This is a genomic window from Bacillus sp. VA13, from assembly GCF_055710085.1.
This window is the reverse complement of sequence record NZ_JBVQPP010000004.1, coordinates 230,687-346,029: the sequence shown is the minus strand read 5'-3', so window position 1 is coordinate 346,029 and position 115,343 is coordinate 230,687. Positions and strand designations below refer to the sequence as shown.

The 115,343-nt window shown below is 46.3% G+C and carries 87 protein-coding genes and 3 pseudogenes (2 of these 90 running past the window's edge); 60 read left to right on the top strand and 30 right to left on the bottom strand.

Annotated elements, in window-relative coordinates; genetic code table 11:
• Positions 1 to 968, top strand: the 3' portion of a protein-coding gene (locus AC0C66_RS17000) for a helix-turn-helix domain-containing protein (RefSeq protein ID WP_072182363.1). It extends 109 nt beyond the left edge of the window; the window shows 968 of its 1,077 coding nt (coding positions 110-1,077); its start codon lies off the left edge, out of view; it ends in the stop codon at positions 966 to 968.
• A 39-nt stretch (positions 969 to 1,007) separates the two neighbouring features.
• On the opposite strand, the gene AC0C66_RS16995 is transcribed toward AC0C66_RS17000, so the two are convergent.
• Both AC0C66_RS16995 and natR read right to left on the bottom strand, forming a co-directional pair.
• Entirely contained in the window at positions 1,008 to 1,964 is a 957-nt protein-coding gene (locus AC0C66_RS16995) for a sensor histidine kinase (protein ID WP_088680136.1), read from the bottom strand.
• A 12-nt stretch (positions 1,965 to 1,976) separates the two neighbouring features.
• On the bottom strand, positions 1,977 to 2,678 hold the full coding sequence (natR, locus tag AC0C66_RS16990) for a two-component system response regulator NatR (protein WP_072182365.1): 702 nt from the start codon (positions 2,676 to 2,678) through the stop codon (positions 1,977 to 1,979).
• A gap of 143 nt (positions 2,679 to 2,821) precedes the next feature.
• Between natR and natA the strand changes: the two genes are divergently transcribed.
• The 3 genes from natA to AC0C66_RS16975 all read left to right on the top strand — a co-directional run bounded on the left by natA (position 2,822) and on the right by AC0C66_RS16975 (position 5,791).
• A complete protein-coding gene (gene natA, locus AC0C66_RS16985) occupies positions 2,822 to 3,562 on the top strand; it encodes a sodium ABC transporter ATP-binding protein NatA (protein WP_014112545.1) in 741 nt (246 codons plus the stop codon).
• A complete protein-coding gene (gene natB, locus AC0C66_RS16980) occupies positions 3,563 to 4,723 on the top strand; it encodes a sodium ABC transporter permease NatB (protein ID WP_472973640.1) in 1,161 nt (386 codons plus the stop codon).
• A 135-nt stretch (positions 4,724 to 4,858) separates the two neighbouring features.
• Positions 4,859 to 5,791: an aldo/keto reductase gene (locus AC0C66_RS16975; RefSeq protein WP_072182366.1), complete on the top strand. Its 933-nt coding sequence runs from the start codon at positions 4,859 to 4,861 to the stop codon at positions 5,789 to 5,791.
• Between the two features lie 38 nt (positions 5,792 to 5,829).
• Here the strand turns inward: AC0C66_RS16975 and AC0C66_RS16970 are convergent, their stop codons facing one another.
• Both AC0C66_RS16970 and AC0C66_RS16965 read right to left on the bottom strand, forming a co-directional pair.
• Complete coding sequence (locus AC0C66_RS16970; protein WP_014112548.1) at positions 5,830 to 6,894, bottom strand: DUF4352 domain-containing protein; 1,065 nt, start codon at positions 6,892 to 6,894, stop codon at positions 5,830 to 5,832.
• Positions 6,895 to 6,916: 22 nt separating this feature from the next.
• Positions 6,917 to 7,048 carry a hypothetical protein gene (locus AC0C66_RS16965; protein ID WP_133058580.1) on the bottom strand — a complete coding sequence of 44 codons (132 nt, stop codon included), beginning with the start codon at positions 7,046 to 7,048 and terminating at the stop codon, positions 6,917 to 6,919.
• A gap of 173 nt (positions 7,049 to 7,221) precedes the next feature.
• Here AC0C66_RS16965 and AC0C66_RS16960 point away from each other — a divergent pair, with 173 nt between their 5' ends.
• Positions 7,222 to 8,637, top strand: coding sequence for a YcdB/YcdC domain-containing protein (locus AC0C66_RS16960; RefSeq protein ID WP_072182367.1), 1,416 nt, complete (start codon positions 7,222 to 7,224; stop codon positions 8,635 to 8,637).
• 185 nt (positions 8,638 to 8,822) lie between these two features.
• Positions 8,823 to 10,184 carry a YcdB/YcdC domain-containing protein gene (locus AC0C66_RS16955; RefSeq protein WP_461845801.1) on the top strand — a complete coding sequence of 454 codons (1,362 nt, stop codon included), beginning with the start codon at positions 8,823 to 8,825 and terminating at the stop codon, positions 10,182 to 10,184.
• Between the two features lie 6 nt (positions 10,185 to 10,190).
• Here AC0C66_RS16955 and cwlK read toward each other — a convergent pair whose 3' ends face one another.
• Positions 10,191 to 10,694, bottom strand: a complete 504-nt coding sequence (gene cwlK / locus AC0C66_RS16950) for a peptidoglycan L-alanyl-D-glutamate endopeptidase CwlK (RefSeq protein ID WP_014112552.1) — start codon at positions 10,692 to 10,694, stop codon at positions 10,191 to 10,193.
• Positions 10,695 to 10,814: 120 nt separating this feature from the next.
• On the opposite strand from cwlK, the gene rapJ reads away from it, so the two are divergent.
• The 6 genes from rapJ to znuB all read left to right on the top strand — a co-directional run bounded on the left by rapJ (position 10,815) and on the right by znuB (position 17,248).
• Entirely contained in the window at positions 10,815 to 11,936 is a 1,122-nt protein-coding gene (gene rapJ, locus AC0C66_RS16945; RefSeq protein ID WP_014112553.1) for a response regulator aspartate phosphatase RapJ, read from the top strand.
• A 110-nt stretch (positions 11,937 to 12,046) separates the two neighbouring features.
• Complete coding sequence (locus tag AC0C66_RS16940) at positions 12,047 to 12,823, top strand: SDR family oxidoreductase (RefSeq protein ID WP_061187014.1); 777 nt, start codon at positions 12,047 to 12,049, stop codon at positions 12,821 to 12,823.
• Between the two features lie 24 nt (positions 12,824 to 12,847).
• On the top strand, positions 12,848 to 14,539 hold the full coding sequence (locus AC0C66_RS16935) for a glycoside hydrolase family 13 protein (RefSeq protein WP_072182369.1): 1,692 nt from the start codon (positions 12,848 to 12,850) through the stop codon (positions 14,537 to 14,539).
• Between the two features lie 181 nt (positions 14,540 to 14,720).
• Positions 14,721 to 15,698 (top strand): metal ABC transporter substrate-binding protein, encoded by a 978-nt coding sequence (locus AC0C66_RS16930; protein WP_014112556.1) that lies wholly within the window; start codon positions 14,721 to 14,723, stop codon positions 15,696 to 15,698.
• Positions 15,699 to 15,752: 54 nt separating this feature from the next.
• Entirely contained in the window at positions 15,753 to 16,448 is a 696-nt protein-coding gene (gene znuC, locus AC0C66_RS16925; RefSeq protein ID WP_072182371.1) for a zinc ABC transporter ATP-binding protein ZnuC, read from the top strand.
• The gene (gene znuB / locus AC0C66_RS16920; protein WP_053407028.1) at positions 16,406 to 17,248 is read left to right on the top strand and encodes a zinc ABC transporter permease ZnuB; all 843 of its coding nucleotides are present in this window, start codon (positions 16,406 to 16,408) and stop codon (positions 17,246 to 17,248) included. The genes znuC and znuB overlap by 43 nt, the downstream gene beginning before the upstream one ends.
• A 36-nt stretch (positions 17,249 to 17,284) precedes the next feature.
• On the opposite strand, the gene AC0C66_RS16915 is transcribed toward znuB, so the two are convergent.
• The gene (locus tag AC0C66_RS16915) at positions 17,285 to 18,280 is read right to left on the bottom strand and encodes an LLM class flavin-dependent oxidoreductase (protein WP_242734831.1); all 996 of its coding nucleotides are present in this window, start codon (positions 18,278 to 18,280) and stop codon (positions 17,285 to 17,287) included.
• A 283-nt stretch (positions 18,281 to 18,563) separates the two neighbouring features.
• Between AC0C66_RS16915 and AC0C66_RS16910 the strand changes: the two genes are divergently transcribed.
• The 7 genes from AC0C66_RS16910 (at position 18,564) to niaP (ending at position 25,322) form a co-directional block, all read left to right on the top strand.
• Positions 18,564 to 19,163 carry a TerD family protein gene (locus AC0C66_RS16910; protein WP_014112559.1) on the top strand — a complete coding sequence of 200 codons (600 nt, stop codon included), beginning with the start codon at positions 18,564 to 18,566 and terminating at the stop codon, positions 19,161 to 19,163.
• Positions 19,164 to 19,184: 21 nt separating this feature from the next.
• The gene (locus AC0C66_RS16905) at positions 19,185 to 19,766 is read left to right on the top strand and encodes a TerD family protein (protein ID WP_003224762.1); all 582 of its coding nucleotides are present in this window, start codon (positions 19,185 to 19,187) and stop codon (positions 19,764 to 19,766) included.
• Positions 19,767 to 19,800: 34 nt separating this feature from the next.
• On the top strand, positions 19,801 to 20,379 hold the full coding sequence (locus AC0C66_RS16900; protein ID WP_014112561.1) for a TerD family protein: 579 nt from the start codon (positions 19,801 to 19,803) through the stop codon (positions 20,377 to 20,379).
• Positions 20,380 to 20,430: 51 nt separating this feature from the next.
• Complete coding sequence (locus tag AC0C66_RS16895; RefSeq protein ID WP_014112562.1) at positions 20,431 to 21,204, top strand: TerC family protein; 774 nt, start codon at positions 20,431 to 20,433, stop codon at positions 21,202 to 21,204.
• Positions 21,205 to 21,287: 83 nt separating this feature from the next.
• Positions 21,288 to 22,901 (top strand): YceG family protein, encoded by a 1,614-nt coding sequence (locus AC0C66_RS16890; RefSeq protein WP_072182373.1) that lies wholly within the window; start codon positions 21,288 to 21,290, stop codon positions 22,899 to 22,901.
• 15 nt (positions 22,902 to 22,916) lie between these two features.
• Positions 22,917 to 24,008: a toxic anion resistance protein gene (locus AC0C66_RS16885; protein ID WP_472973639.1), complete on the top strand. Its 1,092-nt coding sequence runs from the start codon at positions 22,917 to 22,919 to the stop codon at positions 24,006 to 24,008.
• Positions 24,009 to 24,119: 111 nt separating this feature from the next.
• The gene (gene niaP / locus AC0C66_RS16880) at positions 24,120 to 25,322 is read left to right on the top strand and encodes a niacin permease NiaP (RefSeq protein WP_079288221.1); all 1,203 of its coding nucleotides are present in this window, start codon (positions 24,120 to 24,122) and stop codon (positions 25,320 to 25,322) included.
• A gap of 30 nt (positions 25,323 to 25,352) precedes the next feature.
• On the opposite strand, the pseudogene AC0C66_RS16875 reads toward niaP, so the two are convergent.
• Both AC0C66_RS16875 and AC0C66_RS16870 read right to left on the bottom strand, forming a co-directional pair.
• Positions 25,353 to 25,562, bottom strand: a pseudogene (locus AC0C66_RS16875) (MFS transporter); the annotation flags it as partial.
• A gap of 35 nt (positions 25,563 to 25,597) precedes the next feature.
• Entirely contained in the window at positions 25,598 to 25,900 is a 303-nt protein-coding gene (locus AC0C66_RS16870; RefSeq protein ID WP_072182376.1) for an ArsR/SmtB family transcription factor, read from the bottom strand.
• A gap of 290 nt (positions 25,901 to 26,190) precedes the next feature.
• Here AC0C66_RS16870 and opuAA point away from each other — a divergent pair, with 290 nt between their 5' ends.
• From opuAA to opuAC, 3 genes are read left to right on the top strand one after another with little or no spacing between them, the layout of a single operon-like run.
• Positions 26,191 to 27,447: a glycine/proline betaine ABC transporter ATP-binding protein OpuAA gene (opuAA, locus tag AC0C66_RS16865; RefSeq protein WP_014112568.1), complete on the top strand. Its 1,257-nt coding sequence runs from the start codon at positions 26,191 to 26,193 to the stop codon at positions 27,445 to 27,447.
• 1 nt (position 27,448) lies between these two features.
• Positions 27,449 to 28,297 (top strand): glycine/proline betaine ABC transporter permease subunit OpuAB, encoded by an 849-nt coding sequence (gene opuAB / locus AC0C66_RS16860; RefSeq protein WP_072182377.1) that lies wholly within the window; start codon positions 27,449 to 27,451, stop codon positions 28,295 to 28,297.
• On the top strand, positions 28,297 to 29,178 hold the full coding sequence (gene opuAC, locus AC0C66_RS16855) for a glycine/proline betaine ABC transporter substrate-binding protein OpuAC (RefSeq protein ID WP_014112570.1): 882 nt from the start codon (positions 28,297 to 28,299) through the stop codon (positions 29,176 to 29,178). The genes opuAB and opuAC overlap by 1 nt, the downstream gene beginning before the upstream one ends.
• A gap of 38 nt (positions 29,179 to 29,216) precedes the next feature.
• On the opposite strand, the gene AC0C66_RS16850 is transcribed toward opuAC, so the two are convergent.
• Positions 29,217 to 30,368: a M20 peptidase aminoacylase family protein gene (locus AC0C66_RS16850; RefSeq protein ID WP_090557391.1), complete on the bottom strand. Its 1,152-nt coding sequence runs from the start codon at positions 30,366 to 30,368 to the stop codon at positions 29,217 to 29,219.
• A 148-nt stretch (positions 30,369 to 30,516) separates the two neighbouring features.
• Between AC0C66_RS16850 and AC0C66_RS16845 the strand changes: the two genes are divergently transcribed.
• The 5 genes and pseudogenes from AC0C66_RS16845 (at position 30,517) to AC0C66_RS16825 (ending at position 37,580) form a co-directional block, all read left to right on the top strand.
• The gene (locus AC0C66_RS16845) at positions 30,517 to 31,950 is read left to right on the top strand and encodes a YfcC family protein (protein ID WP_072182379.1); all 1,434 of its coding nucleotides are present in this window, start codon (positions 30,517 to 30,519) and stop codon (positions 31,948 to 31,950) included.
• A gap of 115 nt (positions 31,951 to 32,065) precedes the next feature.
• A pseudogene (locus AC0C66_RS16840) lies at positions 32,066 to 32,633 on the top strand (DUF6773 family protein).
• Between the two features lie 171 nt (positions 32,634 to 32,804).
• Positions 32,805 to 34,784, top strand: coding sequence for an alpha-amylase (amyE, locus tag AC0C66_RS16835; RefSeq protein WP_461845802.1), 1,980 nt, complete (start codon positions 32,805 to 32,807; stop codon positions 34,782 to 34,784).
• Positions 34,785 to 34,957: 173 nt separating this feature from the next.
• Complete coding sequence (locus AC0C66_RS16830) at positions 34,958 to 35,923, top strand: L-lactate dehydrogenase (RefSeq protein WP_014112575.1); 966 nt, start codon at positions 34,958 to 34,960, stop codon at positions 35,921 to 35,923.
• 31 nt (positions 35,924 to 35,954) lie between these two features.
• Positions 35,955 to 37,580 (top strand): L-lactate permease, encoded by a 1,626-nt coding sequence (locus AC0C66_RS16825; protein ID WP_461845803.1) that lies wholly within the window; start codon positions 35,955 to 35,957, stop codon positions 37,578 to 37,580.
• A 43-nt stretch (positions 37,581 to 37,623) separates the two neighbouring features.
• Here the strand turns inward: AC0C66_RS16825 and bmr3 are convergent, their stop codons facing one another.
• The gene (gene bmr3, locus AC0C66_RS16820; protein WP_014112577.1) at positions 37,624 to 39,162 is read right to left on the bottom strand and encodes a multidrug efflux MFS transporter Bmr3; all 1,539 of its coding nucleotides are present in this window, start codon (positions 39,160 to 39,162) and stop codon (positions 37,624 to 37,626) included.
• A gap of 112 nt (positions 39,163 to 39,274) precedes the next feature.
• Between bmr3 and AC0C66_RS16815 the strand changes: the two genes are divergently transcribed.
• The 3 genes from AC0C66_RS16815 (at position 39,275) to AC0C66_RS16805 (ending at position 41,274) form a co-directional block, all read left to right on the top strand.
• Positions 39,275 to 39,739, top strand: a complete 465-nt coding sequence (locus tag AC0C66_RS16815) for a MarR family transcriptional regulator (protein WP_061187021.1) — start codon at positions 39,275 to 39,277, stop codon at positions 39,737 to 39,739.
• 74 nt (positions 39,740 to 39,813) lie between these two features.
• Positions 39,814 to 40,443: a LysE family translocator gene (locus AC0C66_RS16810; protein WP_014112579.1), complete on the top strand. Its 630-nt coding sequence runs from the start codon at positions 39,814 to 39,816 to the stop codon at positions 40,441 to 40,443.
• Between the two features lie 69 nt (positions 40,444 to 40,512).
• Positions 40,513 to 41,274, top strand: coding sequence for a YqcI/YcgG family protein (locus AC0C66_RS16805; protein WP_014112580.1), 762 nt, complete (start codon positions 40,513 to 40,515; stop codon positions 41,272 to 41,274).
• Position 41,275: 1 nt separating this feature from the next.
• On the opposite strand, the gene AC0C66_RS16800 is transcribed toward AC0C66_RS16805, so the two are convergent.
• On the bottom strand, positions 41,276 to 42,616 hold the full coding sequence (locus AC0C66_RS16800; protein WP_061187022.1) for an amino acid permease: 1,341 nt from the start codon (positions 42,614 to 42,616) through the stop codon (positions 41,276 to 41,278).
• Between the two features lie 129 nt (positions 42,617 to 42,745).
• Here AC0C66_RS16800 and AC0C66_RS16795 point away from each other — a divergent pair, with 129 nt between their 5' ends.
• Together AC0C66_RS16795 and nadE are read left to right on the top strand one after the other, a co-directional pair.
• A complete protein-coding gene (locus AC0C66_RS16795; protein ID WP_461845804.1) occupies positions 42,746 to 43,342 on the top strand; it encodes a DUF1989 domain-containing protein in 597 nt (198 codons plus the stop codon).
• A 132-nt stretch (positions 43,343 to 43,474) separates the two neighbouring features.
• Positions 43,475 to 44,293 carry an ammonia-dependent NAD(+) synthetase gene (nadE, locus tag AC0C66_RS16790; protein ID WP_014112583.1) on the top strand — a complete coding sequence of 273 codons (819 nt, stop codon included), beginning with the start codon at positions 43,475 to 43,477 and terminating at the stop codon, positions 44,291 to 44,293.
• Positions 44,294 to 44,566: 273 nt separating this feature from the next.
• Here the strand turns inward: nadE and tmrB are convergent, their stop codons facing one another.
• Positions 44,567 to 45,160 carry a tunicamycin resistance ATP-binding TmrB gene (gene tmrB / locus AC0C66_RS16785; protein WP_072182385.1) on the bottom strand — a complete coding sequence of 198 codons (594 nt, stop codon included), beginning with the start codon at positions 45,158 to 45,160 and terminating at the stop codon, positions 44,567 to 44,569.
• Positions 45,161 to 45,466: 306 nt separating this feature from the next.
• Here tmrB and AC0C66_RS16780 point away from each other — a divergent pair, with 306 nt between their 5' ends.
• Complete coding sequence (locus AC0C66_RS16780) at positions 45,467 to 46,027, top strand: shikimate kinase (RefSeq protein ID WP_003224806.1); 561 nt, start codon at positions 45,467 to 45,469, stop codon at positions 46,025 to 46,027.
• A gap of 26 nt (positions 46,028 to 46,053) precedes the next feature.
• Here AC0C66_RS16780 and AC0C66_RS16775 read toward each other — a convergent pair whose 3' ends face one another.
• Positions 46,054 to 47,004, bottom strand: coding sequence for a class I SAM-dependent methyltransferase (locus AC0C66_RS16775; RefSeq protein ID WP_472973648.1), 951 nt, complete (start codon positions 47,002 to 47,004; stop codon positions 46,054 to 46,056).
• Here AC0C66_RS16775 and AC0C66_RS16770 point away from each other — a divergent pair.
• From AC0C66_RS16770 to putR, 7 genes are all read left to right on the top strand, one after another.
• Complete coding sequence (locus AC0C66_RS16770) at positions 46,933 to 47,907, top strand: LysR family transcriptional regulator (protein WP_461845806.1); 975 nt, start codon at positions 46,933 to 46,935, stop codon at positions 47,905 to 47,907. The genes AC0C66_RS16775 and AC0C66_RS16770 overlap by 72 nt on opposite strands.
• Before the next feature lie 71 nt (positions 47,908 to 47,978).
• On the top strand, positions 47,979 to 48,935 hold the full coding sequence (gene cah / locus AC0C66_RS16765) for a cephalosporin C deacetylase (protein WP_061187026.1): 957 nt from the start codon (positions 47,979 to 47,981) through the stop codon (positions 48,933 to 48,935).
• Between the two features lie 83 nt (positions 48,936 to 49,018).
• Positions 49,019 to 49,801 (top strand): nucleotidyltransferase domain-containing protein, encoded by a 783-nt coding sequence (locus AC0C66_RS16760; RefSeq protein ID WP_090557489.1) that lies wholly within the window; start codon positions 49,019 to 49,021, stop codon positions 49,799 to 49,801.
• A 187-nt stretch (positions 49,802 to 49,988) separates the two neighbouring features.
• Positions 49,989 to 50,900 (top strand): proline dehydrogenase PutB, encoded by a 912-nt coding sequence (putB, locus tag AC0C66_RS16755; RefSeq protein WP_072566805.1) that lies wholly within the window; start codon positions 49,989 to 49,991, stop codon positions 50,898 to 50,900.
• A gap of 16 nt (positions 50,901 to 50,916) precedes the next feature.
• Entirely contained in the window at positions 50,917 to 52,464 is a 1,548-nt protein-coding gene (pruA, locus tag AC0C66_RS16750) for an L-glutamate gamma-semialdehyde dehydrogenase (protein ID WP_003224827.1), read from the top strand.
• A gap of 91 nt (positions 52,465 to 52,555) precedes the next feature.
• Positions 52,556 to 54,010 (top strand): sodium/proline symporter PutP, encoded by a 1,455-nt coding sequence (putP, locus tag AC0C66_RS16745; RefSeq protein ID WP_072182389.1) that lies wholly within the window; start codon positions 52,556 to 52,558, stop codon positions 54,008 to 54,010.
• 152 nt (positions 54,011 to 54,162) lie between these two features.
• The gene (gene putR / locus AC0C66_RS16740) at positions 54,163 to 55,398 is read left to right on the top strand and encodes a proline utilization transcriptional regulator PutR (RefSeq protein WP_003224834.1); all 1,236 of its coding nucleotides are present in this window, start codon (positions 54,163 to 54,165) and stop codon (positions 55,396 to 55,398) included.
• Between the two features lie 36 nt (positions 55,399 to 55,434).
• On the opposite strand, the gene AC0C66_RS16735 is transcribed toward putR, so the two are convergent.
• The 3 genes from AC0C66_RS16735 to AC0C66_RS16725 all read right to left on the bottom strand — a co-directional run bounded on the left by AC0C66_RS16735 (position 55,435) and on the right by AC0C66_RS16725 (position 58,135).
• On the bottom strand, positions 55,435 to 56,292 hold the full coding sequence (locus AC0C66_RS16735) for a TIGR03943 family putative permease subunit (protein WP_472973638.1): 858 nt from the start codon (positions 56,290 to 56,292) through the stop codon (positions 55,435 to 55,437).
• Positions 56,293 to 56,296: 4 nt separating this feature from the next.
• Entirely contained in the window at positions 56,297 to 57,181 is an 885-nt protein-coding gene (locus AC0C66_RS16730; protein ID WP_072182410.1) for a permease, read from the bottom strand.
• A 99-nt stretch (positions 57,182 to 57,280) separates the two neighbouring features.
• Positions 57,281 to 58,135: an alpha/beta fold hydrolase gene (locus AC0C66_RS16725; protein WP_472973637.1), complete on the bottom strand. Its 855-nt coding sequence runs from the start codon at positions 58,133 to 58,135 to the stop codon at positions 57,281 to 57,283.
• Positions 58,136 to 58,297: 162 nt separating this feature from the next.
• Between AC0C66_RS16725 and ffoR the strand changes: the two genes are divergently transcribed.
• Positions 58,298 to 59,308 (top strand): ferredoxin--NADP(+) reductase, encoded by a 1,011-nt coding sequence (ffoR, locus tag AC0C66_RS16720; RefSeq protein WP_072182391.1) that lies wholly within the window; start codon positions 58,298 to 58,300, stop codon positions 59,306 to 59,308.
• A gap of 27 nt (positions 59,309 to 59,335) precedes the next feature.
• On the opposite strand, the gene cobA is transcribed toward ffoR, so the two are convergent.
• From cobA to nirB, 5 genes are all read right to left on the bottom strand, one after another.
• Positions 59,336 to 60,787: a uroporphyrinogen-III C-methyltransferase gene (gene cobA / locus AC0C66_RS16715; RefSeq protein WP_090557371.1), complete on the bottom strand. Its 1,452-nt coding sequence runs from the start codon at positions 60,785 to 60,787 to the stop codon at positions 59,336 to 59,338.
• A gap of 59 nt (positions 60,788 to 60,846) precedes the next feature.
• A complete protein-coding gene (gene nirD, locus AC0C66_RS16710) occupies positions 60,847 to 61,167 on the bottom strand; it encodes a nitrite reductase small subunit NirD (RefSeq protein WP_010332967.1) in 321 nt (106 codons plus the stop codon).
• Positions 61,168 to 61,198: 31 nt separating this feature from the next.
• The gene (gene nasD / locus AC0C66_RS16705; RefSeq protein WP_472973636.1) at positions 61,199 to 63,616 is read right to left on the bottom strand and encodes an NADPH-nitrite reductase; all 2,418 of its coding nucleotides are present in this window, start codon (positions 63,614 to 63,616) and stop codon (positions 61,199 to 61,201) included.
• A gap of 120 nt (positions 63,617 to 63,736) precedes the next feature.
• Positions 63,737 to 65,869, bottom strand: a complete 2,133-nt coding sequence (gene nasC, locus AC0C66_RS16700) for an assimilatory nitrate reductase catalytic subunit NasC (protein ID WP_090557367.1) — start codon at positions 65,867 to 65,869, stop codon at positions 63,737 to 63,739.
• Positions 65,870 to 65,875: 6 nt separating this feature from the next.
• Complete coding sequence (nirB, locus tag AC0C66_RS16695) at positions 65,876 to 68,191, bottom strand: nitrite reductase large subunit NirB (protein ID WP_090557365.1); 2,316 nt, start codon at positions 68,189 to 68,191, stop codon at positions 65,876 to 65,878.
• A 165-nt stretch (positions 68,192 to 68,356) separates the two neighbouring features.
• Between nirB and AC0C66_RS16690 the strand changes: the two genes are divergently transcribed.
• The 5 genes from AC0C66_RS16690 (at position 68,357) to zinU (ending at position 73,692) form a co-directional block, all read left to right on the top strand.
• A complete protein-coding gene (locus AC0C66_RS16690; RefSeq protein ID WP_461845808.1) occupies positions 68,357 to 69,562 on the top strand; it encodes an MFS transporter in 1,206 nt (401 codons plus the stop codon).
• 115 nt (positions 69,563 to 69,677) lie between these two features.
• The gene (gene folE2 / locus AC0C66_RS16685; protein ID WP_461845809.1) at positions 69,678 to 70,592 is read left to right on the top strand and encodes a GTP cyclohydrolase FolE2; all 915 of its coding nucleotides are present in this window, start codon (positions 69,678 to 69,680) and stop codon (positions 70,590 to 70,592) included.
• Positions 70,589 to 71,206 (top strand): L,D-transpeptidase, encoded by a 618-nt coding sequence (locus tag AC0C66_RS16680; protein ID WP_072182397.1) that lies wholly within the window; start codon positions 70,589 to 70,591, stop codon positions 71,204 to 71,206. The genes folE2 and AC0C66_RS16680 overlap by 4 nt, the downstream gene beginning before the upstream one ends.
• Before the next feature lie 82 nt (positions 71,207 to 71,288).
• On the top strand, positions 71,289 to 72,461 hold the full coding sequence (locus tag AC0C66_RS16675) for an FAD/NAD(P)-binding protein (protein ID WP_461845810.1): 1,173 nt from the start codon (positions 71,289 to 71,291) through the stop codon (positions 72,459 to 72,461).
• A gap of 37 nt (positions 72,462 to 72,498) precedes the next feature.
• On the top strand, positions 72,499 to 73,692 hold the full coding sequence (gene zinU, locus AC0C66_RS16670; protein ID WP_461845811.1) for a zinc metallochaperone ZinU: 1,194 nt from the start codon (positions 72,499 to 72,501) through the stop codon (positions 73,690 to 73,692).
• Between the two features lie 46 nt (positions 73,693 to 73,738).
• On the opposite strand, the gene AC0C66_RS16665 is transcribed toward zinU, so the two are convergent.
• Positions 73,739 to 74,419, bottom strand: a complete 681-nt coding sequence (locus tag AC0C66_RS16665) for an amino acid ABC transporter permease (RefSeq protein ID WP_461845812.1) — start codon at positions 74,417 to 74,419, stop codon at positions 73,739 to 73,741.
• A gap of 9 nt (positions 74,420 to 74,428) precedes the next feature.
• On the bottom strand, positions 74,429 to 75,292 hold the full coding sequence (locus tag AC0C66_RS16660) for a transporter substrate-binding domain-containing protein (protein ID WP_072182399.1): 864 nt from the start codon (positions 75,290 to 75,292) through the stop codon (positions 74,429 to 74,431).
• A 237-nt stretch (positions 75,293 to 75,529) separates the two neighbouring features.
• On the opposite strand from AC0C66_RS16660, the pseudogene AC0C66_RS16655 reads away from it, so the two are divergent.
• From AC0C66_RS16655 to bglC, 7 genes and pseudogenes are all read left to right on the top strand, one after another.
• A pseudogene (locus AC0C66_RS16655) lies at positions 75,530 to 75,709 on the top strand (hypothetical protein); the annotation flags it as partial.
• Complete coding sequence (locus AC0C66_RS16650) at positions 75,706 to 76,161, top strand: RDD family protein (RefSeq protein WP_014112607.1); 456 nt, start codon at positions 75,706 to 75,708, stop codon at positions 76,159 to 76,161. The pseudogene AC0C66_RS16655 and the gene AC0C66_RS16650, both read left to right, overlap by 4 nt.
• A gap of 82 nt (positions 76,162 to 76,243) precedes the next feature.
• Positions 76,244 to 76,576 carry a YckD family protein gene (locus tag AC0C66_RS16645; protein ID WP_090557354.1) on the top strand — a complete coding sequence of 111 codons (333 nt, stop codon included), beginning with the start codon at positions 76,244 to 76,246 and terminating at the stop codon, positions 76,574 to 76,576.
• 134 nt (positions 76,577 to 76,710) lie between these two features.
• Entirely contained in the window at positions 76,711 to 77,133 is a 423-nt protein-coding gene (locus AC0C66_RS16640; RefSeq protein ID WP_088680288.1) for a MarR family winged helix-turn-helix transcriptional regulator, read from the top strand.
• The gene (locus tag AC0C66_RS16635; RefSeq protein WP_014112610.1) at positions 77,121 to 77,462 is read left to right on the top strand and encodes a DUF3147 family protein; all 342 of its coding nucleotides are present in this window, start codon (positions 77,121 to 77,123) and stop codon (positions 77,460 to 77,462) included. Before AC0C66_RS16640 ends, AC0C66_RS16635 begins: the two co-directional genes overlap by 13 nt.
• A 19-nt stretch (positions 77,463 to 77,481) precedes the next feature.
• A complete protein-coding gene (locus AC0C66_RS16630) occupies positions 77,482 to 78,213 on the top strand; it encodes an AAA family ATPase (protein ID WP_461845813.1) in 732 nt (243 codons plus the stop codon).
• Positions 78,214 to 78,285: 72 nt separating this feature from the next.
• Positions 78,286 to 79,719: a 6-phospho-beta-glucosidase gene (bglC, locus tag AC0C66_RS16625; protein ID WP_461845814.1), complete on the top strand. Its 1,434-nt coding sequence runs from the start codon at positions 78,286 to 78,288 to the stop codon at positions 79,717 to 79,719.
• Positions 79,720 to 79,754: 35 nt separating this feature from the next.
• On the opposite strand, the gene nin is transcribed toward bglC, so the two are convergent.
• The 5 genes from nin to hxlA all read right to left on the bottom strand — a co-directional run bounded on the left by nin (position 79,755) and on the right by hxlA (position 83,829).
• Positions 79,755 to 80,153, bottom strand: a complete 399-nt coding sequence (gene nin, locus AC0C66_RS16620; RefSeq protein WP_014112613.1) for a DNA-entry nuclease inhibitor — start codon at positions 80,151 to 80,153, stop codon at positions 79,755 to 79,757.
• A gap of 22 nt (positions 80,154 to 80,175) precedes the next feature.
• Positions 80,176 to 80,625 carry a DNA-entry nuclease gene (nucA, locus tag AC0C66_RS16615; protein WP_120698809.1) on the bottom strand — a complete coding sequence of 150 codons (450 nt, stop codon included), beginning with the start codon at positions 80,623 to 80,625 and terminating at the stop codon, positions 80,176 to 80,178.
• Between the two features lie 173 nt (positions 80,626 to 80,798).
• Entirely contained in the window at positions 80,799 to 82,523 is a 1,725-nt protein-coding gene (gene tlpC / locus AC0C66_RS16610) for a methyl-accepting chemotaxis protein TlpC (RefSeq protein WP_472973635.1), read from the bottom strand.
• A 111-nt stretch (positions 82,524 to 82,634) separates the two neighbouring features.
• The gene (hxlB, locus tag AC0C66_RS16605; RefSeq protein ID WP_072182406.1) at positions 82,635 to 83,192 is read right to left on the bottom strand and encodes a 6-phospho-3-hexuloisomerase; all 558 of its coding nucleotides are present in this window, start codon (positions 83,190 to 83,192) and stop codon (positions 82,635 to 82,637) included.
• A gap of 4 nt (positions 83,193 to 83,196) precedes the next feature.
• Positions 83,197 to 83,829 carry a 3-hexulose-6-phosphate synthase gene (hxlA, locus tag AC0C66_RS16600; RefSeq protein WP_014112617.1) on the bottom strand — a complete coding sequence of 211 codons (633 nt, stop codon included), beginning with the start codon at positions 83,827 to 83,829 and terminating at the stop codon, positions 83,197 to 83,199.
• A gap of 231 nt (positions 83,830 to 84,060) precedes the next feature.
• Here hxlA and hxlR point away from each other — a divergent pair, with 231 nt between their 5' ends.
• From hxlR to AC0C66_RS16570, 6 genes are all read left to right on the top strand, one after another.
• Positions 84,061 to 84,423, top strand: coding sequence for a transcriptional activator HxlR (hxlR, locus tag AC0C66_RS16595; protein ID WP_014112618.1), 363 nt, complete (start codon positions 84,061 to 84,063; stop codon positions 84,421 to 84,423).
• Positions 84,424 to 84,993: 570 nt separating this feature from the next.
• Positions 84,994 to 95,757, top strand: coding sequence for a surfactin non-ribosomal peptide synthetase SrfAA (gene srfAA / locus AC0C66_RS16590; RefSeq protein ID WP_472973634.1), 10,764 nt, complete (start codon positions 84,994 to 84,996; stop codon positions 95,755 to 95,757).
• Between the two features lie 12 nt (positions 95,758 to 95,769).
• Positions 95,770 to 106,521, top strand: a complete 10,752-nt coding sequence (gene srfAB / locus AC0C66_RS16585) for a surfactin non-ribosomal peptide synthetase SrfAB (RefSeq protein ID WP_472973633.1) — start codon at positions 95,770 to 95,772, stop codon at positions 106,519 to 106,521.
• 35 nt (positions 106,522 to 106,556) lie between these two features.
• Entirely contained in the window at positions 106,557 to 110,384 is a 3,828-nt protein-coding gene (srfAC, locus tag AC0C66_RS16580) for a surfactin non-ribosomal peptide synthetase SrfAC (protein WP_461845816.1), read from the top strand.
• A 27-nt stretch (positions 110,385 to 110,411) separates the two neighbouring features.
• Positions 110,412 to 111,140 (top strand): surfactin biosynthesis thioesterase SrfAD, encoded by a 729-nt coding sequence (gene srfAD, locus AC0C66_RS16575; protein WP_072183602.1) that lies wholly within the window; start codon positions 110,412 to 110,414, stop codon positions 111,138 to 111,140.
• Positions 111,141 to 111,240: 100 nt separating this feature from the next.
• Entirely contained in the window at positions 111,241 to 112,467 is a 1,227-nt protein-coding gene (locus tag AC0C66_RS16570; protein ID WP_088680294.1) for an MFS transporter, read from the top strand.
• A 14-nt stretch (positions 112,468 to 112,481) separates the two neighbouring features.
• Here AC0C66_RS16570 and AC0C66_RS16565 read toward each other — a convergent pair whose 3' ends face one another.
• Together AC0C66_RS16565 and AC0C66_RS16560 are read right to left on the bottom strand one after the other, a co-directional pair.
• The gene (locus AC0C66_RS16565; RefSeq protein ID WP_072183603.1) at positions 112,482 to 113,039 is read right to left on the bottom strand and encodes a YcxB family protein; all 558 of its coding nucleotides are present in this window, start codon (positions 113,037 to 113,039) and stop codon (positions 112,482 to 112,484) included.
• 53 nt (positions 113,040 to 113,092) lie between these two features.
• Positions 113,093 to 114,031: a DMT family transporter gene (locus AC0C66_RS16560; RefSeq protein ID WP_072183604.1), complete on the bottom strand. Its 939-nt coding sequence runs from the start codon at positions 114,029 to 114,031 to the stop codon at positions 113,093 to 113,095.
• Positions 114,032 to 114,154: 123 nt separating this feature from the next.
• Here AC0C66_RS16560 and AC0C66_RS16555 point away from each other — a divergent pair, with 123 nt between their 5' ends.
• Positions 114,155 to 115,343 carry the 5' portion of an aminotransferase-like domain-containing protein gene (locus AC0C66_RS16555; RefSeq protein ID WP_014112625.1) on the top strand. The gene runs 146 nt beyond the window's last position, so 1,189 of the gene's 1,335 nt are visible here — the first part of the coding sequence; it begins with the start codon at positions 114,155 to 114,157; its stop codon lies beyond the right edge, outside the window.

Here is a 115,343-nt window from a genome sequence, read left to right as displayed (position 1 = left end):
AAGCAAAACAAATTCAGGAAGACTTAGTGGAGTATGCCTTCACAGTACATAGAGAAAGCATTTCAAGCTTTATCAACCAGCATGATTTTCTTTCTGCTATGGACAGACAGACGAAAGACATCAGCGTATTTAACTTAGGGATCTGGGGAATCTTCTTCCATCCGCTTGCTGGTGAAAAGACAATCTTCGAAGAGTACCTTCAGAAAAAAGGCGATTCGATCACTCGTCCGAAAACGCGTGAGATCGTTGAATCATGGAAAAGCATGACGCCTGCTTTATTGTTGCTGCAAGACCTGAAGGAAGGTGTCATTCACTTTGAGGATGTTATTACGACAAAACAATTCGAAGTGGAAATGGACGCCAACAATCAAGACCTCCCGCCAGTGGGAAGCCTGATTCTCGGATATCCAATCCACGAAGCAGAAAAAGCAGAATTCTTCATGCAGTTCACGATCTTCCCGGTGAAGAGAACGGAAGCGCTGATCAGCAAGGTGAAGAAATATGCGGATGCCGCTGTGAAGAATGGCAAAACGCCGGAAGACTTCATGAAGCAGGAATTCAACAACGTTCTGTTCGCGCTGTTAGCGGAGAAAGATGAAGAGCCGCAAGCAGAGGCAGCGGAAGAAAGCAGTATTGAGTGGGCAAACGACATGGAGAAAGAAACAGCTGCGGCTATCGAAGAAGGCATGAGCGGAGATGAGTATCCGACTGAATTGATTCCGGCTGTCATTGACATCTGGAAAACATTCTGTGAGAAAAAATCACCTGTCATCAGAAAGCCGGAAGCTTTTGCGGCGGCAGTTGAATATTATGTGAATGCGATTTCTCTTAACGGCGCGTCCGTTTCTCAAGCCAAACTGGCGAAAAAATACGGCGTAAGCGCATCAACGATTTCCAGCCGTTACAAAGAAATTGAAAGCACGCTGCAAGACGAAGCAGATCGTTTTGCACAAGCACTATCCTCATAATGAAAAAAACCTTGAAAAGCCGGGCTTTTCAAGGTTTTTTTATTTCTGAAACGGAATTTTGATTTCTAACCGGAAGACGGGGTCGCGGTAGGTAAAATCCAGCCTTCCAAAAGCGCTCTTCACCAGTTTTTGAATAATATACGTGCCCATGCCTTCATGAGCGCCGCTTTTTGTTGAACGGCCAAACGATTGATACAGTGTATCGAGCACTTTTGGGTCCATGCCGGGCGTGCTGTTTTCACAAATCAGCACATAAAGCCCGCTGCGCAGCGAAGTTTCCAGCTTAATCTCCGCTTTTTCTCGGGCCTCAGCCGCGCTGTCGAGCGCATTTTCTAATATGTTGCCGACCAAGCTGACCTGATCAGCGGGTGAAAACGGAAGTGAAGAAAGCGGTGTATGCATATGCAGCGAAACCTTCACATCTGAAGTATGTGCTTTTTCAAGAAAATCATAAAGCACTCCTGCAACGTACGCATTCTCTCCCTTCAAAAAACGGTCATATTGACTGTACTGATCCGCCCAGTTTTGAATATATGCTTGTGTATCTGCCTTTGACTGTGCTGAATGGATCACTGTTATATGCTTCATTGTATCGTGATTCCGGCTTCTAACGTCCATCAGCATTCGATTGGCGTGCTGTTCAGCTTGAGCCAGCTTATCAATTTGATCAGAGAGCCTTGCCTGCAAGGCAGACTGTCCGATACGGAGCCGTTCACACGCTGCAAATATCAAGATCGCAAACAATGCCGGCAGTATGTCAGAGCCAACCAGCACCGCCGCCGCTGATATCACTTGAATCACGGCAATCCATGCACAAAGCTGGAGGGAACAGCGGTCCCACACCCGCTTCGTCTTCCATAGGTACAGCCCTGCTGCTGCCGCGCCTAAAGCAGCGGCCAGCAAAGAGACAGCTGTACTGTGCCAAAGAGCAGCAGCCCCCTGATAAAATATGAAACTAAATAAAAACAGACAAAGACATTGAAAAAGGGTAATCACGTTCCGAACTCCTCAAAAATAGTAGTTTTGAAAAAAATCAAGCTGCTGCTTGGTGATCATCGCTTTTTTAGGCGTTCCCTCAAAGGAAACCGTAAACGAATGCTTTGTATAAGCGGAAAAATGCTTTATGTAATGAATGTTGATAATAAAGGAACGGTGCGAACGGAGAAAATCCTTCTCAGGCAGGTCGCCTTTAATATCATTTAATGTTTGATACGTCTGCACCTCTTCGGCGGTTGTCACAATCGTCGTCGAACGTCCCGTCCGTTCTGCGAAAATGATATCCTTCTTTTGCAGCACGTGCATTTCAGATTTTTGCTTAATCAATATCCGCCCATTCAAACTCGTTTCCGTTTTCTTTCTCAAATAACGGTCGAAGGCAGCGTTCAGCCGGTCGGCATGGTACGGCTTCATAATATAATCATGGACATTCAGGTCAAAGGCGTGAACGGCATATCCGCCGTTGCCGGTGACGAAAATCACGTCCACATCAAGCGAATGGGATCTGATCAAATCAGCAAGCTCGTAACCAGACATATGAGGCATCTCGATATCGGCAAGCAGCAGATCAATGTCACCGTTCTTCACCCGGCTGTAGGCTTCCTCCGCTGAATCGGTGGAAAAGACAATTTCGACATCCTGCATTCTGGACACGATCGCTTCCAATTTCTCTAAATCTACTCGATAATCATCGACAAGTCCGACTTTTACCATTATCATTCCCCTAGTTACATAGAATCATCTTTATTCTATCCCATTTCGCGACATAAAAAGAATTCTTCGCGACAACTTTATCCAACAAATCCAGCATTTCGTATATAGTCATTACTAGAAATAACGAAAAGGGAGATTGTGACATGATTACACTGACCGATTGCAGCCGCAGGTTTCATGATAAGAAAAAAGTAGTCAAAGCTGTGCGAGATGTAAGCTTAACAATTCAAAAAGGAGAAGTCGTCGGCATTCTCGGAGAAAATGGTGCCGGCAAAACCACGATGCTTAGAATGATTGCTGCCTTGCTTGAACCGTCAGAGGGCGCAATCAGAGTTGCCGGCTTTGACACGGTCAAGCAGCCGGCTGAGGTCAAAAAAAGAATCGGCGTCTTATTCGGAGGAGAAACCGGGCTTTACGACAGGATGACCGCTAAAGAAAATCTGCAATATTTCGGCCGGCTGTATGGGCTAAACCGCCACGAGATCAAAGCAAGAATAGAAGATTTATCGAAACGGTTCGGGATGCGCGATTATATGAACCGGAGAGTGGGCGGGTTTTCGAAAGGCATGAGGCAGAAAGTCGCCATTGCCAGAGCGCTGATTCACGATCCGGACATCATTTTATTTGATGAGCCGACAACTGGGCTTGATATTACGTCAAGCAACATCTTCCGCGAATTCATCCAGCAGCTGAAAAGAGAACAAAAAACGATTCTTTTCTCCAGCCACATTATGGAGGAAGTGCAGGCGCTCTGTGACAGTGTCATCATGATTCACAGCGGAGAGGTGATTTACCGAGGGGCGCTTGAATCACTATACGAGAGCGAGCGCAGTGAGGATTTGAATTACATCTTTATGTCTAAGCTTGTCAGGGGGATTTCTTAAATGCTGAGCCATATTTATAAAAAAGAAATGATCGACGCTTTGCGAGACAGAAAAACGATATTACTCACAATCTTAGTGCCGATGATTATGATGCTTGGGCTTGTATTCTTTTATGAAAGCATGCTGTCCGACAAAGGGGAGCAGTACACGCTGGCAGTCGGCCATTCGCTGCCGCCCGCACTGGAAAGCAAGCTTAATGGGATTGACGAAATCAGCGTAAAAACATTTGCAAAGCCTGAAGAGGCAGTTGATGAAGGAAAAGCAGATGCCTATCTGAACGTCCCGAAAGAGTTCGACTCATATGTCAACAGCATGACACCTTTTAAGGTTGATGTTTACGGCAATTCAATCGATCAAGGGTCATCAAATGCTATGCAGCTTGTGCAGTCTGCCTTAGATCAGTACAAAAATAAAATTGTGCAGGAACGTTTAACAAATAAGCACATTGATCAATCGGTAATCCAGCCGTTTACGATTCAGCAAAAGGAAGCGGCTGAGGAGAAAGGGGCCTCCGCTATTATGCTTTCTGCCATTCTGCCCATGCTGATTCTGACATCCATTGTTTCCGGCGCAATGCCGATTGCTCTTGATATCATGGCCGGGGAAAAGGACCGGAAATCAATCGAGGCGCTGCTGTTGACGCCAGTCAGCAGAAACAAAGTGCTGGTCGGCAAGTGGCTTGCGGTTTCTACTTTTGGAGTTGCTTCGGGTGTATTGGCTTTGGTGTTTTTGATTTTGTCCACCGTGTTATTTACCGAGAATTTAAAAACGGCCTTCCAGCTGGGAGATCATATGTGGAGTGTAATCGGCGCTTCAGCCTTAATCATCGTGCTTTCTGCATTGCTGATCTCTGCGATGGAGCTTTTCATCAGCATTATTTCCAGCTCGGTAAAAGAAGCGCAAAGTTATATGTCTTTCATCGTCTTTCTGCCTATGCTCCCGATGTTTTTCATCCTCAGCAAGGCACCGAATCAATTTGACTTTTCGTACTTTCTCATCCCGTTTTTGAACCTGCATGCGTTATTTAAACAGCTTTTATTCGGGATGGTTGAGCCGGCTGCCATTTTGTACACGTCAGGAACCATCGCCGTGCTCATCGCCATTTTCTTTTTACTGGCCAGAGCCTGTTTCTTGAAAGACAAATGGGTCCTGCCAAAATAAACTTGCAAAAGGAGAAATACACTTTCTCCTTTTTGTATATCCTGAAAAAAGAAGGAAAATAGAAAAAGGATATCTAATACAGAAAGTGACCCTGCACTATTTTTCATCAAAATTGGTTTCAAAGGAGAAGGAACAATGGATCAAACACGTACACTTGGCAAGACGAAGCTGCAGGTGAAGCGGATCGGGTTCGGCGCGAATGCGGTCGGCGGGCATAATCTATTTCCGAATCTGAATGATGAAACAGGGAAAGATTTGGTGCGCACGGCATTGGATGGCGGCGTGAACTTTATTGATACCGCCTTTATATACGGACTGGGGCGTTCTGAGGAATTAATCGGCGAAGTTGTGCAAGAACGAGGCGTGCGGAATGAGCTCATTATTGCCACCAAAGGGGCTCATAAAGAAGTGAACGGCAGTATTGAATTAGACAACAGCCGGGAGTTTCTTCGCGGCGAGGTGGAAAAGAGCCTGAAGCGGCTGAAAACAGATTACATTGATTTGTATTATGTTCATTTCCCGGATGGGAAAACGCCTCTCGCTGAAGTGGCGGGCACGCTGAAGGAGCTGAAGGATGAGGGTAAAATCAAAGCGATCGGCGCTTCGAACCTCGATTATCAGCAATTGCAGGAATTTAATGCCGACGGTTATTTGGAGGTCTTCCAAGCTGAATACTCTCTCATTCAGCGTGATGCCGAGAAGGAGCTGCTTCCGTACTGTGAAAAACACGGCATTTCCTTTATTCCTTATTTTCCGCTCGCGTCCGGGCTGCTGACAGGAAAATTCACGAAAGACACGGCCTTTGATGACTTCAGAAAGGATAAGCCGCAATTTCAGGGAGAAGCGTTTATTCACAATCTCAAAAAAGTAAATAAGCTGAAAGCGGTAGCGGAGGAAAAACAAGCGGAGACGGCACATGTCGCCTTGGCGTGGCTGTTAACAAGACCGGCGATAGACGCTATCATTCCAGGCGCTAAACGTCCTGAACAATTGAAAGATAACCTGAAAACCTTGAACATTGAATTAACCGAAGATGAAGTGAACTTCATCAGCGGAATCTTCACATAAAAAAGGAAATAGCTTGGAGGCTATTTCCTTTTGGTGTTTTATTCTTTGATGAATGCTTCGACTAATTCTGCTGCTCTGTAATCGTCCATATCAAGCTGCCATTGGTCGATGTCATTTTTCTTCATTTTCACTTCAACCGTTTTTTCAGATGAAGCTGGTCCGAGCTTCTTGAATTCTTCAGGATAGACTTGAAGCGCATATTTCACAGCATCCTCATAGCTGGCGCCAGAATTTTTGCTGTAGTAGTCTTTCACTCTGTCTTCGATTCGGTCTGAGAGTGAAGATGCATCTACCGGTTTAATTGTGGCTTCAACAATCGCTTCGTCTTTTGAGATCGAAGTTGTTTTCGCCTGGATGGAAGAGTTTTTGCTTAATCCCTCTTTAATGCCGTTCACGATATTATCAAGCGCTTTGCTGTCGGCATATGTGCTGGAAAGGCCCGAAGCTGAGAGATAGCCGTCTTTCGCTGATTCGTTGAAATCACTTACAATTTTATTTTTGTTGTCCCCGGTGATTTTTTCGAAATCAGCGTTGTCTTTACCGAAAAGAAGGACATCAACATAAGCTGATAATGCTTTTGCAGAGTCTTGGAGCTGGTCTGCTGTCGCAAGGATCTTTTTGTCTTTTCCGTCAATTTTGAAAGTAACTGATTTTGGCTTTTTATCACCATAAGATTCCGGCGTATAGTTAAGCTCGTATTTCTCGCCTTTATCTACAACATAGAAGAGGCTACCTTCAACCGATTTGTCAGCGTTAATCGTGCTGCTGCGCAGCTTTTCGTTATAATCCTCGGGATCTGTGTCAGACATCTTAGTATCATCTTGATACAAAGTGAAATCCATACTGTCTACATTCAGCGGTTCTTTTCCTGTGTTTTTCACAGCGACATTGACTTTTAACACAAGCTGGTCATCTGAAGTGGATTTATCATATTTGGACGGCAGTGTATAAGAGACATCCTTGATTTTGACTTGAGCTATATCTGAGCTTTTTTCTGTTTCTGAATTTTTCTTCTCCGCGCTTGTTTTGCTTCCGGAACAAGCAGCTGTAAACATCATCAGCAGAAGAATTAGGAAAACAGCGTACGTTTTTTTCTGAAACATTCATTTTTCCTCCTCAAATGGTTTAGGAAAGGGGAGTCTTTTGTCTTTGAGAAATAGATCTTTTTGAATGGATTAGCATCATATAACCAAAAAAATCAGTTCTTTTCTCACGGTTTTCACCGGATTTTCTGGAAACTCCGCCCTTCTTTGTCATGAATGGACCTATAAAAAGTTACAACGGATTTAATTTTAAGATTATTAGCTTTTATATTGAATAGGTTCATCATACTATTTTTGGTGAAAAATGTTCTGGAAAAACTGGTAAACTCAGAAATTTGTGTATTTTAGACTACTACTTTTTGATTAGTTGAAGGGGACATAAGAACGATGAAAGGGGCCATCTTGGTGAAGAAAGAGGGACTGAAACAAAAAGCACTGGAAATCGGCCGGGTGCCGACACACTTAAAACTGGAAATTGAAGATTATGGCGATGATGAGAAAAGCGCACATTTTTGTTGGACAGATCCTCAGGATGAACACATCGGCATTATCGTGGAACTTGGGCCGGACGGACAGCTGAAATCTCTTTCCCGAGATATTGAGCCTGAAAGCGGAGAAAGGCTGTCTGAGGAGAAATTAGAAGATATCATGCGCCAATTTGTAGAGACTCATTTTCCCGGGGCGCTGTCTGTCTTTGTGCGTGAAGAAAATGACCGTACATCCGACGATAAAGTGAGATTTTCATATGTTCAAATGGAGGACGGTCTTCCTCTTCCCATGAGCGGATTTATGGGTGAAGTTTCCTTATCAGGTGAGATCATTTACTTTCGCTATTACGGCAAAGCGGGCAGCATCATCAAGCCAAAGCGGGTCGCTGATGAAGAAGAGGCATTTGCCTTCATCAAGAAGGACGTGGAGTTCAACCTTTTGTTTGAGGTTCTCCATCGTTCTGTTTACAAAAACGGGGACGATCAGCCGCATTTGATGTATGAGCCTGAATGCAGGGCCGTTACCGTGCCTGCCGATTTGGTGAAAGAAGAACAATCATTTGATGATGACGATGACAGGGAGCCGGAAAGCTTTCCTCTCCCTTTATTCGAAGGCATTCACGAAAAGGCTGATCTTGGCAGTATGATCGGAATCGAAAAAGGGTTTGTCAAAGAGCGGGAAGCGGATTTGGGAGACGGGAGAATAAGGACCGTTTGGCGGAATCCGGATGATCCCGTGTATCAGCCGGCAGATAAAAGCATGGACAGCTGGTTTAGAGGACGGGTTCATCAAGTGCTGAAAACCATTCATAACAAAGAAACCGGAAAACTCGAAGGCGTCATGTCATTTATGGAGAAAAAAGGGCCGTTGACAGTAACTGAGGCAGAGTGCGAAAAAATTGCGCTTCGTTTTCTGTTTGCTTTATTCCCGAATGCCGATCAATATTTTAAGATCAAATATGACGAACCCGATGAAGAAGAAAACGCAGTCGCTGGTTTTACATTTGAAACTCACTGTCACGGGGTTCCGCTCCGGTTTGGGCAGATCAGAATCTGCGTCAGCCGCCAGACAGGGCATATCACCGTTTATATGGCACCGGATATTGACCCGAAGGAGCTGGAAGCCATTCATCCCGTTCCGGCCATTTCAGCAGAACAAGCCAAGTCTATCTTTTGGCAGCATTTTAAAGTTGAGCTTGGTTGGGAGAGAGAATACCGCGATGATGAAGAACAGGGCTACCGGCTCGTCTATAAGCCGGTGTATCCGCGTTTTATCGAAGCCCATACAGGAGAGCCCGTTTTCAGTTCATGGTAAGATAGCCAAAAGTCACACAAATGCCGCGGATATATAAGGTGAGATGTGATGAAAGTAACAGGAAGAATATCAGAAAACAACGACAATAATAGAAAAGGACCTTTCTTCACTTTAAATGAAGAAAGGTCTTTTTATATAATAAACAGGATTCTCTTTGTCGTAGACTCTTTGAAAGGATGACTTCATTGGTTAATAAACAGCTGAAAAAGAAGGCGCAAGAGATCGGGAATGTACCTCCGCATTATGAGCTTGAGATAGAAGATTACGACCAAAAGCAAAAGAAGAAGAGGCAGGCATACTTCATCTGGAAGGACCCTGAAGATCCGGAAAAGCACATTACAGTTGAACTCCGACATGACGGCGCTTTGCTCACCTTTTCAACAACCGTCCGCTCCGAGACAGACAAAAAACTTCCAGATGCCGAGTTGAAGCTGATGGCTCTTCAGTTTGCTGCTGCCAACCATCCCGGCACATTTATGAAATTTCACTTTCAAGGTAAGGAAGAACGGGGACTGCATATCCGTTTTATCTATACCAAAATGGAACTGGGGCTTCCGCTTCCCAATTCAGGCTTTTTAATTGATATGACACGCAGCGGACAGATTGTCCATTTCTTATATTACGGAGAAGGGCATAAAGCCGAAGTGCCAAAGGAATTTGTAGCAAAAGAGAAGGTTGTGTCCCATTACTTAAATACAATGTCTTTGCAGCTGATGTACGATGTCATTGATGGCGAACAGGCACCCAGGCTTGTATATGAACCGATTTTGCCGGGATACAGCTACCCCGCGGATGTAGACGAAATCGTGCCTGACCAGCATATCGCAGATGAAAGAATAGAAAACGGGGCGCCCCTGCCGCCGCTTCAAAACACGGAAGAAATCAATATATATGCCATGCTGGGCCTCACCTCTGATATGCAGAAAGTCAGTGAAAAGGACTTTGGAGAAGAAATAGGAAGCACGTGGCGAAAAGGCACTGCGCCGGAGCGTAAAGATTTAAGCATTGGAAGTTATTTTGAAACGAGAAATAAAAACACAATCAAAATGAAGACGGATAAAAAAACCGGAAAATTAAAAGCAGCGCTTTCTTTTATGGACCAGCGGAACAACCGCCAATGCTCAACGGAAGAATGCCAAAGGATAGCGCTTCAATTTTTGTATGCCCTCTATCCGAGAGCAGCTGAGTTTTTCAGAGCGAATCCCGTCCGAATTGATGAAAGAGGGAGGGTCCGCAATCATTTTTCTGTCTGGTATAAAGGAGTGCCGCTGCGGTTCGGCGCTGCCCGCATCATTGTCAATCCGGAAACGGGAATGATTGACGCTTTTATGGCGCCGGATATTGATCCAGAACGATTGGAAACAATCAATCACAGGCCGGATGTTTCAGCTGAAGAAGCGAAAGAAACGTTTTTGGCCGCATTTGATGTGAAGCTGGAGTGGCAGCCTGATTTTACAGCAGGCAGCGATCAGCATTACAAACTTGTCTATAAGCCGGTTTATCCTTCCTATATTGATGCGCACATAAGGAAAAAGAAAAGGCTGTGAGGGTGTCTAGTCAGGAATCATCTCCAAGTGGGGGTAGTCCTTGAATCGTTTCCAGTCCCCGCCCCACTCAAAGCCGAGTTTCTTAGCGATCTCGACAACCTCCAGCCAATCTGATTTTCCGTTTTGATTGCCGTCATATTCCATATCCCATATGATGCTGCCATCCTTTTTTTGAAGGGCGAAATCAATAGCTAAGCCATAGTTATGATACGATTCCCCTCCTCTTGCATAGGTGACAATATTCCCTTTTTTTGTACGTCCCTGTTTATATAATTCGTCTTGTTCCTTAAAGGACCGGAATCCTTCTGTAATGACGACGGTAATGCCTTTATTCGCTGCTGCTGCCTTGAGGGCATCGGCATTCTGCTTCACAACCGGATGAAGATCCGAAGGGACAGGCATATCCTGCAGGGCATTTTGAGAATGCCATTCGTGCCGTATATAACTAAAACACAGATCAAGAAGAAACAGAATACATAAGATAACAGATGTTTTTGCGGATAATTTCATATCGGTCTCACTTTCTCATGATGTGCTAAATGTTAACGCTTATACGATTGACTCTCTCTAAAAGCGAACAGCTATGATAAAATATAACATAAATAGTAGCAGGAGGAAGGAGGCAGACCGATGAGAGCAAAGATTCCATCTGAGGAAGTGGCAGTAAAACTAAACGAATGGTACAAGCTCATTCGCGCATTTGAAGCAGATCAAGCAGAAGCGTTAAAGCAGGAGATCGAATACGATTTAGAAGACATGGAAGAAAATCAGGACTTGCTTTTATATTTTTCTTTGATGGAATTCCGTCATCGTATCATGCTTGATAAGCTGATGCCGGTGAAAGACAGCGACACCAAGCCTCCGTTCTCAGATATGCTGAACGAAATTGAAAGCAATCAGCAAAAACTCACAGGCTTATTGGAATACTACTTTTATTATTTCAGAGGGATGTACGAATTTAAGCAGAAAAATTTCATATTAGCGATTGACCATTATAAACATGCCGAGGAAAAGCTCGAGTATGTCGAGGATGAGATCGAAAAAGCTGAGTTTCTTTTTAAGGTTGCAGAAGTGTATTATCACATCAAACAAACGTATTTTTCAATGAATTATGCGAGCCAGGCGCTTGATATCTATACGAAATATGAATTGTACGGGCGCCGCCGCGTGCAGTGTGAATTTATCATCGCCGGAAATTTGACCGATGTTTATCATCATGAAAAAGCGCTGACACACTTGTGCAGCGCCTTAGATCATGCCAGGCAGCTTGAAGAAGCGTACATGATCGCCGCTGCCCATTATAATGTCGGACACTGTAAGTACAGTCTGGGCGATTACAGTGAAGCGGAGGGCTATTTCAAAACAGCCGCCGCCATTTTTGAGGAGCACAATTTTCAGCAGGCCGTTCAAGCCGTTTTTTCACTGACCCATATCTACTGTAAAGAGGGAAAATACGACAAAGCGGCAGAGACGTATGGCCGCGGGGTAAAGAGCGCCGCTGAATGGGAAGATGACATGTATTTGACGAAATTCCGCCTCATTCATGAGCTGTATCTTGGAAGCGGCGACCGGAGTGTGCTTAAAGAATGCTTTGATCTGCTGGAATCCCGCCAGCTTCTTGCAGATGCTGAGGATCTGCTGCATGATACAGCGGAACGTTTCAATCAGCAGGAACGTTACGAGTCCGCCGCTTTCTTTTACCGCAGGCTGATGAATATTAAAAAGAAGCTTGCTGAGCAGCGTTTTCAATAGGTGGTGGCAGAGAACATAATCGGTTCTCTGCTTTTTTTTATGCTGTTTTCAACCCGAAAAAATAGGGTATTTTCCACTGCATAATGGAAAATCAGAGGAGGATATCGTTTATGTATAAAGATTTAACCGGAAAAACAGCGATTGTGACAGGTTCTTCAAAAGGAATCGGGAAAGCCATTGCGGAACGATTTGGACAGGAGAAAATGAATGTTGTTGTGAATTACCACAGCGATCCATCTGGAGCCGATGAAACTGTGGACATCATTAAGCGTAACGGAGGGAAAGCTGTCGCAGTTGAGGCGGATGTGTCCAAAGAAGCAGGGATTCAGGCGCTCTTGGACACCGCTTTAGAGCATTTTGGCACGCTCGATGTCATGGTGAACAACTCCGGCTTTAACGGCACGGAAGCCATGCCGCATGAGATGAGTCTAGAAGATTGGCAGAGAGTCATTGATGTCAACGTCACCGGAACCTTTATGGGAGCCAAAGCAGCGCTTAACCACATGATGAAAAATAATATCAAAGGCAATGTGCTGAATATCTCTAGCGTTCACCAGCAGATCCCGCGCCCCGTCAACGTCCAGTATTCCACGTCCAAAGGCGGCATCAAGATGATGACAGAAACGCTGGCGCTCAACTATGCGGATAAGGGAATCCGTGTCAACGCGATAGCGCCCGGCACCATTGCAACAGAATCAAATGTTGATACGAAAAAGGAAGAGAACAAACAAAAACAATTGAAGAAAATCCCGATGAAAGCTTTCGGAAAGCCGGAAGAAGTGGCAGCAGCAGCGGCTTGGCTCGTATCTGAGGAAGCGAGCTATGTGACCGGCACAACACTATTCGTGGACGGCGGAATGACACTTTATCCATCTCAGCTTGAATAGAACACTAAACAGGGGGATTGCGGAATGAAAACAGACTGGTGGAAGGATGCGGTGGTGTATCAAATTTATCCGAGGAGCTTTCAGGACAGTAATGGAGATGGAATGGGAGACCTGCGGGGGATCATTTCCCGCCTTGATTACATAAAGGAGCTCGGGGCAGATGTGATTTGGATTTGCCCGATTTATCCTTCTCCGAATGTTGATTACGGCTATGATGTGACGGACCATAAGACGATTATGGATTCATACGGAACGATGGGCGATTTTCACGAGCTGCTTGACGAGGTGCATCAGCGCGGATTAAAGCTGGTGATGGATTTTGTGTTAAATCACACCTCGGTCGAGCATCCATGGTTTAAAGAAGCGGAGCTGGACAAAAACAGCAAATACCGCAGCTATTACTTTTGGCGCCCCGGCACAAAGAACGGCCCTCCGACGGACTGGGTGTCTGACTACGGATACCCGGTCTGGCAATACGAGGAGCACACGGGAGAATATTATCTCCACATGAATGCCGTCAAACAAGCTGATTTAAATTGGGAACATCCTGAGGTGCGCCAAGCAGTGTTTGACATGATGAGGTTTTGGCTCGATAAAGGGGTAGACGGCTTGCGCATTGATCAGCTCCATCTCATTTCTAAGAAAGAATATCTTCCTTCGTATGAGGACTATATCAATCAGCAGGCAGAGCCGAAGCCTTTCCAGCCAAATGGCGAACGAATTCATGACTATTTAAAAGAAATGACAGATGAAGTATTTTCCCGGTACGATGTGATGTCTGTCGGAGAGGTTGGCTCTGTTACACCGGAGGAAGGGCTAAAGTATACGGGAACCGATAAGCATGAACTGAATATGATTTTTCACTTTCAGCATATGGAGCTTGACCAGCAGCCGGGAAAAGAACATTGGGATGTAAAGCCCCTTGAGCTTTCTGATTTAAAATCGGTTTTGACATCATGGCAAAAGCAGCTGGAACATCAAGGGTGGAATACATTGTATTGGTGCAACCACGACCAGCCCCGGATTGTGTCCAGGTTCGGAGACGATGGGGAATACCGCAAAGCATCTGCGAAAATGCTGGCCACTGTTCTTTATCTCATGAAGGGAACGCCATATATTTATCAGGGAGAAGAAATCGGGATGACAAACGCGCCGTTTACCCGGATTGAGGACTACAAAGATATCCAAACGATCAATATGTATCATAAACGGGTATTTGAAAAAGGCTATGATCCAGAAGACGTGATGAGATCGATCTTAGCCAAAAGCCGGGATCATGCCCGGACGCCGATGCAGTGGAGCAACGGCAAAAATGCCGGATTTACTGACGGCACGCCTTGGTTGAAGGTCAACCCGAACTTCACGGCCATCAATGTGGAAGAGGCACAGACAGACCCTGATTCGATCCTAACCTATTATAAAAAGCTGATCAGCCTGAGAAAGCAGTACGCTGATCTCATCAAAGGAAGCTATGAACTTTTGCTTCCGGATGATCCGCAGCTGTTTGTGTACGTGAGAAAAAATGGTAAACAACAGCTTTTGTCGGTGAATAACTTTTCAAAAGAGCAAGCTGTTTTCAGGTGGCCTAAGAACTGTGGCAAGGCTCAGGCATCCCTGCTTCTCAGCAATTATAAAAACAACGGTGACCTTGCTGATGAAATGGTGTTTCAGCCTTATGAGAGCAGGGTGTATCTTCTGGACAATTCAATCAAATGACTCAGCCCGGCATTTTCAGCCGGGTTTTTTAAGTACATATATTGGCGCCATAGACGGGAAGAATAACATTAAAATGAAAATTACTCTTGCAAAACGTAATGACTTCGGTTTATTATGATATAGGATTACAAAATCGTTATCATTTTGATTTAAAGTTACTGAAAAAGAGGGGATATACGATATGTTTAAAAAATGGAGCGGCTTGTTTGTGATTGCAGCATGCTTTTTATTGGTGGCAGCATGCGGCAACTCATCAACAAAAGGGTCGGCGGACTCAAAGAGTGATAAACTGCATGTTGTCACAACGTTCTACCCGATGTATGAATTTACAAAACAAATTGTAAAAGACAAAGGCGATGTGGATCTGTTAATCCCATCTTCCGTTGAACCGCATGATTGGGAACCGACGCCGAAAGACATTGCCAACATTCAGGATGCTGATTTGTTCGTTTATAATAGTGAATACATGGAGACGTGGGTTCCGTCAACTGAAAAAAGCATGGGCCAAGGGCATGCCGTTTTCGTCAATGCGAGCAAAGGCATTGATTTAATGAAAGGCTCTGAAGAAGAACATGAAGAGCACGGAGAGCACGAGGAGCATGAGCATGGGGAGCATGAGCACAGCCATGAAATGGACCCTCACGTATGGCTCAGCCCTGTTCTGGCGCAAAAGGAAGTTAAAAATATAACGGCCCAAATCGTAAAGCAGGACCCGGATAATAAAGAATACTACGAGAAAAATAGTGCAGAATATATTGCAAAACTGCAGGATCTTGATAAACTATATCGTACAACCGTAAAAAAAGCGGCGAAGAAAGAATTCATCACGCAGCATACAGCTTTTGGCTATTTGGCAAAAGAATACGGCCTGACTCAGGTTCCGATTGCAGGGATTTCTCCTAACCAAGAGCCAAGCGCAGCCGACTTGGCAAAGCTGAAAACATATGCCAAAGAACATAACGTAAAAGTGATTTACTTTGAAGAAATTGCATCCTCAAAGGTCGCAGAAACGCTTGCCAATGAAATCGGCGCGAAGACAGAAGTGCTCGATACACTGGAAGGCTTAAGCAAAGAAGAACAAGATAAAGGCTTAGGGTATATCGACATTATGAAACAAAACCTCGATGCCCTGAAAGATTCACTATTGGATAAATCATAAGATAGTGTGCGCCGGAGGGTGCACACTATTTCTTTGTGAGAAAGGAAGATTGACATGAATCTCGTCTCATTGAAAGATATCGTTTTCGGCTATTCCCACACGCCTGTGTTGGATAAAGTATCACTTGATATTGAAAGCGGTGAATTTGTCGGCATCACAGGACCAAACGGGGCCTCTAAATCGACGCTCATGAAAGTAATGCTCGGCATGCTGAAACCGTGGGAAGGCACGGTGACGATCAGTAAAAGGAATACAGAAGGAAAACGCCTGACGATAGGGTACGTTCCGCAGCAAATTTCTTCATTTAATGCCGGCTTTCCGAGCACGGTACTGGAGCTTGTTCAGTCAGGCCGATACACAAAAGGGAAATGGTTTAAACGTTTAAATGAAGAAGATCATCTTGAAGTGGAAAAAGCGCTGAAAATGGTGGAAATGTGGGAGCTCCGCCATCGTAAAATCGGCGATTTATCAGGCGGACAGAAGCAGAAAATCTGTATCGCCAGAATGCTCGCCAGCAACCCGGATCTCTTAATGCTGGACGAACCGACAACAGCCGTTGACCACGACAGCAGAAAAGGATTTTACGAATTTATGCACCATCTTGTGAAAAATCACAACCGAACAGTTGTGATGGTCACTCATGAACAAAATGAAGTACAGCAATTTTTAGATAAAGTGATTCGATTAGAGAGAGGAGAAAAAGGCGGATGGAAATGTTTGACTTGGAATTCATGCGACGAGCTTTTCTAGCAGGCGGCATGATTGCCATCATGGCTCCGATACTAGGAGTGTATCTCGTTCTCAGAAGACAGGCCTTAATGGCTGACACACTTTCACATATTTCATTGTCAGGTGTTGCCATCGGCTTTTTCCTCAGCACCAATATTACCGCGGCGAGCATAGTCGTCGTGACCGTCGGCGCAATTGGGATTGAATACATGCGGCGGGCATATCGGACGTATTCAGAGGTGTCCATTGCCATCTTAATGGCGGCTGGTTTGTCCTTCGCGATGTTTTTAATCAGCTTTTCAAAAGGCACCGCAAATATGAGCATCGATCAATACCTTTTTGGATCGCTCGTGACAGTAAATCAGCAGCAGGTGTATATTATTGGCATCATTACATTGCTGATCCTGCTTTACTTTATCGTACTGAAAAGACCGCTCTACCTGCTGACGTTTGATGAAGCAACAGCAAAAACATCAGGAATCAATACAAACTTCCTGTCGATGTCCTTCAGTATCGTCACAGGCCTTGCGATCTCAGTTATTATCCCGATCATCGGAGTTCTTCTTGTATCAGCCCTGCTCGTATTGCCGGCAGCATTCGCTATCAGAATTGCAAAAGGTTTTAACATGGTATTTATTACAGCCATACTCATTTCGTTATTCAGCGTATTTATGGGGCTGACATCGTCCTATCAGCTCGGAACACCGCCAGGGCCGTCCATTACCCTGCTTTTGATCGTTCTGCTTTTGATCGGATTTGCAGTTCAGGGAGTTTGGACATTTATCAAAAAAGAAGCCCTGCGTAAAAAAGGGCGCCGGTAACATGAAAAGCAGTTTTCCATAGGGAAAACTGCTTTTTTATAGAAACATCCCGGCAAGACGCTCATATGATTCCTTTTTCGCCTCAAAATCAAACACATTGCATAGAACCATGATTTCATTTGTTTCATAGCGGTCTGTCAGCTCTAAAAGCTGCTGTTTGACAGTGTTTGGAGAACCGATCACCATCCGCTTTCTGTTTTCTTCTATAAGTTTTTTATCGGACTCTGTGTAGGGATGCGCTTTTGCCTCCTCGATGCTCGGCACTCGGCTGTCCAAGCCTTTTCCGACACGAAGAAGCCATAAATCCTGGCTTAGGGCGAGCTCTTCTGCCTCTTCATCTGTTTTTGCGCAAATGACAAAAATCGTAAACAGTGCCGTCGCAGACGAGAAATGAGCTGATGGCCGAAAGCTTTCCCGGTAAACGCGAAATGCATTTTCTCCTCGCTCAGGATTAATGAAATGCCCAAATACATATCCAATGCCCTGATGCGCCGCGCGTCTTGCGCTGTTTTCACCGAGACCGAGCACCCATAGCTCCGGTACAGTGTCAATTAGGGGCGCCGCTTTGATTCCGGCATACGGATGCCCGGGAGGAAGCGAATCTGTGAGAAAATAAGAGACATCCTGCAGCTGTCTGTTAAAATCGGTTAAGCTTTTTTTTATCCCGTCTGTTAGCGCAAGACGGGTTTTTGTCGTGCCGCCGGGAGAACGCCCGACGCCGAGGTCAATCCGGTTCGGATACAGTGCTTCAAGCTGGCGAAAGGTTTCGGCTACCTTAAACGGGCTGTACTGGGGCAGCAGCACACCGCCTGACCCGACACGAATCTTGCTCGTGTGTGCTGCGATGTGAGCGATCATGATTTCAGGCGCTGTGCTTGCCAGTCCTTTCGTGCTGTGATGTTCGGCAAACCAATAACGCTTATATCCCCACTGTTCGCTTAATTGGGCAAGCTCAACCGAATGCTGAAGAGTTGCCACAGGGCTTTCTCCTTTAGAAACAGGTGCCTGATCAAGTATGCTTAAATGAATCAAAAGGCCGCTTCCTTTCTGTCTGTTTTTAGAATGTGACACAAGAATAGGCAAAATGACTCGCTCACGTCAAATGGTTTGTTTAAGATGCGTACTTCATAGCATTTGCAAAACATATATCAAATATGGAAGTTTTTTTTCGAGGATTTTCGTCAATTATTCTTAACTTTTACGAAACTTTGATATAATAACAAACGTATATATTAATAATTTACGGCTTATTTTCCTTGTGAGCGTAAAAATAAATGTGACTATCTTCACATTTCGATGAGTAGGAGTGAATCGTGTGGCAATTTCTTTAGAAAAAGGTCAGCGAATTGATTTAACAAAAGGAAAAGCCGGTCTGTCAAAATTGATGGTCGGTCTCGGCTGGGACCCGGTGTCCTCAGGCGGAGGATTCTTCAGCAAACTGCTTGGCGGAGGCGGTCCGAATATAGACTGTGACGCTTCAGTGCTGATGCTGGAAAACGGAAAATTCACCGATAAGAAAAATATAATTTATTTCGGCAACCTGAAAAGCCGCTGCGGCAGTGTAAAGCACACAGGCGACAACCTGACAGGCGATGGTGCGGGCGATGACGAGCAAATTATGATAGATTTGGGAAAAGTGCCTGCAAACATCGATAAGCTTGTATTTGTTGTAAATATTTATGATTGTGTCAGAAGAAAACAAGATTTCGGCATGATTCAAAATGCGTTTATCCGTGTAGTCGATCAATCTAATCATGAAGAAATGCTCAAATACAATTTGAGAGACAATTATGCAGGCAGAACAAGCCTGATTACAGCAGAAATCTACCGCAGCGGCAGCGAGTGGAAGTTTGCGGCGATTGGTGAAGGCACAAACGATACGAGATTAGAAGATATTATCAGCCGGTACGTATAAAAGAAAAGGAGTGGATGAAACATGGCAATTTCATTGGCAAAAGGACAAAAGGTAGATTTAACAAAAACAAATCCGGGTCTTTCAAAGGTTGTTGTCGGTTTAGGCTGGGATACGAATAAGTATGACGGCGGGCACGACTTTGACCTTGACTCAAGTGTGTTTCTGTTAGACGCAGCAGGTAAATGCGCGTCTCCAAACGATTTTATTTTCTACAACCAGCTTGAAGGCGGCAACGGTTCAGTTGTTCATTCAGGCGATAACCTGACTGGTGCTGGCGAAGGCGACGATGAGAATGTCAAAGTGAATCTCAGCGCAGTGCCCGCCAATATTGATAAAATCTCATTTGTTATCACCATTCACGAAGCGGAAGCACGCAGCCAAAACTTCGGACAAGTATCAAACGCGTTCGTGCGCATCGTAAATGAAGAAACAAATGAAGAGCTCATCCGTTACGACCTTGCCGAAGATTTCTCTATTGAAACGGCAATCATTGCAGGGGAGCTTTACAGACATAACGGCGAGTGGAAATTCTCCGCTATCGGCTCAGGCTACCAAGGCGGCCTTGCCCGCATCGCAACGGACTACGGTTTACAAGTCGGTTAAGACAAATACGAAGAGCAGAAAGGAGAGAGGCAGTATGGCCATTCAATTATCAAAAGGACAGCGCATTGATTTAACGAAAACAAATCCGGGACTCGCAAAAGCGGTGATCGGCTTAGGCTGGGATACAAACAAGTACTCCGGCGGACACGATTTTGACCTGGATGCTTCAGCCTTTTTAGTCGATGCGCATGATAACTGCGTGAATGATCTCGATTTCGTCTTCTATAATAACCTTGAACATCCGAGCGGCGGTGTCATCCATACGGGTGACAACCGCACGGGTGAGGGTGACGGAGATGATGAGCAGATTATCGTTGATTTCTCAAAGATCCCTGCTCACATTGAGAAAATCGGCATCACAGTGACCATTCACGACGCTGAAGCACGCAGCCAAAACTTTGGACAAGTTTCCAATGCGTTTGTGCGTGTTGTGGACGAAGAGACGCAGAATGAGCTTCTTCGCTTCGACTTGGGAGAAGATTTCTCCATTGAAACAGCTGTTGTCGTTTGTGAGCTTTACAGACACGGCGGCGAATGGAAATTCAATGCGATCGGCAGCGGTTTTTCCGGCGGGCTGGCTGCATTGTGCCGGAACTACGGTTTGCAAGTGTAAGCGAGTGACAAATAGAGAAGTCACCGTTTCAAATTAATAGGAGGAAAAAACTTGGACTTTTTACATCATATCATGTCTACGTATGCTTCATTTTTCGATTGGAAAATGTGGGGGGAAGTGCTTTCTGATCCTGTTTCATGGGGTCTGATCGGTTCCCTTGTTGTTCTGGAAGGCCTTTTATCGGCCGATAACGCGCTTGTTCTTGCGGTGATGGTCAAACACCTGCCGGAAAAACAGCGGAAAAAAGCGTTAACGTATGGTTTGTTTGGAGCTTATATTTTTAGGTTTATTTTCATCGGGCTCGGTATGCTCCTCATTAAGTTTTGGTGGATTAAGGTGCTTGGCGCGCTTTACTTGGCTTGGCTCGTCATTAAGCACTTCTGGATTGGCGAAAAAGAAGAGGACACAGACGGCATGAAGAAAAATTCTTGGATGGTCCGCACGTTCGGTATCTTCTGGGCGACTGTTATTTCAGTTGAATTAATGGATCTTGCCTTCTCTGTGGACAGCATCCTTGCCGCATTTGCGGTATCTGAAAAAGTATGGGTGCTTCTGATCGGCGGTATGCTTGGTATTCTAATGATGCGTACAGTGGCAAAAGTATTCCTTGTGCTGATTGATAAAATCCCTGAGCTGGAAAACACAGCATTCGTGTTAATCGGCATTATCGCTCTGAAAATGGCAGCGAGCGCTTTCCATTACGAAATGCCGCACTCTGTATTCTTCATTATCATTATTGCTGCATTTGCGGTAACATTCATCATTCACTACATCAACAAACAAAAGCAGGTGCGCGAACAAACAGCCGCTTCAAAAGAAGAATAAAACAAAACAAGGAGGGAGGTTCAATGTCCTTCCTTTTTTGTTACAGAAATATCGTGCAATGACAAACCGGAAAGGAGGATATGATGAGACAAGAAGAACTAACCATTCATAAAGCACTTCCGGCTGATGGGAATTGGAAAGACCTGCTGTTTCAGCCATTACCCGAGCGGGATCACTATGAAACAGAACAAGGCATTTCTTTTTCTCGTCTCGCCGGGCAGATATTAGGCACGCCTATTGATGAAACGGACTACTATAACGAGCTGTATGAGCTGTCTATAAACGATCGCATTACCATTCTGAGTGAAACGCTTGATAAAACAATCGAGCCGGAGACTTTTCAAAAGCTCCAGCATATTCATTCTATCAATCAGAAAGAAAAAGGGCTGTCAGTCAGCCGCTTTGTTGCCTTTCTGGATGGGGAAAAATTGATTGCGAAGCACTCGAATCCCTTGATGCACCGCCATTTAAGAAAAGCGCTGATGACGCTTTTACATACCTTTGCAGATAATCATGAGCAGGGGCTGAATCATCCTGATTTTCGCAGAGTGCTGCTTGATGTCTCGAAGTTTTCGTTGAATCACCTGAATCCTTGGCTGGAAAAAACCGATATAGAGCGGGAGATGCCAAAGGTAGTTTGGTATGGAGGCGCGACGAAAAGCCAGCTCTATTTCTTATATTATCTCATGTTAGTCGGCTGCGATGTTCTGCTGTTCCATCCGGCGGGAAACGATCAGCTGGCGCTTGTCGATCCGAAGCAGGAGCTCAGTTTTACGGAAAAGCTTCCGGATGTTTCGGAGCTTCAGCCGTTTCCGAAAGAAAAACCGGACCGGAAATCAACAGTCGCCTACCGCTCAACAAAGGAATTTGAACATGTGCTGAATCACGAGGAATCCATGCTGTACAAGCCATGGCAGTTCAGAGATCACACACCGGTGTCTGTTACGCTCAAAACGACCTATGATGAATTGTTTTTAATCACGAAAGAGCGCGCCTTTATTCGCCCGAATTTCAAAGCTGATAAACATTCCATCGAGATTCCCAATGTATTCGCCAAAATTATGGGCGTGTCAAAAGACAATAAAGAATATTGGAACAGGCTTCATACATTAGCAGATTATCAGGAAACAGAAATGGTAAGAAGCTTTCCGTTTACAGAAGAAATAAAATCGAACTATCAATTTCATTACAGCCACGCGCTTGACCACGAAGGGAACATTGATCCGGACAAGCTGATGGCAAGCAATGTGTGGCAGTACAAGCAGCTTCCGGCGGGCGTTCAGACTGCCATTGCCAAAACGATTTCGAGAATGTGCAGGCACCCGCGGCTTAAGGCTTTGCATCAGGAACAAGTCAAGGATGTTCAAATCTACTTGTTTAAACAGACAACAAACCTGCCTGCTAATCTGCTGAAATTGATTCAAATGTTCGACTATGCGCAAACGGTTCCGAAACTCGTTTTATATCATACAGAAATGAGCGGCGGACTCACGCGTTCGGATGCTGCTTCCCTGCTGTTCCTGAATGAAATCGGAATCGACATCATCATTTATAACCCTCCCGGCCATCAAGATATTGAGCAGTTTATTGAAGAGGATCAGTATGATATCCACTGGCTGGACGACATGGTGTTTCAGCAGGACTATAAGGAGCCTTCGATTGTCAGAAGGCTGTTCAGAACGATTACCCAAAAGTAAGGAGAGAAGAAAAGCATGACAACAGAAAATCAAAACCCGCTTGTTCTTGATAAAAACGAAGAAATTTCCCAGCAAAAAGCTGACGATATCCGTCTCCAGCTCCGTCAGGAACCAGAGGTAAAGCGGCTTGCGCAACAAATTGACGTCAAAAACCAAATGGAGCTGCTTGAGTACGGCAAGGAGCCGGCCGTTGAAATTTCCAAGTTCTCTGACCGCATCTTGGGGATGATGAAAACAACAAGCGTGACAGACTCCGGCACAATGCTGACTCAGCTTGGGAAAATCATGGACCGCTTCGATAAAAATGATTTTGATGAGCCAAAGGGATTGATGGCGAAAATTTTCAAACGCGGCGGCAGCATGATTGAAAAAATCTTTAAAAAGTATCAGACGCTCGGCGGAGAGATTGAAAAAATCAATGTTGAGATTTCGAAATACAAAGATGAGATGACGAAGACGAACTACACGCTCGATGATATGTATGAAAACAACATCAAATATTATATGGAGCTTGAAAAATACGTCGTTGCCGGACAAATGAAGCTGGAAGAGATGCAGTCGATCCTTCCTTCATATGAAGAAAAAGCGGCAAGCGGAAATCAGCTGGCGCAAATGCAGCTCGATACACTGCGCAACGGCATTCAGGCGCTTGAGGAACGGGTGTATGATCTGTATATGGCGCGGATGGTGGCTCTTCAAACGGCACCTCAAATCCGTCTCCTGCAACGCGGAAATGCAAAGCTGATCGGGAAAATCAACTCCGCGTTCATCATCACCATTCCGATTTTCAAAAACGGCATTATTCAGGCCGTTACCGTGAAACGCCAAAAGCTTGTGGCTGACTCCATGAGCGAGCTTGACCGCCGGACAAACGAGATGCTGAGACGAAATGCTGAAAATATCTCGAGCCAAAGTGTTGAAATTGCCAGAATGGCCGGCAGACCAAGCATAGACATTGAAACGATCGAATCGTCTTGGAATACGATCGTAAGCGGCATGCAGGAAACAAAACAAATCGAAGAAGAAAACAAACGCCTCCGTGAAGACGGCGCAAGACGAATTGCCCAGCTGCAGGAAAATATTAAAAAAGCAGCATTGCAGCAATAAAAAACCCCCGCTAAGCGGGGGTTTTTCTTTTACATCATTTAGTTAATGACAATGTGTAAAGACAGGTGTAAACTTAAACGGTAATCATTTTGCATATCAGAGGTGTTGGCAATGGGAAAACAACAGCCTATATCCCAGCGAAAACTGCTGGGTGTCGCCGGTTTGGGGTGGCTGTTTGATGCAATGGATGTCGGAATATTATCGTTTATTATCGCCGCGCTCCATGTGGAGTGGAATCTGTCGCCCGAAGAAATGAAATGGATCGGAAGCGTCAATTCCATCGGCATGGCTGTGGGTGCGTTTTTGTTTGGTCTGCTGGCTGATCGAATCGGCCGCAAAAAAGTGTTTATCATTACCCTTTTGTGCTTTTCGATCGGAAGCGGCATTTCCGCTTTTGTGACGAGCTTATCGGCATTCCTCATTCTGCGTTTCGTCATCGGGATGGGACTTGGCGGCGAGCTTCCAGTCGCTTCAACACTTGTTTCGGAAGCGGTTGTGCCTGAAAAGCGGGGCAGAGTGATTGTGCTTTTAGAAAGCTTTTGGGCTGTAGGCTGGCTCGTAGCGGCACTGATTTCTTACTTTGTGATACCGAACTTCGGCTGGCAGGCTGCCCTGCTGTTAACTGCGCTGACTGCTTTTTACGCTTTGTACTTGCGGACGAGTCTGCCTGATTCGCCGAAATATGAGTCGCTTTCTGCCAAAAAGAAATCGGTGTGGGAGAATGTAAAAAGCGTCTGGGCAAGACAGTATATACGGCCGACAGTCATGCTATCGATCGTTTGGTTCTGCGTGGTGTTTTCTTATTATGGCATGTTCCTATGGCTGCCGAGTGTCATGCTGCTGAAAGGCTTCAGTATGATTCAAAGCTTTGAGTATGTCCTGCTGATGACACTTGCTCAGCTTCCGGGCTATTTTTCTGCTGCGTGGCTGATCGAAAAAGCCGGCCGGAAGTGGATACTCGTCATTTACCTGATAGGTACAGCAGGAAGCGCCTATTTCTTCGGAACGGCGGATTCCTTAGGCCTTCTGCTTACGGCTGGAATGCTGTTATCGTTTTTCAATCTTGGCGCGTGGGGTGTCCTGTATGCCTATACACCGGAGCAATATCCGACAGCGATTCGCGCAACAGGTTCAGGAACAACAGCAGCGTTTGGAAGAATCGGCGGCATTTTCGGGCCGCTGCTCGTCGGAACGCTCGCAGCCCGTCATATTTCGTTTTCGGTCATCTTCTCGATCTTTTGCATTGCAATCTTACTCGCGGTTGTTTGTATAGTGATTATGGGAAAAGAAACGAAACAAACTGAACTTGAATAGGTAAAGCACCTCTTGAATGAGGTGCTTCTTTTACATTTGTGCTCGGGCTGTAGATCGGCGTTTCCCTGTTTTGCTGATTATCTGGTAGAGCGCCATGGACAGTATGAACAGAATGGCAGTAAATCCTGTGACGGCTCCGAAATGCTGTGAGTTTTGATATAAAAAGCCTGCAACACATGTGCCGACAGTGGTTCCTGCATACATAGCGGCATTGGAAAGGGAAGCGATGGTTCCTCGCGCGATATGAAACAGATATGTATAGAGAAAACCCTTTGTTAGAGGGTTTCCAAAAAGCCAGGCAGGTATGTTTGAAATGTGTCTTCACGCAAGCTGACATATTTTGTCCGTGAATCTTTCCGGGTTGCCGTCAACCCCGCTTCACGCAGCGTTTTAAAATGATAAGATGCTGTGGTTTTGACAATATTGCACTTTTCACCTACTTCACCGCAGCTGAGTTCTTTTCCGCTGTAATAAAGCGTACGAATAATAGCAAGCCTCGATTCATCAGACAGTGCTTTAAAAATTTGGGCTCTGATTTGATCATCCAATTGTTTCATAGTCATGAAACTATAATACATAATAGGAGTTGGTATAGCAACTTATTTTTCCAGTAAAGGAGCAGCAAGTCATAAGAGAAAGAAGGATTTCAGTATTAGTAAAAGCGTTTTCATCTCAAAGGAGGGATAAATATTACCCGTAAAATACAATCATAAAGGAGGATTACAGAGCATTTAGAAGCATAAATAAGGTCATGTGTTCACATGGATGTTTATAAAGAAATGGTATAGAATAAAAGAGTATATGCTGTTTGTGTGGAATGTTACATAAGTGTTACGGTAATAAGGATTGTTTAATATGGAGGGAAAATATGAGTGTAGATGAGAAACCAATTAAGATAAAAGTCGAAAAAGTATCTAAAATTTTTGGGAAACAAACAAAGAAAGCAGTTCAAATGCTTGCCAACGGAAAGACAAAAAAAGAGATCCTGAAAGCGACCGGATCAACCGTTGGGGTAAATCAAGCAGATTTTGATGTATATGATGGTGAGATATTTGTCATCATGGGTCTATCAGGGAGCGGTAAATCAACTTTAGTACGGCTGTTAAACCGGCTTATTGAACCGACTGCCGGAAATATTTACATTGATGGTGACATGATAACAAATATGTCTAAAGACCAGCTCCGGGAAGTCCGCCGGAAGAAAATCAGCATGGTCTTCCAAAAGTTCGCTCTGTTCCCTCACAGAACGATACTTGAAAACACAGAATACGGGCTGGAGCTTCAAGGTGTAGACAAACAAGAGCGTCAGCAAAAAGCGCTTGAGTCCCTTAAGCTTGTCGGCCTTGAAGGATTTGAACAGCAATATCCTGACCAGCTTTCCGGCGGGATGCAGCAGCGTGTCGGCCTTGCCCGCGCGTTGACGAATAACCCGGACATCCTTCTCATGGACGAAGCGTTCAGTGCGCTCGATCCTTTGATTCGGAAAGATATGCAGGATGAGCTTCTTGATCTTCACGAAAATGTCGGAAAAACGATTATCTTCATTACGCATGACCTTGACGAAGCATTGCGCATCGGTGACAGAATCGCCTTGATGAAGGATGGTAACATCGTTCAGATCGGCACACCGGAGGAAATCCTTATGAGTCCATCTAACGAATATGTTGAGAAATTCGTTGAGGATGTTGATTTATCTAAAGTCCTCACAGCAGGACACATTATGAAACGCGCTGAAACAGTGCGGATTGATAAAGGGCCTCGTGTGGCATTAACATTGATGAAAAACCTAGGGATTTCGTCTATTTACGCAGTCGATAAACAAAAGCAATTGTTAGGTGTCATCCACGCGGCTGATGCGAAAAAAGCGGCTGAGTCTGATTTGTCACTTCAAGATATCTTAAATACAGAATTCACGACTGTACCAGAGAATACGTATCTGACAGAGATTTTTGACGTTGTTTCTGATGCGAATATTCCAATTGCGGTTGTAGATGAGAAGCAGAGAATGAAAGGGATTGTCGTAAAAGGCGCGCTGATTGGCGCACTTGCCGGCAATAACGATTACATTAATGTTGAAGTCACTGATGAACAAACACAAGATCCTTCTGTACAGGAGGTGAAGTAAGATGGATAGACTGCCTAGAATACCTTTAGCAGATATCATTGACCGTTTTGTTGACTGGATTACAATAACGTTTGGCGGATTCTTCGACGGAATCGCAAACGGATTGGCCGCTTTTGTAAATGGAATTGTCAGCGGACTTGGATTTATCCCATCTATTTTGTTAACGATTATTTTTGCCGCACTTGCGTGGTGGATCAGTACGAGGGGAATTGCGTTATTTACATTGGTTGGATTCCTCCTGATCGATTATTTAGGATATTGGGACCCAATGCTGCAAACATTGGCGCTTGTTTTGACATCTGTGATTATTTCGATTGTGGTCGGGGTTCCGATCGGAATTTGGGCGTCCCAGAAAGAAACAGTTCGCCGTATTGTAACGCCTATTCTTGATTTAATGCAGACAATGCCTGCTTTCGTATATCTATTGCCGGCGATTTTCTTCTTCAACATCGGTGTTGTGCCGGGTGTTGTTGCATCTGTTATCTTCGCGATGCCGCCGACAATCCGCATGACTGTTCTCGGTATTAAACAAGTGCCGGCGGATCTGATTGAAGCGACTGAAGCGTTCGGTTCTACAACAGCTCAGCGTTTGTTTAAAGTTCAGCTTCCGCTTGCGACAAAAACCATTCTGGCCGGAATCAACCAAAGCATCATGCTTGCGTTATCAATGGTTGTTATCGCCGCAATGGTCGGTGCACCGGGACTTGGTTCTGAAGTATACAGCGCCGTTACACAGCTGAAAACCGGGGTCGGCGTAGAGGCTGGTATCGCCATCGTTATCGTTGCCATTACGCTGGACCGTATTACTCAAAATATTAAAGTGAAGAAGAATAGCAGGGGGAATGCCTGATGCTTAAAAAAATCATCGGTATCGGTGTTTCCGCCATGCTGGCGCTCTCACTTGCGGCTTGCGGTTCAGAAAGCGATGAAAATGCAACCGCGGCTGAACAGGTGAATAAGACCATCATCGGGATTGACCCCGGTTCAGGGATTATGGCCCTGACCGACAAAGCGATGAAGGATTATGACTTGAATGACTGGACGTTGATTTCGGCGTCAAGCGCCGCGATGACTGCAACGCTTAAAAAGTCATACGACCGTAAGAAACCGATTATCATTACAGGATGGACACCGCACTGGATGTTCTCCAGATATAAGCTGAAATATCTCGATGATCCGAAACAATCTTATGGCAGCGCAGAGGAAATCCATACGATCACACGCAAAGGCTTCAGCAAAGAACAGCCGAATGCCGCTAAGCTTCTGAGCCAGTTTAAATGGACGCAAGACGACATGGGCGAAGTCATGATCAAGGTGGAAGAAGGCGAGAAACCTGCCAAAGCCGCTACTGAGTATGTGAAGAAACACAAAGATCAGATTGCGGAGTGGACGAAAGGCGTTCAAAAGGTGAAGGGAGACAAAATCAACCTTGCCTATGTGGCGTGGGACAGTGAGATTGCAAGTACAAACGTGGTTGGCAAAGTCTTAGAAGACTTGGGCTATGACGTGACGTATACTCAGGTAGAAGCTGGTCCGATGTGGACCGCGATTGCGACGGGAAGCGCGGATGCATCCCTTTCCGCATGGCTGCCGAATACCCATAAAGCATACGCCGCAAAATACAAAGGCAAATATGACGATATAGGGGCCAGTATGACTGGCGTGAAGATGGGTCTTGTTGTGCCTCAATATATGAAAAACGTCAACTCAATTGAAGATTTGAAGAAGTAATGAAGAAAGCAGCCTGTAGCCCAGGCTGCTTTTTTGTGTTAAGAAGCATTAGCAGAAGCTAGTGCTTCCGCTTTCTGAAACGTTTTAAGCACGGCGTTCGCTAAAATATGAATGCCGGTAAACATCGCGTTTCTGTCAAAGGTCATGTGGGGATGATGGAGTCCTGGCTGTAGTCCGCATCCCAGTCCAAGCATAGTTGTTTTGAGGTTCGGCACTTTTACGGCGTAAAAATGAAAATCCTCACCGCCGGTTGTGACAAGCGGTTCATCAAGCTGCTCAGCCCCGATGATATCCGTAATGGCTTCTGCCATGATCGCTTCAGCTTCTTTGTTTTGTGTTGCCGCAGGAAGGCTGTGCTCCTTTTGCAGCTCGATCTTCGCGCCGAATGCCGCGGCAGCCGCTTCACAGGCTCTTTCTGTTTCGGCGATTAACGTCTCCATGGCTTCATTGGTCTGAGCGCGCAAATCAAGGCTGAACGACGCTTTTCCCGGAATGATGTTAGAGCTTTCTCCGCCGGCTTGAAGTTTTGTCATTTTGACGGTATACGGGATTTGCGGGTCAATATGAATGAGTCCGAGCTTATGTACGAGAAATGCCGCAATTTCAATGCTGTTTTTCCCGAGATGCGGGCGGGCGCCATGGGCTTCCTCTCCGATTATCGTTCCCTCAATATACTGGCTTGATCCGTGCAGAATAGATGGGGCACAACGCCCGTTTTGTGTCTCCTGAATCGGACGGACGTGAACGCCGTACAAATAGTCGACATCATCAAGCACGCCTTCTTCTATCATTTTCAAGGCGCCGCCGCCTTTTTCCTCAGCCGGCTGAAAGATAAAACGGATCGTGCCCTTCGGAAGCTCGGGCTGTTTTTTCAGCAGCATTAACGTGCCCAGCGCCATTGTCATATGTGAATCGTGTCCGCATGAATGGTTGGCGCAGAATGTGCCGTTGACCTCCTGCCATAGCGCATCAATGTCAGCGCGAACGGCTACAACCGGCGAGCCCGAACCGATCTCGCCGACAACCCCGGTGCAGTCTGAAAAAGTGCGCGTCCGGCATCCTAAATCCTCAAGCTTTTGTTTGAGAAATGCAGTTGTCTCATATTCCTTCCAGCTGACTTCAGGGTTCGCGTGCAGATGGTCGAAGATATCTATAACAGTTTGTTTCATGTCTTCGGAAAGTTTTTGCATGGGAAGAAGTACCTCCTTCTATTAAAATGAATTTTACCTTCTTTACTTCATTTATATTGAAACAGGAAGATAGGCTGTATATAATATAGCACATATTGCTACTTTTCAGAATAATTAATATTTTCAAACAGAGGGGATGGATCGAAATATGAGTATGCCAGCAGCCGAAACACAGCCTAAGAAAAAACGAACGACATTTAAAATGCCTGATGCCTATGTCCTCTTATTTATTATTGCTTTCATTTGCGCCATTGCCTCATATATTGTGCCGGCGGGTGAATTTGACCGCGTGACAAAGGGGGATGTCACTACTGCTGTTCCGGGAAGCTATCATTCTATTGAACAGTCTCCGGTCAGCCTGATCAGCTTTTTTACGTCTCTTCAGGATGGAATGGTCGGATCAGCACCAATCATCTTTCTGATTTTATTCACAGGCGGCACCATTGCCATTTTAGAAAAAACGGGTGCCATCAACGGCCTGATTTACAACGTCATCAGCAAATTCCGCACAAAGCAATTATTATTTATTTGTATTGTGGGCGCGTTGTTCTCCATTCTCGGAACAACCGGAATTGTCGTGAATTCAGTAATTGGATTTATCCCCATCGGCCTCATTGTCGCACGATCCTTAAAATGGGACGCGGTCGCGGGCGCCGCTGTTATTTACATCGGCTGCTACGCTGGATTTAACTCTACTATGTTATCACCGTCCCCGCTCGGTTTATCGCAATCAATCGCGGAGCTGCCGCTCTTTTCGGGGATCGGCCTGCGAGTTGTGATATACATATGCTTTTTGCTGTCTTCTATTATTTATATCTATTTGTATACGAGAAAATTAAAAAAATCAAAAGATGCCAGTGTGTTAGGAACAGATTGGTTTCCTGCGGCAGGAATGGGCGAAGCCGGTAAAGAAGAAGATCAGTCAGTGCCGTTTACTGTTCGCCATAAGCTTATTTTGGCTGTAGCGGGACTGTCGCTGATTGGATTTTTATACGGCGCTTTAAAGCTGGGCTGGTCTGATTCCCAAATGGCTGCTACGTTTATTTTTATTTCTGTCCTTGCCGGTTTAATAGGCGGGCTTGCGGCAAACGATATTGCCAAAACCTTCATTACGGGCTGCCAAAGCCTCGTGTACGGGGCACTGATTGTCGGGATGGCACGAAGCATTTCCGTCATTCTTGAAAATGGCAAGCTCCTCGATACAGTCGTCAATGCTTTGGCTTCGCTTTTGGATGGATTCAGCCCGATTGCCGGTGCGATCGGCATGTATATCGCCAGTGCGCTGCTTCATTTTCTCATCTCTTCAGGGTCTGGGGAAGCCGTTGTATTTATTCCAATCCTAGCGCCGCTCGCTGATTTGATGGGAATTACGAGACAGGTTGCGGTGGAAGCGGTTATGCTTGGAGAAGGAGTCGTCAACTGTGTGAACCCGACATCCGGCGTACTCATGGCGGTGCTTGCCGCTAGCGGCATTCCGTACGTCAAGTGGCTTCGGTTTATGGTGCCGCTTGCTCTGATTTGGTTCTTGATCGGACTTGTATTTATTGTGATCGGTGTCATGATCAATTGGGGGCCGTTTTAAACATTGCTGCCCGCCGGCTTGTACGGCGGGCTTTTAAGTTATCCATTGCAGAAGCGCAGGCTGTTATTGTAACATGTAAGCCATAAGCCATTCGTAAAAGTGCGGGAGGAAGGTCATGAATAATCTGCGTAATAGACTTTCAGGCGTGAATGGGGAAAATAAGAGAGTAAAAAAAGAACAAAAAATCTGGTCGGAGATCGGGATGATAGCGGGAGCTTTTGCGTTGCTTGATGTGATCATCCGCGGCATTATGTTTGAATTTCCGTTTAAAGAATGGGCTGCAAGCCTTGTGTTTTTGTTCATCATTATCTTATATTACTGCATCAGGGCAGCAGCATGTGGAATGCTCATGCCGAGAATAGACACCGAAGAAGAACTGCAAAAACGGGTGAAGCAGCAGCGAATAGAATCAATTGCGGTCGCCTTTGCGGTAGTGGTGCTTACGATGTACGACAGGGGGATTCCCCATACATTCTTCGCTTGGCTGAAAATGATCCTTCTTTTTATCGTCTGCGGCGGCGTTCTGTTCCTGCTTCGGTACGTGATTGTGAAGCTGGCTTACAGAAGAGCGGTAAAAGAAGAAGTAAAGAAGAAATCATCTTGATAGATGGTTTCTTTTTTTGTTTAGTGAGGGAAAACGCTCACAGTTCCGTTCAGCTTTTTCTATAGGAATATTGATTTGAATTCACTCTATCAAGTTGTTTTGATAGTGTAATTGTGATAATTTAACATGTAATCGTTAACAAAATTCTCCAGTCTTCACATTAGTTTGAAAGGAGGAAGCGGAAGAATAAAGTAAGAGGGATTTTTGACTCCGCAGTAAGTCTTCAAAAATCAAATAAGGAGTGTCAAGAATGTTTGAAAAACGATTCAAAACCTCTTTACTGCCGTTATTCGCTGGTTTTTTATTGCTGTTTCATTTGGTACTGGGAGGACCGGCGGCTGCGAATGCTGAAACACAGAACACATCGAATGAGCTGGCAGCGCCATCGATCAAAAGCGGGACCATTCTTCATGCTTGGAATTGGTCGTTCAATACGTTAAAACATAATATGAAGGATATTCATGATGCAGGATATACAGCGATTCAGACGTCTCCGATTAACCAAGTAAAGGAAGGGAACCAAGGAAATAAAAGCATGTCAAACTGGTACTGGTTGTATCAGCCGACATCATATCAAATTGGCAACCGTTACCTAGGTACTGAACAAGAATTTAAAGAAATGTGCGCAGCCGCTGAAGAATATGGCGTGAAGGTCATTGTTGACGCGGTTATCAATCATACCACCAGTGACTATGCCGCGATTTCCAATGAGATTAAGAGTATTCCAAATTGGACACATGGAAACACACAAATTAAAAACTGGTCCGATCGATGGGATGTCACGCAGAATTCATTGCTGGGGCTATATGATTGGAATACACAAAATACACAAGTACAGTCCTACCTGAAACGTTTCTTAGAAAGAGCATTGAATGACGGCGCAGACGGATTTCGATATGATGCGGCCAAACATATAGAGCTTCCGGATGACGGGAATTACGGCAGTCAATTTTGGCCGAATATCACAAATACATCTGCGGAGTTCCAATACGGAGAAATCCTGCAAGATAGTGCCTCCAGAGATGCTGCATATGCGAATTATATGAATGTGACAGCATCTAATTATGGACATTCCATAAGGTCCGCGTTAAAGAATCGCAATCTTAGCGTGTCGAATATCTCCCATTATGCATCAGAGGTGTCTGCCGACAAGTTAGTCACATGGGTGGAATCGCATGATACGTATGCCAATGATGAGGAAGAGTCTACATGGATGAGCGATGACGATATTCACTTAGGCTGGGCAGTGATTGCTTCTCGCTCAGGCAGTACGCCTCTCTTCTTTTCCAGACCTGAGGGCGGCGGAAATGGTGTCAGATTCCCGGGGAAAAGCCAAATAGGCGATCGTGGGAGTGCTTTATTTGAAGATCAGGCTATCACTGCGGTCAATAGATTTCACAATGTGATGGATGGACAGCCTGAGGAACTCTCGAATCCGAATGGAAACAACCAGATATTCATGAATCAGCGTGGCTCGCACGGCGTTGTGCTGGCAAATGCAGGTTCATCTTCTGTCACCATCAATACGTCAACGAAATTACCTGATGGCAGGTATGATAATAAAGCTGGGAACGGTTCATTTCAAGTAACAGACGGCAAATTGACAGGCACGATCAATGCCAGATCTGTGGTTGTTCTTTATTCTGATGATATTGCAAATGCGCCTCATGTCTTCCTTGAGAATGTCAAAACAGGTGTAACACATTCTTTCAACGATCAACTGACGATCACTCTGCGTGCAGATGCGAATACAACAAAAGCCGTTTATCAAATCAATAATGGGCAAGAGACAGTGTTTAAGGATGGAGACCAATTAACGATCGGAAAAGGAGATCCGTTTGGCACAACATACACCATCACGTTAACAGGAACAAACAGTGATGGTGTAACGAGGACCCAGGAATACAGCTTTGTAAAAAGAGACCCATCTGCGGCCAAAACCATTGGCTATCAAAATCCAAATCATTGGGGCCAAGTAAATGCTTATATCTATAAACATGATGGGGGCCGGGCAATAGAATTGACCGGATCCTGGCCGGGAAAAGCAATGACTAAGGATGCAGATGGAATTTACACGCTGACGCTGCCTGCGGATACGGATACAACGAACGCCAAAGTGATTTTTAATAATGGCAGCGCCCAAGTGCCCGGACAGAACCAGCCTGGCTTTGATTACGTGCAAAATGGCTTATATAACGACTCTGGCTTAAGCGGTTCTCTTCCTCATTGAGGGCAAGGTTAGACGGGACTTACCGGTAGAAACCATCCTTGATGGTTTCTTTTTTTGTTCATAAATCAGACAAAACTTTTCTCTTGCAATAGTTTGTGAAATGTTGCACAATATAAATGTGAAATGCTTCACAAACAAACATCAAAGAAAAACATACCCTGGAAGGATGATTAATGATGAACAAACATGTAAATAAAGTAGCTTTAATCGGAGCGGGTTTTGTTGGAAGCAGTTATGCATTTGCGTTAATAAACCAAGGGATCACAGATGAGCTTGTGGTCATTGATTTAAATAAAGAAAAAGCAATGGGCGATGTGATGGACTTAAACCACGGAAAGGCGTTTGCGCCGCAACCGGTCAAAACATCTTACGGAACATATGAAGACTGCAAGGATGCTGATATTGTCTGCATCTGCGCCGGAGCAAACCAAAAACCTGGAGAGACACGCCTTGAATTAGTAGAAAAGAACTTAAAGATTTTCAAAGGTATCGTCAGTGAAGTCATGGCGAGCGGATTTGACGGCATTTTCTTAATCGCGACAAATCCGGTTGATATTCTGACTTACGCTACATGGAAATTCAGCGGCCTGCCAAAAGAGCGGGTGATCGGAAGCGGCACAACACTAGATTCTGCGAGATTCCGTTACATGCTGAGCGAATACTTTGGCGCAGCGCCTCAAAACGTGCACGCGCATATTATCGGAGAGCACGGCGACACAGAGCTTCCTGTCTGGAGCCACGCGAATGTCGGTGGTGTGCCGGTCAGTGAACTCGTTGAGAAAAACGATGCGTATAAACAAGAGGAGCTTGACCAGATCGTAGATGACGTGAAAAACGCCGCTTACCATATCATTGAGAAAAAAGGTGCGACTTATTATGGTGTTGCGATGAGCCTTGCCCGCATTACAAAAGCCATTCTTCATAATGAAAACAGCATTTTAACTGTCAGCACATATTTGGACGGACAATACGGCGCAGACGACGTGTACATCGGCGTTCCGGCTGTCGTAAACCGCGGAGGTATTGCAGGCATCACTGAGCTGAACTTAAATGAGAAAGAAAAAGAACAGTTCCTTCACAGCGCAGGCGTCCTTAAAAACATTTTAAAACCTCATTTTGCAGAACAAAAGGTCAACTAATCGCAACTATAGAGTAAAGGGCTGATTGTCAATGTGGGAGCAGTTGTATGATCCGTTTGGAAACGAGTATGTGAGCGCACTTGTGGCGCTCACTCCGATTCTCTTTTTTCTCTTGGCTTTAACTGTTTTTAAAATGAAAGGCATTCTTGCGGCATTTCTTACCTTAGCCGTCAGTTTCTTGGTCTCCGTTTTGGCATTTCATATGCCGGTTGAAAAAGCAATTTCTTCTGTTTTGCTAGGAATCGGGAGCGGACTGTGGCCGATTGGCTACATCGTTCTGATGGCGGTGTGGCTGTATAAAATCGCAGTGAAAACCGGGAAATTTACCATTATTCGTTCCAGCATTGCCGGCATTTCACCTGACCAACGATTACAGCTATTATTAATAGGTTTTTGTTTTAACGCGTTTTTAGAAGGCGCGGCCGGTTTTGGTGTTCCGATTGCGATTAGTGCGGCGCTGCTCGTTGAACTTGGTTTTAAACCGTTAAAAGCGGCGGCTCTCTGCTTGATTGCGAACGCAGCCTCTGGAGCCTTTGGGGCGATCGGGATTCCTGTAATCACAGGGGCGCAGATTGGTGATTTGTCTGCTCTTGAGCTGTCACGGACATTGATGTGGACATTGCCGATGATCTCATTTTTGATTCCGTTTCTGCTTGTATTCCTATTAGACCGAATGAAAGGAATCAAACAGACATGGCCTGCCCTGTTGGTTGTGAGCGGTGTGTATACAGCGGTTCAGACACTGACAATGGCGGTGCTCGGACCCGAGTTAGCAAACATTTTGGCGGCCTTATTCAGTATGGGCGGGCTTGCGCTCTTCCTCCGCAAATGGCAGCCGAAAGAGATTTACCGGGAGGAAGGAGCCGGCGAGACTGGTGAGAAAAAAGCATACAGTGCCGCAGACATTGCAAAAGCGTGGTCTCCTTTCTACATTTTAACTGCAGCGATCACAATCTGGAGCCTTCCTGCCTTCAAAGCGCTTTTCCAAGAAGGCGGATTGTTATATCAAACAACGCTCCTATTGAAAATGCCTTTCCTGCATCAGCAAATTATGAAAATGCCGCCGATTGCGCCATCTGCCATGCCGTTAGATGCAGTCTTTAAAGTCGACCTGCTGTCAGCGACTGGTACAGCGATTTTAGCGGCGGTCATCGTGACAGGGCTGTTCAGCAAAAATTTCTCTTATCGGGCTGCCTTTGCTTCCTTGAAGGAGACAGGAAAAGAGCTGTGGGTGCCGATTATGACGATCTGCTTCGTGATGGGATTTGCCAATCTGGCCAATTTCGCAGGGCTCAGCTCTTCAATTGGATTAGCACTGGCGAAAACAGGAGACTTGTTCCCGTTTGTCAGTCCCGTTCTCGGCTGGATCGGCGTGTTCATTACCGGTTCAGTTGTCAGCAATAACGCTTTATTCGGACATTTACAGGTTGTCACCGGAGCGCAGATCGGTGCGGGTTCTGATTTGCTGTTAGCTGCAAATACGGCGGGCGGGGTGATGGCAAAACTTGTTTCTCCTCAGTCCATCGCCATCGCTGCCGCAGCGGTTGGCCAGACAGGCAAGGAATCTAAACTGTTTAAACGAACAGTGGCGTATAGCCTGATTCTGTTATTAATCATTTGTATATGGACGTTTATTCTTGCAAGATTAGGATTGTAATAGAAAAAAGCAGTACATGCCAGCCATGTACTGCTTTTTTCTATTAATTTGCTTTCTTCGCCATTTCTGCTGTTGTTTTCACTCTGGCTTTTCCCATAAACAAAACGGTAACCGCCGCGAGGACAATTGGAATCAAAGCGAGCAAAAAGACATATGTGATGCTTGATGACATCGCGTCAATAATGCGATTCAGGATTGCCTCAGGAATCTGGGAACGTGTTCCTGCTTGAAAAATCTCCTGCGGGTCACCGATATTTTGCGCGGCGCCTGATCCCGCTGAGCCTTTCATACCACTGAAGGCGTCGCTCAGCTTGTTCGTGAATACGTTTGTTTGCACCGTTCCGAAAATGGTGACGCCAAGGGTCATGCCGAATGACCGCAAAAATGAATTTGTAGAGTTGGCCGTTCCCCGAAAACGAGGTTCAAGATCATTCATCGATGCCGCCGGCAGCAGGGAGAAGTTAAAGCCTACGCCAAAGCCTGAAATCATCATAAAGACTGTCAGCCATACCCGTGCTGTGTCAGGCGTCATATTAGAAAGAAGCAGCATGCCGATAAAGAAAGCGATAACAGATATCAGCATCAAATTGCGGAAGCTTGCCTTCGTTTGGAAGATTCCGCCGATCATGCTTCCGATGACTGATCCAATCATCATCGGCGTCAAAATGAAGCCCGCGCTTGTCGCTGAGCTGCCGTATACCGCCTGAACGAAAATCGGAATAAATACCGCTAAAATAATGAATGTTCCGCCATACAGGAAAGCGAGAATCTGTGCTGTGGCAAACAGCCTGTTTTTAAACATCCAGAAAGAAATAATCGGTTCTTCCGCTTTTCTCTCCACAATAAAAAAGGCAATGAAGAAAACGGCAAATACAATAAACAGGCCAATGATCTGAATGGAATTCCAATCGTAAGTTTTGCCGCCAAGCTCAAGAGCGAACATCAGGCATACAATTGATACGACTAAAGTAATCGCGCCGCCCCAGTCAATTTTCTGCTTTCTGTGCTCCAAAGATTCTTTGTAGTAGCGAATAATGAAAAACAATGACAATGCGCCGATCGGTACATTGATGTAAAACACCCAGTGCCAGCTGATCGAATCTGTAATGATCGCGCCTAACAGCGGCCCAAGAACACTGGATAATCCGAATACAGCACCGAACATGCCGGACATCTTTCCGCGTTTTTCCGGCGGAAACAAATCAAAGATAATGGTAAAGGCAATCGGCAGAAGCGCGCCGCCTCCAATCCCTTGAATAGCCCGGTAAATGATCAGCTGATTCATCGTCTGTGCAATTCCGCATAAAGCCGACCCGATTAAGAAAAAAATAAGTCCAAACAGGAAAAAACGTTTTCGGCCGTACATATCGGAAAGCTTGCCGTAAATCGGCATCCCAGCCATGACCGCCACCATATAAGACGCCGTCACCCAAGCAAATTTATCGAAGCTTCCAAGATCCGCTACGATGCTGCCCATCGCGGTGGCAACAATCGTATTGTCCATCGCCGACATCAAGATGCCCAGCAGGAGACCGAGGACCACAAATTTGGTGGAAGCCTGTTTTGCTGATGTTGTGTCCATTTGTTCTACCTCCTCTTACTTTTCTATGTAAGTTCTGATATCATGATAATAGTTTGATTATTAAATATCTCGATTATCAAGATAAATTCGATTTTATAGGGAGGACTGTCAGTTGTCAACAAGAAATTCCAGAAGTGAGTTGGAAAAGACTGCCGTTCAGCTTTTTCGGAAATTGGGCACAAGAACGGTTCTGTTTCATCAGGCAGCCGCTCAAGCTCTCGGTCTGTTTCCCACCGATTTAAAATCAGCTGACATCTTAAATGAAGCAGGGCCGATGACTGCCGGAGAGCTGGGGAAAAAGACGGGCCTCAGCACAGGTTCGGTCACGGCGCTTGTTGACCGGCTAGAAAAAGCGGGGTATGTGGCTCGTGAAAAGGATCCGAACGACCGCAGAAGAGTCATAATCGTCCCATTGACCGCTTCAAAGAAACATGTAAAGGATTTGTTCCGTTCTCTGTCAGAGTCGACGATGGATTTGTGCCGTGAGTATACAGAAGAAGAACTGGAACTCATTTTCAGTTTCGTAGGCAAAGCCGCCGATATTGTGGAGGAAGAACTTAAACGTCTGAAACAGTAAGCGATTTTTGTGCATAGCTTGGCCCGTTCCCGAATAAATTGTACAAGTTACGTAAGAGAAGGGAGTACGGGCCGGTGAACATTTTTTTGAGCTATATTGTGCTGGGACTGTCCTTGTCTGCGCCTGTGGGACCAGTGAATGCGGCGCAAATAGACAAAGGAATTAAAAACGGTTTTTGGCATGCGTGGATTTTTGGTTTAGGCGCCATGACAGCGGACGGACTGTACATGCTTTTTATCTATTTCGGGCTGTCACAGTTTTTGACCGCTCCATTTGTGAAAACGTTTTTGTGGCTCTTCGGCTTTTTTGTTCTGACCTATACCGGAATTGAAACGCTGAAAAATGTCAGAGAACCGATGGATGTGCGAAGCTCGCGAGGAAAAGTGTCATATAGGAAAACATTCGCTTCGGGTTTTCTCATTTCACTGTCAAATCCATTGAGCATCCTTTTTTGGCTCGGAATTTATGGGAGCATACTTGCGAAAACAGCAGAGGCCTACAATATGAATCAGCTTCTGATCTATAGCTCCGGCATCATGATCGGCATTTTAATCTGGGATTTTTGCATGGCGATCACAGCCAGCATGTTCAGAAATCTGCTTCATGAAAAGCTGTTGAGAGGATTGACCGGAATCGCTGGTGTATCCCTCCTTATATTTGGCTTTTACTTCGGTTATCAAGGCATCAGACAGTTATTGGGCTGATTCATGAAGGACAGTCACCTGCCGTCTCCAGTTTTAATATAGTATCCAGATGATACTGGAGGTGGATCAATGGTGAATGGGATTTACACCAAAAGTTTTCTGGAACGTAATCAAGCTGAACTCCCTGAATGGCAAAGAATCGCTTTTGAGCTTTTGGCAGAAACTGTGGCGGATGACGCGGATACGTTTCCGTGCATTCCCGGACGCCAGGCGTTTCTGACAGATCAGCTTCGCATTACTTTTGCTGGAGATCCGCGGGAAAACCGTACAGCGGAGGAACTGGCACCACTGCTTGCGGAGTACGGCAAGATATCGCGGGACACGGGAAAGTACGCATCCCTCGTTGTGTTGTTTGATACACCGGAAGATTTGGCTGAGCACTATTCGATTGAAGCGTATGAAGAGCTGTTTTGGAGCTTTTTAAATAGACTGAGTCACCAGGACGAAAAAGAGTGGCCGGAAGACATTCCGGCCGATCCCGAGCATTATAAATGGGAGTTTTGTTTTGACGGCGAGCCGTACTTTATTTTGTGCGCTACACCGGGGCACGAAGCGAGAAGAAGCCGGAGCTTTCCCTATTTTATGATCACGTTTCAGCCAAGATGGGTGTTTGAAGAGTTAAATGGATCAACCGCTTTTGGCCGCAACATGAGCAGGCTGATCCGATCCCGTTTAAAGGCCTACGATCAAGCTCCGGTTCACCCGCAATTAGGCTGGTACGGAGGAAAGAATAATCGCGAATGGAAACAGTATTTCCTCCGTGACGACGAAAAACAGGTATCGAAGTGCCCGTTTTCTTATTTAAAGAACATGTTCAACAAAATGAAATAAATCACGAGCTGGCAGGGCGGTCTTTATGTCCCTGCTTTTTTTGATAGATCATCGTAACGATGGCAATGATCACGAGAAAACCTATGCTTACAAAAAAACCGGGCCGGCTTGATTTTTCAAACAGTGTGCCAGACACAGCCGCAGCAATCAGAATCATTGCTAAATAAATTTGCGTTTTCCCCATTCCCTTGGGATCAGTCAGCTTTTTGCTGGAGAACAGGATAAACAGCCAAGTGTATAAAAGCATTAGCCCCGCTGCTGTCGTCATGTGCTCATAAATGTTTTTGGGCAGCACTAAAGACAGAATGATGGATAGAACAAGCCCCGCAAACGTCAGTCCTAGCGCCGGCCAGCATATTTTTTTGCCTTCCTTTAAAGTAAAGCATTTCGGCGCGTCTCCGTCATCAGCCATCGTACATAGCAATGTCGTAACCGCAAACAGGGAAGCGACGAGGGTCGAGAACCCGGCAATAATGAAAATCCCGTTAAAAATATCGAGGATGATCTTAAGGTTATATCCTTTTAACGACGTAATGAACGGGCTGTCCTGCTCAGTAAACATGTCTAATGGAACCAGCAGCAAGGCCAGTCCGATCGAAATAATATAAATAATCGCCAGCGTCGCCAGCATTAGTTTCCCTGATTTAGACGCTTCCTCTGGTTTTTTTAAGTGAACCGCCATCAGCCCCATGACCTCAATTCCGCCAAAGGCGTAAAACGCGTAGATTAAACCTGTCCAAAGCCCCATGGCGCCATATGGGAAAAACTCACTCGTCTTATTTGGAACCTGTACATCGTGCTTTCCGCCAGACAGAATACCGCATAATGCCAGGATGGCAATCACAATAAACATAAAAATAGCGGCTGTTTTGATGACTGCCAGCACGTTTTCAGTCTTCTCAAAAACAGACAGTCCGGTGAAAATAATCAGTAGCCCAAGTACCGCGTAGATTGAAGCAAACACCCATAACGGCACTTGAGGAAACCAGTGCTTCGTAAATAGCGAAATGGCTGTCAGCTGGCTTCCGGTAATCAGCATTTCTGATGACCAGTACACCCAGCCGTTGCTGAAGCCGGCCCATCTGCCAAACGCTTTTCGCGCATATGCACAAAACGAGCCTTTTTCGGGCTGTTTTGCCGATAGCTTGGCAAGCTGCTCGAATACAAAATACGTGCCGATCGCTCCGATCAGAAATGACAGCAGAACGGAAAAACCGCTCTTCACTATTGCAATGCTGGAACCGAGAAAAAATCCTGTTCCGATCGTGCATCCTATACCGATTAATGATAGCTGCCACCAGGCCAAATTTCCTTTTTGCTGGTCTTTTTTTGTTTGACTCATAATCATTTCAACCCCTTTTATCTAAGGTTAGATTGCGACCCGCCCGAAGCTTATATACATCGGATTTTTGCCTCTTTTTACATGGGGAAGGCGGAGAACGCTCATACTAATGAAAAAAGGAGCGAAGCAATGACACAGCAATATATCGTGGAGCCAAAAAAAGGGCTTGGGCTGAAGCTGAAAAAGGGGCAGATTTTAAAGGTGGTTGATGTAGAAGGACAGCAAGTTGCTGATTTTGTTGCGTACCATGCCAAGGATTTTTATGAGCATCTTGATCAGGGAGCAACGATTGATGCTAATCATTCCATTCAGGTGAAAGTCAACGATCATATCTACTCGAATCTATACAAACCGATGCTGACGCTAATTGAAGATACGGTCGGCAAGCATGATTTGCTGCTTCCCGCCTGCCGTCCTGATATGAACAGACTCTTATATGGGAAGCAAAAAGATGAGTTTCAGGATACGTGCTATGACAATATGAACCGTGCGCTTGAGCAATTTGGCGTACCGAAGCCTCACATGCATTACCCGTTTGCGATTTTTATGAATACTGTCCTTGATGAGAAAGGGAACCTGTCTGTAGAAACGCCGCTTTCGAATGCCGGGGATTATGTAAGGCTGCGGGCGGAAATGGATTTGGTTGTCGCGTTTTCTTCCTGCCCGATAGAAAAAGGTAAGTGCAATGGCGATAGCGTAACGTCTATACGGGTGGAAGTCAGCTGATCTCTCTTGTTCACTGTGAATCAAGACCTGTGCTATATTTAATAGGGATACATAATTGTCATGATTCATTTTCATCAATTTGGGGAAATGATCAAATAAGAAACAGCGAATTGTACAGGAGGAATGATTGGGATGAGCATGCAGGAAAAGATTATGCGTGAATTACATGTGAAGCCCTCAATTGATCCAAAGCAAGAAATTGAGGACCGAATCAATTTTTTAAAACAATATCTGAAAAAAACCGGCGCTAAAGGCTTTGTGTTAGGAATCAGCGGCGGACAGGATTCAACTCTCGCGGGGCGCCTGGCCCAGCTTGCGGTGGAAAGTATTCGCGAGGAGGGCGGAGACGCTCAATTTATCGCGGTCCGTCTTCCGCATGGTACACAGCAGGATGAAGACGATGCCCAGCTTGCTTTGAAGTTCATTAAGCCGGATAAATCATGGAAGTTCGACATTAAGTCCACAGTCAGCGCGTTTTCTGATCAGTATCAGCAGGAAACCGGTGATCAGCTGACTGACTTTAATAAAGGAAATGTAAAAGCGAGAACAAGAATGATCGCTCAATACGCGATCGGCGGCCAAGAAGGCCTTCTTGTCATCGGCACGGACCATGCCGCTGAGGCTGTGACTGGTTTCTTTACGAAGTATGGTGACGGCGGAGCGGACCTCCTGCCGCTGACTGGATTGACGAAGCGTCAAGGAAAAAGCCTGCTGAAAGAGCTGGGTGCATCGGAACGCTTATACTTAAAAGAACCAACTGCCGATCTGCTCGACGAAAAACCGCAGCAGGCGGATGAAACAGAGCTAGGCATTTCCTACGAGGAAATTGACGATTATCTCGAAGGAAAAGAAGTATCAGCGAAAGTGTCAGAAGCGCTGGAAAATCGCTACAGCATAACTGAGCATAAACGTCAGGTTCCGGCGTCTATGTTTGATGACTGGTGGAAATAGGATAAAGAAAGCCCGCTCTCGGAGCGGGCTTTTCAGCGTGTCGGCAAACCCTCGCATTCGTTGTCAGTCCTGCGCGTTGGTGCTCACGGGTTAAGAAAGGAATGGCGGCTAATCGCTCAGGCGTCCTGCCTAAACGCCGCCATCATCACATCCTGTGAAAGTCTGCTCCAATGCTCGTCCTTCCTAGACTTCAAGGGTTTTCAATCACGCTGAAAAAAGATGATAAAATCGTAAAACGTAAACCGTTTTAGGATTTTATCATGTGCGGGATCTTTATTTGATGCGGATATGATTCAGCTTTACCATCAATCTGTCGGTGAACCTTCGGAGGCTGCCTCTCGTGTCAGGGGCTAATGTAAGATTGGCTCTTGCGGCAATGGTTTCTGCCGCATCCTGAATTGACATGTTGTCTGTTTGGAGGTGATCCGCAAAGATTGGTGATGCCAATCCTTCAATGCAGCGGTCGATTTGTTTGGCGGCCCATGAATTTTTTCCTTCTGCTCTTGTTCGCAGCCGTTTTAACAAGGTTTCTTTTGAAGCCATTAGTGTAAAGTGGTGAACTGTCCTGCCATCATGTCTAAGCCTGCCGATGATCTCATAAAAGTATTCAGGATGTACAATCGTCATAGGCACAATGATGATGCCGCGGTATGTATCGGTCAGGGAGGCCAGCAAGCTGTAATTGAACGCCCGCCATAAGGGGTAGCTTTGAAAATCGTCCTCCACGATCTCCGGCGGTATCATGGAGCGCAGTGCAAAACCCATTTTCTCAGGATCATACACGTAAGATGGTTTCAGCCTTCTGCTCAGTTCGAAAGCTGTTTGTGTTTTTCCGGAACCAAAAGCCCCGTTTATCCATATGATCATCGACATTTCTCCCTTCTGATTTATCATACAAAAAAAGACCCTTCGATCGAAGAGCAGCGGGAAAAACAATCAAGGCAGTGAGATTGAAAGGTTTTAGTGCTTTTTTGCGTCGAAGTATTAAAATATATGCAGAAATGTTGTACAATGAATGTCATTCAGGCAAAAACGTTTGAACAACCAAGAGCAGGCTATCCCGGGTAAAGCTTGAACGGAAAAGGATGGGCAAGCCGGTATCTATATAAATATTCGTAAAATAAGCATATAATGAATATAAAAATTTCATTCCTTAGGAGGATTTCGCCGAAGATGAACGCTAAACGAGCCATCCCAGTAAGAGAAAGAAATATCGTCCTGATCGGATTCATGGGTGTAGGAAAAACGACAATCGGCCAATTGGTCGCTAAAAAATTATATAGAGATTTTATCGATATTGACCAAGAGATCGAAAAGGATTTCAACATGTCAATCCCTGAGATGTTTGAGGAAAAGGGAGAAGACTTTTTCCGGAAAACGGAGAAGGAATATATTTTAGACATCTGCCGTCATAAACGATTCAAAATCGTCTCTCTGGGCGGCGGGTCTTTTAAACAAGAGGAAATCAGAAAGTGCTGTCTGGAAAACTGTCTCGTGCTCCATCTGGACCTGTCATGGGAGAACTGGAAGCAGCGAGCGGACTTATTAATCGAGAGCCGCCCTGTGCTGCATAACCGTTCAATGGATGAAATGGAACAGCTGTTTAACGAAAGAAAAGTCATTTACGACAAACACAATTCAAAAGTCGCAACAGACAACCTTTCTCCGGAAGAGGTTGCTGATTACATTGTAGAGACATTAAAAATCGGCTGGGATCTTTATCAGCCAATGTAAAAGCCGTGCCGTGCGCACGGCTTTTTTTATCGTTTTATACCCTGTATCAAAATCGCTTTTAAACAAAAGGAGCCGGGCTGTCCGTTTTGATTCAATTTGATGTGGAACATGTCACGTGCTTCGTCTGATGCGTCATTCAGTTGGGCGGTGATTTGCTTTTCCCGGTCGGCGGGAGTTCCACCCCGTTTGATCCAGCTTTCGTATTGAATCGGCAAATTCCACTTTTGGATTTCTTGGTACTCAAGCTGATTAGTGGTGAACATCGACTGCCATTCTGATAATGAGCTTTCGCGGACATGGGAAGGATCACGGAGGCGGTTCAAATGATTAACAAACTCATCAAGAACGGGATCTTCAGGCGCGTAATGATCGACTAAGAGAAAACGACCATTCTTTTTCAGCACGCGTGCAACTTCGCTGACGGCTTTGCGGACATCTGAAAAATGGTGGGCCGCGTATCGGCAGGTGACGATATCAAATGAATCGTCGGGGAAGGGGAGTGACTCTGCCGTTCCTTGCTGAAAGCGTACGCTTCCCGCTCCTTTGTCTTGCGCAAAGGAGGAGGCAACCTCTACCATTTCTTTCGTCGCATCAACACCGATGCACTCCTGTACATATGGGGAAAATGCCAGCGCTGTATGGCCAGCACCCGCTCCAATATCCAGCACCCGCTGCTCAGCCCGGCATTCCGCCGTTTTGATCATGAACCCTAAATCTTCTCCCTCGGCAAATACCTTCTCATCCCGGTACATCTCGGCGTTTTTAGAAAACGGCGTTTCATTTCTCATGTGAAACCAGCTCCTTTTTTTGTAAGTGATGATATGGATTATGTTAGCAATTTCTGTTATGATTCGTCCAAGATATAAAAATGATAAAAACGATAGGTTCAACCTATGGAGGCTGAAATGGATATTAAAGTGATGGAATATGCAGCGGAAATCGCCCGGCGCCAAAGCTTTACAAAGGCGGCAGAGCATCTTCATATCGCTCAGCCATCTCTTAGCCAGCAGATCAAAAAGCTTGAGGCTGAGCTAGGTCTTACCCTTTTTCACAGATCCCACGGCTCTGTTACGCTGACACCCCACGGCCGGTGTTTCATTGAAAAAGCCGAGGACATCATTCGTTCAAGAGATGACTTGCTCCGGGAGATGCAGGAGCGGTCGCAAGGACTGGGGCACAAGCTTTCCATTGGGATTCCTGCTGTAACAGGAAGATATCTCTTTCCGCCTCTGCTAAAGCAGTTTTTGGCGCGTTATCCCCATGTGGAGGTTCAGCTTGTTGAAAAAGATCCGGTTTCTTTAGAGGAGATGACGGCAAAGGGAGAGGTTGACCTTTCTGTCTTATCCTTGCCGATCGAGGATGAACGGCTCTCCATTACACACTTGCTCACGGAACCGATTGTTCTCGCAGTGCCGAAGGAAAAACAAAGGTGGATGCCGCCGGAAATGGCCGCGCTGATTGAGAAAGCGCTGGAAGGTGAGAAGAGCCGCCAGCCGTGCGTGCCGCTTGAAATGGTAAGGCACATGCCGTTTATTCTGTTAAAAGAAGGTTTCGGATTTCGCAGGACAGTTCTCGATCTCTGTGCGGAAAGCGGCTTTAAGCCGAATACTGCCTTTAAAACGAGCCATATTGAAACCGCCCAATCTCTTGTGGCCAACGGCTTAGGTGTGACAATGGCGCCGAATATGGTCAGAAGGGATAAAGATCCGGGTGTGATCTATTTATCCATTCAATCCGCGCCATCACGAACCCTCGTCTTTGTGTTTTTAAAGAACCGCTATGTCAGTCTGACAGCCCAGGCCTTTATGGAACTGAGCCGGGAAAGTCTTAAACAAACGTTTGATGAAGGCTGTCTGGAAAACAAAAGTGAAAATATTTAGAAAACAAATCCGAAACGTGGTAGTATAGGAATACAAACTAAATCTTATAAAACAAAGGGGAATAATCGGAAATGCAACTATTCGATCTGCCGCTCGACCAATTGCAAACGTATAAGCCTGAAAAAACAGCACCGAACGATTTTTCTGAGTTTTGGAAATCGTCTTTGGACGAACTTGCGAAAGTCCAAGCAGCACCTGATTTACAGCCGGTTGAGTATCCTGCTGATGGAGTCAAGGTGTACCGCCTCACATATAAAAGCTTCGGAAACGCCCGTATTGCCGGATGGTACGCAGTGCCTGACAAGGAAGGCCCGCATCCGGCGATCGTCAAATATCATGGCTACAACGCTAGCTATGACGGTGAGATTCATGAAATGGTAAACTGGGCGCTCCACGGTTACGCCGCATTCGGCATGCTTGTCCGCGGCCAGCAGAGCAGCGAGGATACGACTATTTCTCCGCATGGTCATGCTTTGGGCTGGATGACGAAAGGAATCCTTGATAAAGATACATACTATTACCGGGGCGTTTATTTGGACGCTGTCCGCGCGCTTGAAGTCATAAGCAGCTTTGACGAAGTTGACGAAGCAAGAATCGGTGTGACAGGCGGAAGCCAAGGAGGCGGCTTAACCATTGCCGCAGCAGCTCTGTCAGACATTCCGAAAGCCGCGGTTGCCGATTATCCTTATTTAAGCAACTTTGAACGGGCCATTGATGTGGCGCTTGAACAGCCGTACCTTGAAATCAATTCCTTCTTTAGAAGAAATGGCAGCCCGGAAACGGAAGAGAAGGCGATGAAGACACTTTCATATTTCGATATTATGAATCTCGCTGACCGAGTGAAGGTCCCTGTTCTGATGTCGATCGGTCTGATTGACAAGGTCACGCCGCCGTCCACCGTGTTTGCCGCATACAACCACTTGGAGACAGAGAAAGAGCTCAAGGTGTACCGCTACTTCGGGCATGAGTATATCCCTGCCTTTCAAACAGAAAAACTTGCTTTCTTTAAGCAGCATCTTAAAGGCTGATAAACGTGAAAAGCCGCCGCACAACATCAGGCGGTTTTTTTCTGCAAACTGCCGGAATGAGAACAGACTGGAGACGAATAGATATGAAACAGAGGGTCATTGATGAATTAAAACGAATCGAGCAGTCATACGGAGTCAAAATCGTATATGCCGTTGAGTCAGGAAGCCGCGCATGGGGATTCCCGTCGCAGGACAGTGATTACGATGTCCGCTTTATTTATGTGCCGAAAAAGGAATGGTATTTTTCAATTGAGCAGGAGCGTGATGTCATTGAGGAACCGATTCATGATTTGCTGGATATCAGCGGCTGGGAGCTGAGAAAGACGCTGCGCCTCTTCAAAAAGTCAAACCCGCCGCTCCTTGAATGGCTGTCCTCAGACATTGTGTACTACGAAGCATTTACGACTGCAGAGCAGTTAAGAAAACTGCGGACGGAGGCATTTAAGCCTGAAGCAAGCGTGTATCACTATATCAATATGGCGAGAAGGAACGTCAAAGATTACCTTCAAGGGCAAGAGGTCAAAATCAAAAAGTATTTCTACGTGCTTCGGCCTATTTTGGCTTGCAAATGGATTGAAGAGCACGGAACGATTCCGCCAATGGATTTTACTGTTTTGATGAACGAACTTGTGACTGACCCTGAGCTGAAGGCAGAAATGGAAACCTTGCTTGAACGGAAAAGAAGAGGCGAAGAGCTTGATCTCGAAGCAAGAAACAAAGTCATTCACGAATTCATTGAAACGGAAATCGAAAGAATCATGGAAGCAGCAAAAACACTGAAAGCAGAACAAAAGGATATGACACCTGAATTGAATCGTTTGCTTTTGAATACGGTTGAAGAAGTGTGGAAGGATGGAGGAAGCTGATGTTTTTTGTCGCTTCCTTTTCTCCTTTGTTCGACAGAATTCCCCGACTTTCTAACTATCTGATTGTGGCAAACCCACAAAAATAATCAGAATCTTTGTATTTTGAGAATATTGTGAACGTCGGTTTTGTCCATTTACAATAAACTCATACAAATACTTCTTAGATTGCGGGGTGTTGAGGTTGGAAGTGATCACAAGAGATTTTTTCTTATTTTTATCCAAAAGCGGCTTTCTCAATAAAATGGCAAAGAACTGGGGAAGCAGAGTAGCAGCGGGTAAAATTATTGGCGGGAATGATTTTAACAGTTCAATCCCGACCATTCGACAGCTGAACAGCCAAGGTTTGTCAGTTACTGTCGATCATTTAGGCGAGTTTGTGAACAGCGCCGAGGTCGCACGGGAGCGTACGGAAGAGTGCATTCAAACCATTGCGACCATTGCGGATCAGCAGCTGAACTCACACGTTTCTTTAAAAATGACGTCTTTAGGTCTGGATATAGATATGGATCTGGTGTATGAAAATATGACGAAAATTCTTCAGACGGCTGAGAAGCATAAAATCATGGTCACCATTGACATGGAAGATGAAGTCAGATGCCAGAAAACGCTTGATATTTTCAAAGATTTCAGAAGGAAATACGAGTATGTAAGCACAGTGCTGCAAGCCTATCTGTACCGGACGGAAAAAGATATTGACGATTTGGATTCTTTAAACCCGTTCCTTCGCCTTGTAAAAGGAGCTTATAAAGAATCAGAAAAAGTAGCTTACCCGGAGAAAAGCGATGTCGATGAAAATTACAAAAAAATCATCCGAAAGCAGCTCTTAAACGGTCACTATACAGCGATTGCCACACATGATGACAAAATGATCGACTATACAAAGCAGCTTGCCAAGGAAAATGGCATTGCCAATGACAAGTTTGAATTTCAGATGCTGTACGGCATGCGGTCGCAAACCCAGCTCAACCTCGTAAAAGAAGGTTATAACATGAGAGTCTACCTGCCATACGGCGAAGATTGGTACGGCTACTTTATGAGACGCCTTGCAGAACGTCCGTCAAACATTGCATTTGCTTTCAAAGGAATGACAAAGAAGTAAAAAAGGAGAGATTATCATGACAACACCTTACAAACACGAACCATTCACAAATTTCCAAGATCAAAACAACGTGGAAGCGTTTAAAAAAGCGCTTGCGACGGTAAGCGAATATTTAGGAAAAGACTATCCGCTAGTCATTAACGGCGAGAGAGTGGAAACAGAAGCGAAAATCGTTTCGATCAATCCGGCTGATAAAGAAGAAGTCGTCGGCCGAGTGTCAAAAGCTTCTCAAGAGCACGCTGAGCAAGCGATTGAAGCGGCTGCGAAGGCATTCGAAGAGTGGAGATACACGTCTCCGGAAGAAAGAGCGGCTGTCCTGTTCCGCGCTGCTGCCAAAGTCCGCAGGAGAAAACATGAATTCTCCGCTTTGCTTGTAAAAGAAGCAGGAAAGCCTTGGAACGAAGCAGATGCTGATACAGCTGAAGCGATTGACTTCATGGAGTATTATGCGCGCCAAATGATCGAACTGGCAAAAGGCAAACCGGTCAACAGCCGTGAAGGCGAGAAAAACCAATATGTGTACACACCAACTGGTGTAACAGTTGTTATTCCGCCTTGGAACTTCTTGTTTGCGATCATGGCAGGAACAACAGTGGCGCCGATCGTTACTGGAAACACAGTAGTTCTAAAACCTGCGAGTGCTACACCTGTCATTGCTGCAAAATTCGTTGAGGTCCTTGAAGAGTCCGGATTGCCAAAAGGCGTAGTCAACTTTGTTCCAGGCAGCGGAGCGGAAGTCGGTGACTACCTTGTTGACCATCCAAAAACAAGCCTTATCACATTTACGGGATCAAGAGAAGTGGGTACGAGAATTTTCGAACGCGCGGCGAAGGTTCAGCCAGGCCAGCAGCACTTAAAGCGTGTTATCGCTGAAATGGGCGGTAAGGATACGGTTGTTGTCGATGAGGATGCGGACATTGAATTGGCAGCTCAATCCATCTTTACATCAGCGTTCGGCTTTGCGGGACAAAAATGTTCTGCAGGTTCACGTGCAGTAGTCCATGAAAAAGTGTATGATCAGGTATTGAAGCGTGTCATTGAAATTACGGAATCTAAAGTAACAGCAAAACCTGACAGTGCGGATGTTTATATGGGACCTGTCATTGACCAAGGTTCTTATGATAAAATTATGAGCTATATCGAGATCGGAAAACAGGAAGGGCGTTTAGTAAGCGGCGGCACTGGTGACGATTCGAAAGGATACTTCATCAAACCGACGATCTTCGCTGACCTTGATCCGAAAGCAAGACTCATGCAGGAAGAAATTTTCGGACCTGTCGTTGCATTTTCTAAAGTGTCAAACTTTGATGAAGCTTTAGAAGTCGCAAACAATACTGAATACGGTTTGACAGGCGCAGTTATCACAAACAACCGCAAGCACATTGAGCGTGCGAAACAGGAATTCCATGTCGGAAATCTGTACTTCAACCGCAACTGTACAGGCGCTATCGTCGGGTACCATCCGTTTGGCGGCTTCAAAATGTCCGGAACGGATTCAAAAGCAGGCGGACCGGATTACTTGGCACTGCACATGCAGGCTAAAACAATCAGTGAAATGTTCTAAAGCGGGACTAAATGGGCATCCTCCCTGCGGGGATGTCCATTTCATCCATATACCATAAAAAAGAGGAGGAAGTGCCATAGAAAACACACAGCTGATTATTTCGATTTGTATTTATATGGCGGGGATGCTGCTGATCGGCTACTTTGCTTACAAGCGTACGTCGAATCTGACGGATTACATGCTTGGAGGACGCTCTTTGGGTCCGGCGGTAACCGCTCTCAGTGCCGGTGCTGCCGATATGAGCGGCTGGCTGCTGATGGGGCTCCCGGGTGCCATGTTTTCAACAGGTCTGAGCGGTATTTGGATTGTGTTCGGACTTTGCCTTGGAGCATGGGCGAACTGGCTCTACGTTGCGCCCCGGCTGAGAACCTACACTGAACAAGCGGGGAATTCCATCACAATTCCCGGGTTCCTTGAGAATCGCTTCGGAGACCATTCGAAGCTGCTGAGACTGTTTTCAGGGATTGTGATTTTAGTCTTCTTCACATTTTATGTTTCGTCTGGAATGGTATCCGGCGGCGTTTTATTCAACAGTATTTTGGGGATGGAATATCATACAGGCTTGTGGGTTGTGACTGGTGTTGTTGTGGTATATACCCTGTTTGGCGGCTTTTTGGCAGTCAGCTGGACAGATTTTGTTCAGGGGATCATTATGTTTGCCGCACTCATCCTTGTTCCGATCGTTACGTTTTTCCACACGGGAGGAGCAAGTGAAACAGTTACTGAAATCCGCTCTGTTGATCCAGATATGTTTAATATTTTCAAAGGAACAAGCGTCCTTGGCATTATTTCTTTGTTTGCCTGGGGTTTGGGATACTTTGGACAGCCGCATATCATTGTGCGTTTTATGGCGATAACGTCTGTCAAAGAGATCAAAAGAGCGCGCAGAATCGGAATGGGCTGGATGATTTTGTCGGCAGTTGGCGCTGTGCTGACCGGTTTGGGCGGAATCGCTTATTACCATCAGAAGGGCATGACACTGAAGGACCCTGAGACGATTTTTATTCAATTAGGGAATATTTTGTTCCATCCGATTATCACAGGTTTTCTGATTTCAGCTATTTTGGCCGCGATTATGAGTACAATTTCTTCCCAGCTGCTTGTGACATCAAGCTCTCTGGTAGAAGATTTGTATAAGTCGATGTTCAGACGCTCAGCTTCTGATAAAGAGCTGGTGTTTTTGGGCCGTATGGCTGTGCTTGTGATTTCTGTCATCGCATTATTCCTTGCTTGGGAGAAAAATAATACAATCCTTGGATTGGTAAGCTACGCTTGGGCGGGCTTCGGTGCATCATTCGGGCCGGTCGTACTGCTCAGTCTGTTTTGGAAACGAATGACCAAATGGGGGGCACTCGCCGGCATGATTGTGGGAGCAGCAACTGTAATCATTTGGGCGAATGCCGGTCTTTCGGACTTTCTGTATGAAATCATACCTGGTTTTGCTGCGAGTCTATTATCTGTCTTTATCGTCAGTGTATTGACGCAGGCTCCGTCACAAGCTGTCGAAGACCAGTTTAAAGACTACCAAGATACAATGTCACAATAAAGATCGAAAGGAGGAGGAAGGGGCTGTCCCTTTTTCCTCTTTTCTCCTTTTAAACAGCCGTTTTTTTCTTTTGGAAACAAACGTATTTTTTTCTATACAAAAAGCCCCCGTATGGATATGATTAAAGTAAAAAAAGTATAGGAGAAAAAGGTATGGAAGAGCTTTTAGAGAGAGTTTTTTCATTTTCAGATGTTGATAAGCTGATTGACTTTATCAGTTATGAACTGCAAAAACCAGTCATACTGGAAAGCGCGGATTTCTTTTTGTTAGCCTATAATTCTTACTATATTAACCATTTTGATTCTGCCAACCAGCAGACTATTTTTTCGAAAAAATGTCCTGTTCAGATTTTTGAGAGGTTTTTGAAGGACGGAATCATTGAAAAACTGAAAACCGAACCTGAGCCTTTTCGCGTCAATAAAATTGAAAGCATTGGGTTAAACCAAAGGGTAGTCGTGAGTGCGAAGCACAAAGGGGAAGTCATGGGCTACATCTGGGTTCAGGAGCTGGACCAAAATCTAACGGAAGAAGAACTCGACTTTTTGTATGAGACCTCTTTCCATGTCGGGAAAATCATTTATAAAACGAACAAGCTGAAACAGGAAAAGGAAGAAAAAGCAGAAGATCTCATCAAACGGGCGATCTATCAGCAATTTACCACTGAGAAGGAACTCAGACGGGAAGCCGAAAGAATCAACACCGTGCTGCCTTCCATGTTTTCAGTTGTCATCCTGCACGCCGCGAATGGGGATGGGGAAGCGGTTGAGGATCTAAAGGAAAATATCAGGTCGTACCTGAATTTGCGGGATAAAGTCAGTCATGTCTTAACGATCGAATCAAATATTGTCATCGTCGTAGCGAGTTTTTCCCAAAAAAGCTCCGTCTCCTCGGCAGCTTCAGAATTTATTAATAAGCTGTTAACACATTTTCACTTTCAGAAAATACCTACCCCTATTTATATCGGTATCGGAAACGAATATGATCACCTTTTAAAACTCGGCAAGAGCTATACAGAAGCACTTGAAGTCATCAAAGCCGCAGAAATTACCGGCAATCAGGAAAACATTCCATATGAATATGCCAAACTCGGCATTTACCGCTATTTAGAAAGCATTGAACAGAAAAATGAATTTTTAGAATATGAGAATAAGGATTTGGCTTTATTAAAAGCAAAAGACCAAGAAAGCAGCACCGAGCTGCTTAAAACCTTGGAAATCTATCTCCTCAACAACTGCAAAACAAAACCAGCAGCAGAACAGCTGTTTATTCACCAAAATACATTGAATTACCGCATCAAACAGATTACTGAAATGACGTCGATCGATTTAAGCGATTTCAGGACACGATGCCAGCTTTATCTTGATTTGATGCTGATGAAAAAGAAATAAAAAAGAAACCAGTACTTGTACTGGTTTCGTCTTCACTTAAAATCCTCTGTAAACATACGGATCATCAGGTTTTTTAATGGTGTTCCAGTCAGTCACTTTCACAACAGGGAGAGTTGATTTGAATGGCTGATAATATTCAGAGGCCAGAGTGCCTTTTATATGAATCCATTCATCATCCTTGATGTTCATGTCCTTCGGAAACTCCACAAGCATCCCGTACACACCGGAATCAGCGATACAGTGAATGATGCCAAACCTTAACACGAACAGCTGATTTTTGTTAATCGCGTTTCCTTTGTAAGCAAATCCATGAAATTCAATCGTCCGTCCGAGAAATTCACCCGGATAGTTATAAATGGTTTCCATTCCTTTTAGGAAATCATCATCGGTCAGAGAAATCTCTTTCTTGCTGGAATACTTATTAAACAGCTGTTTCATTTGTTTGTCATAGCTGTCTTGCGCATAATAAAGGCTGGCATCAGGCCGCAAATACTGTGTTTGGGAGTAATGATCTCCGCTTTCCATCGCCTTAAACGAGAACCCTTTTGTTTTGACAATGGATGAGTCAAGCGTCGCAATCGGAAAGAAGATGCCCGACACCAAAGGAAAAAGAAAAACAAGATAAATCAAATAACGCTGATAAAATGGCTTGTTTTGTTCATGATCATGCTCGTGATCATGGTCGCACCCGCAATCATGATCATGGTGATGCCCGCCTTTTTCTGGCGACTTGATAAATACATATGCTTGAACGGCTGTCAGAATGGCCAGCAGGAAGATCGCAATAAAGGAAAGATAGGAATATTTCATATTGATATATTTTGTTAGATTTCCTGAGGCATGCAGATGGTAAAAGAAAAACGTAAATCCCATCAGCACCAATAGACGAAACATCCAATCACCCCTTTACCAGTAGTGATCCCGCTAAGACAATTACGACAATGTACGTAATCAGCAGGAAAACAAATCGTTTTTTGAAGGCCGCAAGCATCATCAATAGGTTTTTAATGTCCACCATCGCACCAAAGACGAGAAAGGCGATTAACGATCCTAATGAAAATGTGCTGCTGAAGGAAGACGCGATGAACGCATCAACTTCTGAACAAAGCGACAAGACAAACGCTAGACCCATCATCACGAGGGAAGAGGATACATCATTCTGCCCGATCGCAAGCAGAGTGGATGTTTTGACGTACGTCTGCATAGCGGCTGCGATAAAGGCGCCGATGATTAAGTATTTCCCCACGGAGAAAAATTCATCAATGGCATGACGCAAGGTCCCTCCCAGCTTTTGAAGCAGACTATGGTGATGATGATGGTGATGTCCGGGTTCCTCAGGCTTTAACAGCTGGTTATCCTTAAATTGATAGGATAAGATGATCCCAATGATCACCGAAACGGCGAGCGCCAGTCCGCCCCGGTAAAAGACAACGCTCCATCTATTCCCGAACGCAATAAAAGTAGAAAATAAAACGATAGGATTAATGATAGGCGCTGTCAGCATGAAAGCAACGCCCGCATGCAAAGGAACCCCCTTTAACAGGAGCCGCCTCGTAATCGGGATAATGCCGCATTCACAGGCAGGAAATAAAACCCCGGCCAGCGCACCGAATAAAACGGCGAGAAAGCGGTTCTTCGGCATGATCCTCGCAATCATTTCTTCAGAAACAAACATTTGAATGATTCCGGAAAGTATGACGCCAATCAGAATAAACGGAATGGCTTCTATTAAAATGCTGATAAAAATAGAATTCAGCTGAAGAAAAGATGATTGTGCTGTCACAATAAAACCTCCGCTCATGGTAAGCTGCCTCTCTTATGATACCAGAAAAAAAGGCACTGCTTGTTTGACGGAGGAGGGGGAAGGATCGTTTCACTTTGTTTAGGATTCCAAAAAGCCGAGTATGACTCTATCTGTTTCAGCAGCTTCTTTCCCGAGCCAAATCAGGTTCCCCCATGAGTGAAGCAAACAGAGAACAGCGTCAGGAATATGTTCTTTTGCATAATGTGCATGTGACTTGTCGATAAACCCATCATAAACACTTTGCATAATCAGTACGGGGCATGAGATGGCCTGCAGCTCTTTTGAAGAGATAGCGGCTGTTTGTGACAAGTCAAGCAGAAATCCTTCACCTGAGCGCTGCCGGCTGTTCATTTTCCGAAATGCTTCTATGTCTTTTTCATCCATCAGGGACTTGATCCGCTGAAACGAAAGTGTGCTGAATTGCGGGCTCATGGCTTGAAACATGAAACGCGGGAAGGCGTTATTCAGATGAGAAACCAGCTTCCATATCCACTTTTCCACCGGCGGGCGGAAGAGGATTCTCCCCATTTTATATTCAGTATCTTTGGGGGTGAGCCATTCCTTGGTGACCGCGGATTGCAGGGTTAGAGTGTTTACCCTTTCCGGATAATGTGAGGCAAAGCATATGCCGCTCGGTCCTCCTGCTGAGATGGCCACCACATGGACACTGTCGATTTGTAAATGATCTAATAACTTCACATAGAAACGGCAAGCGTCGGCAAGACTTTTTCCAATCTCTTTTGACGTTCGTCCATAGCCTGGCCTTGAAGGCGTGATAATGGAATACCCATGCTCAATCAGCGCCGTGTACCCGAATTCCTCGTAACAATTTGAATGCCCGCCATGCATGACAAAAATGGGGGCTCCCTTGCCTGTTACAGAATATTCTAGTGTATGTCCTTCGATAGTGATCATTTCGACTCGTCTTTTCATCTGTTTCTCCCATTTGTTTTCTGCCTATTATAGAGTTTTCAACAATTTACCACAAGGAGAAGAAATGAATAAACAAAGGCTCGGGAAATATGATATACTTTGTATTGATATTCATTCTCAATTAAAGTGGTTTTGATATAGATGTGAACGGGGGCAGGACGGATGGCTGAGAATCAAGAGATATATGACGTTACGATTATAGGCGGGGGGCCGATCGGGCTGTTTACGGCTTTTTACTGCGGGATGCGGGAGCTGAAAACGAAAGTAATCGAATTTTTGCCACGGCTCGGAGGGAAGGTGTCTTTATTCTTTCCTGAGAAAATCATTCGCGATATCGGTGGAATACCGGGGATTGCGGGAAAACAGCTGATCGAGCAGCTGAAGGAGCAGGCGGCGACGTTTGATCCTGACATCGTGCTGAATCAGCGTGTGATCGGATTTGAACGCTTGAAAGACGGCACCATTGTGCTGACAGGTTCTGAAGGAGAAAAGCATTATACACATACCGTGATTTTAGCTGTCGGCATGGGAACGCTTGAGGTTAATGAGTTTGACAGTGAGGATGCGACCCGGTATGCGGGCAAAAACCTTCATTATGGAGTGGAGAAGCTTGATGCGTTTAAAGGGAAGCGGGTCGTGATATCAGGCGGCGGTGATACTGCGGTCGATTGGGCCAATGAGCTGGAACCGATTGCGGCGTCTGTGACTGTCGTTCACCGGCGCGAGGAATTCGGCGGAATGGAAAGCAGCGTGACGAAGATGAAGCAATCATCGGTTCGGGTGCTCACTCCTTATCGTCTGGGGCAGCTGAGCGGCGATGAAGAGCGCATCCAGAGTGTGACTGTTTGTCATACTGCGTCTGGCCAGAGGGAAGACATAGAGGTTGACGAGCTGATCATTAATCATGGGTTCAAAATTGATCTCGGACCGATGAAGGAGTGGGGGCTTGAGATTGAAGAAGGCAGGGTGAAAGCGGACAGACATATGCGGACGAATCTTCCGGGTGTGTTTGTGGCGGGTGACGCGGCTTTTTATGAAAGTAAACTGAGATTGATTGCCGGCGGCTTTACGGAAGGGCCGACAGCGGTCAACAGCGCGAAGGCTTATTTGGACCCTAAGGCCGAAAATATGGCGATGTATTCAACCCATCACAAAAAATTGGTGCATAAATAAAACAGCCCTTAAAGAGGGCTGCCGCAATCAGCTATGAAGAAGCTTTTTTTCCGCCTGTTGATTTTGAATAAAAGCCAACAATTCATCCTGCTTTTGGACCGCTGTGAATCCATAAGCGCCGGCAACTGAGTCATCGCCTATGCAGACGATGGGAGGTCGGCTTGCTGCGGGTTCCGGCGAAATGCCAATTTGTTTGCCTGTGCTGATCAATTGCTGAACGGACGGTTTGCTCGGGCATACGATCATGTGCAGCGGAGATTCACTGATGGTTCGCTGAATCATGTGGGTGAACCGATCATCTATGACGTTTTCATGGGTGATATAAAACGAACAGGACTCATGCTTCTGCATGTTTTCCACTGTATGCCGGCTCCCGACAACAAGACGTTTTTCTGAATCAGGCTGAATGGCGGAGACGAGAAAACCCCGTTTTTCAACCTCCGTCTTTGCTTGCTCAGATGCTGCACTCAGTCGGGCTGTCAGCTGGCGGATGTCGATTTTCTTGGAAGCCAGTGCTTGGAAAAATTCACAAACTGCATGGCGCGATGTGAAAAAAATGTCTTCAAAGGTGCCGATCTTTCGAAGAATCTCTTCATTGACAGGCATGCTCTCAGTCCGCCATTTCGGCCATTCGATGACATCAGCACCGGAGGCACGCAGCTTGTCTGCAAGCGGATCTTCATCTTCGCCATGAGTGACAACCATCAAGTGCTGGCCGATGAGTGGTTTGCTTTCAAACCAGCTGTGTGTTTGAAAATTGACGATATCTCCGATGACGATAATCGCAGGGTTTGTGATCTGGTGTTCCTGTACTTTTTGCTGAATGTTCTCTAGCGATCCTTTCACACTCCGCTGGCGGCCCCACGTACCCCATTGGACCACAATGACAGGGACAGAAGGCGATTTTCCGTATGCGATGAGCTGCTGGCAAATATAAGATAAATTCTTGACGCCCATGTAAAAGACTAGGGTTTGAACGCTTCGGGCAAGCCCTTCCCAGTCGAGATTCGGCGTGCCTTTTAATGATGTATCATGCGCAGTAATCATGGCAAAAGACGATGCGAAATCCCGATGCGTAACGGGGATGCCCGCATATAGCGGCGCTGCAATTCCGGAAGTGATCCCCGGCACCATTTCATAACGGATGCCGTGCTCATGGAGAGCATCTGCTTCCTCGCCGACTCTGCCGAATACACTTGGATCTCCGCCTTTTAAACGGACGACGGTTAACCCCTTTGATGCTTTTTCAACCAGCAGGGCGTTAATTTCTCTTTGTTTCATAAAATGGCGGTCTGGCAGTTTTCCACAATAAATAAACTGGCAGTCCGGTGATGCGAATTCGAGGAGCTTCGGGTTGGCGAGCCGGTCATATAAAATAACATCTGCTTCCTCCAGCGCCTGTTTTCCTTTGATGGTGAGCAGTCCTGGATCTCCGGGGCCCGCTCCCACGAAATATACGATTCCGTTCTTCATGATCATGTCATCCTTCCGTCACTGTAAAAAATGAAGGATCACTTAAAAGTGATCCGGTCTTTTGATCAATATACGAGATAAACATGTTCTCCCTCGATCAGCGTTTCGTATGTTTTGACGCATCCGTGATCTGGTTCTTGGACGATTCCGTCTTCTAAGGAGATTTTCCAATCGTGCATCGGGCAGAAAACATATTCTCCGCTGACGATCCCTTCTGCCAGGACGCCGCCCTTATGCGGACAGCGGTTTTCGATGGCGCGGATGCTTCCGTTTGAAAGCTTGAAAACTGCGAGCTCCTTATCTTCAATATACACTGTTTTGCCTAATTGTTCAGGCAATTCTTCAATTTTTCCGATACATACTTTTGTTACGTCTTTGTTTACCATGTCCATTCCTCCTTAATGTTTGTTTTTGTCATTACGATGTGGTTACGACATTTTCAAATAACTCTTTAGAGGTTTGTTTATTATCCAAAAATCCCTTCCACGGATCCTTGTGGACAGAGAGTGTTTCATTCATTCGGTCGTTCAGCTCCTGCCGTTTTTCCGGATCATTTAACACGGATTGGACATGGGATAAACCGACGCGCTCAAGCCAAGCGGAAGTACGCTCCAGATAGTTCGCGGTTTCCCGGTAATATTGCAGGTAAGCGCCTGCGTATTCTAAGACTTCTTCATTTGTTTTCACCTTCATCAGCAAATCACCGGCACGTAAATGAGTTCCGCCGTTTCCGCCGACATAAAGCTCCCAGCCTCCGTCAATGCCGACAACGCCAAGGTCCTTAATGCCGGATTCCGCACAGTTCCGCGGGCAGGCAGACACGGCCATTTTCACTTTATGAGGCGTGTTCAGCCCTTCGAATTTTTTCTCAAGCGCAATGCCCAGTGCCATGGAGTCTTGGGTGCCGAAGCGGCAGAATTGCTCGCCTACGCATGTTTTTACTGTGCGCAGTGTCTTTCCGTACGCGTAGCCTGACGGCATATCAAGATCTTCCCATACCTTCGGAAGGTCTTCTTTTTTCACGCCGATGAGATCAATTCGCTGACCGCCTGTCATTTTCACGAGCGGGATCTCATATTTGTCGACGACATCTGCGATCTTGCGCAAATCTGTGGAGTTGGTCACGCCTCCGTACATCCGAGGTACGACTGAATATGTTCCGTCTTTTTGAATATTGGCGTGCATTCGTTCGTTAACAAAGCGGGATGTCCGGTCATCCTCGTATTTGGTTGGATTGATCATGCCTAAGTAGTAGTTCAGGGCCGGCCGGCATTTTGAACAGCCTTCTGGCGTTTTCCAGCCGAGCACGTTCATGATTTCTCTTGTATGTGACAGCCATTTGGCTTTGATTTCTTCTACGACTTCATCTCTCGACAATGTGGTACAGCCGCAAATCGCTTCTTTTTGCGCTGAAGCATCAAAGTCTGATCCGAGCGTATGCTGGAGGATTTCTTCTACGAGCGGCTTACAGCCTCCGCATGAGCGGGATGCACCGGTGCATGCTTTGATCTCGTCTGTTGACGAGCAGCCTTTTTCCTGTATGGCTTGAATAATCACACCTTTTGACACGCCGTTACAGCCGCAGATGATTTCATCGTCGCTCATCGCTGCGGTAATGCTTGTGCCTGCTTCTTGGTTGAGAGGCTGTAAGATTGATATTTTAGAGGTTTCAGTGATATCGGCTTCTTTTTGAATCATAGCAAACAGGCGATTCCCCTCGCTGCTGTCGCCGAATAAAACAGCACCGACAATTTGATTGCCTCTCAGGACGATTTTTTTATAGATGCCGTCCTGTTCATCGAAAACCTTAACCGCTTTTTTCTCATCTGATTCGTTAAAGTCACCGGCAGAGAAGACCTCGACGCCTGACACTTTTAACTGAGTGGAGAGAATGGAGCCTTCATACGGTTTTGTTTCGATGCCGCAAATATGCTTCGCCAGCACTTTTGCCTGTTCATAGAGCGGCGCCACGAGCCCGTATGCGATTCCGCGGTGCTCAGCGCATTCGCCGACCGCATAAATGTGCGGGATTTCAGTTTGCATATAATCGTTGACAATGATTCCTCGGTTGACCGGAATGCCGCTTTCTGCGCCAAGCTGTGTATTCGGGCGGATGCCGACAGCCATGACGACTAAATCAGCTTCAATACTTGTTCCGTCTTTGAAGCGGACGCCTTCGACGCGGTCATCACCGACAATTTCTTCGGTTTGCTTTTCAAGTAAAAAGGTCATTCCTTGTTTTTCTAACTCGTTTTGCAGCAGGCGTCCTGCCGTTGCATCAAGCTGGCGTTCCATCAGGAATGGGGCGAGGTGGATGACGGACACGTCCATGCCGAGATTCAACAGTCCGCGTGCGGCTTCCAAACCAAGCAGGCCTCCGCCGATGACGGCTGCTTTTTTATATTGTTTTGACGCGGCAAGCATCGTGTCTGTATCTTTTATGTCCCGGAAAGCTGTGACGCCTTTTTTGTCTGCGCCCGGAATCGGAAGGATAAAAGGGACAGAGCCTGTCGCCAGGATCAATTCGTCGTAAGGCTGGATTCTGTCTGCATCTGTGATGATGGTTTTGTTTTCCGTGTCCACTTTGATAACTGTTTCATTTGTATATAATTGAATATGGTTTTCTTCGTACCAGTCCCAATCGTTTAACGTAATATCTTTAATATCTGTATCGCCTTGAAGCACTTTTGACAAAAGGATTCGGTTGTAGTTGGGATGCGGTTCGGCACCGAAAATTGTGATCTGAAACTCGTCTTTTGCAACACTCAGTATCTCTTCAATGGACCTTACCCCGGCCATTCCATTTCCAACAAGAACTAGCTGTTTTTTTCCCATCAGATGATCCGCTCCTTATCAATGTTTTTTCCAGCGTAGCACAGCAAAAAGGAATATTTAAGATACATGTTATAAAATGTAACAAAATATACGAAAAGTTCTAAAAATTTTATGAAAAATTTAAATGGGTCTGATTCGGACGGCGCATACCTTAAAACCGGGCATTTTGCAGGCTGGATCTAAGGCTTCGCTGATTAAATCATTCACATTTTGAGCATCTGCCCAGTGGATGGGAACAAAAACGGTGTCTTTTCTGATTTGTTCTGATAATTTGCTGCGGACGGTGATGCTTCCTCGCGGCGATTCTATTTTTACCAGTACACGGTCCTCGATATTGTAGGACGCTGCTGTTTGCGGGTGGATTTCCATAAAAGATTCAAAGTGTCTCGCGGTAAGGGCGGCGCTTTTTCTCGTTTGGACGCCTGTTAAGTAATGAGACATGACTCGGCCTGTCGTTAAATACAGCGGATAATCGGCTGTCGGCTTCTCTTTTGGAACAGCCGGTTCGTTTGGGATCACACTTAATGCTGCTTTTTGATCCGGATGTGCAAATGAGTCTGTAAACAAGCGCTCGGTTCCGGGATGATCAGGTTCTGGACACGGCCAGTGAATGCCGCCTTCATGTCTGAGCCTGTCGTATGTGATGCCTGAATAATCAGCAATCCCGCCTCGGCTTGCTTCTCTCAATTCATTAAAAATATCCTCTGCTGACGTGTAAGAAAAATAACGGCCCTTCCCGAGAGCGGATGCGATCTCACAAATGATCTGCCAATCATGCTTTGCTTCACCGGGACACGGCCTGCTTGCTTCTCTTAATGTCACGCGGCCTTCGACATTTGTCATGGTGCCCTCATCTTCTAAATAAGAGGAGGCGGGCAAAATCACATCAGCGTATTTCGCAGTCTCAGAAATAAACAAATCGATCGCGACAAAGAATGTCAGTTTCCTCAGAGCTTTTTTCACGAGATTTGCATTTGGGCTGGAGACAGCGGGATTTGAGCACATGAGGAACAGCCCTTTGATGTCACCGTCATTGATTTTTTCCATCATTTCATAAGCTGAGACACCTTTTCGCGGCAAATCATCCTGATGGATTCCCCACACTTTCGCAATATGCGACCGATGTTCTTCATTTTCAATAGAACGGTAGCCCGGGAGCTGATCGGCTTTTTGGCCGTGCTCTCTGGCGCCTTGCCCGTTGCCTTGTCCGGTGATCGCCCCATAGCCCGAGTAAGGTTTGCCGATTTTTCCTGTGATGAGCACCATGTTTAAGAAGCCTTTCACAGCCGCTGTTCCATCGGTTTGCTGTTCAATCCCGCGGGCTGTAAACAGCATGCCGGATGTTTCCTTGGCAAACTTCACAGCGGCTTTTCGCATGTGCGCCAGCGGAACACTCGTCTGTTCGGAGATATCATTCAAGCTCAACGCGTCAGTATGCTGTTTCAACTCTGCGAATCCATTTGTTCGTGATCGAATGAAATCTTCGTTTACGAGCTGTTCGTCGATCATGATTTTGACGAGAGCGTTGGCAAGGGCGGCGTCTGTGCCGGGTTTGATTTTCAGATGAAGATCGGCGATTTTCGTTGTCGCTGTTTCGCGCGGATCAATGGCAATGATGTAAGCACCGTTTTCTTTCGCTTTTTCAAAATACGGCATAATTGTAGGCTGGCATTCAGCAATATTGGTGCCGGCCAGAATGATCACACGGGTGTGGGGAATGTCTGATAAGGGATTCGTTAAGCCTCTGTCCGCGCCGAATGTTTGGTTGGCTGCGGTTGCTGCGGCGGACATACAAAGTCTCCCATTGTAGTCGATGTATTTTGTCTGTAAGCCCACCCGCGCGAATTTCCCTAACAAATACGCCTCTTCATTCGTAATCGAGGCGCTTCCGTATACAGCCATGGCGTCATGGCCGTATTCTTGTTGAATCATAGTCACTTGGTCTTTGATATGCTTCAGTGCTTCTTCCCAGGAAACAGGCATAAATTCACCGTTTTTCTTCAGCAGCGGCCGGGTGATGCGGGAGGAGTTCAGGGCATGCTGGTGGGCGTTCATACCCTTCATGCATAATCGGCCCTGTGTCGTAGGATTATCAATCCCGATCGCTGTGTACTTTTTCCGTGTGACGATGGTTTGTTCCACGAGCTGCATTTTGCACTGCATGCTGCAAAACGGGCATTGGGTGTCATACGTTTTTTCTGATTGGATGTCTTGCTGTTTATCACGGAAATATCTAAGCAGTCGTTCAGTCAAAATGCCTCATCCTTTCTTATGTGCGCCAGCCTGTACAGGCGGGTTTTGAATCAGTGACAGGTCTGTTTGGAGGCTTTCCAGCAGCTGTGTCTTAAGCTCCTCTTCAAATAGCACTTCTCTGATATGCACGATCCCGAGACGGTCCATCCACTGATGAACGGCTTCTAAGTAATGAGCCGTTTCACGGTAATACTGGATCAGTCCTTTGATCATGCTGGCAGTGCTATCTGCGTTGTCAGTAACGCAAAACAGAGCTCCGGAACGGGCATGAGTTCCCCGGACGCCGCCGATGTAAATATCCCAGCCAGCTTGCGTTCGAATCGCGCCGACATCTTGTATGGCGGCATCGGTGCAGTCTGTTTCACATGATAAGCTGATAGAAATATAAGCGGGCATGGAAAGCATCTCAAGATGTCTCTCGATCTGGGCTGCCAGCTGTTGAATCGATCGGTTTTGTCCGCATGTACATGCTTTGACACTTTGCAGCGTGCGGTGGTGTTCGTTTGAGCGTACGGGCATTTTCAGGTCTTTTTTGATGTTTGGGAGATCCGCGGGTTTGATCCCGGAAAGCTTCAGTCTTTGGCCGTGAGTGATGGATACGTCGGAGATGCTGTACGCCTCGATGATATTGGCGATGTTTCTTAACTGCTCCGCGTTCGTTTGCCCGCCGTACATTTGCGGAATCAGGATGTATGTATCTTCGGCAGCTGATTCAGGCTGAACAAAACCGGGATGAAGCATTTCCAGGTAGTATTGAATCGCCGGAACACATTTGCGGCATCCATTATTCGTTTTCCAGCCAAGCTGGCTCATCGCTTCTCCCGGATTAGTGAATGGCCTGCGCTGAATCTCGGCAATGATGTCGTCTTCTGTAAAATCAGTACAGCCGCAAAACGAAGGAGTGACGGCGGGCTCTGTATATTCGCTGCTGGTCATGTGCCTCAAAAGGTCTTTAACGAGCGGCTTGCATCCTCCGCAGGAACCGGATGCTTTGGTGCAGTGCTTGACTTCCTCAACAGTTGTTAGGCCTTTCGTGTGCACCGCTTCTTCAATCGCGCCTTTCGTCACTGAGTTGCATTGGCAAATCGTTTCACTGGAAGACATGGAATCAAATAAAGTGCCGGTAGTCTCGGGTTCGATGATCTGCTTTTTGACAATGGAGATGTCTCTTTGTTTGAGCAGGCTGTCGAGAAACCGCTGCTTGTCACGTGTATCTCCGAATAAAATAACGCCGGCCAGTTTGTCATCCTCAAAGAGTGCTTTTTTATAAATGCCTGTTTGTTCATCGTAGATTTTAATACTCGTCGTGCGTTCATCCTCGTGAACCTTTCCAGCTGACCACACATCAAGTCCAGCTATTTTTAAAGCTGCAGATGGTGCTGACCCTTGATACCCCTCACATGGAGCACCGCAAATATGTTTGGCGAGAGCTTTTCCCTGTTCATAAAGCGGGGCTGCCAAACCATACAACGTTCCGTTATGCTCGGCGCATTCGCCGACGGCATACACATTCGGTTCACTCGTCTGCATGTAGTCATTCACGATGATCCCACGGTTCACTGCGATTCCGGCTGACACAGCCAATTGAATATTCGGCCTCACGCCAGCCGCCATCACAATCAAGTCAGTTTTCAATGAAGAGCCGTCTTTAAAACAGATGCCGTCTGCCCGCGAAGTGCCAGAAATGGATACGGTGTCTTTTTCCAAAAGAAAGGTTAAGCCTTTCCGTTCCAGCTCCGTCTGCAGCAGCCTCGATGCCGTTTGATCGAGCTGTTTTTGCATGATGCCGGCAGAGTGATGAATGACGCTGACATCCATGCTGAGATGCTGTAAGCCGACTGCTGCTTCCAGTCCTAATAAGCCGGCTCCGATCACCGCTGCCTTTTGATAGTGTTTGGCCATGCTCATCAACGCTTGGCAGTCTTCTATTGTTCGAAATCCGTAGACGCCTTCTTTGTCCGCCCCGGGGATGGAGAGAATATGAGGGGAGGAGCCTATTGCCACTATTAATTTGTCATAAGACAGGGTGCGTTTCCGGTCCGTGATAACCCGCTGCTGAACTGTATCAATGTGAACAACCGTTTCGCCTGTGTAAAGCGTAATCCCGTGCTTGTCGTACCAATCCTTGCTGTTCAGTGTAATGTCATTGAGTGACGCCTCACCCTGCAATACAGAGGATAAGAGAATGCGATTATAGTTGGGGTGCGGTTCGCTTCCGAAAATGACAATTTCGAACATTTGGCGATTCAGCTTTAAAACTTCTTCAATACAGCGGATTCCGGCCATTCCGTTCCCTGCTAACACCAATCTTTGTTTCTTCATGTGCCAGACCTCCTTTGATTCTCCTATTAAAAATTATGTCACAATGCATTGTTAACGCATTAAACGTGTCACAAAAACTTACACATGTCTTTTCCAGAAAAAAATGGTCATATATTATTAATTCAGAAAATTTAAAATAATTAAGGGTCAAGAAAGGGGAATCTTATGAAGCTGTCGGAACTGAAAACTAGCGGTCATCCACTCACTTTGCTCTGTTCCTTTTTATACTTTGATGTGAGTTTTATGATATGGGTTATGCTTGGGGCGCTGGGTGTTTATATTTCTCAGGATTTTGGCCTGTCCCCATTTGAGAAAGGGCTTATCGTGGCTGTGCCGATTTTATCAGGATCTGTGTTTCGTATCATTTTAGGTGTTTTAACGGACAGAATCGGACCGAAAAAAACGGCAATGATCGGGATGCTGGTGACAATGATTCCGCTGCTGTGGGGGACATTTGGCGGCCGCTCGCTGCCTGAGCTGTATGCCATCGGGATTCTGCTTGGCGTGGCGGGGGCAAGCTTTGCCGTTGCTCTGCCTATGGCAAGCCGATGGTATCCGCCTCATTTGCAGGGGCTTGCGATGGGGATCGCCGGCGCGGGGAACAGCGGCACTTTGTTTGCAACCCTGTTTGGCCCGCGTCTTGCAGAGCAGTTCGGCTGGCACATTGTTATGGGAATTGCGCTTATTCCTTTGCTGATCGTCTTTATTCTTTTTGTGTCCATGGCAAAGGATTCCCCTGCACAGCCGGCGCCGCAGCCGCTCAAAAGCTATCTGCATGTGTTCGGGCAAAAGGAAACATGGTTTTTCTGCCTGCTGTACAGTGTCACATTCGGGGGATTTGTCGGGCTATCAAGCTTTTTATCTATTTTCTTTGTCGATCAATACCAGCTGTCAAAAATTCACGCGGGCGATTTCGTTACATTATGTGTGGCGGCGGGAAGCTTTTTCCGGCCTGTCGGGGGCTGGATTTCAGATCGTGTCGGCGGCACAAAAGTGCTTTCTGTATTGTTTGTCATCGTGGCCCTGTGTATGGTTGGGGTCAGCAGCCTGCCGTCTCTCTCAATGGTCATCGTTCTTTTGTTTGTCGGAATGATGGGGCTCGGAATGGGCAACGGAGCCGTATTCCAGCTCGTACCGCAGCGCTTCCGCAAAGAAATCGGCATGGTGACAGGAATTGTCGGTGCGGCCGGCGGCATAGGAGGGTTTTTCCTGCCGAACATCTTAGGATCGTTAAAACAGATGACAGGCACATATGCTATCGGTTTTATCACGTTTTCCTGTATCGCGCTGCTGGCGTTTGCGCTCGTGCTTGCCGCAGGCTATTACTGGAGAAAAAGCTGGAGCGCGGAAAGCAGCCCCGCTGATATTTAGGTTTTGACGGACACGCATTTGTGCGTGTCTTTTTTATTTTCTCTTGATTTTAATCAGTGAACCCATCAAAATAAATAGTAATTATTACGATTTGTTAATGAGAGGAGTTTTCTGATTGAATCAACACATGCCGCTTCCGGGAAAACCGGAACGTCTTCAATACTTTGGGTCGGTCAGTCCGATAAAAGGCGAGAAACCTGTAGAAAAAGAGAAAATGAAGGATCTGCAAAATATCAGGAAGGATTATTTTTTTGACATTCAGCATGTAGGTGTCGCTAATGTGTCCCATCTGGTCACAATCACTTCTGCCATGACGCCTGCTGAGCAAACAACGACTGCGAACTTTACAATGACTTGTGATTTGCGGAGGAATCAGAAGGGGATTAATATGAGCCGGTTAACAGAGCTGCTCCAAATCTATCATCAAAACGGCTGGATTCTCTCATTTTCCTCTCTACAGCAATTTACGAAAGAGCTTGCAGAAAACATGGACCAGCCATCAGCTTCAGTCGAAGTGCGGTTTCCATGGTTTTTCGAACGGAAAAGTCCGAAGCTTGAGAAAGCGGGTTTGATGCATGCTGACATATTGATGTCTGTCACCTATCGCGAAGATCAGCCGTTTGAACAGCGTGCCGGCATCTCAGCGAAAGTAACGACCCTGTGCCCTTGCTCCAAGGAAATCAGTGAATACAGCGCTCATAATCAGAGGGGGACGGTCAGCATTTGGGCTGATATTCATCCGGCAGTATCGCTTCCAAGCGATTTTAAAGCTGATTTGCTTGACGCCGCAGAATCAAATGCTTCTGCGAGACTGCACCCGGTTCTTAAGCGCCCGGATGAAAAAGCCGTGACGGAAACAGCATATGAGAATCCGAGATTTGTTGAGGATCTCGCCCGGCTGATTGCCGCGGATTTGTATGAGCTTGAATGGGTGTCAGCCTTTGAGATTGAATGCCGCAATGAAGAATCAATCCATCTCCACGATGCCTATGCGAAGCTGCGTTTTTCGAAACAGGAGGATAGAATATGAAACTCTTATTATTATTTGTTGCTGTTCTTGTGCCGGCCAGCCTGCTGTCAGCCTGCTCCGATCATGCGAAAGAACACGCAAGTGCCGATACAAAAAAAACGGAAGAACATGCAAGCGCTGATACAAAGAAAACGGCAGAGCACGTAACGTCCGATCAAAAGACAGAAAAAACTAGCATCGATTGGACCAAACCATCAGGCGGTGAATACCCGAATATCAAGCAGAAACATGTCTGGATTGATGTGGACGTGAAAGACCAGAAGGCTTACATCAAAGAAGGAAGTAAAACCTTATATACAATGATTGTCTCGTCAGGACTGGATCAAACAAAAGATGACGCTACGCCAAAGGGCACCTTTTATATAGAGCCTGAACGGGGAGAATGGTTTTTCTCCGAAGGATATCAGGAAGGTGCGGAATACTGGGTCTCATGGAAAAACCATGGCGAATTTCTATTTCACAGTGTGCCGATGACAAAGGATAAAAAAGTCATCGAAAAAGAAGCGAAAAAACTAGGGGTGAAGGCATCTCATGGATGTATCAGGCTGGCCATCCCAGATGCGAAATGGATATATGAAAACATCCCTGAACATACAAAAGTTGTGATCGGTTGAATGGAATGCGGTTGACAAAAAGGAAAAAAAGCCATACGATTTAAATCGTAATAATTACGTTTTATAGAGAGGAGATTCTCCCATGTATAAATGGCTGATCATTGGCGGCGGCATCCAAGGCACAACCTTGGCAGTGCATCTGGTGAAAAGCGGAAGGGCATCGATTGAGGATCTTGCTGTCATTGATCCCCATGAACGGCCTCTTGAATGCTGGAAACGAAACACAAGCCGCATTCAGATGAAATACTTGCGCTCTCCATCGGTTCATCATGTAGACACAGAGCCGTTCAGCCTGCAAACGTATGCGGATAAAAGCCAATGGCCGGAAGTATTCTTTGGAAGATATAAGAGGCCCTCGCTGTCGCTCTTCAATCAGCACTGCGAGACTGTGCTGGATGAGATACATATTGATCAGGCATGGAAAACAGGCATGGTGACAAATTTGAGAAGGAAAAACGGGTTGTGGGAAGCGGAGACAGATACCGCTGGAACTCTCACGGGGGAACGAGTGGTTTTAGCCATGAGTTTTTCTCATCATCCTTCTTGGCCGGAGTGGACAAAACCATATCAGAATGACGGCATTTATCATGTGTTTGACAGAGAGGTGCACGATGTAAGCAATGAAAGTGTGCAAATGGCAGTTGTGGGCGGAGGGATAACGGCGGCTCATTACGCCAAAAAGCTCGCAGATGACGGCCATGATGTGACGATGCTGGTGAGGCATCCGTTCCGGATCTATGACTTCGATAGTGATCCAGGATGGCTTGGTCCGAAATATATGAAAGCATTCAGTAAAACGTCTGACTATCAAAAGCGAAGGCAATGGATTACAAGCGCCAGACATCGTGGCTCTTTTCCAAAGGACATTTCAAGAACACTTGCTGTCTATAAGGAGGAGGGCAGAATAAAAGTCATTCAGGATGAAATTGATTCTTGCCAAAAAACAGATGACGGCAAGATACAGATACACTGTAAAACCAGCGAATCGCGATACGAATACGAGCGTGTCGCATTGGCAACAGGTTTTACCTCGGACATCAGCCGGTTCGATTGGGTACAGAGAGCAGCGCAAGCGGAGCAATTGCCTTATGCAGGCTGCGGTTTTCCGATTGTTGGCAAGGATTTGCAATGGGGAAAAGGCTTATATGTGATGGGAGCCTTTGCTGAATTAGAAATCGGGCCGACAGCGAGAAATATTTCCGGAGCACGAAAAGCTGCTTACACCATTGCTTATACGGCGAAGCATACGAATTAAATCGTAATGATTCTATTTTATAAGGGAGGACATTAGTATGAAAAAAATTCCGGTTACCGTACTGAGCGGTTATCTTGGCGCTGGAAAAACAACATTGCTGAACAGCATTCTGCAAAATCGTGAAGGCTTAAAAATAGCGGTCATCGTCAACGATATGAGTGAGGTGAACATTGACGCAGGCTTGGTTAAGCAGGAAGGAGGCCTTTCCAGAACAGATGAAAAGCTTGTGGAAATGTCAAACGGCTGCATTTGCTGTACGCTTCGCGAAGACTTATTAATTGAAGTCGAGAAGCTGGCAAAAGACGGGCGGTTTGATTATATCGTGATTGAATCGACAGGAATTAGTGAACCGATCCCGGTGGCTCAGACTTTTTCTTATATCGATGAAGAGATGGGGATCGACCTTACAAAATTCTGTCAGCTGGATACGATGGTGACAGTGGTTGATGCCAACCGTTTTTGGCATGATTATCAGTCAGGCGATAGCCTTCTGGATCGCAAAGAAGCGCTGGGGGAAGAGGATGAAAGAGACATTGCCGACCTCTTGATCGATCAAATAGAGTTTTGTGATGTTCTGATCTTGAATAAATGTGACCTGGTCAGCGAGCAAGAGCTCGAACAGCTTGAAAAAGTGCTTCGCACACTGCAGCCAAGAGCCAAATTCATTCGTTCCGTCAAAGGAAATGTAAAACCGCAGGAGATTTTGCATACAGGGTTATTTAACTTCGAGGAAGCGAGCGGGTCAGCCGGCTGGATTCAAGAGCTGACAGCAGGCCATGCGGAACACACCCCGGAAACAGAAGAATACGGCATCTCTTCATTTGTGTATAAAAGACGTTTGCCGTTTCATTCTACACGGTTTTATCGCTGGATGGATCAAATGCCAAAGAACGTGGTTCGTGCCAAAGGAATCGCCTGGTGCGCCTCGCATAACAATCTCGCTTTGCTGATGTCGCAAGCAGGGCCGTCGGTTACGCTTGAGCCAGTATCGTATTGGGTGGCGGCGTTGCCAAAGCTTGAGCAGGAGCAAGTCAAACAGCAGGAGCCCGAAATTTTGGAGGACTGGGATCCGGAATTCGGCGACCGCTTGACGCAGCTTGTGTTTATCGGAACAGATTTGGATGAAGAAGCGATCACGAAAGAGCTTGATCAATGCCTGCTGACTGAGTACGAATTTGATTCCGACTGGTCGCTGTTTGAGGACCCGTTCAAGTGGAAGCTGAATCAATAGAAAAAAGCCGTCTCCTGAGGAGCGGCTTTTTTAATAAAACGTTTGTTTAAACATAATGAGCGTATTTTTTCTCAAGGATATTCTGAAAAGCTGCCGCTGCTGAGCAGATGGCCCAATAAATGAGAGCGGTCAGAATATACATGGTCATGTAATCAAACTCTCTGCCGCCGATGATTTTCGCATGCTGGAGCAATTCCGGCACTGTAATCATTGCAGCGAGAGAGGACGCTTTGATTAAGTCGAGCAATACATTAGCAAGCGGAGGCAGCGCAATACGGATCGATTGCGGCAAAATGATACCCCTCATCGTCTGCCAATAGGAAAGGCCGAGAGAGGATGCGGCTTCCCACTGTCCTTTTTCAACGGATGAAATGGCTGAACGGTTAATTTCTGCAATGTAGGCGGCGCTGTTAAGACTAAAGCCAATTAAAGCGGCTGTGACAGCGGAAAATTCAATGCCGATATAAGGAAATCCGAAATAAAGGATAAACAAGATCACTAAAATCGGAACGCCTCGCATAAATGAGATATAGAGCTTCGCCGGCCACCTTAACAAGGCAAGCTGAGACATTCTGGCGAGTGATATGAACAGGCCGATCATCGTTCCCGCAAACATGCTCACAAAAGAGATGAGCAGCGTATATCCAATGCCTTTTATGACATAAGGGAACGATTCAATGGCCAGCTTTGTGTTGAAAATATATTCCCACTGAATGCTATTTATCATGGCGTTCGATTACAAATCAACGTCCTGAACGTCGACATCCAGTTTCTTTGATACATCTGCTTTATTGAAGAATTGTTTCGACAGCTTTGTCAAAGTGCCATCCTTGCTCATTTCTTTCAATGTTTCGTTCATCTTTTTCTGAAGTGCTGCATTGCTTTTTTTCATGACAAGCGCCTGTTTGTTCGGCATGTACTTGATGTCAGGATGGATCGTAATGTTAAGATCCGGGAATGCTGCGAGCGCAAGTGTCTGCAGGTAATAGTCGTTTAAAATGACATCAGTGCGTCCGTTGGCGACATCTTTTAAATACTGTTCATTGGTCGCATTATCATAAATCACTTCTTGAGCGCCGTATTTTCTCGCTACATCCATGTAGACTGTCGTAGCTGCGCCAGCGGCTTTCTTCCCTTCTAAATCCTTAAGCGTTTTAATCCCTGATAAATCGTCTTTTCGGACGATTGCCGTGCCGTATGAATATTTATATGGAGTGGAAAACGCGAACTTCTTCTCGCGGTCCTTCGTCACATCGATGTCATTTGCGGCTGCGTCAACCTGGCCGCTGTTCACCGCTGTCAGCATTCCGTCAATGCCCATCTCCTTGAACTCAACCTTCAGACCCAGGCGTTTTGCCGCTTCACGAACGACTTCAACCTCATAGCCCGTCAGCTTATCGGAACCAGAATCGGTATCGTGATAAGAAGTGGGATAAAGCGTGCCAGATGTAGCGACAACAATTTTCCCTTTGTCTTTGATCTGCTCCCAGCCTGTATCCTTGGAATCGGCTTCATTTTTGCCGGAACAGGCTGCCAATATAAGAAAGAAAGCCATTGTGAAACTGAATATAACGGCTTTGGATTGCATGAATGATTTCACCTATGTTTCCCCCAATCTGTTAATCAACTAAAAAGATAGCACTGAACATAAGGGGTTGCAATATGTTGATGACGTTTTCAAAAAGTTCGAATTGTGTATACAAAAGCGTGTGAGCGTTTAAAAGCGGCTATACAGGGAACCAGTGACAATAAAGGAGTTGTCCAAGGATGAAAGCACTGACATATCAAGGAAAAGAGCATGTTGAGCTGATCCCAGATCCAGGATGCCATTACACCAGTGGGCCGGGCACTCGTTATTCATCTAATGCCAATGCTGTATGAAATGGTCAAGAAGCATGAAATCGATCTTTTGCATAAATTAAGTCTTGCTGATGGCCCTAAGGCATATGATATATTCGATAAGAAAGAAGATGGAAACATCAAAGTCATATTGAAGACATATGGGGGAGTCAAATGAATATTTACAAACCAGCCGGATTCTGGATCAGACTAGGAGCTTCATTGCTGGATTACATTATTGTCTCGGTGCCTCTTTTGCTGATCTATTGGCTGATTACAGGAAAAGACCCGAACGACAGCATGTTCATCAGTCTGATTGTTCTGCTGTACTCTATTTTGTTGCCGGTGTTTTGGAACGGCTACCTTATCGGAAAAAGAATCTGCGGTATCAGAATCGTAAAAAAAGACGGATCACAGGTCAGCCTGTTAACGATGTTTTTGCGGGTTATTGTTGCAGGTCTGGTTTACGGCATAACTTTCGGCCTCGGCTTGATCGCCAGCCTGATTCTGATCGGCGTCCGAGAAGACAAACGGACACTGCATGATTTAATCGCGGGAACGTATGTCACTTACGCGCCCCCGGGTGAAGAAGAACTTTATACTGATGAACAGATCAGAAAGAGCGAATAATGGTTCGCTCTTTTTCTTTTGCATGTATAAAAAATGCAATGCAGCAAAACATATGAAAAATAGGATTGGAGGAATAAATTGGATGAAACGAATAAAAATCAATATCATCACAATGTTCATAACCGCAGCTGTCATTTCTCTGACCGGCACAGCTGAAGCCGCAGAAAAACAGCAGCAGCCTCCCGCAAATGTCACACTGACAGGTCAGCAAAAGAAAGAAATTGAACAGCTGGAAGCAGACATATTAAAAAAGCGCAAAGACGTAATCTCAAAGTATGTGCAATACGGTGTCCTGCCTAAAGAAAGAGGAGAACACATCAAAAATCACATGGACAAACACTTTGAAATGATGAAACAAAACGGCTTTGTTCCAAAGCCCCATCCTCATCAGCATAAATTTGAAAAAAGACATTAAGACGGTAAGCATCCAATGGGAATTGGGTGCTTTTTTATTGTGAAAAAGTTCCTGTAATAAATGAGTAAAGTTTTAGAAAATAATGTCGCAGTAGTCATTTATATCGTATAATAAGATATAAAGGGGTGTGTATGATGGAAATGAATTTCATAGCTAAACTAAATCAGCAATGGACAGATATTTATTATTTATTACATTACAAACATAAAGATAATATTTCTCACCAGGCAATACGGCTCATGCAGCATATTGAAAAGCAAGGTGAAGCAACAATAGGGGCTTTGGCTGAATACTTGTCTGTCTCTCACAATACTGCGTCAGAGCATACTAAACGTTTAATTCAAAAGGGATTAGTAGCTAAACGGCGAAGTCAGCAAGATGAACGTAAGGTTTTAGTTTTCTTAACGCAAGAAGGAAGAGCTGTTCTTGAACAGCACACACAGCTAGATAAAGAAAAATTAAAAGAAATAATTAAACGAATGAGCACTTCAGAAAAGGAATTACTTGAACAGGCCTTTGAACTTTTAAGTAAGGAAGCTAAACAATGGCAGTTTTAAGCAAAGTGATCATCTCAGCGTTGATTATCGGTTTTGTTACTGAAATATCAAAAAGGCATCCGACCTATGGGGGGATTATTGCCGCTTTACCCTTGGTCAGCTTATTAAGCCTTTTTTGGATGCAAATACAGGGTGAAAAAACAGCTCAATTAAGTCAATTTGCATCAGGTGTGCTTACAGGAATCCCTGCTACAGTTTGTTTACTTGCTATTTTGGCGTTTTTGCTGAAAATTCATGTGCCGTTCTGGTTAGCATTATGCGTTGGAATACTAGGATGGGTTGTATTTTTATGGATGCAGAAGATTTTTCTCAATATATTATGTAACTGAGTGATAGAAAGGAGATACTATGTTTTTAAAAAAGGTTACTCTTCTTCGAGATAAGATTGCGGACTTTGACAGATTTCCTTTTTCTATCCCGGCTATCAATCAATTAAATGAAATTTTTTTATTTACTAGCCAAGTGACTTTTTTTGTAGGAGAAAATGGATCTGGCAAATCTACTTTGCTTGAAGCAATAGCAAATAAGTGTGAATTCAATCCAGCGGGCGGAAGCCGAAATAATGTCTATGAATTACAGGAGTCAGATTCTCATTTAGGTGATTACATACGTTTATCTTGGCTGCCAAAGGTAACAAATGGCTTCTTTTTAAGAGCTGAATCGTTTTATCATCTTTCTCTTCATCTGGATGAGATGGAATTAGAAGCTCCGCAGCCATACCGTTCTTATGGAGGGAGGCCGCTGCACAAGCAATCACATGGAGAGTCCTTTATGTCTCTATTCTGTCATCGTTTTAAAGAAAAAGCGATTTATCTTTTAGATGAGCCAGAAGCGGCCCTTTCTCCAGCTAGGCAGCTGGCTTTTTTGAGAGTAATACATGATTTGGTGAAGGGCGGAAATGTCCAGATGATCATTGCGACTCACTTCCCGATCCTGCTGGGCTATCCTAATGCTAATATTTTAAGCTTTGATGGTGGAAGAATACATCCTACAGAATATGAGAATACAGAACATGTTCAATTAACACGATATTTTCTTGGACAAAGAGAAAAAATATTGGCTGAGCTGTTCCGCGATTAATATCGAGTTGATATGAAACGCATTTCATAACCTATGATAGGTTTATCAAATATTTCAGGAGTGATAAACACTATGATCCACCAGCATCCAGAATCTTTTCCGAAACATTTTTTGTGGGGCTCTGCTTCAGCAGCGTACCAGATTGAAGGCGCTTGGAACGAAGATGGCAAAGGTCCTTCTGTATGGGACGTATTTACGAAAATACCGGGCAAAACGTTTAAAGGGACCAATGGCGATATTGCGGTTGACCATTATCACCGTTTTAAAGAAGATGTCGCTTTGATGGCTGAGATGGGCTTAAAAGCGTATCGATTTTCCGTCAGCTGGCCGCGGATTTTTCCAAAAGGAAAAGGGGAGATCAATGAAGCAGGCCTAGCTTTTTACGATAACCTGATTGACGAGTTGCTTTCTCATAACATCGAGCCGGTTCTGACTTTATATCATTGGGATTTGCCTCAGGCGCTTATGGACGAGTACAGCGGTTTTGAATCAAGAAATATCATAGAGGATTTTAATAACTACTGTGTTACTCTTTATAAACGTTTTGGAGACAGAGTGAAATATTGGGTTACGTTAAACGAACAGAACTACAATTTTAATCACGGCTTTATTACAGCCATGCACCCGCCTGGAGTGAAAGACAGAAAACGATTTTACGAAGCAAACCATATTGCGTTTCTGGCTAATGCGAAAGCCATTGAATCTTTTAGAGAATATGTGCCTGAAGGCAAAATCGGTCCAAGCTTTGCTTATTCTCCGGCTTACCCTTTATCCAGCCATCCAGAGGATATACTGGCATTTGAAAACGCTGAAGAATTTATGAACAATTGGTGGCTGGACATGTATTGCTGGGGAACCTACCCGCAAATTCCTTTCCGCTATTTAGAAAAACAAGGCTGGGCGCCGACAATCGAAGCAGGAGATATGGAGCTGCTTGCCAAAGGAAAGCCTGATTTTGTAGGTGTCAATTATTATCAGACCATCACCTACGAACGAAATCCGCTTAATGGTGTGTCGGAAGGGAAAATGAATACGACAGGCCAAAAGGGGACCAACCAGGAAACAGGGATACCCGGAGTGTTTAAAACGAAAAAAAATCCGCACCTGACAACGAGCAACTGGGATTGGACAATTGACCCAATCGGATTGCGTATCGGTCTTCGCCGAATTACAAGCCGCTATCAGCTTCCAGTGTTTATCACAGAGAATGGTTTGGGTGAATTTGATAAAGTTGAGGATGGCACTGTACAGGATGATTATCGAATTGATTATTTGCATTCGCATCTTGAGCTATGCAGACAGGCCATCAGCGACGGTGTCGATTTGATCGGCTATTGCAGCTGGTCGTTTACTGATCTATTAAGCTGGCTGAATGGCTACCAAAAAAGATACGGATTCGTTTATGTTCATCGCGATGAAGAAAATACACATGATTTAAAACGCTTGAAGAAAAAAAGCTTTTATTGGTATCAGGATGTAATCAAGACGAACGGAGAAAGTTTATAAAGAGTCCCTGAGAGTCTTCTCCCAGGGCTTTTTCATTACACAGAAACAGCATCAATAATATAAGTGTCGGCGTGCAGATCTGACATCTCAGCCGGCACAGTCCAGCATGTCAATTGATATTCTCCTTTAGGAAGATCAAAGGACAGCCTTTTAGACATAATGCTTTCAATTTCAATTCCGTTTTCTGTGACATGAAAAGGAACAGTCACTTTCTTTTCATAGGAGTTTACAGTTTCTGAACTGTTCAGGCGCAAAAGAATAAAGGCCTTTGTATTTCTCTGTGCCTCAAACGAAATCGCTCCGTCCGCCGCCGCAAATCCTTTTTCGATCGCTTCGTCAGTCCAATCCATAACAGGAGGTGCAGAATCCTTTTGAAATACAGTAAATTGATGATATGAAATCGACAGTTCTTGAGGTTTCCATGACTTGATCAATGTGCTGTTCCTCCTCTATTGTTTACTGAATCGTGAATAAAACCTTTGTGCCGTCTGGATAATCGGTAAGCTGATGCCCAACCCAAGAGCCTGCACCGCGGTTGTCAGCAGGAGAAATGTATTCTACAGAAGCTCCCTCACCGCCTTCTTTGCACATGGCCATTGGCCATTCATCTCTGTCATACCCCGTTTTTGGCGGTACGTCTTTTAATGATTGCTCGCGGCGTTCCTCAGCTCCGTCTCTGTCGATGGTGCACACATCTGAGTGCCCCTCATTTATCGCATCCTTAATATGTTTGGCCGTTTCGGGATAACGGTCAGAAGGGAGGGCGATCGTTTCGTCATATTCTTTCGTTTGAGACGTTTTTTGATCAGCTGAGAAAAAGTCTCCCTTTATCAGGCCGACAGCTGCAGCTGCTATGACGACGATGACGAGAAGTATTGTTTTTATGATGTCCATCGTGATGTTCACCTCCCGCTTTTAGCAACTTTAAAACTGCCCCAAGAGTAATCCAGAAAGCGTTTGGTGTAAAGGTTGAAATTTTTAGTTTTACAATCAGTTTATTGCTGAAAACGTAATTTTAGCAGGTCGAAATATTTGTTTTCAGTAAAATACCGTTGCCAACATACAATAATGATAGTAAGTCATCGGCCGTTTTTGGGTTGATCAATCATTTTAAATTGGCTTATGATACCGGTAAGCTCCTCAGCTAATTGAGATAGCGTTTCAGAAGCTGCAGTTATCTCTTCCATTGCAGCAAATTGTTCTTCTGTTAATGCAGCCGCCTGCCGGGTATTTTCTGTAGAATCTTTAATGCCAGCCGTATTGGCTGCAAAGGATTCGTTTATGTTATGTGCACTGGATGAAATGTTTGATACAGATGCTGATAGATCACTGATCTCAGCGCTGATTTCGCCTGTTGCAGCTGCAATTTCCTTAAATGCATCTCTCGTGCGCTGGATCATGGTGACACCTTCTGCAGCCTCTGTTTTCACATGCTCAACAGATCTTGCAGATTGGTTCATATCATTTTGGATTTCTGTGATCAGTTTTGAAATCTGCCCCGCAGACTGTTGAGACTCTTCCGCTAATTTACGTACTTCATCGGCAACAACAGCAAAACCTTTGCCATGTTCACCGGCTCTGGCAGCTTCAATCGCTGCATTCAGCGCAAGCAGGTTTGTCTGATCGGCAATTTGGGTGATGACGGATAAAATTTGCTCAATTTGTTTAGAGCGGCCGTCCAGCTGGTGTATGATTTCTCCGCTTTTCTGGATCGAATCGTGAATCGCATCCATTTGTGCCTGTACATTAGAAATTTCCTTTTGCCCAATGGCGGCTTTTGATTGCGCAAGCTGCCCTTTGTCAGCAATAGCAGCAGTATTTGAAGAAATATCCCGGATGTCTGCTGAAGCTTGTTTTAATGAACTTTCACTGTTTTCAATTCGCGTGATCTGATCCTGGGCTCCATTTGCAATCTGCTGTACAGCTTCTGTAATCTTTTCTGAAGCTTGATTTGTTTCCTCTGCTCCGGCTGAGAGCTGCTGAGAGGCAGACGCAAGCTGAAGGGCTGATTGCTGTACGGTTTGGATGGTATCGTTCAGTTTCATTCTCATCTTATTGTAATAGACGCTCAGTTCTGATAGCTCGTCACCGGATTTGTCTGACACCTCTATTGTCATATCTCCGTTTCCGGCACTTTCAAAGGCGCATTTTAAAGCGTTCAGCCGCTTATTGATTCTTCTTGTAAAAAGCAGGACAAGGATGACTGATGCAATAATGACGATAACAAGAACGATAGCGAATTGAGTGAAAAGTGATTGCGTAAGTGATGCTAAAATGCTTTGATTGGCTCCGGTATACAGCATGCCGATGATGTTTCCGTTTTGATCTTTTAAAGGCATGTATGCCGTCTGATAAGAAGAGCCCGCCACGTCTGCTTGCCCGTTGAATGGTTTTCCGTTCTTTAAAACAGCGTCAGCAACTTCAGAAGAAGCCTGAGTGCCAACAGCTCTTTCGCCATTTTTCATGACATTGGTTGCTACACGAGTATCTCCTTGGAAAATTGTAACGGTATCACCTGTTTTTTCGCCAAGCAGATCAACGATATCTTCATTTCCGTTGATTTGTGTTTGGCCTTTATAAAGCTTATTGTTTTTTACCTGCCATTCCCCTGAGATGACATCATCAATATAAGCACTGCTTAAAGCCAGATCGCCTTTCGCTTTTTCAGTCGCCATTTGTTTCATGCTGTCTGTAATTTCCTTAAGCATCAAAGTGCCAACTGACAGTGAAAACAAAAGAATAATCACGAAAACCAGGCAGAGAATTTTTGTTCCTAGCTTAAGCTTTAGTTGTTTTATCACCATAATTCCTCCTTTTTATAATTTGTAGGTCATATTACTTATCGGGTTTTTGAGTTTAAAGTTTGATTTTAGAAATAATAAAACCGGCCTGATCTCCAGGCCGGTTGTGTGACGCTATTCAAGGTTTGCGTGGTGGGTGAACATGGTATCAGAATCGAGCCCTTGTTTCTCCATGAGTTTTAAAATTACTGCATCATAGAACAGCAGCAAAGTTTGCTCAAATAATGACCCCATTGGCTGTATGGTTTTATAGCTTCCATTTGACTGGTCTTTAGGAGAACCGGGCATTTTGACGATGAGATCGGCTTGTTTTCCGATGCTTGATTCTGGATTGATGGTTAAAGCGGCAACAACCCCGTGTAAGCTTTTTGCTTTTGCTGCTGTATGGATCAGGCTCTTTGTCTCGCCTGATCCTGAGCCGATGATGACGAGATCTCCTGCGCTGAGCGGCGGAGTGAGAATCTCACCGACAATATGAGCGTTGAAGCCCATGTGCATCAATCGCATCGCGAAGGATTTTGCCATTAGGCCAGACCGCCCCGCACCCGCAGTGAAAATTTGATTGGATGAAAGAATGTGATCGGCAAGCTGATCAGCTTCTTCATCAGAAATATAAGCCGCTGAACGGTGTAACTCATTGAGAATTTCCGTTACGTATTCAGTCGTTTTCATAACGTTATCCTTGGGCAATAAGCTGTTTCATTTTTGAAGCCGTTTCTGCTTTATCGGCTGCGCTTGTAATTCCGCCCCCAACAATGACAAGGTCAGGCTTTTGTTTGATCACTTCAGGAAGTGTATCGAGTTTGATGCCCCCCGCAATTGCGGTTTTTGCGTTTTTTACGGTATTTTTGATTGTCGTTAATTCTTCGAAAGAGTTTTTGCCCTCTGCTTGAAGATCATATCCAGTGTGGACGCAGATGTAGTCAACACCGAGTGCGTCAATTTCTTTCGCACGGGATTCAATATCTTTTACGTTAATCATGTCAACTAAGATTTTCTTCTTCTGTTTTTTGGCTTCTTCTACTGCGCCTTTAATCGTTGCGTCGTCTGTAGCGCCTAAAACAGTGATGATGTCAGCGCCCGCTTCCGACGCTTTCATGATTTCGTATCCGCCGGCATCCATGATTTTCAGGTCTGCTAGAACCTTCAATTGCGGAAATGTTTCTTTTATTTCTTTAACGGCTCTGAGGCCTTCATTAATGACAACCGGTGTTCCGATCTCAACCACGTCGATATATTGTTCCACTTCTTTGACGAGCTCGATGGCTTCCGGGATGTTTACGAGGTCTAATGCTAGCTGTAATTCCATTGTTGATCCACTCCCTTTTTCGAATTATTTTTCATTCTATAGGTTCCCTCTTTTGATGAGAAGTAGGCACTTTGAAGTCAACTAGTTACTTGGAGGATACTGTGAGGAGAGGCAATCAGATTTCTTTCGCTTGGTTTTATGAGTGAGTATAATAAAAAGGAGTCTGCAAAAAAGTAAGTAAGTGATGATACGTATTTAACATACAAAAAGTATACTAAGGGGGGATTTCTATTGAGCCGGATGGACGACAAAAGGTTTAATTGTGAGAAGGAATTAACGCTTGCAGTGATCGGCGGTAAATGGAAAATGCTCATTTTGTGGCATTTAGGAAAAGAAGGCACAAAACGGTTCAATGAATTAAAAACTTTGATTCCTGATATAACGCAGAAGATCCTCGTGAACCAGCTGAGAGAGCTTGAACAGGATATGATTGTTCACAGGGAAGTGTATCCGGTTGTCCCGCCGAAGGTTGAATATTCCTTGACCCCGCAAGGAGAAAGCCTCATGCCTATTCTTGATGCCATGTATGAGTGGGGGAAAGGCTATATGGAATTGATTGATATTGACAGAAATGTCATAAAGGAATCGTTGTAAGGCGCTCTTCGCAAGGGTGTCTTTTTTTTGCTTGTTTTTCGGTTTTTGCGCGGTAAATAGATGTCATGTAAAGATTGTAAATGGCTTCAACAATAAAGAGGATTAACTAGGTTGGACTGATTTGAAAATTTTTATTTTTCTGTAAATAATGTTTAGTGGAAATTATTGCGGCATACCGCAAAAATATCCCAGTAAATAAACTGGAATCTTTCGGTATCCCGCATGAAACTTTTCACCCATTTTTCGGTGATAAAAACATTTTTTTCATTTAAAGTGAACGGTAGCAAGGTAAAAAATATTGAAAACAATGAATAAATAGCCAAATTTGTTTCCTGTTGGGATGAGGGATCTTGCGGTCTTTATCCGCTTATGTTAAACGCCGCAATGATGATGGCAGCCCGTTTTGATAGCGGCAATCTATTTTTTTATTTGGATGCACTGCTTTTTAAGTGTAGTACTTTGGGCTTTTTTGGCTTTTAGTTCATAAGGATTAAAAGTTTTATGGATAAGAAAGGGAAAACACGCTGCACATGTTCACTGCTTATTGAAGATTAGGGGAGGTATGACAATATGGAAATAACTTTTTATCCTTTAACGGATGCACAAAAACGAATTTGGTATACAGAAAAATTTTATCCTCACACTAGTATTTCGAATCTTGCGGGGATTGGTAAGCTGGTTTCAACTGATAAGGTTGACTGGGTGCTTGTTGAGCAGGCGATTCAAGAGTTTATCCGCAGAAATGACGCCATGCGCCTTCGTTTGCGGCTCGATGAAAACGGAGAGCCTGTTCAATATATAAGCGAGTATCGGCCTGTTGATATAAAACATACTGACACCACTGAAGATCCGAATGCGATTGAGTCTATTTCACAATGGAGCCGGGAGGAAACGAAAAAACCTTTACCGCTGTACGATTGTGACTTATTCCGTTTTTCCATATTCACCATAAAGGAAAATGAAGTGTGGTTTTACGCAAATGTTCATCACGTGATTTCTGATGGAATCTCTATGAATATTCTCGGAAATGCGATTATGCACATTTATTTAGAATTAGCCGGCGGCTCAGAAACAAAAGAAGGAATCTCGCATTCATTTATCGATCATGTTTTATCTGAACAGGACTATGCTCAATCGAAGCGGTTTGAAAAGGATAAGGCGTTTTGGAACAAGCAATTCGAATCGGTGCCTGAACTTGTTTCCCTGAAACGAAATACTTCCGCAGGAGGAAGTTTAGATGCTGAGAGGTTCTCTAAGGATGTGCCTGAAGCGCTTCATCAGCAGATCCTATCGTTTTGTGAGGCGAACAAGGTCAGTGTTCTTTCAGTGTTTCAATCGGTGCTTGCTGCCTATTTGTACAGAATCAGCGGCCAGAATGATGTCGTGACGGGAACCTTTATGGGCAACCGGACAAATGCGAAAGAGAAGCAGATGTTTGGCATGTTTGTTTCGACAGTTCCGCTTCGGACAAACGTAGACGGCGGCCAGTCGTTTTTAGATTTTGTCAAAGACCGGATGAAGGATCTCATGAAGACGCTTCGTCACCAAAAGTATCCGTATAACCTCCTGATCAACGATTTACGTGAAACAAAGAGCTCTCTGACCAAGCTGTTTACGGTTTCTCTTGAATATCAGGTGATGCAGTGGCAGAAAGAAGAGGATCTTGCCTTTTTGACTGAGCCGATTTTCAGCGGCAGCGGATTAAATGATGTCTCGATTCATGTAAAGGATCGATGGGATACTGGAAAACTCACCATTGATTTTGATTACCGAACTGATTTATTTTCACGTGAAGAAATCAAAATTGTTTGTGAACGCATGATTACGATGCTGGAGAACGCGTTATCGCATCCAGATGATGCAATTGATGAATTGACGCTGATTGCTGAAGCGGAGAAAGAGAAGCTGCTTGCGAGGGCCGGCGGTGAATCTGTCAGCTATCGTAAGGATATGACGATTCCAGAGTTGTTCCAAGAACAGGCTGAGCAACTTTCTGATTATCCAGCGGTTGTATTTGAAGATCGCACATTGTCCTATCAAACGTTACATGAACAATCTGCACGCATCGCCAATGTGCTGAAACAGAAAGGAGTTGGCCCGGACATTCCTGTCGCGGTTCTAATCGAACGCTCTGAACGGATGATTACGTCTATCATGGGGATTTTAAAAGCCGGCGGGGCATATGTGCCGATTGATCCCGCTTTTCCGGTGGAGCGCATTCAATATATTTTAGAGGACTGCGGTGCGGACTTCATCCTGACTGAATCGAAGGTTGCGGCTCCTGCAGCCGATGCGGAACTGATTGATTTTGATCAGGCGATTGCGGAAGGTGCAGACGAAAGCCTGAATGCAGGTGTGGACGCACGGAACCTTGCCTACATTATTTACACATCGGGAACAACCGGACGTCCGAAAGGTGTTATGATCGAGCATCGCCAGGTTCAACACTTGGTTGAATCTTTGCAGCAGACGATTTATCAAAGCAGTAGCCAAACACTGCGGATGGCATTGCTTGCGCCGTTCCACTTTGATGCGTCAGTGAAGCAGATTTTCGCGTCGCTTCTTTTGGGACAAACCCTTTATATCGTACCTAAGAAAACAGTGACAAACGGATCTGCCCTTGCTGCATATTATCGCAGGCACAGCATTGAAGCGACGGACGGAACACCTGCCCATCTGCAAATGCTGATCGCGGCGGGCGATTTTGAAGGCCTTAAGCTGAAGCATATGCTGATCGGAGGAGAGGGCCTATCGTCTGTTGTTGCGGACAAGCTGCTGAAGCTGTTTAAAGAAGCAGGCACAGCACCGCGTTTGACCAATGTATACGGGCCGACTGAAACGTGTGTTGACGCGTCCGTTCATCCGGTTATCCCAGAGAGTGCCGTTCAATCAGCATATGTGCCAATCGGGAAAGCGCTGGGGAATAACCGCTTATATATTTTGGATCAAAAAGGCAGGTTGCAGCCGGAAGGCGTGGCTGGCGAGCTTTATATCGCAGGTGACGGTGTTGGCCGAGGCTATTTACATTTGCCTGAATTGACGGCTGAGAAGTTTTTACAAGATCCATTTGTGCCAAGCGATCGCATGTACCGGACCGGAGACGTGGTGCGCTGGCTGCCAGATGGAACAATCGAATATTTAGGCAGAGAGGATGACCAGGTCAAAGTCCGCGGATACCGGATTGAGCTTGGAGAAATTGAAGCCGTGATTCAGCAGGCGCCAGACGTTATGAAAGCCGTTGTTTTGGCACGTCCTGATGAACAGGGAAATCTTGAGGTTTGCGCATATGTTGTGCAGAAGACTGGCAGTGAATTTACTCCGGCCAGCCTGCGGGAGCATGCGGCCAGACAGCTTCCTGACTATATGGTGCCGGCTTACTTTACAGAAGTGACCGAAATTCCGCTCACGCCAAGCGGTAAAGTGGACCGCCGCAAGCTGTTTGCATTAGAAGTGAAGGCGGTCAGCGGAACGGCCTATACCGCGCCGCGCAATGATACGGAAAAAGCAATCGCAGCCATTTGGCAGGACGTGCTGAATGTTGAGAAGGCGGGGATCTTTGACAATTTCTTTGAAACGGGCGGACACTCATTGAAGGCCATGACGCTTTTAACAAAGATTCATAAGGAAACAGGCGCTGACATTCCGCTTCAATACTTGTTTGAGCATCCGACGATTGCGGCTCTTGCGGAGGAAGCCAAACACAGAGAAATCCGGGAATTTGCAGCGATTGAACCTGCTGAAAAACAGGAGCATTACCCGCTTTCCTTAGCACAGCAGCGAACATATATCGTCAGCCAGTTCGAGGATGCGGGTGTTGGGTACAACATGCCAGCGGCAGCGATTTTGGAAGGGCCTTTAGAGATTCAAAAGCTGGAGCACGCATTTCAAGGGTTAATCCGCCGCCACGAGTCTTTGAGAACGTCATTTATTCTTGAAAACAGTACGCCGAGACAGAAAATTCATGACAGCGTCGATTTCAACATCGAGATGATTGAAAGAGGCGGCCGCTCAGATGAGGGAATTATGACTTCATTCGTCCGGAGATTTGATTTGGCGAAAGCACCGCTGTTCAGAATCGGCTTGATGGAGCTTGAAGAGAACCGTCATATGCTTCTGTTTGACATGCATCATTTGATTTCTGACGGTGTGTCCATCGGCATTATTTTGGAGGAGTTAGCACGGATATACAAAGGCGAACAGCTTCTTGAGCTTCGTCTTCAATATAAGGATTACGCTGTGTGGCAAAGCGGCCAGGCTGCTGAAGGGTACCAGAAGGACCGGGCGTATTGGAAGGAAGCCTTTGCGGGTGAGCTTCCGGTGCTTCAGCTTCTGTCCGATTACCCGAGACCGCCTGTTCAAAGTTTTGAAGGAGATCGGGTGTCAATCAAGCTGGATGCGGGATTAAAGGATCGTTTAAATCGTTTGGCTGAACAAAATGGCGCCACGCTGTATATGGTGATGCTGTCCGCTTACTATACGCTTTTGTCAAAGTATACGGGACAGGATGACATCATTGTCGGCACACCGTCTGCGGGCAGAAACCACTCCGATACAGAGGGGATTGTCGGGATGTTCGTCAATACGCTCGCGATTCGCAGTGAAGTGAAGCAGGACGAGACGTTTACCCATTTGATCACCCGTGTCCGCAAACAGGTGCTGGATGCCTTTTCTCATCAGGACTATCCGTTTGAGTGGCTTGTTGAAGATTTGAACATTCCGCGTGATGTAAGCAGACATCCGCTGTTTGACACGATGTTTAGTCTTCAAAATGCGACAGAGGGTATTCCGGCTGTCGGCGATCTGTCCGTGTCTGTTCATGAGACCAACTTCAAGATTGCCAAATTTGATTTAACGATACAGGCGAGAGAGACCGATGTAGGCATTGAACTTGATTTGGACTACAGCACGAAGCTGTTTAAACAAAGCACGGCTGACAGGCTGCTCAACCATTTTGCGCGTTTGCTTGAAGATGCTGCGGCTGAGCCTGAAAAACAGATTTCTGAGTACAAGCTTCTTTCTGAAGAGGAGGCTGCATCGCAAATTCAGCAGTTTAACCCGGGCAGAACACCTTATCCGAAAGATAAAACGATTGTTCAGCTGTTTGAAGAGCAAGCGGCGAAAACGCCAGACCATCCGGCACTTCAATATGAAGGCAAATCACTTACCTATCGAGAGCTGAATGAACGGGCCAATCGTTTAGCGCGCGGCATTCTTTCTCTCGGGGCAGGCGAAGGCAGAACAGCGGCAGTCTTGTGCGAGCGGTCAATGGACATGATTGTGTCGATCCTCGCAGTTTTAAAAGCTGGCTCGGCTTATGTTCCGATTGATCCGGAACATCCGATTCAGCGGATGCAGCATTTCTTCCGTGACAGCGGAGCAAAGGTGCTTCTCACGCAGAAAAAATTAAAGGCCTTAGCAGAAAAAGCGGAATTCGACGGCGTTATCGTGCTTGCAGATGAGGAAGAAAGCTATCATGCCGATGCGCAAAATCTCGCACTGCCTCTTCATTCAGCGGTGATGGCCAACCTGACGTATACTTCCGGAACGACAGGAACACCAAAGGGAAATATCGTGACACATGCCAATATTCTGCGCACGGTGAAGGAAACGAATTATCTCAACATTACAGAACAGGATACGATTCTCGGACTTTCCAATTACGTGTTTGATGCGTTTATGTTTGATATGTTCGGTTCTTTGTTAAACGGTGCCAAGCTTGTACTGATACCGAAAGAAACAGTTTTGGATATGGCTCGCCTGTCTCGCGTTATTGAGCGGGAGAACATCAGCATTCTTATGATTACAACTGCTTTGTTCCACCTGCTTGTGGACTTGAATCCGGCGTGCTTGTCAACGCTGCGCAAGATTATGTTCGGCGGGGAGCGGGCTTCGGTCGAGCATGTAAGAAAAGCTTTGCAAACGGTTGGAAAAGGCAAGCTCCTTCACATGTATGGGCCGTCTGAAAGCACGGTTTTCGCGACGTATCATCCGGTTGATGAATTGGAGGAGGACACACTGTCTGTTCCGATTGGAAAACCGGTCAGCAATACGGAAGTATACATCCTTGACCGGGCGGGACACGTGCAGCCTGCCGGGATCGCCGGGGAGCTTTGCGTTAGCGGCGAAGGGCTCGTGAAAGGATATTACAACCGTCCTGAACTGACTGAGGAGAAGTTCGTTCCGCATCCGTTTACGTCCGGCGAACGCATGTATAAAACGGGTGACCTCGCCAGATGGCTGCCGAGTGGCGACATCGAATTTATCGGGCGGATCGACCATCAGGTGAAAATCCGCGGACAGCGCATCGAGCTTGGAGAAATCGAACATCAGCTGCAAACCCATGACCGCGTGCAGGAGACTGTTGTGCTTGCTGTTGATCAAGGAGCGGGAGACAAGCTGCTCTGCGCGTACTTTGTCGGAGAGGGAGAAATCTCATCTCAAGAGCTGAGAGAACATGCGGCAAAGGACCTGCCCGCTTATATGGTTCCTGCGGTGTTTATCCAAATGGACGAGCTGCCGCTGACCGGGAACGGAAAAATCGACCGGAGAGCGCTGCCGCTTCCTGATGCCAGCGTCTCAAGAGGTGTTTCATATGTTGCGCCTCGCAATGAAACGGAACAAAAACTCGCAGACATTTGGGCGCAGGTGCTTCAGGTTCAACAGGTCGGCGTTTATGACCACTTCTTTGACATCGGCGGACATTCATTAGCAGGCATGAAGATGCTTGCCTTAGTTCATCAGGAACTGGGTGTTGAGCTGTCACTCAAAGATCTCTTCCAGTCACCTACGGTTGAGGGCCTAGCACAGGTAATTGCCTCTGCTGAAAAAGGGACAGCCATCAGCATCAGCCCGGCTAAGAAACAAGATTCGTATCCTGTTTCCTCACCGCAAAAACGGATGTACGTGCTCCAGCAGCTTGAAGGAGCGCAAACGAGCTATAACATGCCGGCGGTTCTGCGCCTTACAGGTGAGCTTGATGTTGAAAGGCTTAACAGCGTCATGCAGCAGTTAATGCAGCGCCATGAAGCCTTTAGAACCACGTTTGAAATAAAAGATGGAGAAACGGTGCAGCGGATCTGGGAAGAAGCTGATTGTGAGATGGCATATTTCGAAGCCGCAGAAGAAGAGACAGAGCGGATCGTTTCTGAGTTTATCAGGCCTTTCAAAATTGATCGGCTCCCGCTGTTCAGAATGGGTCTGATCAAGCATTCAGACACTGAGCATGTGCTGCTGTTCGATATGCATCATATTATTTCTGATGGTGCGTCTGTCGGTGTGCTGATTGATGAACTTTCGAAGCTGTACGACGGAGAAACCCTTGAGCCGCTCCGCATTCAATATAAGGATTATGCCGTGTGGCAGCAGAAGTTCATTCAGTCTGAGCTTTACAAGAAACAAGAGGAGCATTGGCTGAAGGAGCTGGACGGAGAGTTGCCGGTGCTGACGCTACCGACTGACTATAGCCGGCCTGCGGTTCAAACATTTGAGGGAGACCGCATTGCATTTTCATTAGAGGCAGGCAAAGCTGATGCCCTGCGTAGACTAGCAAAAGAAACGGATTCAACACTGTACATGGTGCTTCTGGCTTCATACAGTGCGTTTTTATCAAAACTGAGCGGGCAACACGATATCATCGTCGGTTCACCGGTAGCCGGACGATCCCAAGCTGACGTCAGCCACGTCATCGGAATGTTCGTCAATACGTTGGCGCTGCGAACGTATCCGAAAGGTGAAAAGACGTTTGCTTACTATCTTGGCGAAGTGAAAGAAACCGCGCTCAATGCTTTTGAAGCGCAGGATTATCCGCTTGAGGACCTGATCGGAAACGTACAGGTTCAGCGTGACACGAGCAGAAATCCGTTATTCGACGCAGTATTTTCGATGCAAAATGCGAATATCAAGGATCTAACGATGAAAGGGATTCAGCTGGAGCCGCATCCGTTTGAACGGAAAACGGCCAAGTTTGACATCACACTGACGGCTGACGAAACGGACGGAGGGCTTACGTTCGTACTTGAATACAATACAGCGCTGTTTAAACCTGAAACAATCGAACGATGGAAGCAATACTGGATGCAGCTTCTAGATGCAGTCACCGGCAATCCGAACAAGCCGCTTTCCAGCCTGTCACTCGTCACTGAACCAGAAAAACAAACGCTTCTCGAGGCATGGACGGGCAAAACGCTGCCTGTGCCGACAGACAAAACCGTTCATCAGCTATTCGAAGAGACTGCCCAGCACCACAAAGACCGCCCGGCTGTTACATATAACGGCCAGTCGTGGACGTACGGGGAGCTGAATGCGAAGGCGAACCGTCTTGCCCGGATTCTGATCGACTGCGGTATCAGCCCGGATGAGCGCGTCGGCGTTCTCACGAAGCCGTCGCTGGAAATGTCCGCCGCGGTGCTCGGCGTCTTAAAGGCGGGAGCGGCGTTTGTGCCGATTGATCCTGACTATCCGGATCAGCGGATTGACTATATTTTACAAGACAGCGGTGCGAAGCTTCTCTTGAAACAGGAAGGCATCGCAGTGCCGGACAGCTATACGGGAGAGATCATTCTTCTTGATGGCAACCGTACGATTCTGAGCCTGCCGCTTGATGAAAACGATGAGGAAAATCCAGAGACGGATACAAACGCGGAGAACCTGGCGTACATGATTTACACGTCTGGAACAACCGGACGGCCGAAGGGTGTCATGGTCGAGCACCATGCGCTTGTGAACCTTTGCTTCTGGCACCACGACGCGTTCAGCATGACAGCGGAGGACCGCAGTGCGAAGTACGCGGGCTTCGGATTCGACGCCTCCATTTGGGAGATGTTCCCGACTTGGACAATCGGCGCCGAGCTTCACGTCATAGATGAAGCCATCCGACTTGATATCGTTCGCCTGAACGACTATTTCGAAACGAACGGCGTAACGATCACCTTCCTGCCGACACAGCTGGCGGAACAGTTCATGGAGCTTGAGAACACATCACTCCGCGTATTGCTGACAGGCGGAGACAAACTGAAGCGTGCCGTGAAACAGCCGTACACGCTCGTTAACAACTACGGGCCGACTGAAAATACGGTCGTTGCCACAAGTACAGAGATCAATCCGGAGGAAGGCTCGCTTTCCATCGGGCAGGCGATCGCCAATACGAGAGTGTACATTCTTGGCGAGGGCAATCAGGTACAGCCGGAAGGCGTAGCCGGAGAGCTTTGCGTGGCGGGACGCGGACTGGCGCGAGGCTATCTGAATAAAGAAGACGAAACCGCGAAGCGGTTTGTCGCTGATCCGTTTGTGCCGGGTGAACGCATGTACCGCACCGGCGATTTGGTGAAATGGGTGAACGGCGGCATCGAATACATCGGCCGGATTGACCAGCAGGTCAAGGTCCGCGGCTACCGGATCGAGCTCTCGGAAATCGAAGTCCAGCTCGCCCAGCTTTCTGAGGTGCAGGATGCGGCGGTAACAGCCGTGAAGGATAAAGGCGGCAATACAGCGATCGCGGCGTACGTCACACCGGAAACAGCTGACATAGAAGCATTAAAGTCTTCGTTGAAAGAAACCCTGCCGGACTACATGATTCCGGCGTTCTGGGTGACGCTGAACGAGCTTCCAGTTACCGCAAACGGAAAGGTTGACCGCAAAGCCTTGCCTGAGCCGGACATCGAAGAGGGAAGCGGAGAATACAAGGCGCCGACAACGGATATGGAAGAGCTGCTTGCCGGCATCTGGCAGGACGTGCTCGGCATTTCGGAGATCGGTGTCAGCGACAATTTCTTCTCGCTTGGCGGAGATTCCATCAAAGGAATCCAAATGGCGAGCCGCTTGAACCAGCACGGCTGGAAGCTGGAGATGAAAGATCTCTTCCAGCACCCGACGATTGAGGAGCTGACCCAATACGTGGAGCGTGCCGAAGGCAAACAGGCAGACCAAGGCCCGGTGGAGGGCGAAGTCATTCTGACGCCGATTCAGCGCTGGTTCTTTGAAAAGAACTTCACGAACAAGCACCACTGGAACCAATCAGTGATGCTTCATGCGAAGAAAGGCTTTGATCCTGAACGGGTGGAGAAAACATTGCAGGCACTGATCGAACATCATGACGCGCTCCGCATGGTTTATCGTGAGGGAACGAAAGAGGTCGTTCAATACAACAGAGGACTTGAAGCTGCTTCAGCTCAATTGGAGATCATCCAAATTGAGGGCCAAGCAAAAGATCATGAAGACCGCATAGAGAGAGAAGCGGAACGGCTGCAGAGCAGCATCGACTTGCAGGAAGGCGGCTTGTTAAAAGCAGGCTTGTTCCAAGCGGAAGACGGAGACCATTTGCTTCTTGCCATTCACCACTTAGTGGTTGACGGCGTGTCGTGGCGGATTTTACTGGAGGATTTCGCCGCGGTATATACACAGCTTGAGCAAAGCAATGAACCGGTACTCCCACAGAAAACACATTCATTTGCGGAGTATGCAGAGAGATTACAAGACTTCGCGAATTCCAAAGCCTTTTTGAAAGAAAAAGAGTATTGGAGACAGCTTGAAGAACAAACTGTCGCGGCGAAGCTTCCGAAGGATCGCGAATCTGGTGATCAGCGAATGAAACATACAAAGACAATCGAATTTTCGCTGACTGCTGAAGAAACAGAACAGCTCACCACAAAGGTGCATGAGGCATATCACACAGAAATGAATGATATTTTACTGACAGCATTCGGATTGGCAATGAAGGAGTGGACAGGTCAGGATCAAGTAAGTGTTCATTTAGAGGGGCATGGACGTGAAGAAATCATAGAAGACCTGACCATTTCCCGGACAGTCGGCTGGTTTACGAGTATGTACCCGATGGTGCTCGATATGAAGCATACGGATGATCTGGGCTACCAGCTGAAGCAAATGAAAGAAGATATCAGACATGTACCGAATAAGGGAGTCGGGTACGGCATTCTCCGCTATTTGACGGCGCCGGAACATAAAGAAGATGTGGCGTTCTCGATTCAGCCGGATGTCAGCTTTAACTACTTAGGACAGTTCGATGACATGTCGGATGCAGGCTTGTTCAAGAGATCAGAGCTGCCGTCAGGACAGTCGTTAAGCCCGGAAACAGAAAAACCGAGTGCGCTCGATGTTGTCGGATACATTGAAAACGGAAAACTGACGATGTCAATGGCCTATCATTCTCTTGAATTTCATGAAAAAACGATAAAGACATTCAGCGACAGCTTTAAAGCCCATCTTCTCAGAATCATTGAACATTGCCTATCTCAAGATGGAACGGAACTGACGCCGAGTGACCTTGGCGACGACGATTTGACGCTGGATGAACTGGATAAATTAATGGAAATTTTCTAATAGAGGTGGCATATGAGCAAAAAATCGATTCAAAAGGTGTACGCACTGACACCGATGCAGGAGGGAATGCTGTATCATGCGATGCTTGATCCGCATTCATCCTCGTATTTTACACAATTAGAGCTTGGAATTCACGGTGCTTTTGATCTTGAAATCTTTGAGAAAAGCGTCAATGAACTGATTCGGTCATACGATATTCTCCGTACGGTATTTGTGCATCAGCAGCTGCAAAAACCGCGTCAGGTCGTGTTAGCGGAACGCAAAACAAAGGTGCACTATGAAGATATTAGTCATGCGGACCAAAACCGCCAGAAAGAGCATATTGAGCGTTATAAACAAGACGTGCAGCGCCAAGGTTTTAATCTGGCAAAAGACATGCTGTTCAAGGTGGCGGTTTTCCGTCTTGATGCAGATCAGCTGTATCTAGTCTGGAGTAATCATCATATTATGATGGACGGCTGGAGCATGGGCGTACTCATGAAAAGCCTGTTCCAAAATTACGAAGCGCTCAGAGCAGGCCGAACACCGGCAAACGGTCAGGGAAAGCCTTATTCCGACTACATCAAGTGGCTTGGAAAACAGGACAATGAAGAAGCGGAGAGCTACTGGAGCGAACGCTTGGCGGGTTTTGAACAGCCGAGCGTGCTCCCGGGCCGCCTGCCTGAGAAAAAAGACGAATACGTTAACAAAGAATATTCATTTACATGGGACGAAAAACTGGTTGCCCGCATTCAGCAAACCGCAAACCGCCATCAAGTGACAGGACCTAACCTGTTTCAGGCCGTTTGGGGCATTGTTCTCAGCAAATACAACTTTACGAATGACGTTGTCTTCGGCACGGTCGTATCAGGCCGGCCATCTGAAATCAACGGCATTGAAACGATGGCAGGACTGTTTATCAACACCATTCCGGTGCGGGTAAAAGTTGATCGTAATGCTGCTTTCGCTGATATTTTCTCAGCTGTTCAGCAGCATGCAGTTGAGGCGGAGCGCTTCGATTACGTGCCGCTCTATGAGATTCAAAAACGCTCAGCTCTTGATGGCAATCTCTTGAACCATCTGGTCGCGTTTGAAAATTATCCGCTTGACCAAGAGCTTGAAAACGGCAGCATGGAAGACCGCCTCGGATTTTCTATCAAGGTAGAAAGCGCATTTGAGCAAACGAGCTTCGATTTCAATCTGATTGTGTATCCAGGCAAAACGTGGACTGTCAAAATCAAATATAACGGTGCCGCCTTTGATTCTGCTTTTATCGAACGGGCAGCGGAGCACCTTACCCGCATGATGGAAGCGGCTGTCGATCAGCCGGACGCTTTTGTCCGTGAGTACGGGCTTGTGGGAGACGAAGAGCAGCGGCAAATTGTCGAGGCGTTTAACCAGACGAAAGCCGAATTTCCAGAAGGATTGGCCGTTCATCAAGTGTTTGAAGAGCAAGCGCAGCGAACACCGGCAAGCACTGCCGTCGTATATGAAGGAGCCGAGCTGACATACCGTCAGCTGAATACAGCGGCAAACCGTCTGGCGAGAAAGCTTGTCGAACAAGGTCTTCAAAAAGGGGAAACAGCTGCGATTATGAACGATCGCTCAGCAGAAACCGTTGTCGGCATGCTGGCTGTGTTAAAAGCAGGCGCCGCCTATGTGCCGCTTGATCCAGCGCTTCCTGAAGATCGTCTTCGTTTCATGGCGGAGGACAGCTCGATTCGGATGGTATTGGCCGGAAAGTCTTATACAGAGCAGGCGCATCAGCTGCAAGTGCCGGTTCTTACACTGGACATCGGCTTTGAAGAGTGCGAAGCTGCTGACAATCTCAATCTGTCTTCCGCACCGTCTGATTTGGGATACATCATGTATACATCTGGTTCGACGGGCAAACCGAAAGGCGTCATGATTGAACATAAAAGTATTCTTCGTCTCGTCAAAAATGCCGGTTACGTTCCTGTTCATGAGGAGGACCGCATGGCGCAAACGGGAGCTGTCAGCTTTGATGCCGGCACGTTTGAGGTATTCGGCGCACTGCTGAATGGCGCAGCGCTTTATCCGGTCAAAAAAGAGACGTTGCTTGATGCGAAACAATTTGCGGCATTCCTGCGTGAGCAGAGAATCACGACCATGTGGCTGACATCACCTTTATTCAACCAGCTTGCTTCAAAGGATGCCGGCATGTTCGGCACACTGCGCCATTTAATCATCGGCGGAGATGCGCTCGTGCCGCATATTGTCAGCAAAGTGAAGCAGGCATCGCCGTCGCTTTCGTTGTGGAACGGATACGGCCCGACAGAAAACACGACATTTTCAACAAGTTTTCTGATCGACCGTGAGTTTAGCGGCTCTATTCCAATCGGGAAGCCTATCGGAAATTCGACTGCCTACATCATGGATGAGCAGCAGCGTTTGCAGCCAATTGGCGCGCCCGGCGAGCTGTGTGTCGGAGGAAACGGGGTAGCGCGAGGTTATGTCAATCTTCCTGAGCTGACGGAGAAGCAATTTCTTGAAGATCCGTTCAGACCGGGTGAAAGGATTTATCGCACTGGCGACTTGGCGAGATGGCTGCCGGACGGCAATATCGAATTTTTAGGAAGAATCGACAATCAAGTGAAGGTGCGCGGCTTCCGAATTGAGCTTGGCGAAATTGAAACAGAACTGAACATGGCAGAGCATGTGACAGAGGCTGCAGTGATCATCCGCAAGAACGAAGCAGATGAAAATGAAATTTGCGCGTACTTTACGGCGGACCGTGAAGTGTCTGTGAGCTGGCTGAGAAAAACGCTGTCCCAGTCTTTGCCTGACTATATGGTTCCTGCCCATTTGATTCAGATGGACAGCCTGCCGCTCACGCCAAACGGAAAAATCAACAAAAAAGAACTGCCTGCTCCTCAATCAGAAGCCGTGCAGCCGGAGTACGCAGCACCAGAAACAGAGAGTGAAAAGAAATTAGCGGAGATCTGGGAAGGGATACTCGGCGTCAAAGCAGGCGTTACCGATAACTTCTTTATGATCGGCGGTCATTCTTTGAAAGCGATGATGATGACGGCGAAAATCCAGGAGCATTTTCATAAGGAAGTACCGATTAAAGTGCTCTTTGAAAAGCCGACCATTCAAGAACTGGCGCTGTATTTGGACGAGAATGAAAGCAAGGAGGAGCAGACGTTTGAACCGATCAGGCAAGCACCTTATCAGCAGCATTATCCTGTATCCCCGGCCCAGCGGAGAATGTATATCCTCAATCAGCTTGGACAAGCAAACACAAGCTACAACGTCCCCGCTGTACTTTTGCTGGAGGGAGAAGTAGATAAAGACCGGCTTGAAAAAGCGATTCAGCAATTAATCAACCGGCACGAAATCCTTCGTACATCGTTTGACATGATCGACGGAGAAGTTATACAAACCGTTCATAAAAACATATCGTTCCAGCTGGAGGCTGCCAAGGGACGGGAAGAAGACGCAGAGGAAATGATCAAAGCGTTCATTCAGCCGTTTGAATTAAACCGCGCGCCGCTCGTCCGTTCGAAGCTTGTCCAGCTTGAAGAAGAACGCCACCTGCTGCTGATTGATATGCACCATATCATTACTGACGGCAGTTCAACAGGCATTCTGATCGGTGATCTCGCCAAAATGTATCAAGGCGCTGATCTTGAGCAGCCGCAAATTCACTATAAAGATTACGCTGTTTGGCATAAAGAACATGCTGATCATCAAAAGGATGAGGCATACTGGCTCGATACATTTAAAGGGGAGCTGCCGATTCTTGATCTTCCGACGGATTTCGAGCGGCCTGCTGAACGGAGCTTTGCTGGAGAGCGCGTGATGTTTGGGCTTGATAAACAGATGTCGGCTCAAATCAAGTCACTCTTGGCAGAAACGGATACGACAATGTATATGTTTTTGCTGGCGGCGTTCAATGTACTCCTTTCTAAGTACGCGTCACAGGACGATATCATTGTCGGCTCGCCGACTGCGGGAAGAACACATCCTGATCTGCAAGGTGTGCCGGGGATGTTTGTCAACACGGTCGCACTAAGAACGGCGCCTGCGGGAGATAAAACCTTTGCGCAATTCCTTGAAGAAGTCAAAACAGCAAGCCTTCAAGCATTCGAGCACCAGAGCTATCCCCTTGAGGAGCTGATTGAAAAGCTTCCGCTTACAAGGGATACAAGCCGAAGTCCGCTGTTCAGCGTGATGTTCAATATGCAGAACATGGAGATTCCATCATTGAGATTAGGAGATTTGAAGATTTCTTCATACTCCATGCTTCATCACGTGGCGAAATTTGATCTCTCCTTGGAAGCGGTCGAGCGAGAAGAGGATATCGGCCTGAGCTTTGACTATGCGACTGCCCTGTTTAAGGACGAGACGATTCGGCGCTGGAGCAGCCACTTTGTCAATATCATCAAAGCGGCCGCAGCTAATCCGAACGTTCGGCTGTCTGATGTAGACCTGCTTTCCCCAGCAGAAACGGCTGCTTTGCTTGAAGAAAGACATATGACTCAAATTACTGAAGCAACCTTTGCAGCTCTTTTCGAAGAACAGGCCCAGCAAACACCTGATCATTCTGCGGTGAGGTCTGGGGGAAATCTGCTGACCTATCGCGAGCTTGATGAACAGGCGAACCAGCTGGCGCACCATCTTCGTGCGCAAGGGGCAGGAAGTGAAGACATCGTCGCAATTGTCATGGATCGGTCAGCTGAGGTTATGGTATCGATTCTTGGTGTCATGAAAGCGGGGGCAGCTTTCCTGCCGATTGATCCTGATACGCCTGAGGAACGAATCCGCTATTCATTAGAGGACAGCGGTGCGAGAATTGCGGTCGTGAACGAAAGAAACATGACGGCCATTGGGCAATATGAAGGGACAATCATCAACCTTGATGATGCAAAATGGAGAAATGAAAGTAAGGAGCGCCCCTCTCCGATCTCCGGATCTCGCAATCTTGCATACGTCATTTATACGTCCGGTACGACCGGGAAGCCGAAGGGCGTGCAGATCGAGCATCGCAATCTGACAAACTATGTTTCTTGGTTTAGTGAAGAGGCGGGCCTGAAGGAAACCGATAAAACTGTATTGCTTTCGTCTTACGCATTCGACCTAGGCTATACGAGCATGTTCCCTGTGCTTCTGGCAGGGGGCGAGCTCCACATCGTGCCGAAGGAAACCTATACGGCGCCGGATGAAATGGGGCGTTATATCAAGGAACACGGGATCACATATATCAAACTGACACCGTCTCTGTTCCATACGGTGGTGAACACGGCCAGCTTTACAAAAGAGCCAAACTTTGAATCCTTGCGCTTGATCGTCTTGGGAGGAGAAAAAATCATCCCGAATGATGTTCTGGCCTTCCGCAAGATGTATGGACATACCGAATTTATCAATCATTACGGCCCGACTGAAGCAACAATCGGCGCCATCGCCGGACGGGTTAATCTGTCTGAACCGGATGCATTCGCGCAATGCCCGACAATCGGGCAGCCGATTGCGAATGCCGGTGCGCTTGTCTTAAATGAGGCGTTAAAGCTTGTGCCTCCGGGAGCGAGCGGCCAGCTCTATATCACGGGACAGGGGCTTGCTAGAGGATATCTCAACAGGCCTCAGCTGACAGCCGAGAGATTTGTTGAAAATCCATATTCGCCGGGCAGTCTCATGTACAAAACCGGAGATGTCGTACGGAGACTTTCTAACGGTACGCTTGAATTTATCGGCCGGGCTGATGATCAGGTGAAAATCCGCGGCTATCGCATTGAGCCGAAAGAAATTGAAACGGTCATGCTCAGCCTCAGCGGAATTCAAGAAGCGGTTGTACTAGCAGTTTCCGAGGGCGGGCTTCAAGAGCTTTGTGCGTATTATACGGCGGATCAAGCCATTGAAAAAGCAGTGCTCCGCAACCAGCTTTCACAAACACTGCCGTCTCATATGATTCCTGCTTTCTTTGTGCAGGTGGACGCCATTCCGCTGACGGCAAACGGGAAAACCGACAGAAACGCATTGCCGAAGCCGAACACGGAACAATCCGGACGCAGGACCTCAGCCGCACCGGAAACAGAGCTTGAAGAGAGCCTATGCCGCATTTGGAAGAAAACGCTTGGCATAGAAGCGATCGGCATCGACGACAATTTCTTTGATTTAGGCGGCCATTCATTAAAAGGGATGATGCTCATTGCCAACATTCAGGCTGAATTGGAGAAAACCGTACCGCTTAAAGCGCTGTTCGAGCAGCCGACTGTTCGCCAGCTTGCGGCTTGCATGGAGGCATCGTCAGTTTCAGGCGGCCATCACGTGCTCAAACCGGCTGACAAACAGGATATGTACCCACTGTCATCCGCGCAGAAACGGATGTATGTACTGAATCAGCTTGACCGGCAGACGATCAGCTACAATATGCCATCTGTTCTTCTGATGGAAGGCGAGCTTGATATTTCACGTCTGCGCGACTCACTCAATCAGCTTGTAAACCGCCACGAGTCATTGCGGACATCATTTATGGAAGCAAACGGTGAGCCTGTTCAGCGCATTATTGAGAAGGCGGCGATTGATCTTCATGTGTTTGAAGTGAAAGAAGATGAAGCGGAACAAAAGATCAAGGACTTTATCCGGCCATTCGACTTAAACGGCGCACCGCTCATTCGCGCAGCATTGCTTCGCATAGAAGCGAAAAAACATTTGCTGCTTTTAGATATGCATCACATCATCGCAGACGGGGTATCAAGAGGCATTTTTGTAAAAGAATTGGCGTTGCTTTACAAAGGAGAGCAGCTTCCAGAGCCGGCGCTTCATTATAAGGATTTCGCCGTTTGGCAAAATGAAGCTGAGCAAAAGGAACGGATGAAGGAGCATGAGGCGTACTGGCTCTCGGTTCTTTCAGGCGAGCTGCCGGAGCTTGATCTTCCGCTCGATTACGCCCGTCCGCCTGTGCAAAGCTTTAAAGGGGACACGGTCCGTTTCCGTACGGGAAGCGAGACGGCAAAGGCGGTAGAAAAACTGCTCGCAGAAACCGGAACGACCTTGCACATGGTGCTTCACGCTGTTTTCCACGTCTTTTTAAGCAAAATTTCCGGACAGCGGGATATCGTCATCGGCTCCGTTACTGCCGGCCGGATGAATGCTGATGTCCAAGACATGCCGGGAATGTTCGTCAATACGCTTGCCTTAAGAATGGAAGCGGAAGAACAGCAAACATTTGCAGAGCTCCTGGAGCAAGCGAAGCAGACGAACCTGTCAGCGCTGGAGCATCAGGAATATCCGTTTGAGGACTTAGTCAATCAGCTTGATCTCCCTCGGGATATGAGCCGAAATCCATTGTTTAACGTGATGGTGACGACAGAAAATCCTGATAAAGAACAGCTTACATTGGAGAAGCTAAGCATTTCACCTTACGAGTCCCATCAGGGAACGTCTAAGTTTGATCTGACATTAGGCGGATTCACTGATGAAAACGGCATCGGTCTGCAGCTCGAATATGCGACTGATCTGTTCTCAAAAGAAACGGCTGAGAAATGGAGCGAATACGTTCTGCGTTTACTAAAAGCTGTTGCGGAAAATCCGAACCAGCCGCTTTCCAGCCTATCACTTGTCACCGAAACAGAAAAACAAACGCTTCTCGAGGCATGGACGGGCAAAACGCTGCCTGTGCCGACAGACAAAACCGTTCATCAGCTATTCGAAGAGACTGCCCAGCGCCACAAAGATCGCCCGGCTGTCACATACAAAGGCCAGTCGTGGACGTACGGCGAGCTGAATGCGAAGGCGAACCGTCTTGCCCGGATTCTGATCGACTGCGGTATCAGCCCGGATGAGCGCGTCGGTGTTCTCACGAAGCCGTCGCTGGAAATGTCCGCCGCGGTGCTCGGCGTCTTAAAGGCGGGAGCGGCGTTTGTGCCGATTGATCCTGACTATCCGGATCAGCGGATTGACTATATTTTACAAGACAGCGGTGCGAAGCTTCTCTTGAAACAGGAAGGCATCGCAGTGCCGGACAGCTATACGGGAGAGGTCATTCTTCTTGATGGCAACCGTACGATTCTGAGCCTGCCGCTTGATGAAAACGATGAGGAAAATCCAGAGACGGATACAAACGCGGAGAACCTCGCGTACATGATTTACACGTCTGGAACGACCGGACAGCCGAAGGGTGTCATGGTCGAGCACCATGCGCTTGTGAACCTGTGCTTCTGGCACCACGACGCGTTCAGCATGACAGCGGAGGACCGCAGTGCGAAGTACGCGGGCTTCGGATTCGACGCCTCCATTTGGGAGATGTTCCCGACCTGGACAACCGGCGCCGAGCTTCACGTCATCGATGAAGCTATCCGACTTGATATCGTTCGCCTGAACGACTATTTCGAAACGAACGGCGTAACGATCACCTTCCTGCCGACACAGCTTGCGGAACAGTTCATGGAGCTTGAGAACACATCACTCCGCGTATTGCTGACAGGCGGAGACAAACTGAAGCGTGCCGTGAAACAGCCGTACACGCTCGTTAACAACTACGGGCCGACTGAAAATACGGTCGTTGCCACAAGTACAGAGATCAATCCGGAGGAAGGCTCGCTTTCCATCGGGCAGGCAATCGCCAATACGAGAGTGTACATTCTTGGCGAGGGCAATCAGGTACAGCCGGAAGGCGTAGCCGGAGAGCTTTGCGTGGCGGGACGCGGATTGGCGCGAGGCTATCTGAATAAAGAAGACGAAACCGCGAAGCGGTTTGTCGCTGATCCGTTTGTGCCAGGTGAACGCATGTACCGCACCGGCGATTTGGTGAAATGGGAGAACGGCGGCATCGAATACATCGGCCGGATCGACCAGCAGGTCAAGGTCCGCGGCTACCGGATCGAGCTCTCAGAAATCGAAGTCCAGCTCGCCCAGCTTTCTGAGGTGCAGGATGCGGCGGTAACAGCTGTCAAAGATAAAGGCGGCAATACAGCGATCGCGGCGTACGTCACACCGGAAACAGCTGACATAGAAGCATTAAAGTCTTCGTTGAAAGAAACCCTGCCGGACTACATGATTCCGGCGTTCTGGGTGACGCTGAACGAGCTTCCAGTTACGGCAAACGGAAAGGTTGACCGCAAAGCCTTGCCTGAGCCGGACATCGAAGCGGGAAGCGGAGAATACAAAGCGCCGACAACGGATATGGAAGAGCTGCTTGCCGGCATCTGGCAGGACGTGCTCGGCATTTCGGAGATCGGTGTCAGCGACAATTTCTTCTCACTCGGCGGAGATTCCATCAAAGGAATCCAAATGGCGAGCCGCTTGAACCAGCACGGCTGGAAGCTGGAGATGAAAGATCTCTTCCAGCACCCGACGATTGAGGAGCTGACCCAATACGTGGAGCGTGCCGAAGGCAAACAGGCAGACCAAGGGCCTGTGGAGGGCGAAGTCATTCTGACGCCGATTCAGCGCTGGTTCTATGAAAAGAACTTCACGAACAAGCACCACTGGAACCAATCAGTGATGCTTCACGCCGCGAAGGGCTTTGATCCTGAACGGGTGGAGAAAACATTGCAGGCACTGATCGAGCACCATGACGCGCTCCGCATGGTCTACCGTGAGGAAGACGGAGAGATCATTCAAGCATACAAACCAATCGGCGAAAGCAAGGTCAGCTTCGAAATCGTGGATCTGTACGGCACTGATGAAGAGATGCTGAAAAGCCAGATCAAGATTCTCGCGGACAGGCTGCAAAGCAGTCTCGATCTGCAAAACGGACCGCTTCTGAAGGCGGAGCAATACCGTACGGAAGCTGGCGATCACCTGCTCATCGCTGTACACCATCTCGTGGTCGACGGCGTATCATGGCGGATTTTGCTTGAAGATTTTGCTTCAGGCTACGTGCAGGCTGAAAAGGAAGGGAGCGTTGTCTTCCCGCAAAAAACAAATTCCTTCAAGGATTGGGCGGAAGAACTGGCGGCATTCAGCCAATCAGCAGCTCTTTTACAGCAGGCTGAATACTGGTCGCAAATTGACGCTGAACAGGTTTCTCCTGTGCCGAAGGACTACGAAACAGAGCAGCGGATCGTCAAGCATACAAAATCCGTCATTTGTGAATTAACGGAAGAGGACACCAAACATCTCTTAACGGATGTTCATCAGCCATATGGAACCGAGATCAATGATATTCTTCTCAGCGCGCTCGGTTTAACGATGAAAGAATGGACAGACGGTGCCAAAATCGGCATTAACCTGGAGGGACACGGACGGGAGGACATCATCCCGAATGTGAATATCTCCAGAACGGTCGGCTGGTTTACGGCACAATATCCTGTTGTGCTCGACATGTCTGAAGCAGATGCCTCAGCCGTGATCAAAACAGTCAAAGAAAACCTGCGCCGCATTCCGGACAAAGGTGTTGGCTACGGCATTCTCCGTTATGTCACAGAAACAGCGGAAACAAAGGGCTTCACGCCAGAAATCAGCTTCAACTATTTAGGCCAATTCGACAGTGAGGTAAAAACCGACTTCTTTGAGCCGTCCGCTTTCGATATGGGGCACCAAGTAAGCGAAGAATCAGAAGCACTGTACGCTTTAAGCTTCAGCGGCATGGTCAGAAACAGCCGGTTTGTGCTTTCTTGCTCCTACAATGAGAAGGAGTTTGAAAGAGCTACAGTCGAGGAGCAAATGGAACGGTTTAAAGAAAATCTCCTGATGCTGATCCGCCATTGTACGGAAAAAGAAGAGAAGGAATTCACGCCAAGCGACTTCAGTGCTGAAGACCTTGGAATGGACGAGATGGGCGATATCTTTGACATGCTTGAGGAGAATTTAAAATAAACGCAAGGGAATTACAGAAGGCGGGAGCGAAGCATATGAGTCAATTTAGCAAGGATCAGGTTCAAGATATGTATTACCTATCGCCGATGCAGGAAGGGATGCTGTTTCATACCATCCTGAATCCCGGCCAGAGCTTTTACCTTGAACAAATCACGATGAAAGTAAAAGGCAGCTTGAATATCAAATGTCTTGAAGAAAGCATGAATGTGATCATGGACCGGTACGATGTATTTCGTACCGTGTTCATTCACGAAAAAGTAAAAAGACCTGTCCAAGTCGTATTGAAAAAACGGCAGTTTCATATAGAAGAAATCGATTTGACACACTTAACGGACAGCGAGCAAACAGCCAAAATCAATAAATACAAAGAACAGGATAAGATCAGGGGTTTTGATTTGACGCGGGATATTCCCATGCGGGCAGCCATTTTCAAAAAAGCTGAAGAAAGCTTTGAATGGGTGTGGAGCTACCACCACATTATTTTGGACGGCTGGTGCTTCGGTATCGTCGTGCAGGATCTGTTCAAGGTATACAATGCCCTGCGCGAACAAAAGCCGTACAGTTTGCCGCCTGTCAAACCGTATAAAGACTATATCAAGTGGCTTGAAAAGCAGGATAAACAAGCATCACTGCGTTACTGGCGAGAGTATTTAGAGGATTTTGAAGGACAGACGACGTTTGCGGAGCAAAGAAAGAAACAAACGGACGGCTACGAGCCGAAAGAACTGCTCTTCTCACTGCCGGAGGCGGAAACAAAGGCCTTTACCGAGCTTGCTAAATCGCAGCATACCACTTTGAGTACAGCACTTCAGGCAGTCTGGAGCGTATTGATCAGCCGTTATCAGCAGTCTGATGATTTGACCTTCGGCACAGTCGTTTCTGGGCGTCCCGCGGAAATCAAAGGCGTTGAACATATGGTCGGGCTGTTTATCAACGTTGTCCCAAGACGTGTGAAACTGTCTGAGGATATCACATTTAACGGTTTGCTCAAGCAGCTGCAGGAGCAATCGCTTCAGTCTGAGCCGCATCAATATGTGCCGCTCTATGACATCCAAACACAGGCCGATCAGCCAAAACTGATTGACCATATCATTGTCTTTGAAAATTATCCGCTACAGGATGCAAAAAATGAAGAAAACAGTGAAAACGGCTTTGATATGGAGGATGTACATGTTTTTGAGAAGTCGAATTATGATCTTAACCTGATGGCTTCCCCGGGGGATGAGATGCTGATTAAGCTAGCCTATAACGAGAATGTGTTTGATGAGGCGTTTATCCTGCGCCTGAAATCTCAGCTTCTCACATCGATTCAGCAACTCATCGAAAAGCCGGATCAGCCTGTCAGCACGATCAATCTCGTTGACGACAAGGAGAGAGCGTTTCTGCTTACTGGCTTAAACCCGCCGGCTCAAACTCATGAGGCAAAGCCTCTGACGGAGTGGTTCAAGGAAGCGGTGAACGTCAATCCGGATGCACCGGCGCTTGCGTATTCCGGCCAGACGCTTTCCTATCGCGAATTAGATGAGGAAGCAAACCGCCTTGCACGCCGATTGCAAAAGCAAGGCGTGGGCAAAGGCTCCGTTGTAGCGTTGTACACGAAGCGTTCGCTTGAACTGGTGATCGGCATTCTCGGCGTATTAAAGGCAGGAGCGGCTTATCTGCCGGTTGATCCAAAGCTGCCTGAGGACCGAATTTCATATATGCTGACTGACAGTGCGGCAGCCTGTCTGCTGACACATCAGGAGATGAAAGAAAAAGCGGCTCAGCTGCCGTATACAGGAACAACGCTCTTCATCGATGATCAAACACGATTTGCAGAACAGGAAAGCGACCCAGCAATCGCGATTGAACCCGATGATCCGGCATATATCATGTACACGTCCGGCACAACCGGAAAGCCGAAGGGCAATATCACCACTCATGCCAATATTCAAGGATTGGTCAAGCACGTAGACTACATGGCATTTTCTGAAAAAGATACGTTCTTATCTGTTTCGAATTATGCCTTTGACGCGTTTACCTTTGATTTCTACGCTTCAATATTAAATGCGGCAAGGCTCATTATCGCAGATGAACATACGCTGCTTGATACAGAACGGCTCACAGATTTGATCCAGCAGGAGAATGTCAATGTCATGTTTGCGACAACTGCTCTATTTAATCTTCTCATAGATGCGGGAGAGGATTGGATGAGAGGGCTTCGCTGCGTGTTATTTGGCGGAGAGCGTGCGTCTGTGCCTCACGTCAGAAAAGCGCTGCGAATCATGGGGCCGGGCAAGCTGATTAACTGCTACGGGCCGACTGAGGGAACGGTGTTTGCGACCGCTCACGTCGTGCATGATATACCGGATTCCATCTCCTCATTGCCGATCGGAAAGCCGATCAGCAATGCTAGTGTTTATATACTTAACGAGCAAAACCAGCTCCAGCCATTCGGGGCGGTCGGAGAACTGTGCATTAGCGGAATGGGCGTATCTAAAGGGTATGTAAACCGTCATGACCTGACGAAACAAAAGTTTATCACGAACCCTTTCAAACCGGGAGAAACACTTTACCGTACAGGGGACTTAGCACGCTGGCTGCCGGACGGAACGATTGAATACGCTGGCCGGATTGACGACCAAGTCAAAATACGCGGACACCGGATTGAGCTTGAAGAAATCGAAAAGCAGCTGCAGGAATATCCAGGTGTGAAAGATGCGGTCGTTGTGGCAGATGGCCATGAGTCTGGCGATGCATCAATCAACGCCTACCTCGTGAACCGGGCGCAGCTTTCAGCTCAAGACGTAAAGGCGCACCTGAAAAAACAGCTTCCTGCTTACATGGTTCCGCAAACCTTTACTTTCTTGGACGAGCTTCCTTTAACGACAAACGGGAAGGTCAATAAACGTCTGTTGCCAAAACCGGATCAGGATCAGCTGGCGGAAGAATGGATCGGGCCACGAGATGAGACGGAAGAAACGATCGCACAAATCTGGTCTGATGTTCTTGGCAGACAGCAAGTCGGCATTCATGATGATTTCTTTGTGCTCGGTGGGCACTCCTTGAAGGCAATGACCGCCACTTCCCGCATCAAGAAAGAGCTCGGGATTGATCTCCCGGTAAAGGTCTTGTTTGAAGCGCCGACGATCGCCAGTATGTCAGCGTATTTGAAAAACGGGGGCTCAGATGGATTGCAGGATGTAACAATAATGAATCCCGATCAGGATCAGATCATTTTCGCATTCCCGCCGGTCTTGGGCTATGGCCTTATGTACCAAAATCTGTCCAGCCGCCTGCCGTCATACAAGCTGTACGCCTTTGATTTTATTGAAGAGGAAGACCGGATTGACCGCTATGCGGATTTGATTCAGAAGCTTCAGCCGGAAGGGCCTTTGACACTGTTCGGGTATTCAGCGGGGTGCAGCCTGGCGTTTGAAGCTGCCAAAAGACTTGAGGAACAAGGACGCATTGTTCAGCGGATCATCATGGTGGATTCCTATAAAAAACAAGGTGTCAGTGATCTGGACGGACGTACGGTTGAGAGTGATGTTGAAGCGTTGATGAATGTCAACCGTGACAATGAAGCGCTCAACAGCGAGGCCGTCAAACAAGGCCTCAAGCAAAAAACACACGCTTTCTACTCTTACTACGTCAACCTGGTCAGCACAGGCCAGGTGAAAGCGGATATTGATCTGCTGACTTCTGGCGCTGATTTTGACATGCCGGAATGGCTTACATCGTGGGAAGAGGCAACAACAGGTGCTTATCGTGTGAAAAGAGGCTTCGGAACACACGCTGAAATGCTACAGGGCGAAACGCTAGATAGGAATGCAGGGATTTTGCTCGAATTTCTTAATACACAAACCATAACGGTTTCCTAAATGAAGTGTGAAAGGAGGAGACGGCCAATGAGCCAACTCTTCAAATCATTTGATGCGTCGGAACAAACGCAGCTCATCTGTTTTCCATTTGCCGGCGGCTACTCGGCATCGTTTCGCCCTCTCCATGCTTTTTTGCAAGGGGAGTGTGAGATGCTCGCTGCCGAGCCGCCAGGGCACGGAACGAATCAAACGTCAGCTATTGAGGATCTCGAAGAGCTGACCGATTTGTACAAACAAGAATTGAACCTTCGTCCTGATCGGCCGTTTGTGCTGTTTGGACACAGTATGGGCGGAATGATCACCTTCAGGCTGGCGCAAAAGCTGGAGCGGGAAGGCATATTTCCGCAGGCGGTTATCATTTCTGCGATACAGCCGCCGCATATTCAGCGGAAGAAAGTGTCCCATCTGCCTGATGATCAGTTTCTCGATCATATTATCAAATTAGGCGGGATGCCAGCGGAGCTCGTTGAAAATAAGGAAGTCATGTCCTTTTTCTTGCCTTCCTTCCGATCAGATTACCGGGCCCTTGAACAATTTGAGCTTCACGATCTGAGCCCGATCCAATCGCCTGTTCATGTCTTTAACGGGCTGGATGATGAAAAATGCATACGGGATGCGGAAGGCTGGAAGAAGTGGGCGAAAGACATCACATTCCATGAATTTGCCGGCGGGCACATGTTTCTGCTGTCACATACGGAAGAAGTGGCAGAACGGATTTTTGCGATATTGAATCAGCATCCGATCATTCAATCGTGATCAAAAGCGGACAGCGCTGGCTGTTCCGCTTTTTTTGTACCGAATGTAAATTTTTACATGATATAATAGTCGCAATACTCAAATAAAGGCAGGTCGAAACATGCACGCGTCTCCCAAGATGAAATGGTTTGTATTGCTGTTTACGTTTGTTTTCGCCATCGGAATGAACTCATTCAGAAATTCCTTTCAATTTTTTATGCTGCCGATGGCGGATACCTTCCATGCCGATAGGTCGCTGATCTCGGTTTCAGTCAGCATTTTTATGATTACAACGGGCATCGTTCAGTTTTTTGTCGGTTTTTTTATTGACCGGTTCAGCGTCAGAAAAATTATGGCGCTCGGAGCTGTTTGTATCAGCGCAAGCTTTTTGGTGCTTCCGTATTCACCGAATGTTCATGTGTTTTCTGCCATTTACGGAGTGCTCGGCGGAATTGGCTATTCGTGTGCAGTCGGCGTGACGACCCAGTATTTCATCAGCCGCTGGTTTGACACACACAAAGGTCTGGCGCTCGCTATTTTGACCAATGCCAACTCAGCGGGCCTGCTGTTGCTCTCGCCCATTTGGGCCGCGGCTCCGTATCATGCCGGCTGGCAAAACACCTATACTCTATTGGGCATCGTCATGGCGGCAGTTCTGCTGCCGCTCCTTGCCTTCGGGATGAAACACCCGCCACATGTGCAAGCGCCGTCAGTGAAAAAATCTTATGACTGGCGGGGATTTTGGAACGTGGTAAAGCAGTCTCGTCTTATTCATATCCTTTACTTCGGCGTGTTTACATGCGGATTTACAATGGGAATCATTGATGCTCATCTCGTTCCGATGCTGAAGGATGCACATGTCTCTCATGTCAACGGAATGATGGCCGCGTTCGGGGCGTTTATTATCATTGGCGGATTACTGGCAGGCTGGCTGTCAGATCTCCTCGGCAGCAGAAGCATGATGTTATCCATTTTATTTTTCATTCGGCTGCTCAGCCTGATTTGCCTGCTCATTCCCATTCTCGGAATCCATCACAGCGAACTTTGGTACTTCAGTTTTATCCTGTTATTCGGGCTCAGTTACACAGGTGTGATCCCGCTGACGGCGGCGTCTATTTCAGAAAGCTATCAAACAGGATTGATCGGCTCGCTGTTAGGCATCAATTTCTTTATTCATCAGATCGCCGGAGCTCTCAGCGTGTATGCAGGCGGGTTGTTTTTTGACATGGCCCATGATTATCTGCTGATTGTTGTTGTGTGCATCGTGTTTGTAGGTGTATCGGCTGGAATAGAGCTGGTGCCGTTTTTAGATAAACAGAAGGCAAAAGAAACGCATCAATCAATATAAAAGGATCAGCACTGTTAGCGCTGATCCTTTTTGAATTTTACTTTTTTTGTTTCGGTATGATTAAGGATAATTCCTCGGAATCTGTTCATCTCCTCTTTGGAATGAAAAAAATGTTTTGGTATCGCAATATATTGGCTGCTGGATGTATTGATCCGGAAGATATTTTTATATTCGAAAACAGCCGTGATTTCATTCCAATTAAAAATAAGGTCATACTTTTTAGAACATATACGGATTCCTTCTTGATTGAGGGTATACGTTCTTTTGGATTTGATCCGTTCGTTCTTCTTGTATGCTCTGAAAAACTTTACATATAGAAGAAGGAGGAGCAGCAGTGTAAACAGAACAGACATCACGATAATGAAAATACTATTCATAAACAAGTTAAGCGCTTCGCTGCCATAAACAATACGGGGCCATCCGTTAATGAAATGAACTGCAGCAAAAATGGCGCAAAACAATATAAAGTAAAAGAATGAGATTTTTCTGAGTTGATAAAAAAAGATTTCTCTTACGTCTTTAAAAGTAATCTCTCCTGGAAGATTAATACTTTCACTAGCATATTGAGTCATACGGTAACCTTACACCTCAAACCATGTTTTTCCTACCAGTCTAGCATAATTTCTCATTTTTTTGCAGGGGCCCTATGGCGATTTGTCTTTTTCTGCAGATTGGTATTGCTCCCCAGCACGCCAATAATAATACAAACCGCTCCGGCAAGATGATACCAGGCCAGGCTTTCGTTTAGAATCACCACTCCTGCAATCATCGTCACGATGGTAGACACATGATTAAAAGCGCTCATTTTAAACGCCTCAATCCGCGATAGCGTATAGTTGGACAAAAACGAAGTGACGAGTGAAGACAGCACGCCCAAATATACAATCGCGAGAACAAAATCGGGCTCCCGGAATGGCTGAACATAAGTGCCGACAGTTCCAGCCGCTCCGTGGCGCACAAGGGCGATGGCGTTGAAGGCGACAAAGCCGATCGCTGACATGATGTAGGTGAGCTCGGTCAGCTTGAACCGCTGCGTCATTTTTCTGGCAGCGGTATTGTACATCGCGGAGGACAAAGCGGACAGCAGGATCAGCAGAGATCCTTTTAAGCTGGCTGATTCCACGTCAACGCCTTTCATCACAAAAATAAACATGACGCCGGCAACGGATAAAACCGTAAAGCCCTTCTGCGTCCATGTCGAGCGTTCCTTTAACACATAGGCGGCAAGGATCATCGTGAAAATCGGAATCGCTGCCTGAATAATCCCCGCTTCAGAGGAGGAGGAGTACACAAGGCCGAATGCCTGAAAGCTGAAAAACAATGCCGGATACAGCAGGGCGAGCGGCAAAATGGCAATGACGTCCTTTACACGGATTGATAGCTTTACCCAGCCGAATAAGACCGGTACAGTGGCCGCGGCAAACGCAATGGTGAACCGGTGTGCCAGAATATCAAACGGTTCAGCTGTTTGCAGTGCGATTTTTACGAATAGAAAGGATAAACCGATAATGAACGAATATAAGATAGCCGCCATATAAGCGGAGGCTTGCTGATTTTTAACCATAATGGGAGGTGCTCCTTTATCTGAATTGCAGCGCCGGTCGCTTTATTTTATTGTATGGCTGTGACCAGAACGGTACAATGAGAAAAACAATGAACTGTACCGGTACAAAACAGGGGGAGAAGCATGGAGAAATATATGAGTCTTTTAACGAGGATAGAGGAGATGATGCAAAGCAGCGCCTATCAAGAAGGAGACAGGCTCCCGTCCATCCGTCAGCTGTCCGCCCGCTGCCAAGTCAGCAAAAGCACAGTGATCCGCGCGCTGCAGGAGCTGGAAAAGCGCCACCTCATCTACTCGGTTCCGAAAAGCGGCTATTATATTGTGAAAAAGACGGGAAAATCAAAAAGCGGGCAGCCGGGCCCCATCGACTTTGCCACATCTGCACCGGACCCCGAGGTGTTTCCATATCTTGATTTTCAGCACTGCATCAACAAAGCGATTGATACATACAAAAATGATTTGTTTATTTATGGAACGCCAAAGGGGCTTCCATCACTCATTCGCGTACTCCGAAAGCTGCTGGCCAATCAGCAGGTATTTGCGGATGAACGGCATATTTTCATCACATCAGGTGTTCAGCAGGCGTTGTCCCTGCTTTGTGCAATGCCGTTTCCAAATGGGAAAGAGAAGATCGCCATTGAACAGCCGGGCTATCATTTGATGATTGAACAGCTTGAGACGCTTGGGATTCCTGCTATCGGAGTGAGAAGAACAGAAGAGGGGCTAGATATAGCCGAGGTCGAGCGGCTGTTTCAGACAGAATCGATCAAATTTTTTTATACGATGCCGCGTTTCCATAACCCGCTTGGCTGCTCTTTGTCAGAGCGAGATAAACAAGAGCTTGTGAGACTGGCAGAAATGTATGATGTCTATCTCGTTGAGGATGATTATCTCGGTGATTTGGAGGAAAATAAAAAGGCAGATCCGCTGTACGCATATGATCTGTCCTCGCATGTCATTTATTTGAAAAGCTTCTCGAAAATGATGTTCCCCGGCCTTCGCGTGGGGGCCGCTGTGTTGCCGGATGCGCTGGCTGACACGTTTCACACGTACAAAAAGCTGAACGACATCGACTGCTCGATGATTTCTCAAGCAGCGTTGGAGATTTATCTGAAAAGCGGCATGTACGGCAGGCATAAGGAGAAGATCCGCGCTTCCTATAAGGAACGGTCACTGAGGCTTCATCAAGCCATCCAAACACATAGGCAGCTGGGAAGCGGCCGCTTTACGTTCTCCAGCGGACAGGCACCCTGCATGCACACCCATCTGGTGCTTCCTCGGGATCTGCCAGCCTCAAGGGTGATTCAAAGGC

What these genes read in the sequence shown, in the direction of transcription:
- AC0C66_RS16775 (WP_472973648.1), bottom strand. Translation starts at nt 47,004, where the DNA reads ATGCTCTGCCGCCTTTGTAAAGCTTTGGCGCCGGGCGATTTCCGCTGC.
- AC0C66_RS16680 (WP_072182397.1), top strand. Translation starts at nt 70,589, where the DNA reads ATGAAACTCTTATTATTATTTGTTGCTGTTCTTGTGCCGGCCAGCCTG.
- AC0C66_RS16975 (WP_072182366.1), top strand. Translation starts at nt 4,859, where the DNA reads ATGGATCAAACACGTACACTTGGCAAGACGAAGCTGCAGGTGAAGCGG.
- AC0C66_RS16830 (WP_014112575.1), top strand. Translation starts at nt 34,958, where the DNA reads ATGATGAACAAACATGTAAATAAAGTAGCTTTAATCGGAGCGGGTTTT.
- AC0C66_RS16850 (WP_090557391.1), bottom strand. Translation starts at nt 30,368, where the DNA reads ATGCAAAAACTTTCCGAAGACATGAAACAAACTGTTATAGATATCTTC.
- srfAB (WP_472973633.1), top strand. Translation starts at nt 95,770, where the DNA reads ATGAGCAAAAAATCGATTCAAAAGGTGTACGCACTGACACCGATGCAG.
- bglC (WP_461845814.1), top strand. Translation starts at nt 78,286, where the DNA reads ATGATCCACCAGCATCCAGAATCTTTTCCGAAACATTTTTTGTGGGGC.
- AC0C66_RS16870 (WP_072182376.1), bottom strand. Translation starts at nt 25,900, where the DNA reads ATGTATTATAGTTTCATGACTATGAAACAATTGGATGATCAAATCAGA.
- ffoR (WP_072182391.1), top strand. Translation starts at nt 58,298, where the DNA reads ATGGCTGAGAATCAAGAGATATATGACGTTACGATTATAGGCGGGGGG.
- AC0C66_RS16650 (WP_014112607.1), top strand. Translation starts at nt 75,706, where the DNA reads ATGAATATTTACAAACCAGCCGGATTCTGGATCAGACTAGGAGCTTCA.
- AC0C66_RS16935 (WP_072182369.1), top strand. Translation starts at nt 12,848, where the DNA reads ATGAAAACAGACTGGTGGAAGGATGCGGTGGTGTATCAAATTTATCCG.
- AC0C66_RS16665 (WP_461845812.1), bottom strand. Translation starts at nt 74,419, where the DNA reads ATGATAAATAGCATTCAGTGGGAATATATTTTCAACACAAAGCTGGCC.
- pruA (WP_003224827.1), top strand. Translation starts at nt 50,917, where the DNA reads ATGACAACACCTTACAAACACGAACCATTCACAAATTTCCAAGATCAA.
- znuB (WP_053407028.1), top strand. Translation starts at nt 16,406, where the DNA reads ATGGAAATGTTTGACTTGGAATTCATGCGACGAGCTTTTCTAGCAGGC.
- AC0C66_RS16885 (WP_472973639.1), top strand. Translation starts at nt 22,917, where the DNA reads ATGACAACAGAAAATCAAAACCCGCTTGTTCTTGATAAAAACGAAGAA.
- srfAD (WP_072183602.1), top strand. Translation starts at nt 110,412, where the DNA reads ATGAGCCAACTCTTCAAATCATTTGATGCGTCGGAACAAACGCAGCTC.
- cobA (WP_090557371.1), bottom strand. Translation starts at nt 60,787, where the DNA reads ATGATCATGAAGAACGGAATCGTATATTTCGTGGGAGCGGGCCCCGGA.
- srfAA (WP_472973634.1), top strand. Translation starts at nt 84,994, where the DNA reads ATGGAAATAACTTTTTATCCTTTAACGGATGCACAAAAACGAATTTGG.
- AC0C66_RS16890 (WP_072182373.1), top strand. Translation starts at nt 21,288, where the DNA reads ATGAGACAAGAAGAACTAACCATTCATAAAGCACTTCCGGCTGATGGG.
- natB (WP_472973640.1), top strand. Translation starts at nt 3,563, where the DNA reads ATGCTGAGCCATATTTATAAAAAAGAAATGATCGACGCTTTGCGAGAC.
- opuAC (WP_014112570.1), top strand. Translation starts at nt 28,297, where the DNA reads ATGCTTAAAAAAATCATCGGTATCGGTGTTTCCGCCATGCTGGCGCTC.
- AC0C66_RS16780 (WP_003224806.1), top strand. Translation starts at nt 45,467, where the DNA reads ATGAACGCTAAACGAGCCATCCCAGTAAGAGAAAGAAATATCGTCCTG.
- tmrB (WP_072182385.1), bottom strand. Translation starts at nt 45,160, where the DNA reads ATGATCATATGGATAAACGGGGCTTTTGGTTCCGGAAAAACACAAACA.
- AC0C66_RS16570 (WP_088680294.1), top strand. Translation starts at nt 111,241, where the DNA reads ATGCACGCGTCTCCCAAGATGAAATGGTTTGTATTGCTGTTTACGTTT.
- AC0C66_RS16930 (WP_014112556.1), top strand. Translation starts at nt 14,721, where the DNA reads ATGTTTAAAAAATGGAGCGGCTTGTTTGTGATTGCAGCATGCTTTTTA.
- hxlB (WP_072182406.1), bottom strand. Translation starts at nt 83,192, where the DNA reads ATGAAAACGACTGAATACGTAACGGAAATTCTCAATGAGTTACACCGT.
- AC0C66_RS16645 (WP_090557354.1), top strand. Translation starts at nt 76,244, where the DNA reads ATGAAACGAATAAAAATCAATATCATCACAATGTTCATAACCGCAGCT.
- niaP (WP_079288221.1), top strand. Translation starts at nt 24,120, where the DNA reads ATGGGAAAACAACAGCCTATATCCCAGCGAAAACTGCTGGGTGTCGCC.
- AC0C66_RS16940 (WP_061187014.1), top strand. Translation starts at nt 12,047, where the DNA reads ATGTATAAAGATTTAACCGGAAAAACAGCGATTGTGACAGGTTCTTCA.
- AC0C66_RS16825 (WP_461845803.1), top strand. Translation starts at nt 35,955, where the DNA reads ATGTGGGAGCAGTTGTATGATCCGTTTGGAAACGAGTATGTGAGCGCA.
- AC0C66_RS16565 (WP_072183603.1), bottom strand. Translation starts at nt 113,039, where the DNA reads ATGACTCAATATGCTAGTGAAAGTATTAATCTTCCAGGAGAGATTACT.
- tlpC (WP_472973635.1), bottom strand. Translation starts at nt 82,523, where the DNA reads ATGGTGATAAAACAACTAAAGCTTAAGCTAGGAACAAAAATTCTCTGC.
- cwlK (WP_014112552.1), bottom strand. Translation starts at nt 10,694, where the DNA reads ATGAAATTATCCGCAAAAACATCTGTTATCTTATGTATTCTGTTTCTT.
- AC0C66_RS16725 (WP_472973637.1), bottom strand. Translation starts at nt 58,135, where the DNA reads ATGAAAAGACGAGTCGAAATGATCACTATCGAAGGACATACACTAGAA.
- AC0C66_RS16560 (WP_072183604.1), bottom strand. Translation starts at nt 114,031, where the DNA reads ATGGTTAAAAATCAGCAAGCCTCCGCTTATATGGCGGCTATCTTATAT.
- AC0C66_RS16795 (WP_461845804.1), top strand. Translation starts at nt 42,746, where the DNA reads ATGACACAGCAATATATCGTGGAGCCAAAAAAAGGGCTTGGGCTGAAG.
- natR (WP_072182365.1), bottom strand. Translation starts at nt 2,678, where the DNA reads ATGGTAAAAGTCGGACTTGTCGATGATTATCGAGTAGATTTAGAGAAA.
- hxlA (WP_014112617.1), bottom strand. Translation starts at nt 83,829, where the DNA reads ATGGAATTACAGCTAGCATTAGACCTCGTAAACATCCCGGAAGCCATC.
- AC0C66_RS16735 (WP_472973638.1), bottom strand. Translation starts at nt 56,292, where the DNA reads ATGTTTCGTCTATTGGTGCTGATGGGATTTACGTTTTTCTTTTACCAT.
- zinU (WP_461845811.1), top strand. Translation starts at nt 72,499, where the DNA reads ATGAAAAAAATTCCGGTTACCGTACTGAGCGGTTATCTTGGCGCTGGA.
- znuC (WP_072182371.1), top strand. Translation starts at nt 15,753, where the DNA reads ATGAATCTCGTCTCATTGAAAGATATCGTTTTCGGCTATTCCCACACG.
- AC0C66_RS16845 (WP_072182379.1), top strand. Translation starts at nt 30,517, where the DNA reads ATGAGTATGCCAGCAGCCGAAACACAGCCTAAGAAAAAACGAACGACA.
- AC0C66_RS16965 (WP_133058580.1), bottom strand. Translation starts at nt 7,048, where the DNA reads ATGACAAAGAAGGGCGGAGTTTCCAGAAAATCCGGTGAAAACCGTGAG.
- AC0C66_RS16805 (WP_014112580.1), top strand. Translation starts at nt 40,513, where the DNA reads ATGGTGAATGGGATTTACACCAAAAGTTTTCTGGAACGTAATCAAGCT.
- opuAB (WP_072182377.1), top strand. Translation starts at nt 27,449, where the DNA reads ATGGATAGACTGCCTAGAATACCTTTAGCAGATATCATTGACCGTTTT.
- nadE (WP_014112583.1), top strand. Translation starts at nt 43,475, where the DNA reads ATGAGCATGCAGGAAAAGATTATGCGTGAATTACATGTGAAGCCCTCA.
- AC0C66_RS16640 (WP_088680288.1), top strand. Translation starts at nt 76,711, where the DNA reads ATGGAAATGAATTTCATAGCTAAACTAAATCAGCAATGGACAGATATT.
- AC0C66_RS16770 (WP_461845806.1), top strand. Translation starts at nt 46,933, where the DNA reads ATGGATATTAAAGTGATGGAATATGCAGCGGAAATCGCCCGGCGCCAA.
- srfAC (WP_461845816.1), top strand. Translation starts at nt 106,557, where the DNA reads ATGAGTCAATTTAGCAAGGATCAGGTTCAAGATATGTATTACCTATCG.
- amyE (WP_461845802.1), top strand. Translation starts at nt 32,805, where the DNA reads ATGTTTGAAAAACGATTCAAAACCTCTTTACTGCCGTTATTCGCTGGT.
- AC0C66_RS16635 (WP_014112610.1), top strand. Translation starts at nt 77,121, where the DNA reads ATGGCAGTTTTAAGCAAAGTGATCATCTCAGCGTTGATTATCGGTTTT.
- nirD (WP_010332967.1), bottom strand. Translation starts at nt 61,167, where the DNA reads ATGGTAAACAAAGACGTAACAAAAGTATGTATCGGAAAAATTGAAGAA.
- AC0C66_RS16905 (WP_003224762.1), top strand. Translation starts at nt 19,185, where the DNA reads ATGGCAATTTCATTGGCAAAAGGACAAAAGGTAGATTTAACAAAAACA.
- natA (WP_014112545.1), top strand. Translation starts at nt 2,822, where the DNA reads ATGATTACACTGACCGATTGCAGCCGCAGGTTTCATGATAAGAAAAAA.
- nirB (WP_090557365.1), bottom strand. Translation starts at nt 68,191, where the DNA reads ATGAAGAAACAAAGATTGGTGTTAGCAGGGAACGGAATGGCCGGAATC.
- AC0C66_RS16970 (WP_014112548.1), bottom strand. Translation starts at nt 6,894, where the DNA reads ATGTTTCAGAAAAAAACGTACGCTGTTTTCCTAATTCTTCTGCTGATG.
- AC0C66_RS16960 (WP_072182367.1), top strand. Translation starts at nt 7,222, where the DNA reads ATGAAAGGGGCCATCTTGGTGAAGAAAGAGGGACTGAAACAAAAAGCA.
- opuAA (WP_014112568.1), top strand. Translation starts at nt 26,191, where the DNA reads ATGAGTGTAGATGAGAAACCAATTAAGATAAAAGTCGAAAAAGTATCT.
- cah (WP_061187026.1), top strand. Translation starts at nt 47,979, where the DNA reads ATGCAACTATTCGATCTGCCGCTCGACCAATTGCAAACGTATAAGCCT.
- AC0C66_RS16690 (WP_461845808.1), top strand. Translation starts at nt 68,357, where the DNA reads ATGAAGCTGTCGGAACTGAAAACTAGCGGTCATCCACTCACTTTGCTC.
- AC0C66_RS16630 (WP_461845813.1), top strand. Translation starts at nt 77,482, where the DNA reads ATGTTTTTAAAAAAGGTTACTCTTCTTCGAGATAAGATTGCGGACTTT.
- AC0C66_RS16760 (WP_090557489.1), top strand. Translation starts at nt 49,019, where the DNA reads ATGAAACAGAGGGTCATTGATGAATTAAAACGAATCGAGCAGTCATAC.
- rapJ (WP_014112553.1), top strand. Translation starts at nt 10,815, where the DNA reads ATGAGAGCAAAGATTCCATCTGAGGAAGTGGCAGTAAAACTAAACGAA.
- AC0C66_RS16675 (WP_461845810.1), top strand. Translation starts at nt 71,289, where the DNA reads ATGTATAAATGGCTGATCATTGGCGGCGGCATCCAAGGCACAACCTTG.
- nasD (WP_472973636.1), bottom strand. Translation starts at nt 63,616, where the DNA reads ATGGGAAAAAAACAGCTAGTTCTTGTTGGAAATGGAATGGCCGGGGTA.
- AC0C66_RS16800 (WP_061187022.1), bottom strand. Translation starts at nt 42,616, where the DNA reads ATGAGTCAAACAAAAAAAGACCAGCAAAAAGGAAATTTGGCCTGGTGG.
- putR (WP_003224834.1), top strand. Translation starts at nt 54,163, where the DNA reads ATGGAAGAGCTTTTAGAGAGAGTTTTTTCATTTTCAGATGTTGATAAG.
- AC0C66_RS16900 (WP_014112561.1), top strand. Translation starts at nt 19,801, where the DNA reads ATGGCCATTCAATTATCAAAAGGACAGCGCATTGATTTAACGAAAACA.
- bmr3 (WP_014112577.1), bottom strand. Translation starts at nt 39,162, where the DNA reads ATGGACACAACATCAGCAAAACAGGCTTCCACCAAATTTGTGGTCCTC.